This is a genomic window from Corynebacterium sp. HMSC058E07, from assembly GCF_001809885.1.
Taxonomy (GTDB): Bacteria; Actinomycetota; Actinomycetes; order Mycobacteriales; family Mycobacteriaceae; genus Corynebacterium; species Corynebacterium macclintockiae.
The window spans coordinates 1852-117194 of record NZ_KV799271.1; the positions used below are offsets into that span (position 1 = coordinate 1852).

General features: G+C 62.7%; 101 protein-coding genes, 1 tRNA gene and 2 pseudogenes (1 of these 104 running past the window's edge). 38 read left to right on the forward strand and 66 right to left on the reverse strand.

Going from position 1 to position 115343, the window contains the following annotated elements; translation table 11 throughout:
- The 4 genes from HMPREF2678_RS03720 to HMPREF2678_RS03735 form a co-directional block, all read left to right on the forward strand.
- On the forward strand, positions 1-1268 hold a 1268-nt coding region (locus HMPREF2678_RS03720; protein WP_141747020.1), incomplete at its 5' end, for a non-ribosomal peptide synthetase.
- A gap of 91 nt (positions 1269-1359) precedes the next feature.
- Positions 1360-1986, forward strand: coding sequence for an MptD family putative ECF transporter S component (locus HMPREF2678_RS03725; RefSeq protein WP_014307391.1), 627 nt, complete (start codon positions 1360-1362; stop codon positions 1984-1986).
- Complete coding sequence (locus HMPREF2678_RS03730) at positions 1986-2732, forward strand: energy-coupling factor transporter transmembrane component T (RefSeq protein WP_014303365.1); 747 nt, start codon at positions 1986-1988, stop codon at positions 2730-2732. The genes HMPREF2678_RS03725 and HMPREF2678_RS03730 overlap by 1 nt, the downstream gene beginning before the upstream one ends.
- A complete protein-coding gene (locus tag HMPREF2678_RS03735; RefSeq protein WP_014303364.1) occupies positions 2729-4207 on the forward strand; it encodes an ABC transporter ATP-binding protein in 1479 nt (492 codons plus the stop codon). Before HMPREF2678_RS03730 ends, HMPREF2678_RS03735 begins: the two co-directional genes overlap by 4 nt.
- A gap of 3 nt (positions 4208-4210) precedes the next feature.
- On the opposite strand, the gene HMPREF2678_RS03740 is transcribed toward HMPREF2678_RS03735, so the two are convergent.
- The 5 genes from HMPREF2678_RS03740 to HMPREF2678_RS03760 form a co-directional block, all read right to left on the reverse strand.
- Positions 4211-5935: an ABC transporter ATP-binding protein gene (locus tag HMPREF2678_RS03740; protein WP_014303363.1), complete on the reverse strand. Its 1725-nt coding sequence runs from the start codon at positions 5933-5935 to the stop codon at positions 4211-4213.
- The gene (locus tag HMPREF2678_RS03745; RefSeq protein ID WP_237744258.1) at positions 5935-7635 is read right to left on the reverse strand and encodes an ABC transporter ATP-binding protein; all 1701 of its coding nucleotides are present in this window, start codon (positions 7633-7635) and stop codon (positions 5935-5937) included. Before HMPREF2678_RS03745 ends, HMPREF2678_RS03740 begins: the two co-directional genes overlap by 1 nt.
- Before the next feature lie 93 nt (positions 7636-7728).
- Positions 7729-8514, reverse strand: coding sequence for a thioesterase II family protein (locus HMPREF2678_RS03750; protein ID WP_023018093.1), 786 nt, complete (start codon positions 8512-8514; stop codon positions 7729-7731).
- The gene (locus HMPREF2678_RS03755) at positions 8511-9728 is read right to left on the reverse strand and encodes a glycosyltransferase (RefSeq protein WP_035001386.1); all 1218 of its coding nucleotides are present in this window, start codon (positions 9726-9728) and stop codon (positions 8511-8513) included. The genes HMPREF2678_RS03750 and HMPREF2678_RS03755 overlap by 4 nt, the downstream gene beginning before the upstream one ends.
- A 7-nt stretch (positions 9729-9735) precedes the next feature.
- On the reverse strand, positions 9736-10365 hold the full coding sequence (locus HMPREF2678_RS03760) for a sugar O-acetyltransferase (protein WP_014303359.1): 630 nt from the start codon (positions 10363-10365) through the stop codon (positions 9736-9738).
- A gap of 411 nt (positions 10366-10776) precedes the next feature.
- Here HMPREF2678_RS03760 and HMPREF2678_RS03765 point away from each other — a divergent pair, with 411 nt between their 5' ends.
- Genes HMPREF2678_RS03765 through HMPREF2678_RS03775 form a run of 3 tightly spaced genes read left to right on the forward strand, consistent with a single transcriptional unit; the run spans position 10777 to position 13413 of the window.
- Positions 10777-11841: an ATP-binding cassette domain-containing protein gene (locus tag HMPREF2678_RS03765; RefSeq protein WP_014303358.1), complete on the forward strand. Its 1065-nt coding sequence runs from the start codon at positions 10777-10779 to the stop codon at positions 11839-11841.
- Entirely contained in the window at positions 11838-12599 is a 762-nt protein-coding gene (locus HMPREF2678_RS03770) for an ABC transporter permease (protein WP_070550974.1), read from the forward strand. Before HMPREF2678_RS03765 ends, HMPREF2678_RS03770 begins: the two co-directional genes overlap by 4 nt.
- The gene (locus HMPREF2678_RS03775) at positions 12592-13413 is read left to right on the forward strand and encodes an ABC transporter permease (protein WP_070550976.1); all 822 of its coding nucleotides are present in this window, start codon (positions 12592-12594) and stop codon (positions 13411-13413) included. The genes HMPREF2678_RS03770 and HMPREF2678_RS03775 overlap by 8 nt, the downstream gene beginning before the upstream one ends.
- Before the next feature lie 542 nt (positions 13414-13955).
- On the opposite strand, the pseudogene HMPREF2678_RS09985 reads toward HMPREF2678_RS03775, so the two are convergent.
- Positions 13956-14540: pseudogene (locus HMPREF2678_RS09985) on the reverse strand (transposase); the annotation flags it as partial.
- A 66-nt stretch (positions 14541-14606) separates the two neighbouring features.
- Between HMPREF2678_RS09985 and HMPREF2678_RS03790 the strand changes: the two are divergent.
- A protein-coding gene (locus HMPREF2678_RS03790) for an IS3 family transposase (protein WP_141747011.1) occupies positions 14607-15799 on the forward strand; the annotation gives its coding sequence in 2 pieces (ribosomal slippage) (positions 14607-14886 and positions 14886-15799; 1194 coding nt in all).
- 101 nt (positions 15800-15900) lie between these two features.
- Here HMPREF2678_RS03790 and HMPREF2678_RS03795 read toward each other — a convergent pair.
- A complete protein-coding gene (locus tag HMPREF2678_RS03795; RefSeq protein ID WP_141747012.1) occupies positions 15901-16557 on the reverse strand; it encodes a hypothetical protein in 657 nt (218 codons plus the stop codon).
- An 818-nt stretch (positions 16558-17375) separates the two neighbouring features.
- Between HMPREF2678_RS03795 and HMPREF2678_RS10515 the strand changes: the two genes are divergently transcribed.
- From HMPREF2678_RS10515 to HMPREF2678_RS09995, 3 genes are all read left to right on the forward strand, one after another.
- Positions 17376-18236: a MinD/ParA family ATP-binding protein gene (locus HMPREF2678_RS10515; protein ID WP_034972151.1), complete on the forward strand. Its 861-nt coding sequence runs from the start codon at positions 17376-17378 to the stop codon at positions 18234-18236.
- A gap of 110 nt (positions 18237-18346) precedes the next feature.
- The gene (locus HMPREF2678_RS03810) at positions 18347-18883 is read left to right on the forward strand and encodes a lysozyme family protein (RefSeq protein ID WP_230580338.1); all 537 of its coding nucleotides are present in this window, start codon (positions 18347-18349) and stop codon (positions 18881-18883) included.
- A gap of 393 nt (positions 18884-19276) precedes the next feature.
- Positions 19277-19552, forward strand: coding sequence for a hypothetical protein (locus HMPREF2678_RS09995; protein ID WP_083303407.1), 276 nt, complete (start codon positions 19277-19279; stop codon positions 19550-19552).
- 120 nt (positions 19553-19672) lie between these two features.
- Here the strand turns inward: HMPREF2678_RS09995 and rpsA are convergent, their stop codons facing one another.
- Positions 19673-21139 carry a 30S ribosomal protein S1 gene (rpsA, locus tag HMPREF2678_RS03815; RefSeq protein WP_005295768.1) on the reverse strand — a complete coding sequence of 489 codons (1467 nt, stop codon included), beginning with the start codon at positions 21137-21139 and terminating at the stop codon, positions 19673-19675.
- A 289-nt stretch (positions 21140-21428) separates the two neighbouring features.
- On the opposite strand from rpsA, the gene HMPREF2678_RS03820 reads away from it, so the two are divergent.
- A complete protein-coding gene (locus HMPREF2678_RS03820; protein ID WP_246817876.1) occupies positions 21429-22298 on the forward strand; it encodes a DUF368 domain-containing protein in 870 nt (289 codons plus the stop codon).
- A gap of 16 nt (positions 22299-22314) precedes the next feature.
- Here the strand turns inward: HMPREF2678_RS03820 and polA are convergent, their stop codons facing one another.
- Positions 22315-24894: a DNA polymerase I gene (polA, locus tag HMPREF2678_RS03825; protein ID WP_070550982.1), complete on the reverse strand. Its 2580-nt coding sequence runs from the start codon at positions 24892-24894 to the stop codon at positions 22315-22317.
- Positions 24895-24969: 75 nt separating this feature from the next.
- Here polA and HMPREF2678_RS03830 point away from each other — a divergent pair.
- The 8 genes and pseudogenes from HMPREF2678_RS03830 to HMPREF2678_RS03870 all read left to right on the forward strand — a co-directional run bounded on the left by HMPREF2678_RS03830 (position 24970) and on the right by HMPREF2678_RS03870 (position 33343).
- Positions 24970-25043 (forward strand) — tRNA-Leu (locus HMPREF2678_RS03830).
- A 541-nt stretch (positions 25044-25584) separates the two neighbouring features.
- On the forward strand, positions 25585-26328 hold the full coding sequence (locus HMPREF2678_RS10000; RefSeq protein ID WP_237744464.1) for an excalibur calcium-binding domain-containing protein: 744 nt from the start codon (positions 25585-25587) through the stop codon (positions 26326-26328).
- Positions 26329-26897: 569 nt separating this feature from the next.
- The gene (locus tag HMPREF2678_RS03845; RefSeq protein ID WP_070550987.1) at positions 26898-27845 is read left to right on the forward strand and encodes a hypothetical protein; all 948 of its coding nucleotides are present in this window, start codon (positions 26898-26900) and stop codon (positions 27843-27845) included.
- Between the two features lie 135 nt (positions 27846-27980).
- Positions 27981-29396, forward strand: coding sequence for a PepSY-associated TM helix domain-containing protein (locus HMPREF2678_RS03850; protein ID WP_035001452.1), 1416 nt, complete (start codon positions 27981-27983; stop codon positions 29394-29396).
- A 40-nt stretch (positions 29397-29436) separates the two neighbouring features.
- Positions 29437-30243, forward strand: a pseudogene (locus HMPREF2678_RS03855) (ABC transporter substrate-binding protein); the annotation flags it as partial.
- Positions 30244-30390: 147 nt separating this feature from the next.
- The gene (locus HMPREF2678_RS03860) at positions 30391-31347 is read left to right on the forward strand and encodes an amino acid ABC transporter permease (protein ID WP_034972141.1); all 957 of its coding nucleotides are present in this window, start codon (positions 30391-30393) and stop codon (positions 31345-31347) included.
- Positions 31348-31355: 8 nt separating this feature from the next.
- Positions 31356-32129 (forward strand): amino acid ABC transporter ATP-binding protein, encoded by a 774-nt coding sequence (locus tag HMPREF2678_RS03865; RefSeq protein ID WP_034969946.1) that lies wholly within the window; start codon positions 31356-31358, stop codon positions 32127-32129.
- Positions 32130-32245: 116 nt separating this feature from the next.
- A complete protein-coding gene (locus HMPREF2678_RS03870) occupies positions 32246-33343 on the forward strand; it encodes an HNH endonuclease signature motif containing protein (protein ID WP_246817877.1) in 1098 nt (365 codons plus the stop codon).
- Here the strand turns inward: HMPREF2678_RS03870 and HMPREF2678_RS03875 are convergent.
- A complete protein-coding gene (locus HMPREF2678_RS03875; RefSeq protein WP_035001448.1) occupies positions 33324-33713 on the reverse strand; it encodes a hypothetical protein in 390 nt (129 codons plus the stop codon). The genes HMPREF2678_RS03870 and HMPREF2678_RS03875 overlap by 20 nt on opposite strands.
- 114 nt (positions 33714-33827) lie before the next feature.
- On the opposite strand from HMPREF2678_RS03875, the gene HMPREF2678_RS03880 reads away from it, so the two are divergent.
- Together HMPREF2678_RS03880 and HMPREF2678_RS03885 are read left to right on the forward strand one after the other, a co-directional pair.
- Entirely contained in the window at positions 33828-35186 is a 1359-nt protein-coding gene (locus tag HMPREF2678_RS03880; protein ID WP_035001446.1) for a DUF4921 family protein, read from the forward strand.
- 42 nt (positions 35187-35228) lie between these two features.
- A complete protein-coding gene (locus tag HMPREF2678_RS03885) occupies positions 35229-36473 on the forward strand; it encodes an amidohydrolase (protein ID WP_070550991.1) in 1245 nt (414 codons plus the stop codon).
- Here the strand turns inward: HMPREF2678_RS03885 and pyk are convergent.
- The 16 genes from pyk to hisD all read right to left on the reverse strand — a co-directional run bounded on the left by pyk (position 36455) and on the right by hisD (position 52135).
- Entirely contained in the window at positions 36455-37873 is a 1419-nt protein-coding gene (gene pyk / locus HMPREF2678_RS03890) for a pyruvate kinase (protein ID WP_051891442.1), read from the reverse strand. The genes HMPREF2678_RS03885 and pyk overlap by 19 nt on opposite strands.
- A gap of 40 nt (positions 37874-37913) precedes the next feature.
- On the reverse strand, positions 37914-38765 hold the full coding sequence (gene lgt, locus HMPREF2678_RS03895; protein ID WP_070550993.1) for a prolipoprotein diacylglyceryl transferase: 852 nt from the start codon (positions 38763-38765) through the stop codon (positions 37914-37916).
- A complete protein-coding gene (gene trpA / locus HMPREF2678_RS03900; protein ID WP_070550995.1) occupies positions 38762-39532 on the reverse strand; it encodes a tryptophan synthase subunit alpha in 771 nt (256 codons plus the stop codon). Before trpA ends, lgt begins: the two co-directional genes overlap by 4 nt.
- 3 nt (positions 39533-39535) lie before the next feature.
- On the reverse strand, positions 39536-40825 hold the full coding sequence (gene trpB / locus HMPREF2678_RS03905) for a tryptophan synthase subunit beta (protein WP_070550997.1): 1290 nt from the start codon (positions 40823-40825) through the stop codon (positions 39536-39538).
- An 18-nt stretch (positions 40826-40843) separates the two neighbouring features.
- Complete coding sequence (trpC, locus tag HMPREF2678_RS03910) at positions 40844-41653, reverse strand: indole-3-glycerol phosphate synthase TrpC (protein WP_043012199.1); 810 nt, start codon at positions 41651-41653, stop codon at positions 40844-40846.
- A gap of 19 nt (positions 41654-41672) precedes the next feature.
- Positions 41673-42362, reverse strand: a complete 690-nt coding sequence (locus HMPREF2678_RS03915) for a TIGR02234 family membrane protein (RefSeq protein WP_051892074.1) — start codon at positions 42360-42362, stop codon at positions 41673-41675.
- Positions 42359-43930: an anthranilate synthase component I gene (locus HMPREF2678_RS03920; RefSeq protein WP_070550999.1), complete on the reverse strand. Its 1572-nt coding sequence runs from the start codon at positions 43928-43930 to the stop codon at positions 42359-42361. Before HMPREF2678_RS03920 ends, HMPREF2678_RS03915 begins: the two co-directional genes overlap by 4 nt.
- Position 43931: 1 nt before the next feature.
- Positions 43932-44303 carry a phosphoribosyl-AMP cyclohydrolase gene (gene hisI, locus HMPREF2678_RS03925; protein ID WP_034991775.1) on the reverse strand — a complete coding sequence of 124 codons (372 nt, stop codon included), beginning with the start codon at positions 44301-44303 and terminating at the stop codon, positions 43932-43934.
- The gene (gene hisF, locus HMPREF2678_RS03930) at positions 44300-45082 is read right to left on the reverse strand and encodes an imidazole glycerol phosphate synthase subunit HisF (protein ID WP_034991778.1); all 783 of its coding nucleotides are present in this window, start codon (positions 45080-45082) and stop codon (positions 44300-44302) included. The genes hisI and hisF overlap by 4 nt, the downstream gene beginning before the upstream one ends.
- The gene (locus HMPREF2678_RS03935) at positions 45079-46056 is read right to left on the reverse strand and encodes an inositol monophosphatase family protein (RefSeq protein WP_034972128.1); all 978 of its coding nucleotides are present in this window, start codon (positions 46054-46056) and stop codon (positions 45079-45081) included. The genes hisF and HMPREF2678_RS03935 overlap by 4 nt, the downstream gene beginning before the upstream one ends.
- Complete coding sequence (priA, locus tag HMPREF2678_RS03940; RefSeq protein ID WP_034972127.1) at positions 46056-46820, reverse strand: bifunctional 1-(5-phosphoribosyl)-5-((5-phosphoribosylamino)methylideneamino)imidazole-4-carboxamide isomerase/phosphoribosylanthranilate isomerase PriA; 765 nt, start codon at positions 46818-46820, stop codon at positions 46056-46058. The genes HMPREF2678_RS03935 and priA overlap by 1 nt, the downstream gene beginning before the upstream one ends.
- Before the next feature lie 68 nt (positions 46821-46888).
- A complete protein-coding gene (locus tag HMPREF2678_RS03945; RefSeq protein ID WP_043012203.1) occupies positions 46889-47644 on the reverse strand; it encodes an imidazole glycerol phosphate synthase subunit HisH in 756 nt (251 codons plus the stop codon).
- Positions 47645-47655: 11 nt separating this feature from the next.
- Positions 47656-49005, reverse strand: coding sequence for an MFS transporter (locus HMPREF2678_RS03950; protein WP_034970007.1), 1350 nt, complete (start codon positions 49003-49005; stop codon positions 47656-47658).
- Complete coding sequence (gene hisB / locus HMPREF2678_RS03955) at positions 49005-49619, reverse strand: imidazoleglycerol-phosphate dehydratase HisB (RefSeq protein ID WP_034970008.1); 615 nt, start codon at positions 49617-49619, stop codon at positions 49005-49007. The genes HMPREF2678_RS03950 and hisB overlap by 1 nt, the downstream gene beginning before the upstream one ends.
- 57 nt (positions 49620-49676) lie before the next feature.
- The gene (locus HMPREF2678_RS03960) at positions 49677-50792 is read right to left on the reverse strand and encodes a histidinol-phosphate transaminase (protein WP_070551001.1); all 1116 of its coding nucleotides are present in this window, start codon (positions 50790-50792) and stop codon (positions 49677-49679) included.
- Positions 50793-50797: 5 nt separating this feature from the next.
- Complete coding sequence (hisD, locus tag HMPREF2678_RS03965) at positions 50798-52135, reverse strand: histidinol dehydrogenase (RefSeq protein WP_035001425.1); 1338 nt, start codon at positions 52133-52135, stop codon at positions 50798-50800.
- Between the two features lie 56 nt (positions 52136-52191).
- Between hisD and HMPREF2678_RS03970 the strand changes: the two genes are divergently transcribed.
- Positions 52192-53445, forward strand: coding sequence for a hypothetical protein (locus HMPREF2678_RS03970; RefSeq protein WP_034970019.1), 1254 nt, complete (start codon positions 52192-52194; stop codon positions 53443-53445).
- Positions 53446-53458: 13 nt separating this feature from the next.
- Here HMPREF2678_RS03970 and nadC read toward each other — a convergent pair whose 3' ends face one another.
- Genes nadC through HMPREF2678_RS03985 form a run of 3 tightly spaced genes read right to left on the reverse strand, consistent with a single transcriptional unit; the run spans position 53459 to position 56052 of the window.
- Positions 53459-54424 carry a carboxylating nicotinate-nucleotide diphosphorylase gene (nadC, locus tag HMPREF2678_RS03975; protein WP_246817878.1) on the reverse strand — a complete coding sequence of 322 codons (966 nt, stop codon included), beginning with the start codon at positions 54422-54424 and terminating at the stop codon, positions 53459-53461.
- Positions 54424-55440, reverse strand: a complete 1017-nt coding sequence (nadA, locus tag HMPREF2678_RS03980) for a quinolinate synthase NadA (protein ID WP_305764386.1) — start codon at positions 55438-55440, stop codon at positions 54424-54426. The genes nadC and nadA overlap by 1 nt, the downstream gene beginning before the upstream one ends.
- 48 nt (positions 55441-55488) lie before the next feature.
- On the reverse strand, positions 55489-56052 hold the full coding sequence (locus tag HMPREF2678_RS03985) for a hypothetical protein (protein WP_034972120.1): 564 nt from the start codon (positions 56050-56052) through the stop codon (positions 55489-55491).
- Between the two features lie 67 nt (positions 56053-56119).
- Here HMPREF2678_RS03985 and HMPREF2678_RS03990 point away from each other — a divergent pair, with 67 nt between their 5' ends.
- Genes HMPREF2678_RS03990 through HMPREF2678_RS04010 form a run of 5 tightly spaced genes read left to right on the forward strand, consistent with a single transcriptional unit; the run spans position 56120 to position 63006 of the window.
- Positions 56120-56680, forward strand: a complete 561-nt coding sequence (locus HMPREF2678_RS03990) for a TetR family transcriptional regulator (RefSeq protein ID WP_168163083.1) — start codon at positions 56120-56122, stop codon at positions 56678-56680.
- Positions 56681-56690: 10 nt separating this feature from the next.
- A complete protein-coding gene (gene glgX, locus HMPREF2678_RS03995; RefSeq protein WP_070551110.1) occupies positions 56691-58895 on the forward strand; it encodes a glycogen debranching protein GlgX in 2205 nt (734 codons plus the stop codon).
- A 2-nt stretch (positions 58896-58897) separates the two neighbouring features.
- Complete coding sequence (locus HMPREF2678_RS04000) at positions 58898-59653, forward strand: BRCT domain-containing protein (RefSeq protein ID WP_034970035.1); 756 nt, start codon at positions 58898-58900, stop codon at positions 59651-59653.
- An 18-nt stretch (positions 59654-59671) separates the two neighbouring features.
- Positions 59672-62038 (forward strand): malto-oligosyltrehalose synthase, encoded by a 2367-nt coding sequence (gene treY, locus HMPREF2678_RS04005; protein WP_070551006.1) that lies wholly within the window; start codon positions 59672-59674, stop codon positions 62036-62038.
- Complete coding sequence (locus HMPREF2678_RS04010; RefSeq protein WP_070551008.1) at positions 62038-63006, forward strand: GTP pyrophosphokinase; 969 nt, start codon at positions 62038-62040, stop codon at positions 63004-63006. Before treY ends, HMPREF2678_RS04010 begins: the two co-directional genes overlap by 1 nt.
- A 15-nt stretch (positions 63007-63021) precedes the next feature.
- Here HMPREF2678_RS04010 and HMPREF2678_RS04015 read toward each other — a convergent pair whose 3' ends face one another.
- Genes HMPREF2678_RS04015 through HMPREF2678_RS04025 form a run of 3 tightly spaced genes read right to left on the reverse strand, consistent with a single transcriptional unit; the run spans position 63022 to position 64391 of the window.
- Entirely contained in the window at positions 63022-63408 is a 387-nt protein-coding gene (locus HMPREF2678_RS04015) for an RNA-binding S4 domain-containing protein (RefSeq protein WP_051898232.1), read from the reverse strand.
- Between the two features lie 9 nt (positions 63409-63417).
- The gene (locus tag HMPREF2678_RS04020) at positions 63418-63669 is read right to left on the reverse strand and encodes a hypothetical protein (protein ID WP_051873952.1); all 252 of its coding nucleotides are present in this window, start codon (positions 63667-63669) and stop codon (positions 63418-63420) included.
- Positions 63670-63707: 38 nt separating this feature from the next.
- On the reverse strand, positions 63708-64391 hold the full coding sequence (locus HMPREF2678_RS04025; RefSeq protein ID WP_070551010.1) for an IMPACT family protein: 684 nt from the start codon (positions 64389-64391) through the stop codon (positions 63708-63710).
- A 30-nt stretch (positions 64392-64421) separates the two neighbouring features.
- On the opposite strand from HMPREF2678_RS04025, the gene treZ reads away from it, so the two are divergent.
- Complete coding sequence (treZ, locus tag HMPREF2678_RS04030) at positions 64422-66119, forward strand: malto-oligosyltrehalose trehalohydrolase (protein ID WP_070551012.1); 1698 nt, start codon at positions 64422-64424, stop codon at positions 66117-66119.
- A 32-nt stretch (positions 66120-66151) separates the two neighbouring features.
- Here the strand turns inward: treZ and dnaE are convergent, their stop codons facing one another.
- Entirely contained in the window at positions 66152-69721 is a 3570-nt protein-coding gene (gene dnaE, locus HMPREF2678_RS04035; RefSeq protein ID WP_070551014.1) for a DNA polymerase III subunit alpha, read from the reverse strand.
- Positions 69722-69798: 77 nt separating this feature from the next.
- Between dnaE and HMPREF2678_RS04040 the strand changes: the two genes are divergently transcribed.
- Together HMPREF2678_RS04040 and HMPREF2678_RS04045 are read left to right on the forward strand one after the other, a co-directional pair.
- Positions 69799-70977, forward strand: a complete 1179-nt coding sequence (locus HMPREF2678_RS04040) for an amino acid deaminase/aldolase (RefSeq protein WP_070551016.1) — start codon at positions 69799-69801, stop codon at positions 70975-70977.
- Positions 70977-72326 carry a D-arabinono-1,4-lactone oxidase gene (locus HMPREF2678_RS04045; RefSeq protein WP_034970060.1) on the forward strand — a complete coding sequence of 450 codons (1350 nt, stop codon included), beginning with the start codon at positions 70977-70979 and terminating at the stop codon, positions 72324-72326. Before HMPREF2678_RS04040 ends, HMPREF2678_RS04045 begins: the two co-directional genes overlap by 1 nt.
- On the opposite strand, the gene rarD is transcribed toward HMPREF2678_RS04045, so the two are convergent.
- Genes rarD through lspA form a run of 4 tightly spaced genes read right to left on the reverse strand, consistent with a single transcriptional unit; the run spans position 72323 to position 75398 of the window.
- Complete coding sequence (gene rarD / locus HMPREF2678_RS04050) at positions 72323-73198, reverse strand: EamA family transporter RarD (protein WP_034970064.1); 876 nt, start codon at positions 73196-73198, stop codon at positions 72323-72325. The two genes, HMPREF2678_RS04045 and rarD, sit on opposite strands and share 4 nt — an antisense overlap.
- Positions 73199-73858 carry a hypothetical protein gene (locus tag HMPREF2678_RS04055; protein WP_070551018.1) on the reverse strand — a complete coding sequence of 220 codons (660 nt, stop codon included), beginning with the start codon at positions 73856-73858 and terminating at the stop codon, positions 73199-73201.
- A complete protein-coding gene (locus HMPREF2678_RS04060) occupies positions 73855-74832 on the reverse strand; it encodes an RluA family pseudouridine synthase (protein ID WP_034970068.1) in 978 nt (325 codons plus the stop codon). The genes HMPREF2678_RS04055 and HMPREF2678_RS04060 overlap by 4 nt, the downstream gene beginning before the upstream one ends.
- Positions 74829-75398 (reverse strand): signal peptidase II, encoded by a 570-nt coding sequence (gene lspA, locus HMPREF2678_RS04065; protein WP_230580563.1) that lies wholly within the window; start codon positions 75396-75398, stop codon positions 74829-74831. Before lspA ends, HMPREF2678_RS04060 begins: the two co-directional genes overlap by 4 nt.
- Positions 75399-75438: 40 nt before the next feature.
- On the opposite strand from lspA, the gene HMPREF2678_RS04070 reads away from it, so the two are divergent.
- On the forward strand, positions 75439-76350 hold the full coding sequence (locus HMPREF2678_RS04070) for a DUF6263 family protein (protein ID WP_230580564.1): 912 nt from the start codon (positions 75439-75441) through the stop codon (positions 76348-76350).
- A gap of 41 nt (positions 76351-76391) precedes the next feature.
- On the opposite strand, the gene HMPREF2678_RS04075 is transcribed toward HMPREF2678_RS04070, so the two are convergent.
- The 3 genes from HMPREF2678_RS04075 to HMPREF2678_RS04085 form a co-directional block, all read right to left on the reverse strand.
- Positions 76392-76946: a WKL family lipoprotein gene (locus HMPREF2678_RS04075; RefSeq protein WP_034991806.1), complete on the reverse strand. Its 555-nt coding sequence runs from the start codon at positions 76944-76946 to the stop codon at positions 76392-76394.
- Between the two features lie 264 nt (positions 76947-77210).
- Positions 77211-78443: an MFS transporter gene (locus HMPREF2678_RS04080; RefSeq protein WP_371325830.1), complete on the reverse strand. Its 1233-nt coding sequence runs from the start codon at positions 78441-78443 to the stop codon at positions 77211-77213.
- Positions 78344-78670, reverse strand: coding sequence for an ArsR/SmtB family transcription factor (locus tag HMPREF2678_RS04085; protein ID WP_034970082.1), 327 nt, complete (start codon positions 78668-78670; stop codon positions 78344-78346). Before HMPREF2678_RS04085 ends, HMPREF2678_RS04080 begins: the two co-directional genes overlap by 100 nt.
- 132 nt (positions 78671-78802) lie before the next feature.
- Here HMPREF2678_RS04085 and HMPREF2678_RS04090 point away from each other — a divergent pair, with 132 nt between their 5' ends.
- Positions 78803-79843 (forward strand): asparaginase, encoded by a 1041-nt coding sequence (locus tag HMPREF2678_RS04090; protein WP_034970085.1) that lies wholly within the window; start codon positions 78803-78805, stop codon positions 79841-79843.
- Between the two features lie 26 nt (positions 79844-79869).
- Here the strand turns inward: HMPREF2678_RS04090 and HMPREF2678_RS04095 are convergent, their stop codons facing one another.
- The 24 genes from HMPREF2678_RS04095 to HMPREF2678_RS04200 form a co-directional block, all read right to left on the reverse strand.
- Positions 79870-81216 carry a DNA polymerase IV gene (locus HMPREF2678_RS04095; RefSeq protein ID WP_070551023.1) on the reverse strand — a complete coding sequence of 449 codons (1347 nt, stop codon included), beginning with the start codon at positions 81214-81216 and terminating at the stop codon, positions 79870-79872.
- 32 nt (positions 81217-81248) lie between these two features.
- Complete coding sequence (gene ileS / locus HMPREF2678_RS04100) at positions 81249-84509, reverse strand: isoleucine--tRNA ligase (protein ID WP_070551025.1); 3261 nt, start codon at positions 84507-84509, stop codon at positions 81249-81251.
- Between the two features lie 383 nt (positions 84510-84892).
- Entirely contained in the window at positions 84893-85051 is a 159-nt protein-coding gene (locus HMPREF2678_RS10340; protein ID WP_034970097.1) for a hypothetical protein, read from the reverse strand.
- Positions 85052-85111: 60 nt separating this feature from the next.
- The gene (locus tag HMPREF2678_RS04105) at positions 85112-86260 is read right to left on the reverse strand and encodes a DivIVA domain-containing protein (RefSeq protein WP_034970098.1); all 1149 of its coding nucleotides are present in this window, start codon (positions 86258-86260) and stop codon (positions 85112-85114) included.
- Positions 86261-86803: 543 nt separating this feature from the next.
- Complete coding sequence (locus HMPREF2678_RS04110; protein WP_034970099.1) at positions 86804-87094, reverse strand: YggT family protein; 291 nt, start codon at positions 87092-87094, stop codon at positions 86804-86806.
- A 69-nt stretch (positions 87095-87163) separates the two neighbouring features.
- On the reverse strand, positions 87164-87730 hold the full coding sequence (sepF, locus tag HMPREF2678_RS04115) for a cell division protein SepF (RefSeq protein ID WP_034977338.1): 567 nt from the start codon (positions 87728-87730) through the stop codon (positions 87164-87166).
- Between the two features lie 59 nt (positions 87731-87789).
- Positions 87790-88536 carry a YggS family pyridoxal phosphate-dependent enzyme gene (locus tag HMPREF2678_RS04120; protein ID WP_034977493.1) on the reverse strand — a complete coding sequence of 249 codons (747 nt, stop codon included), beginning with the start codon at positions 88534-88536 and terminating at the stop codon, positions 87790-87792.
- Positions 88533-89276, reverse strand: a complete 744-nt coding sequence (gene pgeF, locus HMPREF2678_RS04125) for a peptidoglycan editing factor PgeF (protein ID WP_034977335.1) — start codon at positions 89274-89276, stop codon at positions 88533-88535. The genes HMPREF2678_RS04120 and pgeF overlap by 4 nt, the downstream gene beginning before the upstream one ends.
- 27 nt (positions 89277-89303) lie before the next feature.
- Positions 89304-90623 carry a cell division protein FtsZ gene (gene ftsZ / locus HMPREF2678_RS04130; protein WP_070551027.1) on the reverse strand — a complete coding sequence of 440 codons (1320 nt, stop codon included), beginning with the start codon at positions 90621-90623 and terminating at the stop codon, positions 89304-89306.
- Positions 90624-90781: 158 nt separating this feature from the next.
- Positions 90782-91510 carry a cell division protein FtsQ/DivIB gene (locus HMPREF2678_RS04135; RefSeq protein WP_035001028.1) on the reverse strand — a complete coding sequence of 243 codons (729 nt, stop codon included), beginning with the start codon at positions 91508-91510 and terminating at the stop codon, positions 90782-90784.
- Positions 91507-93003, reverse strand: a complete 1497-nt coding sequence (gene murC, locus HMPREF2678_RS04140; RefSeq protein ID WP_070551029.1) for a UDP-N-acetylmuramate--L-alanine ligase — start codon at positions 93001-93003, stop codon at positions 91507-91509. The genes HMPREF2678_RS04135 and murC overlap by 4 nt, the downstream gene beginning before the upstream one ends.
- A 110-nt stretch (positions 93004-93113) precedes the next feature.
- The gene (murG, locus tag HMPREF2678_RS04145) at positions 93114-94229 is read right to left on the reverse strand and encodes an undecaprenyldiphospho-muramoylpentapeptide beta-N-acetylglucosaminyltransferase (protein WP_034970117.1); all 1116 of its coding nucleotides are present in this window, start codon (positions 94227-94229) and stop codon (positions 93114-93116) included.
- A gap of 3 nt (positions 94230-94232) precedes the next feature.
- A complete protein-coding gene (gene ftsW / locus HMPREF2678_RS04150; protein ID WP_083303409.1) occupies positions 94233-95864 on the reverse strand; it encodes a putative lipid II flippase FtsW in 1632 nt (543 codons plus the stop codon).
- A 26-nt stretch (positions 95865-95890) separates the two neighbouring features.
- Positions 95891-97402, reverse strand: coding sequence for a UDP-N-acetylmuramoyl-L-alanine--D-glutamate ligase (gene murD, locus HMPREF2678_RS04155; protein WP_043012228.1), 1512 nt, complete (start codon positions 97400-97402; stop codon positions 95891-95893).
- An 88-nt stretch (positions 97403-97490) separates the two neighbouring features.
- A complete protein-coding gene (mraY, locus tag HMPREF2678_RS04160; RefSeq protein ID WP_034972088.1) occupies positions 97491-98591 on the reverse strand; it encodes a phospho-N-acetylmuramoyl-pentapeptide-transferase in 1101 nt (366 codons plus the stop codon).
- Between the two features lie 7 nt (positions 98592-98598).
- Positions 98599-100113: a UDP-N-acetylmuramoyl-tripeptide--D-alanyl-D-alanine ligase gene (gene murF / locus HMPREF2678_RS04165; RefSeq protein WP_034972087.1), complete on the reverse strand. Its 1515-nt coding sequence runs from the start codon at positions 100111-100113 to the stop codon at positions 98599-98601.
- Complete coding sequence (locus HMPREF2678_RS04170; protein ID WP_070551031.1) at positions 100110-101705, reverse strand: UDP-N-acetylmuramoyl-L-alanyl-D-glutamate--2,6-diaminopimelate ligase; 1596 nt, start codon at positions 101703-101705, stop codon at positions 100110-100112. Before HMPREF2678_RS04170 ends, murF begins: the two co-directional genes overlap by 4 nt.
- Positions 101702-103594: a peptidoglycan D,D-transpeptidase FtsI family protein gene (locus HMPREF2678_RS04175; protein WP_034980652.1), complete on the reverse strand. Its 1893-nt coding sequence runs from the start codon at positions 103592-103594 to the stop codon at positions 101702-101704. Before HMPREF2678_RS04175 ends, HMPREF2678_RS04170 begins: the two co-directional genes overlap by 4 nt.
- A 124-nt stretch (positions 103595-103718) precedes the next feature.
- Positions 103719-104657 carry a cell division protein FtsL gene (locus HMPREF2678_RS10345; RefSeq protein ID WP_070551033.1) on the reverse strand — a complete coding sequence of 313 codons (939 nt, stop codon included), beginning with the start codon at positions 104655-104657 and terminating at the stop codon, positions 103719-103721.
- 67 nt (positions 104658-104724) lie between these two features.
- A complete protein-coding gene (gene rsmH / locus HMPREF2678_RS04185; protein WP_256374890.1) occupies positions 104725-105774 on the reverse strand; it encodes a 16S rRNA (cytosine(1402)-N(4))-methyltransferase RsmH in 1050 nt (349 codons plus the stop codon).
- A gap of 256 nt (positions 105775-106030) precedes the next feature.
- Positions 106031-106462 (reverse strand): division/cell wall cluster transcriptional repressor MraZ, encoded by a 432-nt coding sequence (mraZ, locus tag HMPREF2678_RS04190; RefSeq protein ID WP_034970161.1) that lies wholly within the window; start codon positions 106460-106462, stop codon positions 106031-106033.
- 142 nt (positions 106463-106604) lie between these two features.
- A complete protein-coding gene (locus tag HMPREF2678_RS10190) occupies positions 106605-106808 on the reverse strand; it encodes a hypothetical protein (RefSeq protein WP_141747014.1) in 204 nt (67 codons plus the stop codon).
- Between the two features lie 152 nt (positions 106809-106960).
- A complete protein-coding gene (locus HMPREF2678_RS04195; protein WP_034977315.1) occupies positions 106961-107371 on the reverse strand; it encodes a DUF3040 domain-containing protein in 411 nt (136 codons plus the stop codon).
- 154 nt (positions 107372-107525) lie between these two features.
- Positions 107526-107969, reverse strand: coding sequence for an SAV_6107 family HEPN domain-containing protein (locus HMPREF2678_RS04200; protein ID WP_070551114.1), 444 nt, complete (start codon positions 107967-107969; stop codon positions 107526-107528).
- Between the two features lie 171 nt (positions 107970-108140).
- Here HMPREF2678_RS04200 and HMPREF2678_RS04205 point away from each other — a divergent pair, with 171 nt between their 5' ends.
- A complete protein-coding gene (locus HMPREF2678_RS04205) occupies positions 108141-108734 on the forward strand; it encodes a GNAT family N-acetyltransferase (protein ID WP_034970168.1) in 594 nt (197 codons plus the stop codon).
- Here HMPREF2678_RS04205 and metF read toward each other — a convergent pair.
- Positions 108731-109699, reverse strand: a complete 969-nt coding sequence (gene metF, locus HMPREF2678_RS04210; RefSeq protein ID WP_070551034.1) for a methylenetetrahydrofolate reductase [NAD(P)H] — start codon at positions 109697-109699, stop codon at positions 108731-108733. The genes HMPREF2678_RS04205 and metF overlap by 4 nt on opposite strands.
- A gap of 138 nt (positions 109700-109837) precedes the next feature.
- On the opposite strand from metF, the gene HMPREF2678_RS04215 reads away from it, so the two are divergent.
- The 3 genes from HMPREF2678_RS04215 to HMPREF2678_RS04225 all read left to right on the forward strand — a co-directional run bounded on the left by HMPREF2678_RS04215 (position 109838) and on the right by HMPREF2678_RS04225 (position 114396).
- On the forward strand, positions 109838-111013 hold the full coding sequence (locus tag HMPREF2678_RS04215) for a polyprenyl synthetase family protein (RefSeq protein WP_070551036.1): 1176 nt from the start codon (positions 109838-109840) through the stop codon (positions 111011-111013).
- A complete protein-coding gene (crtI, locus tag HMPREF2678_RS04220) occupies positions 111014-112768 on the forward strand; it encodes a phytoene desaturase family protein (protein ID WP_070551038.1) in 1755 nt (584 codons plus the stop codon).
- Between the two features lie 65 nt (positions 112769-112833).
- Complete coding sequence (locus HMPREF2678_RS04225) at positions 112834-114396, forward strand: alpha-(1->6)-mannopyranosyltransferase A (RefSeq protein WP_246817884.1); 1563 nt, start codon at positions 112834-112836, stop codon at positions 114394-114396.
- Here the strand turns inward: HMPREF2678_RS04225 and HMPREF2678_RS10010 are convergent.
- Positions 114296-114691 carry an Rv2175c family DNA-binding protein gene (locus HMPREF2678_RS10010; protein WP_051893526.1) on the reverse strand — a complete coding sequence of 132 codons (396 nt, stop codon included), beginning with the start codon at positions 114689-114691 and terminating at the stop codon, positions 114296-114298. The two genes, HMPREF2678_RS04225 and HMPREF2678_RS10010, sit on opposite strands and share 101 nt — an antisense overlap.
- 269 nt (positions 114692-114960) lie before the next feature.
- Here HMPREF2678_RS10010 and HMPREF2678_RS04230 point away from each other — a divergent pair, with 269 nt between their 5' ends.
- Positions 114961-115343 carry the 5' end (the start) of a Stk1 family PASTA domain-containing Ser/Thr kinase gene (locus HMPREF2678_RS04230; protein ID WP_070551041.1) on the forward strand. 1684 nt of this gene lie beyond the right edge of the window, so 383 of the gene's 2067 nt are visible here — the first part of the coding sequence; it begins with the start codon at positions 114961-114963; its stop codon lies off the right edge, out of view.

Consider the following 115343-nt stretch of genomic DNA (forward strand, 5'->3'; position numbering starts at 1 on the left):
TAGCCAAAGACACCATCAACACCACCACCGGGCCCGTCAACGAACGCCTCGGGGTGACTCCGACCGACCGGATATTGGGGATTTCAGAGCTAAACTTCGATCTATCGGTATACGACATCTTCGGGATGTTCGCGCGGGGTGCTACCTTGGTGTTGCCATCTCCAGCAGACAAACGTGATCCGCAGTGCTGGGCAGATGCCGTAACTACGCACTCGGTGACGCTGTGGAACTCTGTGCCAGCACTTTTTTCGATGTACGTGGAACACCTCCGCGAACGGAGCCTCATTGGTTCCTCCGTACGGTCGGCACTACTCAGCGGAGATTGGATACCTGTAAATATCGCTTACCAGGTCAGCACCCTCTTCCGGGACTGCACAGTTTTCGCTGCTGGGGGTGCTACCGAGGCATCGATATGGTCAAACTGGTACGAGGTAGGCGTCGATGATGCCTCGCGTACCAGCATTCCCTATGGAACGCCGCTGGCAAATCAGCGAATGTACATCCTCGATGAGGCCCTGAACCCCCGACCCACGCATGTGCCGGGAGACCTTTACATTGCCGGACGTGGCCTGGCCATGGGGTACTGGAAGGACCCAGAGAAGACCGCAGCATCATTCATCACCCACCCCCGCACCGGCGAACGAATGTACCGCACGGGCGACAAGGCCCTCTACAATCACCTTGGTCACATCATCTTCCTGGGGCGCGAGGACGGTCAGGTTAAGGTCAACGGCTACCGCATCGAACTCGGTGAGATCGAGTCAACAGCACGAAAATTCAACGAACTCCGCGATTGCGTCGCTGTCAACGACCATGGCATTGTTCTCTACGTTGTTACGCATGAGGGCTTTAACATGGCAGCACTCAATAACCACCTCGCCGAGTCTCTCCCTGCCTATATGCGTCCACGCGTGATATCACGCATTGATGGGCTACCACGGTCTTGGAACGGCAAGATTGATCGCAAGAGTTTAGAAGGAAAAACCTTTGAACAACCACAAACAAGGGAACGCTCTCGTAATCACCGAGATTCGGGTATCATTACCATCTTGCAAGAACTCCTCGGGCCCAAGGAGATCAGCATCGACGATGACTTCTTCACCATCGGTGCCGACTCGCTCACGGCCGTGCGGCTTACTAACTCGATTCGTCGAGAAATGTCAGTAGAGATCTCCATACGTGACGTATTCAACCATCCAACGGTCCGAGAATTGTCCGACCTGATCGCCGACATCGTCGGCAGCGACGTAGAAGAAGGCGAAATTTAGAGTTCATGCCACACCTGTTTCACTCACCTGACAAGCCACTTGCCCCCAACCCAGTGCTACGCACAAGCAGCCTAATCTAAAAGGAAACATCATGCCCAGTACTCCCCACACCACCCCGAAAGATGCAAAAGCAGGACGGCTGAACATCACCGACCTGATGAACATCGGCATCTTCTTCGTCATCAACTTGGTAGCCGGCGTGGTCATCGCCTTCATCGGCATCACCCCCATCACCTACGTGATGATCACCAGCGTTCAGGCCCTCATCCTGGGCATCCCGATGATGCTGTTCTTGGCCAAGGTGCACAAGCCCGGCATGGTCTTCATATTCCTTCTTCTCAGCGGCCTCGCCAGCCTGCTGCTTGGTTTAGGCATATGGCCACTGCTGCTCAGCTTGGTCATGGCCGTGTTTGCCGAGTTAATTTTGCGCGCCGGCAAGTATACGAGCGCAATACACAGTGTGATCGCCTATGCCTTTATAGCAGTGTCACCCACCGCATCATATATTCCGCTTTTCTTCACCACTCGGCGCTACATAGAGAGCAGCGGCATGCAGACCAAATATGGTGCTAGTTTCGCGGATGGCCTCACCTCTATTGGCCAGATGACTTGGCTATTCCTCATCATTGTGATAGTAACCTTCGTCTGCGGGATCCTCGGCGGGATCCTCGGCCGGCGCATCTTCACCAAGCACTTCCAGCGAGCAGGAATCGCCTGATGTCGCCCACTTTGCCCGGATCAGGCACGCACACAGCGGGACTCCATCTGGACCCACGCACCACGGTGCTGGTCATCCTCGTGGTGTCCTCGGTGCTCATCTCACCGGCCGGGTCCAGTGGGGCGCTGGGCAGCACCGCCCGGTGGATGCTCATTGCCGTTCCCGGGGCACTTTTCCTCGCCTCCGGCATGGTGGCCGCTGCACTGCGATACGCACTCACCTTCGCGGTGCTCGCCGGCTTTCCTGCGGTGGTGGTACAGGCCCTGCCCGAGCGCCACATCATCGTGGACGTGTGCGCTACGTGGTTCGCAGGGCTTTCGCTCATCCTCCCTGGCATCACGTGCTGCTGGTACCTACTACGCACCGTCTCGGCCAGCGAATTCATGGCCGCGATGCAGCGCATGCGGAGCCCCGACGCCCTGACCATCCCCACGTCCATCATGTTCCGGTTCTTCCCGACGATTCTCGAGGAATACCGCGATATCCGCACCGCCATGCAGATGCGTGGCATCTCGGGCCTGCGCAACCCGATCGCTATGCTCGAATACCGCTTTGTGCCACTGTTGGCGTCCGTTGTGAGCATCGGCAACGAGCTGGCTATGTCTGCAGTGACCCGCGGATTGGGCTCGCCTCGCCGACGAACCACGCTGTGCGAGATAGGCTTCCGCGTAGGCGACGCAATAGTCATAAGCGTGCTCGTCGTGTCCCTGATCCTACTACTGGTAAATATAGTGATGCTGCCGTGATAAAGCTGCACGATGTGTCACTATCCTATGGTCAAAACACAGCGGAGCCGGTGCTGCACCACGTAAATCTCACCGTGGCGAAGGGCGAACTAGTTCTAGTGTGTGGCGAATCAGGCTGCGGTAAGTCCAGCCTGCTACGCCTGATAAACGGCGTGGCGCACACGTTCTGCGACGCCCAGATTTCGGGGGAGGTGCTGCTGGACGACGAAGACATCACTCATGCCCACCCACACGACATCGCCGAACGCGTAGGCTCAGTGTTCCAAAACCCCAAGTCGCAATTTTTCACGCTGGAAGTAGCCAGCGAACTCGCCTTTGGCTGCGAAAACCTCGGCGTGGCGCCCAACGAGATTCGACAGCGTATTGGGGAACTTTCCGCAGATTTCGGCATGGTTCATCTCCTCGACCGGCACCTGTTCACACTTTCCGGCGGCCAGAAACAAAAAATAGCATGCGCTTCAGTGGCCGCGATGCACCCACAGGTACTACTACTAGACGAACCATCATCAAATCTCGACCTCGCCGCCGTCGATGAGCTGCGCCGCATCGTCGCGCAGTGGAAGACACAGGGCCGCACCGTCCTGATCGCTGAGCATCGGCTTTCCTACCTAGTTGACATCGTGGACCGAGTGCTGGTTATGCAGGACGGGCAGATCGCTCATGATCTCAGCGGCTCGGAGTTTCGCACCCTAGACAAGGCCGAACTGTACCGCATGGGCTTGCGCTCAGCGCAGCAGGTCCCCGAGGTGACCCGCGAGCCACGCCCTTCAAGTGGCACGATGGTGCTCAAAAAGCTACAGTTCACCTACCCCAAGGCTACAGAGCCATCCCTGAGCATCAGCCACACGGAGTTGCCGCAAGGACAAGTCATCGGCGTGGTAGGACGCAACGGGGCCGGAAAATCTACCTTTGTGCGCGTTCTGACTGGCCTGGAATCTAAGGCCACCGGCGTGGTGGACATCAATAACCGCTCGCTCTCGGGTCCCCGGCAGCGCCTGCGCCAGTCCTATTTAGTAATGCAGGACGTAAACCACCAGCTTTTCGGGGAGAGCGTGGAGTCCGACGTAATCATCGGCACCAGTGGACCGGATGGGAAAAACGAAGCGCGCCTTACCGAGGTGCTTGGTGCACTTGATCTCGCGGACAAGCGGGCCCGGCACCCGATGTCGCTTTCGGGCGGCGAACGCCAGCGCGTGGCCATCGCCTCAGCAGTCCTAAGTGAGCGCGAGGTAATCGTCTTCGATGAACCCACCAGCGGGCTGGACCTGTGCCGCATGCACCGGGTGGCCCACCTGCTAGACGCCCTAGCCCGGCAGGGCAAGACCGTTTTGGTAGTAACCCATGACATGGAGCTGGTGGCGCGGTGCTGCGATCTTCTCCTGCGCGTGGAAAAAGGCCGCCTTACCGCCTGCGAACCGTGCGATGATCTCGCACTGGCGCGCACGGTGCGGTATCTACGCGGCCGCGACAGCTAGTCCCTACAGCTTCCAGCTGGTGGCGTCGCTCTTTTCACCCCAGAAGCTGCGGTAGCGTGGGGAACTCTCCATGAGTTCCTCGTGGTTGCCGATAGACTCCACGGTGCCGGAGGGACTCATCATCACAATCTGGTCCGCGTCGCGGATGGTGTGCAGCCGGTGCGCAATGACGACGATGGTGCGCTCGGCAGAAAGCGTTTTCATACCGCGCATCACAAGGTGCTCATTCTGCACGTCTAGAGAGCTAGTCGCCTCATCAAGCAGCACGATCCGCGCGTCCTTCAGTAGCGCACGAGCGATGGAGACACGCTGACGCTCACCACCGGAGAGATTCTGCCCGCCCTCGCTAATCAGGGTGTCAAACCCCTGCGGCAGCTGCCGGGCAATCTCGGTGACACCGGCCAACTCCGCTGCGCGGAGCACCTCCTCCCGCGTTGCATTGTGGCAGCCCAGGCGGATGTTTTCATACAGTGTGTCCTCGAAGAGGTACACGTATTGGAACACCATAGCCAGCGAATCCAACACCGCCCGGGAGCCAAGATCGCGAATATCCACACCACCGATACGGATGGTCCCCTGGTCAACGTCATAGAAGCGTGCCGCAAGTTTTAGCAAGGTGCTCTTGCCGCAGCCGCTGGGACCCACCAACGCAGTAGTAGTTCCGGGCGCCACGCGGAAACTCACGTCGCGGACCACTGGGGTGTTGGGTTCGTAGCCAAAGCCCACCCCATCGAACTCGATGCCATAGTCGCGTGGCGCCGCCGGAACCGCAGGCTCCGGCAACACCCGCGCATCGAGGATCTTTTGGATCTCATCTAAGGTATTGCGCGCGGATTCCAAGCCCTCGCCGTAGGGTATGCCCGACATAGCAACGCGAGCCAGGATGAACACCAACACAATGACGCCAATGTAGGTGCCTGCTTCTAGCCAGTGGTTGAGAAGTAGCACGGTGGCCAGGGCATCAATGACCACGGTACCGACCATGATGATTAAAGCCAGACGACCCATGATCATCTCACCTGTCTTCTGGGTGTGCTGCTGGGCGCTAAGCTGCTCTCGAATCGAGGCGCGCACGGCGCGCTCCCCCAGCGAATCCGGCCCAGCCATGCGCAGCACCGGCTGCACCTGGGCGAACTCCAGCACCTCCGCGGCGCCGTGCTCGTTGCGCTCGCCCTTCTGGCGCTCTGCCACGCGGTACTGCCGCATTAGGCGGTTATAGGCGAACCACACCACGGCAGCCACTGCAACGGTAACCAGCCCCAGCCGCCAGTCCACGGCGATGAGAAACACGCAAGCCAAACCGGCCGAGGCAGCACCGTGCAGCATGGGCCGCAGCATCATTGCCGGCGCGTTAGCGGCAAACAGCGCACCGCTGGTGGCTACAACACCGATCTGGCCGGCGCGATCTTCTTCAAAATAGCCCAGGGGTAGCTGTGCCGTGCGATCGGCGATAAGCCGGTGGATGCGCAGCACGTAATCATGCCCCAGGTCCTGGGCAATAACCTCAGTGGGCCAGTCTGCGGCGGCGTAGACGAGGACGGAGATAATGATCCAGGGCAACCATGCTGCGGCCTGCGCGGGATCTTCGCTAAACAGCGTGTCCAAAAACAGTGCAATGAGGATAAGGCCAATGGCCAACGCCACCGCGGAAATCCCAATTAGCGTAAGGACCAGCACCAGACGGCGACGATCAGCCGGACTGCCCAGTGAATAGAGCGTGCGGATCATTATTTTTCCTCCCCTTGGATGCCCGCCTGCGCGGTTTGGTAGCGTGCCCACATCGTGGCGTAGCCCTTGCCTGCCGCCACTAACTCTTCGTGAGTGCCTGCTTCGGTGACCTCACCGTTTTCCAGCATGAGGATCCGGTCAGCGCCGGTGATCGTGTGGAGCCGGTGTGCGATAACTACTAGCGTGCGCCCGGCCACCAGCTCGGTAATGGCCCGCTGGATCGCGGCCTCGGAGTCCGGATCCGCAAAAGCGGTGGCCTCATCCAACACGAGGATCGGCGCGTCGAGCAAGATGGACCGGGCAATAGCCAGCCGCTGCTGCTCGCCACCGGAAAGCTGCGCGTCCTCTCCCACCACCGAGTCGTAGCCGCGCGGCAGATGGGTAATGCGCTCATGAATCTGGGCGGCGCGGGCGGCGCGAACCACGTCTGCGTCGGTGGCCTCCGGGTGAGCGAGGCGAATGTTATCCCGCACGCTCATCCGCATAAGGTAAGGGTCCTGGAAGACGAACCCTACCCTACGGTAGAGCTGGTCAGATCGGAGATCAGTACTAGGGACGCCACCAATGCGCACCGACCCCTCCGTGGGGTCTAATAGCCGGGGGATGAGCGCGGCTAACGTGGACTTCCCCGAGCCGGAAGGTCCCACCACCGCAGTGATGCTGCCGGCGGTAAGTTCTTGGTTAATGCCGGAAAGCACCGGGGTGTCCGGCACGTAGGAGAAGCTTAAATCTTTCAACTCAATTCCGGCGTTTGCAGGCTCCCTGCCGCCAGCAGCGGGCGGCAATACCGGGATGTTGAAGAACTCGGTGAGATCCGCCGCGGCAGCCTTCGCCTCCGAAAACATGATGTTAGTGCGCGAAAGCATAAGCAGAGGCGCGGCGATGTTGTTGATGAACAAAAACGCTGCCAGCACATCGGCCACTGGTACGCCCGCAGACGTGATGAGCCACGGGCTGGCCGCGGCTACCACCAGCAGGCCAAACCCGGTGGAGGTGAAGATCTTCATCAAAGCGGTGGGGTGTACGGTGGCGTGCAACCACTCGCGATAGAACCCACCAAAACTCCGGGAACGACTAAGGAAAATGCTCTCGTCGTAGCCTTCCGGAACAAACACCTTGATAACCGGGATGCCGCGCACCAACTCTACGACGGCGGCGTCTAGCTGCTTCTGGCTGGACTTAAATTTCTCCGCCTTTTCTTGAAACTCGCGCATCATAAACGGCATGGTGGCCACTGCCAACAGCAGTGGTACCAGGCCCAGCAGGCCTATCCGCCAGTCCACCACGAACATGTATCCCAGGCTCAATAGCGGTACGAGTACACCGGCCGAATAATCGTGCGGCGCGTGGGCGATGAGCTGGTGGATCTTGGTGACGTCGTCTTCGATGTAGGTTTTCACAGTCCCCGAAGGTGTCCGCGTAAACCAAGACAGCGGGAGCCTACCCAGCTTGGTAATCTGCTGCTGGCGTAAGTGCTCGCCCAAAAGGCCGTCGGCCTGGTGGCTTACCTGGAGACTCTTCACGGTTGCCTGTCCATGTAGGACGGTGGCCACCATGAGCGCCGCGACTAGCAGCCACAGCTTTGACGCATCTATCGGCTCTCCCTGGAAGGACAGCATTACGGTGCGCACCAGCTCAACCAGCACGATTACCGGCACCAGCGACAAAACCGCCGCCAGCACCGCCAATAGCAGCGACACCGTGATCTGCCGGTGGGCAGGTTGAGATATTTGCCTAAATGTAATGGGTGGTTTTTGTTCGGTCATCGGGGCCTCTTTACTTAACAGTCACAATCACGCATTGTTCCGCGCTAACCAGGCAGTGTTCCCAGTAATTCCCGCTAGAAAACCGGCAAGCAGGTCGAGGAACTCGGTTCCAGTATCGAGCGGGAAGAAATGCCCACCCGGCAGGACCTTCAGTTCAAAACTACCGCTGGTAAAATTTTCCCACCGGGAAAGCATCTCTGGGCTGACAGCTGGGTCGCTATCCCCCGCCAATGCCAGCACAGGAGAGCGAAGCACCGTGGTTGCATGGTGAAAGCCCTCGTGTAACACATAATCGCGACGAATGTCAGCGAGCAGCAGCTTCATCACATCATCATTGGCAAGGATCTCAGGTGGTGTGCCACCTACCTTCTCAAACTCCCTGCGCAGCGCACCGAACCCCATTGACGAGTGGTATTCCCCAGGCACGGTTTCTCCGGGCGCCTGCCGTGCGGCCACCACCACGGCTTCCGGTATAGTGGGCCGATGCATCTGCTGCAGGCAGGCAGCAACCTGGTAGGCCAGCGCTGCCCCCATGGAGTGGCCGTACAACGCAATCGGCGCGCCCGCCGCCAGATCTACTATCTCGGTTGCGCACATATCGGCGAGCTTGTCAAAGTCGCTTACCCATTTCTCTCGGCGACGGGTTGCCTTTCCGGGAAGCTCCACCGGCACCACGTCAATGCTTGGGTTGACCCCCACCCATCCACGATAGACGGAAGCGCTGCCTCCTGCGTGATGGAAGCAAAACAAGAGGGTTCCAGTGCGATGTCCGGCCACAAACGGAAAGACTCCCTCGCAGCTGATTTCTGTCATTTTTCGCCTTTCGCTAGGTCGGACTGATTAAGCACGATTTCTACTGCTGCGACGGTACCCGGGTCTGTGGCAAGCAACTCGGGCATCCTGCGGGCTGCGGAGTCGTATGCTCCACTTACCAAATCGGCAATTCCGGCGGCCAGGGACTGGGCACTCAGTTCGCCTCGCTGGGCGTCAATATAGTTCGGCCCGGCACCGTTTCGACAAACTGCGTTGGCATGGAAGTGTTGGTCACCACCGAATGCAACCGCAAGGCACGGCTTGCCGGCGCGCAGGATCGCCCCGGTGGTGCCCAGTGAGCCGTGGCAGATGCCTGCACGGCACCACGGAAGCACAGTCGCGAACGGGACCCGGGCGACGGTGAGGATTCCTTCTCTCACACCAGGCTCATGATCGGGATCGACGATTATCGCCCGCAGACCATGCTCGATGCACGCGTCTCGAGTCCATCGTTGAAGGTCATAAACGCGATCTGAGACCATACTCCCAAAGCTTGCCAGAACCGGGGCCGAGCCGGCAGCCACAAACTCCTCGACTGCTGGGTCTAGGGCGAGTTCACTGTGGTGCGGGTCAAGCCACTCGCCAGTGACGTGAATGTGGTTTTTCCATTCCGGCGCCGGCGGACTCAACGCGGGACTGAATTGGTAGATCGTGGTTGGTGGAGAGGAGAGCGCTCGCTGACGCAGCCCCAACCTACGGCGCCATGCCGCTATCACTGGGCGCATCGCCCAAGCCATCAGAGTATTGGACATCCAGTGGGTGACCAGAGCTCCGACAGAGCCGTCCAGTTTTCGCGGATCCACGAGGCTGTAACGGAGGCAGGGTTCGGTAGGGAAAACCTGCACCCGAACGCTGGGGACTCCGCGTGCAGCCCCTAACAACCGAGCAACTTCACTGAATTGGGTGTACATGACCACGTCAACGCCATCCATGGCATGCTCTAACACATCGAAAACGTGGGCGTCAGATATCATCTCACGGATACCTAAGACAGTGTCCATCATGCCTTTACTATCGCCCAAAAGGCGCTTCATTAACGCCCGGTAATCACCGGGTAACTCGATGTAGTCCACCCCGTTTGCACGAAAACTCCCGCCGAATTCGCTAAACCCAGCCAAAACAAACTGGTGGCCACGATCTCGAAGTGCGACACCAAGGTGCGCAAATGGCAGCACATCACCCTCAGAACCCAGGACGACCGCGAGAACTTTCACAGCCGTCTCAATCCGTAATCCAACTAGGCCACTCAGGAACCCAAGACTCCCCCATGAGCTTATCTTCCGGGCCAATATCACGAATGACTCGGCACGGATTACCGGCTGCGAGTACCATGGGCGGAATATCTCTTGTCACAACACTGCCAGCACCAATTACTGCACCATGCCCAATCGTGACACCCGCAGTTACCGTGCAATTGCCACCAAGCCACACATGGTCTTGTATGGTGATCGCACCCCCGGTACACACCATGTATTGCCGCTCTACGGGGTCTAAGGCGTGATTGCCAGCAAAGAAGGAACACCATGGACCAACCATGACCTCATTGCCAAATGTCACCGGGGCCATATCAAGTACCGTCGTTCCTCGATTGAAGGTCACGCCATCTCCGACCTTGATTTTCGAGCCATATTGGACATGAAATGGCAGGAAAACCATTAAGCGCTCCCCCAGTTCACCAAGCAGGTCTGCCATCACTGCCTGCTTCTCCGCTGTTTGAAGTGGACGAAGCTGGTTGAGATCGTGACACTTCTCCGCCGCCTCCATCATCTCGTAATAGAGATCCGGGTCCTCAATAGGGCGGAAGGGCTGACCGCAGAGAATCTTATCTTCGATTTGCTCTCGAGAATCCATGGATACTCCTTTGTGCTTGAGAGGCGCGAGCCACAATACGAATTACGGTCAGCCACGCGGTTTGACCCTGACTAGTCGGAATACCCAGATTCTTAGCTCACACTTGGTGGCTTACAGGCCTTCGACTTAATTGTCAAGCATGCCATGCCTAATTATGGTATGCTCAACTTTGCAGCAACCTGCAGCGTCGCCGCCGATCAGCCAACCTGTGCAGCCCTCTCCTGCGGGGCGCTGTGCACGACCCGGTGCCGCTAGACATACATCATTTTCTAAGGATTAGTTGGCACTACCCCAGGCGCTTGCTCCGTGGACCACAATCCATCGTTCGCGGGCAATAATCGGTTTTCCTTCTGCGGTAGGAGAATCGGTGCGCCGTCTAATAGACCGTTGACGTATATCCAGGGATGAATCATGAAAGAAAACCCCACCACGGCAACCGCTAGCGGTGACCCCAGCGCCACCGCAGTCCCCTCAACCAGCGCCCACGCAAAAGGCCGCGACCTGGTGCTTGATGTCCAAGATCTGCGATGTAGCCTGGGAAAAGTCAAGAAGCGAACGGAAATCCTGCGCGGTGTGACCCTCGCCATTCCGCGCGGGGGCATCCTCGCCGTCCTAGGCGCCAATGGTGCCGGCAAGACAACCTTGGTCAATGTCCTTTCCACGCTGCTGCCCGCCACGGGCGGAACCGCCATCATCGATGGCCACAACTTAGCCACGGATCCTTCCAAGGTGCGCGCTTCCATCGCGCTGACCGGGCAATACGCCGCAGTGGATGAGGAGCTTACCGGCAAGGAAAACCTCATCTTCTTTGGCCGCCTGGCAGGGCTTAAAGCTAGCGATGCGAAGGCCCGCGCCGCGGAACTTCTTGAGCGCTTCGATCTGGTTGGCGCCGCCGACCGCCTGGTTTCGGCATACTCGGGCGGCATGCGCCGGCGGTTAGATATCGCCGCCTCCCTCACTGTCCCGCCCGCGCTGCTGTTCCTCGACGAGCCGACCACGGGCCTCGACCCCGCCGCGCGCAGCTCCGTGTGGGATACCGTCCGCGGGCTGGCGGCCGACGGCACCTCGATCCTGCTTACTACCCAATACCTGGAAGAAGCTGACCAGCTCGCAGACCGCGTCGCCGTGCTCGCCGGAGGCAAGGTGCTCGACGAAGGCACCCCCGCCGAGCTCAAGGACCGCTATGGCACCACGGTGTGCCTCATCACGATGTCTAGCCCGGACGATGCCGCACGCCTCACCCACACCTTGCAAGAACACCGCATCGACTGCCGCCAAGAGGACACCGTATTGCGCGTCGATGCGCCCGATGGCCACCGCACCCTAGTCCGGGCGCTGGCCTTGTGGGATGGCGACGACACCTCGGTCGCGGACGTCTCCTTGGTTCCGCCCTCCTTGGACGATGTCTACTTCGCTATCGCCGGGTCCGGCGACATCGCGCAGCAGGCTCCCCACACCGGTGGAGGCTCCCAGTGAACGCGCTCGGAGCAGTCGCTGCCTCGTGGCACCGCAATGTCCTGCGCACCGTCCGCAACAAGGCCGTAATGGTTTCCGCCGTGGCAATACCCAGCCTGTTCATGGTCATCTTTTACGCCACCTTCGCCAAGGCTTCGACGGAACTCGGCATCGATTACGCCGCCTTCCTCCTGCCCGCCGGCGTTATTCAGGCGATTGTGTTCGCCGCCGGGGGCTCCTCCTTGGCGATTACGCGTGACGCCGAAAACGGCATCCACGACCGCATCCGCGCCACCGGGACGCCCGCCTGGGCCACGGTCGTCGGCCGGCTGCTGGCAGATCTCACCCGCGCCGCGTGGTCGTGCAGCATCGTCGTCCTCACCACGATCCTGCTCGGTGCCCGCTACGCTGCCGGACCGGGTCGTATTATCCTTACCATCGCCCTTTTCGCCGCCCTCACCATCATCCTCTCCGCGTTTATCGATGGCTCCTGCCTGTTGGCCCCCAAGCCCACCTCGGCGTCCTTGCTCTTCCAAAACCTCGTGCTGGTCATGGTGATGTTCTCCACCGCATTCGTGCCTGCGGATGCGCTGCCCGGCGGCATTGGCCCCATCATCCGGCACGTACCGCTATCTCCCATCTTGGACACCGCCCGCAACCTACTAGGTGGCGCTGCCCTGGGGGCGCGCGGAGTCGAAGCACTGTGCTGGCTCATCGCCATGACCGTCGTTGGCGTATGGGGCTTTATCACCGCTTTCCAGGGGAGGAAACATGGCTAACCACACCACCGCCACCGTGTCGCACGACACCACCTGGCTGTCCACTGTCGCCACGCATTTTGGAAGGCACCTGCGCGCCGCCCGCCGCGATAGCGCGGTAATTACCAATACCGTGGCTGGTCCCGTTTTGATGTTCCTGGTCATGCGGTGGCTGTTTGGCGACCTCATGGCGGCCTCGCAAGGCTCTGCCACGCTCGACGCGTTACCGCTTACCATCGCGCTCATCCTTTCCAGCGAACTGATGAATGGCACCTCCGCCGCCGCGCAGATAATTAAGGAACGCCAACGCGGTATCACCACCCGCATCGCGACCACGCGCTACGGCACCAGCCCGGAGATCTTCGGCCGCTGGTGTTTCGATTCCTTACGCAGCCTTATCTCCGGCTGCGCGGTGCTGCTGGCTTCCGTGGCTTCTGGCCTGCGTATTCACACGCTGGCCGGGTTTGGCTGGGTGCTGTTAGTCATCATCTTCGGCGCGGTGGTGGCCGCCTCGCTATCGGCCATGGTGGGCGCGATGTGCGCCACCCCGGAGGCCGCCATTGGCCCGGCCCCCATCATCATGGCGGCCATGGCACTTAACGGCGGCCTCGTGCCCGTGGAGCAATTCGCTGGTGTGGTTCAACCCATCGCCCGGTGGAATCCGCTTACCTTCGCCGCCCGCGCCGGCGCCGCCATCGACGGCACGCCAAGCGCCGAAATCCTTGCCACCGGCCAGCCCGGCACCGCAGTCTGGGCTTTCGTGGCCTGGATGGTAGCACTCACCGTAGTGCTGCTAGCCGCCGCAGCTGCGTTCCGCCGCCCCACCATGTCGTAAATAGCGCCGGTTAGCGCGACAGTGCTACTTGTCGCGCGGCGGCGTCCCCAGCGGCGCGGTAGCGCTACTTGCCGCGCAGGGCGCGCCGCCGCGATAAAGAGCTGCGAATCTTTACCCGCGGCCGCGCTAAGGCGGGTAGTGTCGCCGCCGGTTACCGGCAACCAGGCGGCCTCGCCCGGGGCTAGCTCCAGGTCGTTTACCGTGACCACACCAGAAGTAGCCAGGGCGATGGCCGGTCCGGGAAGCTGCGTGGAAACCGTGGTGCCGGCGGGCAAATCGTAGCGGGTCACCGCAAACTCCTGCACCGGCAGCGGGTACTCTACTACCGTCGCGGTGTTGGGCGCGGCATCGGCAACAGCGGCGCTCTCCGCGCCTGCACCATCGCCCAGGGAGGTGTTCCTATATAGTTTGTCAATTCCGTGGGTGAGTTTGTTGGGGGGTGTGAAGGGTTTCTGCTTTTCCTTGTGGATGTTGTTTTCGGGCACGGTGAGGAGCCGATTGGGCTTGCTGTGCAATCGGCTTGAGGTGAGGGTCTGTTGGTTCTAGGCTGCTGCGGCCTCCTGGACTGTGGAGATGTCTCGGTAGAGCTCGCCGTTTCGCATCATGGCGAAGAGAACGTTGAGGCGCCGGCGTGCGAGTGCGACGACTGCGGCGTTGTGTCTTTTGCCTTCTTTGCGTTTTCGTTCATAGAATTGCCGGGAACGCTCGTGGAATCTGATCGATGCAAAAGACGATTGCCATAGGGCGTTCTTTAATTTTTTGTTGCCAGCCCGGCTAGGCGAATTCGACATGATAGACGTTCCTGACTGATTCGTCCGCGGTGATAGCCCTGCATAGGATGCTAGGTGCGCTGCATCGGGGAAGTCGGACATATCGCCAACAGTCATGAGGATCTGCGCTGCGCTACGCGGGCCGATACCAGGCATGGATAAAAGAATCTCGGTCTGCGGAATGTCCTGAATCAGCTTGAGTACCTGCGCTTCGATTTCTTTACGATGCTCGAGTTTGGTTAGTGCATCTGTGGCGGACATTGCTACGCCAAGTTCGGCGTATTCTGCGCCGGCAATGGATACGGTCTGTTCGTGGATGGCAGCAAGCATGGCATCGATGACAGGCTCAGGGGACCTGACCCCCATGTGGTGGACACCTGATATCCAGCCCAGTCGAGCTGGGAAGAAAGGTAATCTACCACCATGTCCAGGTACTCCGAACAGTTCAAACGCGATGCCGTAGCCCTCTATGAGAACAACGAGGATCTCTCGCTGAACTCAGCATCAGCTGAGCTCGGTATCAACCGTGCCTCGCTACATTCTTGGGTCAAAAAGTACGGCACTGGCAAACGTGCCCGCACGAAGGCCGTGCACGATCAAGCCCAAGCGGCGAATGATTCTGCGCGAATCCGTCAGCTGGAAAAAGAAGTCTCTAAGCTGCGCGAAGAACGCGACATCCTGCGTAAGGCCGCGAAGTATTTTGCCGAAGAGACTCACTGGTGATCCGCTTCCAGTTTGTCGATGACCACCTAACCGAGTACTCGGTTAAGCGGATGTGCGATGTGTTAAAGCTGAATCGTTCCTCGTTTTACAAGTGGGTGAGCACCCGTAAAAAACGCAGGTTAAAGATGTATTCTGATGCCGTTATTGGTGCAAGAATCAAGACCATCTTCGATGATGAGCACGGGCTTTATGGTGCTAAACGCATCGCCGCAAGCCTCAAGGAGGACACGACGTATATCCCGATCAATCACAAGAAAGTTGCACGCATCATGAAATCCATGGGGTTAAAAGGCTTTAGCAAACGGCGTCGATGCATTACTACCAGGCGTAAGCCTGGTCACCGTGTCATGCCAGATCTAGTAGGCCGCAAGTTCACAGCTGGCGAGCCAAATCGTGTGTATGTCGGTGACATTACTTACCTGCCGTGTAGGGGAGGCAAAAACATGTACCTTGCCACAGTCATTGACACGTATTCACGTAAACTTGCAGGTTATGCACTCGCAGACCACATGCGGGTCTCACTAGTTATCGATGCTCTAGCCCACGCACACGGCGTGCGCGGCAGTCTTGACGGGACTATTTTCCATTCCGATCACGGCAGCGTGTACACCTCACAAGCCTTTAGGAACTACTGCTCGTCGTTAGGTGTGCGCCAGTCCATGGGCGCAGTTGGAACGAGTGCCGATAATGCCCTGGCAGAATCCTTTAACGCCACCTTAAAGCGGGAAGTGCTGCGTGATCGGAAAGTCTTTGACAACCCAATTAGCTGTCGTCAAGAGGTCTTCCGGTGGTGCATGCGCTACAACACGCGCAGGCGGCACTCCTGGTGCAATCTCGTAGCTCCTGATGTCTTTGAAGCCGAGACTTCGGCTATACTGACCACAGCAGCATAGCTAGCCCCCGATGTGTCCACTTTCCGGGGGTCGGGCCCTTCAATCCTTCCCTAGCAGAGATAGGAAATAAACCCAGGACTCTTCACAGTGTGTAGGAGTCCTCAACTACCGAAAACCCTCGACAGCAAACGGTGATACATCGACACGTCCTCCGGGTTCGTCGATGGAACAATCCGCGACCTGCTCGTCGACTGAGCATCTACGCTTGGCAGAACCACCGTATCTTGCGGCAAATCGACCGCAGCTGCCCCCACCTTGACAACAGTCACCTTCCTGGACTGTGCCAGCTCCGTCAGGTGGTGACCCGGCTGGTACAGCCACCCATGCTGTTCATGGTGTCTATCAGCCACCAACAGCACATGATCCGCCATAGCTGTGCCCGCGGCAATGGTCTCCCCGGCACATGTATAAGGCAAGTTCACCACAACAATTGGCCACCTGTGCTGAGCACGACTAACCACAGTGTCTAGTACATCAGCAGCCATCTGCCCCTGAGTACCTTGCGAAGCCGTCAACAGCGGAACTGCCCCGGAACTATCCGCAAAGTTCTCCATCTTCTTGCGGGTCAGATCCAGCGGTTCCGTCGCCGCCAGCCCAAGAACGTCCCCCGCTGCCCACGCCCCCAACGGTCCTCGCATTGGCTGAGCTTGCACATCTGCGTCCAGAACTACCATCGGTAGTTCAGAAACCTCTTCGGCAATCATGGAAACCAAAGCGGTCACAGGCGAAGTCAGCATACGGTTGTCAATGGAAGCCACCGCAATAACCATCGGCCTAGATGTGTCAACTAAAGAAGACCTCCGCGCCTGTGCAACCCGCGAAGCCCACACTGCCCTGCCGAAAACGCTACGCCCCGAGACCAGCGAGCCCGAACCTCCACTTCGTGCAGCGTTAGCTACCTTTGGGGAATTCATCTAGCGATTCTCTTCCATTCTGCCTAGAGCAAATCAAACACATCTGTGGGGGACACACAGCACAAATTGCACAACACACATTAGTATAGGACGGGTTATACGTAGAGAAGTTGTCGGTAACAAAGAGTGAAGTACACGAGGAGTGCGTAGTGTCAACCAACCAGCCATCCCACGAAGGACTGCCCTCTTGGCTCCAGTTCACTGGTGATGGTGCGCCAGCACAACCAGCCACCCCACCACAACAACCTTCTCAGCCCCAAGAGCCGCCCGCTGCAGAGTCTCCTGCGTCCTCCCCTTCTTTTAATGAAGGTCAGCATCGAGTCCCTGCGGCGCCTCAGCAAGCTCACGAATCCAAGCCTCAGCAAGGTCACCAGGCCAACCAAGAGGAAAGTGATTCCGCAGAGAATCCTCAGCCTCCCCATGGAACAGCGCCGCAGGGCACTGCCCCGCAAGGCTCTCCCGCTTCATCTGAAGCTCCTCAGCAGGCCCAGCCGCAGCAGGCCCAGCCACAGCAAACTCAGGCCCAGCCCCAACCGCAGCAGGCCCCGTATCACGGTAAGCACCATGTACCGTCCGAATATGACCTAAAGCCACCGCCGGCACTGGATCAGACAAACCTGGTCAATGCCGTCAAGAAGGCACCGCGCAGTGGATGGCGCAAAATGCTTTACAATGTCACCGGTGGACACTGGAACGTTGGTGACTCCCAGCAAGATCTTGAACACGATCAGCTTCTGGAAAAAATCCGCCGACCGCTGCGTGGCGACTACCGCATTGCCGTGATGTCGCTCAAGGGTGGCGTGGGCAAAACCACCACCACCGTGGCATTGGGTGGCGTTTTTTCTTCCATCCGACACGACCGCGTCATCGCCATCGATGCCAACCCGGACCTCGGAACCCTGGCACAGCGTGTGGCTGCCCCCGGTCCGGCAACGATCCGCGACCTCCTCAACGCAGAAGACACATCAAAGTACGCCTCCATACGCCAGTTCACTACCCAGGCCAAGTCTCGCTTGGAAGTTATCGGCTCGGAGCGCGATCCCGCCGTGTCCGAATCCTTCAGTGATGAGGACTACCGCCACGCGGTCGACATTCTGCAGCACCACTACAACGTGATGCTCACTGACTGCGGAACAGGGCTGATGCACTCGGCAATGTCCGGTGTGTTGGAGCTGGCCAATTCCTTGGTGCTCGTCACCTCTCCTGCCCTTGACGGCGCTCAATCAGCTTCCGCCACTTTGGACTGGCTCAATCTGCACGGCTACGAACAACTCGCAGCAAACTCTGTAGTGGTTGTCTCTGCGGCCCACCCTGAAAATGCGACGATTGATATGGACCAGTTGATTGCACACTTCCGTAGCCGCACCCGCGCAGTGCACGTCATTCCATTCGACCGCCACCTCTCCGAAGGCGCGACGGTTGATCTTGACCGCATCAGCAAGGAAACCAAGCAGGCCTACATGGAACTAGCAGCAATTGTTGCGGAGGACTTTGATTCGTGGCACCGTCACGCAGCTTCGTAGGCCGAGGGGTGGCCGCGCTGGGCGTCGGGTTCCTTACTTTTACAACCCTTTCCAGCTGCGCCGATCGCCTAGAACCACCTGTGCCGGAACAACACGCCCAAGTGGATACCATGAAGCAGTGGGCTACCGAGCGTGCCGAGCCCTACCACATCCCCGAACGCGCGCTTCAGGCGTACGCATACGCTGCCTACAACGTGGAACAGGAACAAGGCTGCGCCGTCGGCTGGCAAACACTCGCTGCATTGGGTGATGTGCTGACCCAACATGGGCAAGTAAACTCCACCACCATCGACGAAGATGGCGTGACCTCCAAGCCTATACGCGCCGTTGCACCTGCCGCCGGCGGCAAGAAGTCCGTGCCCGATACCGACGGAGGAGACATCGACGGCGATTCCACGAAGGACATCCCGGTGGGACCAATGCAACTCATGCCGTCGCGCTGGGAGCAATATGGCACCGCCGCCGAGCCTGGCAACGCGCCAAATCCAGACAACATTGACGACGCCGCCCTAACCACCGCGAAAATCACTTGTAGCGCGGGCGACCTCACCAGCCCAGAAGGGTGGACCACAGCAGTCTCGGAATTCAACCCCAGCCCAGTGTTCTTGAAGGCTGTGCACAAAAAGGCCAAGGAGTATTCACGCTAATGAGGAAAACTCACACTGCAAGCGCACTGCTCTTGATTTCGCTTGCAGGCACGCTAGCCGCATGCGAATCGCCAGGTCATGCCAAAGAACAGACCGTGAATGACGAAGTTCCACCCCTGGGCAAAGTGCCAGAGCTGCCTGAAGAGGTGACGGCACCGAGCACAAAGTCTGAAACTCCCAAGCCCGCACCCCCTCCGGCCCCAGCCCCGGAACCAGAGACGGTAACAGAAACTGCCCCGCCTCCTTCTAAGCCCCCTGCGAAACCGGCACCCAGGCCTCCCAGGGCTCCAGCACCCAGGCCGCCTGCGAATGATTCACCAGAGATCCGTATCCAACTCCCACCCGAGCTGAAGCCATACCTTTAAGCCAGGCGCCCAGCTGAAAGGAGCCCCCATGTCTATCCAACAGCACGACGCAGCTCAGAGCACGCCTGCGGCTTCTTCTACGTCGTCTCCCCCGTCGGCCGCCTCTCCAGCAAAGAAGGACCATCGCGCTGCCGTGCAGGCGCACAAGCTGCGCATGGATATCGCGGGCAAAGCGATCCGGCATGGCGATATTCAACCGAGTGTGACACCGCGAACCGTCAAAATCCTCATGGGCTCGGCAATTATCGCAGCCATCATGCTTGTGGTTACGATCGGCGCCGCCACTGTCATTCAGATGCTTTAGCCAAAGCCGCACCTACGAATAACAAAAAGGCACCCACCGAAGTGGGTGCCTTTAAATATTCCTAGCGCGCGGACCTAGCTGGTTAAGCAGCGATCCCCCGCTAGCGCGGTTTCGAGTGTTTTACTCGCCGCCGGCCAGCTTCTCGCGCAGAGCAGCCAGCTGCTCGTCGGAAGCCAGGGTGCCGGCGTCCTGAGCCGGCGCCTCGGAGGAAGCCGGTGCGGACTCGGTCTGAGTCTCGGAGGAGTAGCCACCCTCGCCGTTTGCAGCGGCCTCGGCAGCTGCGGCGCGGTTGCGCTCGATCTGAGCGGTGTGCAGGCGGTGGCGACGCTCGGACTCTGCGTAGCGCTCCTCCCATGCCTGACGCTGCTCGTCGTAGCCCTCGAGCCACTCGTTGGTCTCCGGGTCGAAGCCCTCTGGGAAGATGTAGTTGCCCTGCTCGTCGTAGGAGTCGGCCATGCCGTACTTGGACGGGTCGAACTCCTCGGTGTAGTCCTCATCAGCCTGCTTCAGGGACAGGGAGATGCGGCGACGCTCCAGGTCGATGTCGATGACCTTGACCATTGCGTCCTGGCCAACGCCAACAACCTGATCCGGAACCTCGACGTGGCGCTCGGCCAGCTCGGAGATGTGAACCAGGCCCTCGATGCCCTCCTCGACGCGGACGAATGCGCCGAACGGAACCAGCTTGGTGACCTTGCCCGGCACGATCTGGCCGATGGCGTGGGTGCGTGCGAATACGCGCCACGGGTCCTCCTGGGTTGCCTTCAGGGACAGGGACACGCGCTCGCGGTCCAGATCCACATCCAGAACCTCGACGGTGACCTCGTCGCCGACTGCGACAACCTCAGACGGGTGATCGATGTGCTTCCAGGACAGCTGGGAAACGTGAACCAGGCCGTCGACACCGCCGAGATCGACGAATGCGCCGAAGTTGACGATGGAGGAGACAACGCCCTTGCGGACCTGGCCCTTCTGCAGCTGGTGCAGGAACTCGGAGCGAACCTCGGACTGGGTCTGCTCGAGCCATGCGCGGCGGGACAGCACAACGTTGTTGCGGTGCTTGTCCAGCTCGATGATCTTGGCCTCGATCTCCTGGCCGATGTAGGGCTGCAGGTCGCGGACGCGACGCATCTCCACCAGGGAGGCGGGCAGGAAGCCGCGCAGGCCGATGTCCAGGATCAGGCCGCCCTTGACGACCTCGATGACGGTACCGGTGACCGGCTCCTCGTTCTTCTTGAGCTCCTCGATCGTGCCCCAAGCGCGCTCGTACTGTGCACGCTTCTTGGACAGGATCAGGCGGCCTTCCTTGTCTTCCTTGGTGAGAACCAGAGCGTCGATCTCGTCGCCGACCTCAACAACCTCACCCGGGTCAACGTCGTGCTTGATCGACAGCTCGCGGGAAGGGATGACACCCTCCGTCTTGTATCCGATGTCCAGCAGGACCTCGTCGTGATCGACCTTGACGACGGTGCCCTCGACAATGTCACCATCGTTGAAGTACTTGATGGTGGAGTCGACGGCAGCGAGGAAATCCTCAGCGGAGCCAATGTCGTTAATGGCTACCTGAGGGACGTTGTTGGTGGGCATATGTTGAATGTCTTTCGGAACGAATAGAAATAGAAGATGGACAGTTACTCTAGTTCTGCAAACCCTTCTTTTTGACGCCACCACCAGCGTCAATTACCTGGCGGGGAACCTCTTGGTGCTCCACGTGGGGGCGTCCCAAAGAATAAAAGAGAGGGCGCACAACGGGCATAACGCTACACGACCACAGTGAACAGCGCAAACATGCACTTTCGGCCGCGAGTTGAGGCGGGGTTGTCCGGGGCGTGCAGTACGATGGTGCGCGATGAAGATACTGCAAATACTAATAAATATGGTTCGTGGTGGCTTGATCGGTTTGGCCGAGCTCGTGCCGGGCGTTTCCGGCGGCACGATTGCGCTGGTCACCGGCGTGTACGAGCGCGTACTGCACCAGGCGAACCTCTTCCTGGATGCGACGAAGAAGCTGCCGAAGGATCGTAAAGCCGCGTTTGCCCAGTACAAGGCGCTGGACTGGATGCTGCTACTGCCGATGGTGGTAGGCATGGGCGCCGTGGTGCTCTCGCTTGCAGGCGTGATGGAGAGCTTCGTGACGGACAAGCCGGTCCACTCGCGCGCACTGTTCTTCGGTATGGTGCTGCTCTCCCTGAGCGTGCCGATTGGCATGACAGATAAGGAAGATGCCCGGCGCAGGTTGCCGATGGCGATCCTCGGCCTGGTTGTGGCTGCAGTAGCGACGTTCTTCCTGACGGGCGTTACCAGTGCCCCACAGTCCGACCCGAACCTGCTGTGGGTCTTCGTGGCTGCTGCGATTGCGGTGTGTGCGCTGGTGCTGCCGGGCGTATCGGGCAGTTTCTTCCTGCTAGCCGTGGGACTGTACTCCGCAACGATGGCGGCAGTCGACGATAGGAACCTGGTCTACCTGGGCGTGTTCTTCCTGGGTGCACTGACCGGCATTGTGTGCTTCGTGCGCCTACTGGAATATCTGTTGCACAATCACCGCACCATCACGCTGTTTGTGATGACGGGCCTGATGCTGGGCTCCCTGCGTGCGCTGTGGCCGTGGCAGGACGGAGACGCGAACCTGCAGGCGCCGGGCGAACACCTGGGCGCCGCCATCGGCCTGTTCCTGCTGGGCGCGGTGATCGTCGTGGCAATGCTGGCGGCCGAGAAGGCCTCGAGCGCAAAGGCCAACGCTAGCTAACCCGGCTGGCGCGCGACTAGTGCGCTGCCAGATCCCAGTTATCGCCCGTGCCGGCGGAGACATCCAGCGGTACGCGCAGCTGGGCGGCGGCGTCCATTTCCCGCTCGACTAGCTCGGTAATCTGCTCCAGCTCGCCGGGCGCGACCTCCACCACGAGTTCATCGTGGACCTGCAACAGCACGCGGGAAGCCAGCTGCTGGCGGGTGATCTCCCGATCCACGCGCAGCATGGCCAGCTTGATGATGTCCGCAGCCGTGCCCTGGATCGGCGCATTGAGGGCGGCGCGCTCGGCATTCTCCCTGGCCACACGGTTAGAAGAGTTCAGCTCCGGCAAGTAACGCCGGCGGCCGTAGAGAGTCTCCGTGTAGCCGGTCTCCTTAGCGACCTCCACCACGTGGTCCAGGTAGCGCTTCACACCGCCGAAGCGCTCGAAGTAGTTGTCCATGATCTTCTTCGCCTCCCCCGCGCTGATCTTCAGCTGCTGGGATAGGCCAAAGGCGGACAGGCCATAGACCAGGCCATAGCTCAGTGCCTTCACGCGGCGGCGTAGCTCCGGGGTGACCTCATCGCCCGGGACGTCGAACACGCGCGAGCCGACGTAGTTGTGCAGATCCTCGCCGCTGGCGTAGGCCTCGATCAGGCCCGCATCCTCCGACAGGTGCGCCATCACGCGCATCTCGATCTGGGAGTAGTCGGCGGTCAGCAGCGTTTCGTAGCCCTCCCCGACCGTGAACGCGGCGCGGATCTTGCGGCCGGCGTCGGTGCGCACGGGGATGTTCTGCAGGTTCGGGTCGGAGGAAGACAGGCGACCCGTCGCCGCACCCTTCTGGTTGAAGGTGGTGTGGATGCGCCCGTCGTCGCCCACGGCCTCGATCAGTCCGTCGATGGTGGACTTCATCTTTTGGTACTCGCGGTGCGCCATGAGGTGCCCGAGGAACGGGTGGTTGGACTGGGCGGCCAGTTTTTCCAGTTCCGCGGCGGCCGTGGAATACCCGGTCTTGGTCTTCTTCGTCTTCGGCAGGTCGAAAGTCTCGAAGAGGACCTTCTGCAGCTGCTTCGGGGAGGAAAGGTTCAGATTCGGCTCCCCCGCCAGTTCGCGGGCGGCGGCGACCTCCTCGTTAAGGCGGGCGCCGTAGTCGTCGGAGAGCTCTTGCAGCTCCGCGTCGTCAACAGCAATGCCCGCGTGTTCCATGGCCGCGAGGATCAGGGCCAGCGGGACTTCTAGGTCGAAGTACAGCTCGGACTGGCCGGCGGCCTCAACCTCTGGGGTGAGGGCATTCACCAGTTCCGCGACAGCCTGGGCGCGCTCGGGGCCGGTGGCTTTGTCCGACAGTTCATGGCCCACGTGGCGCTGCACCACGTCCGCCAGGCCGAGAGTGCGCACGTCGGGGCGCAGCAGGTACGCCGCCAGGGACGTGTCATGCTCCACTCCGTCAAGCTTTAGGCCTTGATTCTGTAGCGCGTGATATGCCTGCTTGGAGTCGTGCAGCCACTTCGTGACCTGCGGGTTGGCCAGCCACTCCGCCAACACCTTCTCATCCTTCGGGTCTACGTCAGCGAGGTCTTGAACGATGGCGACATTATCGCGGTCCAGCAGGGTCAGCTGCTCGCCGTCCACATCCACCACCGTGCCACGGGTACGTTTCTTCAGCCACGCGCCCAACTTGCCCGGCTTCGGCTCCTCCACAGTGACGGGCACCGAGGCGCTGTCGGCGAACTCCACGCCCATGATCTTGAATGCCCTATTGCGCAGCCCCGTGCCAAACTGCAGCTCCTCGAACATGCCGAGCGCTTCGTTGGGGTCGATGTCTCGGGGACTGAGGGCGTCCATACCATCGACGAGCTTAAGATCCCGCACCATTTCCGTAATGTCGCGCGCGAGCACCACATTGTCGATGTTTTCGCGCAGGTTGGCGCCGACCTTCCCGCCGATGTCATCCATGTTGTCGATCACGCCCTGCAGGCTGCCGTACTTGGCGATCCACTTCTGCGCGGTCTTCGGGCCCACGCCGGGCACGCCGGGCATGTTGTCGGAGGTATCGCCGCGCAGCGCCGCGAGGTCCGGGTACTGGGTGGGGGTCACGCCGTACTTCTCTTCGACGGCCTGCGGGGTGAAACGGTGCAGCTCAGAGACACCCTTGAGCGTGTACAGCACCGTCACGTCCTCAGTGACCAGCTGTAGCGAATCGCGATCACCGGTGCAGATCAGCACCTCCATGCCATCCTTCGCGCCCTCCGTGGCTAGGGTCGCGATGATGTCGTCGGCCTCGTAGGACTCTTTGTCCAGGGTCGTGACGCCCAACGCTTCGAGCGTGCGACGAATCAGCTCGATCTGGCCCTTGAACTCCTCAGGCGTGCTCGGGCGCTGCGCCTTGTACTCCGGGAAGGATTCCTCGCGGAATGTGGGGCCGGACAGGTCAAACGCGGCGGCCACATGGGTGGGCTGCTCCTTTTCCATGAGGGTGAGGAACATGCCTAGGAAGCCATACACCGCGTTGGTGTGCTGGCCACCGACGGTGGAGAAGTTGGCTGCGGGCAGGGCATAGAAGGCGCGGAACGCCAGCGAGTGCCCATCGAGGAGAAGGAGTTTAGCCATGCGCTCAACTCTAACGGAGTGCGGTTTTGGTTGGCTGAAAGGCCGTGGCGTATTATGCTCCGGTAAGCACTTATCGCCCCAGTAGCCCAATTGGCAGAGGCAACGGATTCAAAACCCGTCCAGTGTGAGTTCGAGTCTCACCTGGGGCACAATTTCAAGCGGCGAGGCGCCGCTTCTGAAGATGTCTCGGATTCAAGAGCAGAGAATGCGTCTGGCTCGGTGACCAGCTCAATAATCTGCGCCCGTGCATCAGGTTGCCTGTAACCATAACTCCCCTCAGTCACCTCCTGGCGCAACCATAGTCGCTCTCGTATGGGCATGATCGCACCCATAGGTATACGCAAGTCCCCACTAGGCTGTTTGGTGTGGACACAAAGAAGTGACTGACTACCGTGACTCCGACGGGGCGCTGATTGATACAGCAGAATATGGCGACCTAGCTCTAAAGCTCGCGCGCCGACTCAACCCCGCAACTTGTGCCCCCCATGATTGACGAACTGGCAAACCGACGCGCCAAATCGAACAGCCCTACTGCCTCTGTCCAGCCTCCTGCATACGATGTAGGCATCCGCGACGACATGGTGACCAAAAGTTCACCAGAAGCAGGCTGCTCATAGCAGACCGAAAGCGATTAACCCCGCGCGCAAAGAACTGAACAAGACTTCACGCCCCCCTGAAAGAACTAGCAGCATGAACGCCAACCCATATTCCAACTACTCAGTACCAAACTCATCTCCACAACAGCCACTGTGGAAGAAGGCTCTCGCCTTCATCTCACTCGGCTTCGGCGCCCTCATGATCCTCATGGGGCCAGCCAGTCAGTCAGTACTGTTTGGCATTTTCGCTGGACTAGCTATCGCACTCCCCGGTGCATGGTGGCTTATTCACGACCGCCGCGAGAAGAAGGGGGCGCACCCATTGAAAAGACACTGGGGCATCATCGCCATTGTTTCAATCATGATGTTCTTCATTGGCGTCGTTTTCCTCCCCGAGACGGAATCTTCCGACGAAGAGTCAGACCCAGCGTCATCCAGCTCATCGTCTGCCCCCTCGTCGTCGGTAGAAGAAACGACAAGTGAGGAAACAACGACGAGCGAGGAACCGACCACGACTACATCGGAATCGCCGACTACTGAATCGACCGAGCCTTCAACCGAGCCAGAGCAGCCAACGAGTGAGCACCAGGAAGTTCCCACTCCCGACAACGACGACGATGATGTAGACCATCATCACGCCCCACCTGCCCGACAAATCGCACCGGCACGCCCACAACCAGCCCCAGCACCCGCACCGAAACCAGCGCCGGCACCAACGCAGTACTTCAGCAACTGTGCTGAGGCCAAAAGCGCCGGAGCAGCTCCCCTGTATGCCGACTCCCCCGGTTACCGTAGCGGCCTCGACAGAGACGGCGATGGAGTCGCCTGCGAAAAGTAGCATCCGAAGAACAAAAGCGCCTTAGCCCCCGAACGAATCAGCACCGCCGGGAAGCCAGACCAAGGTGTCAACAACACAAATTTACTGACAAAGATTTCCTGGCACTGCCGACAGGAAGGGCTGGTTTGAGAGTTCAGTGGAGAGAACTATCGCGCATGACTCGCCGTTCCCGCGGATTGCTGTGCTCGAGCTGCGGCATGTGGCGGCGGGATTGAGGATCAGCCAGGGAGTGAATGTTTCGGCGGTGTCTCGTCAGTTGGGGCATGCGGATCCGTCGGAAGCGTTGAATCGTTATGCCACTTTGTTTGATGCTGCCGTGAGGGCTACATCGATCCTCAACAGTGCGCGGAGGCCGGATACTAAGAACCATCTCGCCCTGATTGGATAGGTCACCGTTCGCGTCGTTGAGGTGAGGGCGTCAATAAGAAACAACATTTCACCCCCGACATGCCATAGGTCACAGCTTACCCGCCGGAAGAACGTGATCTCCGTTAGTATGAGTCGCGGAGAATACCCGCAGTCCTTTCTTAAGGGCTGTTAAGTTACATACTCGCGACACTAGGAGAACCATGACGGAAGAGAACTTCGGTTCCAACGATCCCGTGAACCCCGCCAACAATGGCGCACCGCAGCAGCCCGAACAGCCACAGGCTCAGGGACAAGGCAACTGGGGACAGAACCCCTACGCACAGCCGAACCAGCAGCCCCAGCAGGACTGGAACCAGCAGGCCGCGCCGCAGCAGCAGGGACAGAACGCCTACGGTGCTCCACAGAACGCGCAGAACGGCTACCAGAACCAGCAGGGCTTCAACGGACAGAACGGCCAGGCCGGACAGTTCGACATTAAGCAGTACCTCGACTTCTCGAACAAGTCCGTGCTGTGGCTGGTACTTGCGGCGGCTTCCGCGCTGATCAGCTTTATCGGCAGCTTCATGACCTGGGGCAAGGTTACGGTTCCTTTCTATGGAACCATCACGGTGTCCGGCACTGACGGCGGTGACGGTATCCTCACCATGTTCCTTTCCCTCATCGTCATCGGCGGAATTGCAGCCTTCCTGTTCGTCGAGCAATTGATCAAGCAGTGGTGGCGCGGCATTCCGGTGATCGTTATCGGCGCTGTCCTCCTTCTAATCGCCATCATCGACTGGGCTAACATCGGCTCGAAGGCTGGCAAAGTGAACGACGACTCCGTTGAGGTCAGCGTTGGTGCTGGCCTGATCTTTATCCTCATTGCATCCATCGCAATCATTGTCTTTGGCGTGCTTGCCCTCCTGAACGACAAGAAGCTGGCTCCGTCCGCTCCGCAGGCAGCATTCGGCCAGCAGGGTTACGGTCAGCAGCCGCAGCAGGGTTACGGTCAGCAGCAGGGTTACGGCCAGCAGCCACAGCAGAACGGCTTTAACCAGAACAACTACGGTCAGCAGCCACAGCAGGGTTACGGTCAGCAGCCACAGCAGAACAGCTTTGACCAGAACAACTACGGTCAGAACGACTACGGTCAGCCGAACCAGCAGTAAGGTTTAGCTTTAGCCGGAAAGCTCCCGCTCCTCCCTTCAGAGGATGCAGCGGGAGCTTTTTCGTTCTTTACCCCCGCTCTACCCGCAACTAAAGCAAACGGGAACCGATTCCGCCAAGCATGCGACTAATGAAGCATGTCTCGCAGAATTATTCGCAGAGTCCATACTCTTGCAGGACTCTTCATCGCACCCCTCATCCTCGTAGCCACCCTGTCTGGCTTCTTCTACGCCCTCGCGCCCACCATCGAAAGTTGGGTGTACGACGGAGAACTCACGGCAACATCCTCCAGCCCCGCGCAACCCGTAGCCAAGCAAATCGAAGCTGCCAAGCGCATCCACCCCGACCTAGAGGTCGCTAAGGTGCAGATCCCTGACGAAGAGGGCAAGACCACTCGCGTACTCTTTGCCGACCCGTCACTACCCTCGGAAAGCTACACTCGAGCAGTTTTCGTCGATCCGGGTGACCTGCACATCACCGGCGAACTGACTCAGTACGGCAGCGCCGCCTCCCTACCGTTCCGTGCATGGCTATCCGAAGGCCACCGCAACCTGTGGCTCGACACGCCGGGCCGAATCTATTCCGAAACCGCCGCCACCTGGCTTGGCCCAATGGCCGTCACCGGCGTGGCCATGTGGTGGTTAATGCGCAAGCAGAAGAACCAACGCGCACCCAAGAAGAAGTCTCGACGCCAGGCGATGAAGCGCCACACCCTCATCGGACTGATAGCCGCACCGGGGCTGATCTTCCTGTGCATCTCCGGTCTGACGTGGTCCCACTTCGCCGGTGACAACATTGCACTAGTCCGCGAAGAGCTGAACTGGATCGCACCCAAGCCGAACACGAACATCAACGGCGAACAATCGGCGCAAGACAGCGGTTCTGGTCACGGCGAGCACGCAGGTCACGCAGGGCATGCGGAGCACGCGGGTCACGGCGGCGCAGCAGCGTCCGAAGTGGACTTCGGTCAGGCCGATACCGTCCTGCAGGTGGGCCGTGACGAAGGGCTGACCGGCACACTGCAGCTGGTTCCCCCGAGCAAACCTGGCCAGGCATGGACAGTCAGTGAGCCCCGACAGGCTTACAAAATGTACAACGACGCAATCACGGTAAATGGCGAAAACGGCGACGTTGTCGACCGCCTCCCCTTCAAGTCGTGGCCGATCGCAGCCCAACTGACCAGTTGGATTATCCAGCTACACATGGGCACCCTGTTCGGCCTGACCAGCCAGATCGCGCTGGCGCTGCTGGCGCTGGGCATCGGTGCGCTGATTGTTTACGGCTACATCATGTGGTGGCGCCGACGTGGCGGAAAGAACACCGGCGCCCGCGTGGATTTGAGCGCACTGACCTGGAAGCACTGGCTGGCACTGGCCGTCCTGCTCGGCGGATACAGCGTGTTGGCTCCGCTCTTTGCCGTAAGCGGTGCGATCCTGTTCGTCATCGCTTGGGCCCTGGACTTCCGCTCTAAGAACACGCAGAAGAGCCCCAAGGTCATTCTTAAGGAGCCCAACGACGAGGAGAAAGAGCCGGTGACTGTCGACAGTCACTAACCATTCAGGAATATTCACATATTCCGATATAATCCACTCTATGAGAATAAGCCGCCCTCGCTCGCTGGTCCGTTCCGTGGCCGGCGGCACCCTCGCGATCCTTCTTTCAGCATCGCTGGCGGGATGTGTGACCAACGAAGAACTCGGCAATCCGGAAGGCTGGGAGGAAATCCTCCCAGCGAAGAACCCCCAGCTAGCCGCCCTAGTGCCCCCGGACGTCCAGGCCAAGGGAAAAATCACCGTCGGCACCAACCCGCCCTACGCGCCCAACGAGTTTAAAGACTCCGACGGAAACATCATCGGCTTCGAAATGGACCTCATCCGCGCCGCCGGTGCCATGATGGGCCTTGGCGTCGAAGTGAATCAAATGGACTTCAACCTGATTCTGCCCGCCCTCAGCGCAGGATCAGTCGACGTCGGAGCTACCGCCTTCACCGACACCGAAGAACGACAAAAGAACTACGACTTCGTCGACTTCTACAGCGCCGGTATCTCCTGGGCCACCCAACCGGGCAACGAAAACACCATCGACCCCGACAACGCCTGTGGTCTGAAGGTCGCCGTGCAAAAGGGCACTTACTCCGACACGGACGAAGTACAGGGGCGCTCCGAAGAATGCGAGGCCCAGGGCAAACCTCCGATTGAAAAGCTCGTCTACGAAAAGGCCGACGCCGCCGCCACCGCAACCATCCTGAAAAAAGCGCAGGCGTACAGCTCTGACTCGCCGGTAATCGACTTCGCCATCGCCCGTTCTGAAGGCAAATTGGTGCGGGTTGGCGAACCTTTCGATACCGCCCCGTTCGGTATGGGCGTCAAAAAGAACAACCCGCTAGGAAAAGCGCTGGCCGCAACGTTGCAGACCATGATGAACGACGGCACCTACGAAGCGATCCTGAAGCAGTGGGGGCTAGAAGACGGTGGGCTTGACGCCGTGACGTTCAACCTCAAGCCGTACCAGCTGCCCCGCACGCTCCCAAACGAAAGAAGGCACCAAGTGAGCACCCCAAACGCCTCAATCGCCTCTGACGCCACACAGCGCAGGCGCCCCACCGAGAACAAAGCGATCCCACTGCGCCACCCCGGTCGCTGGATCGCGGCGGTGATCCTCGCGGGGCTCGTGGTGTGGTTCATCATCTCCGCAGCCCAGAACGAGGCCTACCACTGGGATACCTACTTCCAATACCTGCTGGATACGCGCATCGCGAAGGCGGCAATGCACACCATCGCGCTGACAATCCTGGCGATGATCATCGGCGTAGTACTTGGCGCCATCGTCGCGGTGCTGCGCATGTCGCCGAACCCGGTGCTGCAGGGCGTGGCCTGGCTATTCCTGTGGATCTTCCGCGGCACACCCGTGTATGTGCAGCTGGTGTTCTGGGGTCTGCTGAGCTCCCTGTACCAATCCATCAACGTCGGTTTCGCCGAAATCAATCTTGAACAGGTACTACAGAACGCCTTCATGCTGGCAGTGCTGGGCCTGGGTCTGAACGAGGCCGCCTACATGGCCGAAATCGTCCGCGCCGGCATCCAAGCCGTGCCGGAGGGACAATCCGAGGCGTCAAAGGCCCTGGGCATGACCTGGGGCCAGAACATGCGCCGCACCGTGATGCCGCAGGCCATGCGCATCATTATCCCGCCGACGGGCAACGAATTTATCTCGCTGCTGAAGACCACCTCTCTGGTCATCGCCGTGCCCTACGCCGCCGAGCTCTACGGCCGTGCGACCGACATCTCGAACTCACTGTTCCAGCCCGTTCCCCTGCTGCTGGTCGCCGCCACGTGGTACCTGGTGATCACCAGCATTCTGATGGTTGCCCAGTTCTACGTCGAGCGCTACTTCTCTCGCGGATCATCGCGCCAACTCACGCAACGCCAGCTCGCCGCCCTTGCCGACGCCGAAGGCGTGCCCCCGCGCAACATCACCGTCGGGCCGAACGAAAAGAAGGACTAGTAACCACCATGTCTGACAACAACGCACCGATGATTGCCATCAAGAACGTGTGGAAGCGCTACGGCCGACTAGACGTTCTAAAAGGCATCGACCTGGAAGTCCCCCGCGGTGGCGTGACCTGCCTGATCGGCCCATCCGGTTCCGGCAAATCCACCCTACTACGCTGCGTGAACCACCTGGAGAAAGTAACCTCCGGGCGGATCGAAGTCGACGGCGAACTGATTGGCTACCGCGAAAAGAACGGCAACCTCTACGAGCTGACGCCGAAGCAAGCAGCGGCCCAGCGCGTGGACATCGGAATGGTGTTCCAACACTTCAACCTGTTCACCCACCGCACCGTGCTGGAGAACATCATCGAAGCACCCGTGCAGGTGCGTGGCGAAAACAAAGACGACGCGATCGCACACGCCCGCAAGCTGCTGGACCAGGTGGGGCTCGCCCACAAGGCAGACGCCTACCCCGTGCAACTATCCGGCGGACAGCAGCAGCGCGTGGCCATCGCCCGCGCACTGGCAATGCGGCCGAAGCTGATGCTCTTCGACGAGCCGACCTCCGCGCTGGACCCCGAGCTGGTCGGCGAAGTGCTCAACGTCATGCGCCGCCTGGCCGACGACGGCATGACGATGCTGGTGGTGACCCACGAGATGGGATTCGCCCGCGAAGTCGCCGACGAAGTTGCCTTCATGGATGGCGGTGTGATCGTGGAGCATGGCCCGTCCCAGGAAGTCATTGGAAATCCGCAGCACGAACGCACCCAAGAATTCCTATCGAGCCTGCTCTAGGGGTGAAAATGAGGGGGCGTCGATAAGAAGGGGAAGGGGTTGTCCGGGGCCGTGTGTAAGGTAAGCGGCGCTCGGACAAGAAGGGGGCAAAAAAGGATGCCGACGAGATGCGGCGGATGTGTAATAGGGTCGACGCGGCGTATGCATACAGCGTGATCGACGACCCGACCGTGGCGCGGATACAAGCGCTGCGGAAGGCGGGGACGGCGGATGCGATAGTGTTCTCGCACGCGGCACAGATACTCGCAGTAATGAACATGCTCGGGCTAGCAGCGCTAAAAGCCGGAGTGATCGGCGTGCGGCACCTAGAACAAGTGTGGCGCGTGCGGAATACCTACTCAGCACAGCTGACAGAGCCCGACGATGCTGGGCACGCGATCATGGACATGGAACAGTTCAACCGCTACCTAGAAAAACACGCGGTGGACTGCATCAGCGCACGCGAAGACGGACCGACGGCGAAGGAGCTAGGCGAATACCTGTGCGAAGTGATCGCGCGGGACTTCCCTACCCCATTTGCGGAAGGCGAGAAGGCAGCGGCGGAGGAGCGGTCCGCGACGCGGGGATCCGTGACGACGCTGGGCGGAACCGCCGAGCTTTCCCGGTGGACGCTGAACATGCCTAAAGACCAATCGCAGCGCATGTGGGAAGCGGTAACGAAGAAGGCGAAGGCACTGGCCGACGAGACGGACTGCGATCTGGCGCAAGCGCGGCTAGACGTAATCGCAGGGCTGATCAGCGGCGAAGAACCCAACACGGTGGTGCACGTGCACGTATTCCGGTGGGAAAACGGGCCAGGGTTCATCCCGGGAGTCGGCGCAATCAGCACTAAACAGGCCGATTACTACGAAGGGTTCGCCACGAAAGTCGATAGCGTGACAGTGCCGCCGGCCGTGGAACAGTACACACCAAGCAGGGAAATGAAGGAATTCCTAGTCGGACGGGACGGGACATGCCGATTCCCCGGTTGCGAACACCCCGCACCAATGTGCGACAAAGACCACATCGTTCCGTACAACCACAAAGCGCCCGCGGACGGCGGACCGACGGATGTGCGGAACATGCAGTGCTTATGCCGCACCCACCACAACCTGAAAACCAACGGTCAGTGGCGGGCAAGCACCGACGACGGGGGCTGGACGATCAAGTGGGTGAACCACCACGGGGAGGAATTCACCACACACGCAAGGGGGGTTATACCGAAGCCACAGTGACGTGCCACGGCACGCGGGGCGTGCCAGGATCGTCCTGGACCTGGCGCAGGATCGGCTCGGCGGGCTCTTTCTCGCGAGTCGTGAGGAGCTCGGCGAAGTGCATGGCTAGGCCCGAAACGGAGCCGATGTCATAGCGGATAACGTCGACAGTTAGCTCGGCGCCGGTGGCGGGGTCGGATCCCTCATCGGGACTCTCGCCGAAAAGCTCCACCCAGGTAGTGACCAGTTCGGGGTCTGCAGCTTGCCCGGACTGGAGATTCAGCGTGCCCTCAAACGCCTCGCCGAGGGCGGAGATCATGGAGCGGAAGTCCTGCTCGATAGCAGCCAGCTGCTCCTTGTTGGCCAGCAACCGGAAAGTAATCTTTGGCATTCCCCTAGTGTGGCAGCACGCGGTGGCGAACGGCAAGCACGGTTAAGCGCGACAAGCACGACCAAGCCCCGACAGTGTGATCGGCGGAATAGGAAAACGACTAAACTGTGTGCCGTGATTGGTTCCCATGCTTCGCACCCAGCGCCCGTGCCACCCCTAACCACCCTGCCGGACGGGACGATCAAACAGGTCAATCCGTTTTCCGGCACCGAAGTGTGGACAGTCCCCGGCCGCGGCAACCGCCCCATCGCCGAGCACCGGCCGGAGGTCCGCACCGTAGGCGACCGCGACTCCGCCACCGCATTCGGGCTGAATCGCAAGCTGGATACCCCACCGGAAAAAGCCCGCCTGGTGCTGGACGAAGACGGCAAGGCCCACATCCTGCGAGGTCTGCCCGTCAGCAAGCTGGAAGACACCGAGCCGCTATTCCGCCGCGTGGCCAACCTCTTCGAGATCCTGACCTACGACTACTGGCTCATGAACTACGGCTACCGCATGAACCCCGCGGCGGCGAAGCACATGACCGACTACCTTGCCGAAGAAGCCGGCCAAGACCACGTAGAGCAGATACTGCGTGCCAAGTGGTCTGCCAGCGGCATGACTCGGGAAGAACTCGACGAGCTCTTCTCCCCCGACAACCGCCTACAGACCCTCTACGAAAAGAGCACCGGCCTCTTCGCTGGCGGCCACGATGTGATCATCGCCCGCGACCACTACGTCCCCGGCGCAGACACCACCGACCAGCTGGCCTCCAGTGGCACGCTCGGCTGGGAAAACCACCGTCACTTCATCGCCTTCACCGTCGACGGCATGGATCACCTCTACCGCGCCAACCGCTACGTGCGCTACGTTGCCGCCTTCCAGAACTGGCTAGCCCCCGCGGGCGCCAGCTTCGAACACCTCCACAAGCAACTCGTCGCCATCGACGAGCACGGCCTGCAGAACGAACTCGAAATCGCCCAGGTCCGCGCTAACCCGAACATGTACAACGAATGGGCGGTGGACTACGCTGCCCGCCACAACCTCGTCTTCGCCGAGAACGACCACGCCATCGCCTTCGCAGGCTTCGGGCACCGTTGGCCGACCCTCGAGGTTTTCTCCAAGTCCGCCACGACCGAACCTTGGCTGATGTCGGACGCCGAACGCGACGCCGTCTCGGATTTGGTTCACGCCTGCCACGTCGCCGCCGGGCCACACGTCTCCTGCAACGAAGAGTGGCTGCACCGTCCCCTCGACGTTGACGTGCCCATGCCCTGGCGCATCGTGATTAAGTGGCGCGTGTCTACCATGGCTGGATTCGAAGGCGGCACGAAGATCTACATCAACACCATCTCCCCCGCCGACCTGCGCGACCGGGTTCTCAATGCCCTGTACGCCGCCCAAGAGGAAGGCCTGCTCGCCCCAGGGATCCGTCTTGGCGACGACTGCGCCACTCGCCCCAACATGCTGAAGTACAACCCAGCGATCCGTTAAGCGGAGACGTAGGCGTCAATAAGAAAGAAAGAGAGCACCGCAATGAGCAACGAAGCGGCAACAGCGAACATCGCCGAGTTCATTTCGAACCACGGTGTCGACCTCAGCTGGCAGGACAGCTTCTACCAGTGGATGCACGAGAACCCCGAGTTGTCGCTGCAGGAAGAGCAGACGGCGAAGCACATCACCGCGCGGCTGGCGCAGATGGACTGCGAGGTCACGACGGGCATCGGCGGCCATGGGATCACGGCGGTGTTCCGCAATCCGGGGAGCGCCGAAATCAAGGCTGACGAGCCGACCGTGCTGATGCGCGCCGACTTTGATGCCCTGCCCGTGCAGGAAATCACGGGCCTGCCCTATGCGTCCAAGAACGACGGCGTAATGCACGCGTGTGGCCACGATATGCATGCCACGGCGCTGATGGGGCTGTGCGCCGTCCTGGACGAACGTCGCGACGCGTGGCACGGCACCTTCATTGCGCTGTTCCAGCCCGCGGAGGAAGTAACCGCCGGCGCCAGCAACATGATCAACGATGGCCTGGCTGACAAGATCCCCACCCCCGATGTGTGTTTGGGCCAGCACATTCTGCCTGGTCGGCTCGGCACTGTGATGTCGGCGCCCGGCCCGGTTTTGGCGGCGTGCGACACGATCACCATCACTCTGCACGGCAAGTCTTCCCACGGTTCGAGCCCGCAGGATTCCATCGATCCGACGTTCCTCGCCGCGATGATTGTGGTGCGCCTGCAGGGCATCGTTGGCCGCGAGGTTGCGCCGTCCGATTTCGCCGTCATCACCGTCGGCACGCTATCGGCCGGGCACACGAACAACACGATCCCCGACACGGCAACTTTGGTTCTGAACTGCCGTTTCTACGACACTGACGTGCGCGACAAGACCTACGCCGCGATCGAGCGGGTCGTCCGCGCCGAGTGCGATGCCTCTGGCTGTGAGGTCCCGCCCGAGTTTGTTTACTCCGCCCACGGCGAGTTGACCGACAACTCGCCCAGCACATTCGAGCATGTTCGCCCCGTGTTCGATGCAGTTTTCGGGGAAGATTCTATTGACGCCGAACCGTGGACCGCTTCCGAGGATTTCTCAGAGATCCCGCGTCATTTCAAGGTGCCGTACTTGTTCTGGACGATTGGCACCACGGATCCTGAACTGTGGAATTCCGGCGAGCCGGTGCCCGGCAACCACCATGGTGCCTTCGCGCCGAGCATTGAGGCGCTGGGCACTTCCACGGACGCGGCGTTGGCCGCGACCTTGAGTTACCTCTTCCGTTCCTGACCCAGCAGGTGCACCTGGATCATGTTGGTGTTGCCGGAGATCCCGGGCGGGGAGCCGGCGACGACGACCATCATGTCGTCGTACTTGTACTCCGGCATGGCCAGCAGGTGGTGGTCGACTGTGTCCATCATTTCGTCGGTGGACTTTACGTCTTCGATGAGGAATGTCTCCACGCCCCACGTCAGCGCCAGCTGCGAGCGCACCGCCTGGGAGGGCGTGAACACCAGCAGCGGCAAGTGCGAACGTAGGCGCGCCACGCGTTTGGCAGTATCGCCGGAGGACGTGAAGGCCACGAGTGCCTTCGCGTTGAGGCGCTCGCCGATATCCTTGGCTGCGTAGGAGATCACGCCGCGGCGGGTGCGCGGGCGGTGCGTCAGCGGCGGTACTTCACCGTCCACTTCGGCGGCGCGCACGATACGGGCCATGGTCTCTACTGTGGTGATCGGGTGCTTGCCCACGGAGGTTTCGCCGGAGAGCATCACCGCATCCGCACCGTCGAGCACGGCGTTGGCCACGTCGGAGGCCTCGGCGCGCGTCGGGCGGGAGTTCTCGATCATGGAGTCCAGCATCTGCGTCGCCACGATCACCGGCTTGGCGTTCTCGCGGGCGATCTGGATGGCGCGCTTCTGTACCAGTGGCACGTCCTCCAGCGGTACTTCCACGCCCAGGTCTCCACGGGCGACCATGATGGCATCGAAGGCCAGGATGACGGGCTCCAGCGCGTCGACGGCTTCCGGCTTCTCTAGCTTGGCGATCACCGGCACGCGGCGGCCAACTTCGTCCATGATGTCGCGCACCAGCTCCACGTCGGAGGGGCTGCGCACGAAGGACAGGGCGATGAAGTCCACGCCCAGCTGCAGGGCGAAGCGCAGGTCCTCGGTGTCCTTCTCGCTCAGCGCCGGCACGGAGATATTCATGCCCGGCAGGGACACACCCTTGTTGTTGGAAACCGGGCCACCCTCGGTGACCTCGCACACGACGTCGTTGCCGTCGACTTCCTTACACACCAGCGCGATCTTGCCATCGTCGACCAGCAGCCGGTCGCCGGGGCGTGCGTCGCGAGCCAGACCCTTGTAGGTCGTGGACACGCGATCGTGCGTGCCCTGCACGTCGTCGACGGTAATGCGCACGGTTTCGCCGGTTGCCCATACGGTTGCGCCCTCGGCGAAGCGTCCCAGGCGGATCTTCGGTCCTTGCAGGTCGGCCAGCACACCGACGGCCTTGCCCGACTCGTCGGTCGCCTCTCGAACCCAGTTGTAGTTCTGCTCGTGATCAGCGTGCTCGCCGTGGGAGAAGTTCAGGCGCGCAACGTTCATTCCTGCGTCTACGAGCCCGCGGATCTGCTCTTTCGAGGCGACCGCGGGACCCAGGGTGCATACAATCTTGGTTCTTCTATTCACGAGTTCGAGGATAGCCCTGCGCCGTTGTCCTCGCTACTTCTTAGGTAGTGACGCCCTCTTGCTTGCGTTCCTTGATTGTCCACCAGACGAACAGCGCTGTCGCAGCGAGGAACACCACTGCCGAAACCACGACGTTGATGCGTATATCCCCGAAGACAGTGGTGGCTGCATCGGTGCGGATGTTTTCGATGAAGAAGCGCCCGAAGGTGTACCCCATGACGTAGAGGGTGAACAGCCTGCCCCCGCTGACCCGCCAGTGGCGCTCGGCGATGAGCACCAGCGCAACGACGAGCAGGTTCCACAGCAGTTCGTAAAGGAACGTCGGCTGTACCGTGGCCAGCACTTCGCCGGTGGAGTGTCCGGTGACTGGTGCGGAATAGCCGTTTTCATCCACGCGACGGTAGATTTCCAGGGCCCAGGGGGAATCGCTTGGCCCTCCGTAGAGCTCTTGGTTGAACCAGTTGCCCAGGCGCCCGATGGCCTGCGCCAGCGGGATCGTGGGAGCCGCGGCGGCGGCGAAGGTGCCTAGTGGCAGCTTCTTCGCCTTGAAGAGCAACCACACGGCCAGGGAGCCGAGCACGATTCCGCCCCAGATTCCCAATCCTCCGTTGGTGATGTTGAAGACCTGCGTTGGGTCTTTCCCCTCGCCGAAGTACTTATCGTGGTCGGTGATCACGTGGTAGAGCCGGGCGCCGATAATGCCCGCGGGCACGGCAACCAGCAGCGCGTCGACGGCCACTTCCGGGTCGCCGCCGAGCTTGGCGTAGCGCCGGCGCGTCCAGAAGTAGGCCACGATCACGCCGGTGAGGATGCACAGCGCGTAAGCGCGGAGGGGGATGGGGCCTAGCTCCCATACCCCTTGGGGCGGCGATGGAATGGCCGCCGCGATCATGCGCGAACACCTCGTGCCAGCTCGGCGGCCAGCTCGCCCAGCTTGCCTTCGGCAGCGGCCTGGATGAGGGCGGAGCCGACGATCACGCCGTCAGCGTAGGAGGCGATGTTCGCCGCATGTTCCCCTGACTTCACGCCCAGCCCCACTGCCACCGGCAGATCCGTGGCTTCGCGGACGCGGGCAACGAGTTCCTCGGCGGAGTGCGAGACTTCATCCTGTGCACCTGTTACTCCCATGTGGGACGCAGCGTAGATGAAGCCGTCGGCGGCGTCCACAGTTAGGGCCATACGCTCGGGCGTGGTAGACGGCGCGACAAGATAGACCGGCGATAGGTCGTTGGCCTTGCAGGCCTCCGCCCAGCGCTCGGCTTCCTCCGGCAGCAGATCCGGGATGATGGATCCCAGTCCCCCGGCGGCGGCCAGGTCGGCGGCGAACTTTTCCGGGCCGTACTGCAGCACGGGGTTCCAATAGGACATGATGACGGCCTGGCCGCCGGCCTCAGTGACGGCGCGGACCACGTCGAGAGTGTCTCTCACACGGAAGCCATTAGCCAGCGCCTCGTCGGCGGCAGCCTGGATGGTGGGGCCGTCCATCATCGGATCGGTGAACGGAATGCCCACCTCGATCAGGTCGGCGTGCTGCGCCAACTCCTTGACCAGTTCCTTGGACTTAGCCACCGTAGGGTAGCCGGCCGGGAAGTAGGCCACGAGTGCGGCCCGCCCTTCGGCGCGCGCGTCGGTGAAAATCTGTGAAAGTCGGGAGGTCATGGGTTAGCTGTCCTTCTCGCTCGTTTGGCCCAGCATGTCGAACCACTTCGCAGCCGTCGTTACGTCCTTGTCGCCGCGGCCGGAGACGTTGACGATCAGCGTTGCTCCTGGCTTCTCGGCGGCAACCTTGACTGCGGCGGCCACGGCGTGGGAGGACTCGATGGCGGGGATGATGCCCTCCAGGCGGGTCAGCTGTTGGAAACCTTCCATGGCCTCCGCGTCGGTGATGGGCAGGTAGCGGGCGCGCCCCTCGGCGTGCAGCTTGGAGTGCTCCGGCCCCACGCCCGGGTAGTCCAGGCCAGCAGAAATGGAGTGCGATTCGATGATCTGCCCGTCCTCGTCCTGCATCAGGTCGGCGTATGCGCCTTGGAACACACCCTGCATTCCCAGGGTGATCGGCGCAGCGTGGCGACCGGTCTCCATACCGTCGCCCGCGGCCTCCGCGCCGACGATATCCACACCCTCGTCCTCGATGAACGGGTGGAAAAGGCCAATTGCATTGGAGCCACCGCCCACGCAGGCGATGACTGCGTCGGGCAACTTGCCGGTCTCTGCCAGCAGCTGCTGGCGCGCCTCCACGCCGATTACGCGCTGCAGATCGCGCACCATCTGTGGGAATGGGTGCGGGCCGGCGGCGGTACCGAAGCAGTAGTAGGTGTCATCAGCGTTGGATACCCAGTAGCGCATGGCCTCGTTGATGGCGTCCTTGAGGGTGCGGGAGCCGATCTGCACCACTTCCACGTGGGCACCCAGCAGGCGCATGCGGGCGATGTTCAGGGCCTGGCGTTCGGCGTCCACAGCCCCCATGTAGATCCGGCACTCAATACCGAGCAGAGCACAAGCCGTCGCCGTGGCCACGCCGTGCTGTCCCGCGCCGGTCTCCGCGATCACGCGGGTCTTGCCCATGCGCTTTGCCAGCAACACCTGGCCGAGCACGTTGTTGATCTTGTGGGAGCCGGTGTGGTTCAGGTCCTCGCGCTTCAGCCACACGTGCGCACCCACAGCCTCGGAGAAGCGCGCGGCGTAGTACAGCGGCGACGGGCGCCCCGTGTAGGTGCGATGCAGCTCGTCGAGTTGATCCAGGTAAGCCTGGTCAGAGCGCGCCTTCGCCCAAGCATCGGTGATCTCCTCGATAACGGCCATGAGGGCTTCCGGGACGTAGCGGCCACCGAACTCCCCCCAATGTCCGCGCTCGTCGGGTTCGTGGTGGGTGGCGGTGCCCAGAATCTCGCCTACCGTCGGCAGGCGCTTGCCCTGCGCGTCGGCGTTCTTGGAGGTCTTTTCGGTAGTCACAGTGTCACATGCTATCGGTTAGGAACTCTTCTGTGGGCAAGCGGGGTGTTTCCCGGCTGCTGCGAGGTCCCGGCACGCCTGTGCGGGGTTACCTGCGGTGACCAGCCCCTCGCCAACAAGCACTGCGTCCGCGCCCGCTGCGGCATACGCGTTGAGGTCGTTTTTATTCTTGACGCCTGATTCTGCGATCTTCACGACGCCGTCGGGAAGCAGCGGGGCGATCTTGCCGAACACTTCCGGGTCGACGTCCAGGGTCTTGAGGTTTCGGGCGTTGACACCGATCACCTTCGAACCGGCCGCGACGGCGCGTTCTGCTTCCTCTGCGGTGTGTACTTCCACAAGAGCAGTCATGCCCAGGGACTCGATGCGATCCAGCAGGGATTCCAACCGCTGCTGTTCGAGGGCGGCGACGATAAGCAGCACAATGTCAGCGCCGTGGGCGCGGGCTTCGTGGATTTGGTAGGGGTTGACGATGAAATCTTTGCGCAGCAGCGGAATATTCACGGCGCTGCGCACTGCGTCGAAGTCGGCGAGTGAGCCCTTGAACCGGCGCTCTTCGGTGAGGCAGCTGATGGCCGTCGCGCCGTTATCCTCGTAGGCCTTGGCGAGAACTTCGGGCTCGGCGATGTCGGCGAGGTGGCCCTTGGAGGGGCTGGCGCGTTTCACTTCAGCAATGAGGCTGACCCCTGGGGCGGCCAGCGCAGCGTGGGCATCCATTGCCGGAGGGGCGTCCAGCGACATGGCCTTGATTTCCTTATAGGGAATCTTGGCTTCGCGCTCGGCCTGGTCTTCGAGTACTCCGGCGATGATCTGGTCGAGAACAGTCATGTGTGTCACATTTCAAAGCTTATCGCCCGCGCTTGGTGCGGGAGAAATCGGATTCTTCGGTCGGATCCACCCCCGCATCCAGGGCATCCCACAGCACGCGGGTGGAGTCCGGATTCTCTGCGAGGTCTTCCTCTGCGTCCGCGCGGCGCACCTCCGGGGTTTCGTAGCGGCTGTGCCCCTTGGACTGCTCGCCCGGGCGCAGAATAAGGATCGCGCCGCCGACCACGCCGAGGGCGGCGGCGAGGAGCACTAGCACGATTCCCATCGTGTGCACTTCGCCGCTGACCACCTGTGCCCACTCGGAGATCTGCACCGGGTCGGATTCCTTCTGCGTGGCCGCCCCGCTGGATAGCAGGCTCTTGGCTCGCGCGAGGTCTACGTCGTTGCCCAGCAGCTGCACGGCACGGAAGCTGGCGGTGGCCGCCAGCGCTGCGATCACTACGCCCAGGATGCGTCGAACCATCGGCTGCACCGCGATCGACAGGATCAGCGAGGCCACCATCGCCAGCGCCAACGGCACCAACGCGGGATCCCACACGGAGCCCACGAGCTCCTTGGTCGAGGCTCCGGCCTTGTCGTCGTCGACGGCCACGGTCACGAACTTCAGGCGACTTGCGCCCCACAGCCCCGCGGCGCTCAGCACCACGCACAGCAGAGCGATCTGTCGGATGCGCTTGGCCTTCTGTGTTACGTCCTCTGCCTTGCTCACTGCTTCTCCCCTGCGTTCTTCATGGTCTCCGCCGCCGCTACTGCCCGTAGCACCGCCGCGGCCTTGTTACGGGTTTCCAAGTCTTCAGCCTCGGGGTCCGAATCGGCAACGATTCCCCCGCCAGCCTGGACGTACACCGTGCCGTCCTTGTACAGCCCGGTGCGGATGGCGATGGACTGATCGGTGTTGCCGGAAAAATCGAAGTAACCGACCGTGCCGCCGTAGACCCCGCGGCGCGTGTCCTCCAGCTCGTCGATGATCTTGAGCGCCGAGGGCTTTGGCGCCCCCGACAGCGTGCCAGCCGGGAAGGTCGCGGTGAACGCATCCACCGCTGTCTTGCCCGCGGCCAGCTTGCCCGTCACACCGGAGACCAGGTGCATCACTGCGGAATAGCGCTCCACGTGCCTAAAGTCGTGCACCTCCACCGTGCCGGGTTTGCTCACGCGCCCCAGGTCGTTGCGCCCCAGATCCACCAGCATCAGGTGCTCCGAGTTCTCCTTCTCGTCATTGACCAGCTCGCGCTCGAAGGCGAAGTCCTGCTCCACCGTCTCGCCGCGCGGTCTGGATCCGGCAATCGGGAATGTCGTGACATCGCCATCCCGGACCTGCACCAGCGATTCCGGGGAGGAGCCGATGATGTGGAACGCTGTGGCGTCAAAACCCTCGGTAGGAACATTGACCAAGTACATGTAGGGCGAAGGGTTCGATACTCGCAGCATGCGATAGATATCGATCGGGTCAACGTCGGTATCCATCTCGAAGCGCTGCGACAGCACCACCTGGAAGGCATCGCCGGCCTTGATGTGCTCCTTGACCTTGCCGATGCGCTCGCGGTGGTCGTCGTAGGTGCGCTGCCTGCGGTAGTCGGGCGCAGGGTTGTCGTAGGTAGTGACGCCCCCCGCGTCGCCCGTGGCCAGCCGTTCCACCATGGTGCCTAGCCGTTCCACTGCCTCGTCGTAGGCCTCGTCCACGCGCTCGTCGGAGTTATCCCAGTTGATCACGCTGGCGATCAGCCAGATCGTTCCCTCGTGGTGATCGACGACGGCCATGTCCTCGACCAGCAGCTGCACCATGTCGGGAATATCCAGGTCATCGGTGCAGGTGTCCGGCACGGATTCGATGTAGCGGATCATGTCGTAGCCCATGTATCCCACCAGGCCGCTGGTCAGCGGCGGTAGGCCCGGCATCGGAGCGGTTTGCAGGTGGGTCAGGGTGTTGCGGATCGCGTCCAGCGGATCGGTGCCAGCGGGGATGTCGACGGGCGGCTGGCCAATCCAGCGCGCTGCGCCGCCGTCCACGCCGCCCTTAGCGGTCAGCGCGCAGCGGGCGCCAGTGCCGATGAAGGAGTAGCGATCCCACGACTGGCCGTGCGCTGCCGATTCCAACAGGAACGTGCCGGGGCGGCCGTCGGCGAGTTTGCGGTAGGCCGACAGTGCGGTCTCTCCATCGGCGAGGACTTTGCGCACGACGGGCACCACGCGGTGCTTCGCCGCAAGCTCGCGGAAAGTGTCGCGGCTTGTCAGGTCGCCGACGGAATGGCTGGAAGTGTTGTCACCCATGGCTAACATGCTAGGCCAAGCGGTCGGCGTCGAAACAAGTGCGGTCGCCGGTGTGGCACGCAGCACCGGTCTGCTCGATCTTCAGCAGCACCGTGTCGCCGTCACAGTCCAGGCGCACCTCTTCGACGCGCTGGGTGTGGCCACTAGTTTCGCCTTTTATCCAATAGGACTGGCGGGATCGGGACCAGTAAGTGCCCTTCTTGGTGGCCAGGGTGTGGGCCAGAGCGTGGTCGTTCATCCACGCCATCATCAGCACATCGCCATTGTCGACGTCCTGGACGATAGCGGGTACGAGGCCGTCTGCGTTGAAGCGGACGCGCTCGGCGATGACTGGGTCTAGGTCGTAGGTTGCCGGATCTGTGTTGGGGTCTGTGCTGCTCACAGGCGCACCTCGTAGCCCGCGTCGGCCAGGGCCTGCTTGACCTCGCTGATCTCCACTTCTTGGAAGTGGAAGATAGAGGCAGCTAGTACCGCATCTGCGCCGGCTTCCACGGCGGGCGGGAAGTGCTCCGGGGCGCCTGCGCCACCGGAGGCGATGACCGGGATGGAGACGGCCTTGCGTACGGACTGCAGCATCTCGATATCGAAGCCGGCCTTGGTTCCGTCGCCATCCATGGAGTTCAGCAGGATCTCCCCCACGCCCAGTTCCTCGCCCTTGCGGGCCCAGTCGATGGCGTCCAGCCCAGCGGACTTGGTACCGCCGTGGGTGGTGACCTCGAAACCGGAGGGGTACTTGTCCGCCTCGGAGGGATCCTTCACGCGGCGGGCGTCCACCGATAGCACGATGCACTGCGCGCCGAAGCGCTGCGAAAGCTCCCGCAGCAGCTCGGGGCGGGCGACGGCGGAAGAGTTGACGGAGACCTTGTCGGCTCCGGCGCGCAGCAAGGCGTCCACGTCTTCCTCGCTGCGTACTCCCCCGCCGACGGTCAGCGGGATGAATACCTGGTCTGCGGTGCGGCGGACGACGTCCAGCATGGTGCCACGGCCGTCCTTGGAGGCGGAAACGTCCAGGAAGGTCAACTCGTCAGCGCCGAGCGCGTCGTAGCGCTTCGCCAGCTCCACGGGATCACCCGCATCGCGCAGCCCCTCGAAGTTCACGCCCTTGACTACGCGGCCGTTGTCCACGTCCAAACAAGGGATGACGCGCACGGTAACGCTCATCGGATGCCTCCTCGATCGCGGATCTCCTGGGCGTTGCGGGCGGCTGTGCCGATCGGCACAGCCTGGATGTGCTGCAGGATGGTGGCGTGTACCTCTGGCTCGCCGGCGACCAGGCCGGACACGCCCGGGCGCCAGGGATTGCCCGCGAAGTCGGTGGCAATGCCGCCGTTTTCTTCCACCGCGAGGATGCCCGCAGCGTTGTCCCACAGGTTCGGGCTGAACGTCACCGTCCCGCCGAACACGCCGGCGGCGGTGAAGGCCAGGTCGATGCCCACCGAGCCGGTGACGCGCATGCGTGGGTAGGACTTGCCGATCTCGTTCAGCATGTCCTGGCGATAGGAAATTGGCAGGTTACCGCGGCGCTGCGACAGGATAGAGCCGAAGCTGATCTGGGTCACGCCCGGGTCCGATGGCGGCATGGCACGGGCCGGGTGCCCATCCACCAGCAGTCCCTCGCCACGTCGAGCGGTGATGCGCTTGCCCAGCAGCGGCATCTCGGTCACAGAAACCATGGTCTGCCCCTGGTGCACCAAGGAAACCAGGATGCAGGCAAAGGGGTTGCCCACCGCGTAGTTGGCTGTGCCGTCGATGGGGTCGACAACCCAGAAGGTCTCCGGCAGCTCTTGATCGCCAGCTTCCAGGGACTTCCGCCGCGGGCCGTCCAGGCCGTCGGCCATAGCGTCGCTGGGATTCGGCTCGGTGATGTTCTCCCCCGGAACCTCACCGGGGCGGACCGTGCCGAACTCCTCGCCGTGCACGGGCAGGCCAGTGTATTGGGTCAACAGAGTGCGTAGCTGGCGTTCGACGGTCAGATCCGCCTCAGTGGCGAAATCACCGGGGGACTTGATGACCTCGGGCTCCGCGCCGACGGCTGCGGTGAAAGTCGTTTCCGCTTCGTCCACTGCGGCCTCGGCAATGGCCAGCAGCGAGCGGGTATCCAGCTCTTCTGGGGGGACTCCGTGGAAGGCTGTCATTAGTTATCGACCCCGCTCGCGACTTCCAAGGCCTGCTCCAGGGTGAACTTGCCGGCGTACAGGGCCTTGCCCACAATCGCAGAATCCACGCCCTCGTTCACCACGGCGGTCAGCGCACGGATGTCATCCAGGCTGGAGATACCACCAGAGGCCACGACCGGCGCATCGGTGGCAGCCGCCACGTCGCGCAGCAGATCGATGTTCGGGCCGTTCAGCATGCCGTCACGGCTGACGTCGGTGACCACGAGTCGGGACACTCCCTGGGAGTCCAGGCGCTCCAGCACCTCCCACAGCTCACCGCCGTCGGAAGTCCAGCCGCGACCGCGCAGGCGCCACTCGCCGTCAATCTCGCGGGTATCCAGGCCGATGGCGACCTTGTCGCCGTAGCGGGCGATGACAGACTCGCACCAGTCGGGGTCTTCCAGTGCGGCGGTGCCGATGTTCACCCGGCGGCAGCCGGTGGATAGGGCGCGCTCCAGCGACTCGTCGTCGCGGATGCCGCCGCTCAGCTCCACGTTGACGTCCAGCTGGCCGGTGACCTCCTTGAGAAGCTCAAAGTTGCTGCCCCTACCGAAGGCGGCGTCCAGATCCACCAGATGGATCCACTCCGCCCCCGCGTTCTGCCAGGCCAGGGCTGCCTCGATCGGCGCTCCGTAGCTGGTTTCCGTGCCCGCTGCGCCCTGAACTAGGCGGACGGCTTGGCCGTCGGCAACGTCGACGGCAGGAAGCAAAGTCAGGGCACGGGAGTTATCTGTAGAAGCCATAGGGAGAATCCTAACGCGTATAAACTTCGGCGACGTTTGAAACAGGGAAACTAGTGCTAGTTCTAGAGCTAAAGTGTCTCCACCCAGTTGCGCAGAAGGCGAATGCCCGCCTCCCCCGACTTCTCCGGGTGAAACTGCGTGGCCCACAGCGGGCCGTTTTCCACGGCCGCCACGAAGCGGCTGCGTCCGTGAGCTGCCCAGTGCACCAGCGGGGGCTCCGTGCGTCCGTCGGTCATTAGCTCCCACTCCCGCACGCCGTAGGAGTGCACAAAGTAGAACCGCTCAGAATCCTCGATCCCGGCGAACATCTTCGACGGCTCGCTCGCCGCCGCGCCCAGAGCGCTGGCGGAGGATCCGTCGCCACGCTCTACCGTGTTCCACCCCATGTGCGGCAGCACGTCGGCATCCAGCTTTTCCACGGTGCCCGGCCATTCGCCCATTCCTTCAGTAAAAGCACTTTCCCCATCCCCAGTACCAGTGCCGTCCCCAGCGCCGTCCCCAGCGCCTTCCGCGAACTCCACTCCCCGATCGAAAAGGATCTGCATGCCCACGCAGATGCCCAACACCGGGCGTCCTCCCGCCAAGCGCTGGCCGATCAGGCGATCACCGTACACACTGTGCAGCTGCTTCATGCACGCGCTGTATGCCCCCACACCCGGCACCAGCAAGCCGTCGGCCCGCTGTACCACCTCCGGATCCTTCGTCACTTCTACCTCGGCGCCGGCTTTTTCCACGGCTCGCTGGGCAGAACGTACATTTCCGCTGCCGTAGTCCAGCAGGGCGACGTGTGGGCGTCGAGAAGAAAGAGAAGTCGAAGGAGTCATAACCAGTTAGTCTAGCCGGACTTACCCGGGCGCAATTCACGTCGGCGTACTCTACGCAGGGTCTCGCGGACATTGCCGTAGTCGGTTACGCGGTGACGCCCCACGATTCGGTCGAGGACAGCCACCACACAACCGAACGCGGCAACCGCCCCGGCCGCCACGAACGCACCCTGGTACGTCAGCGCTCCAGCAACGAAGCCCAGCAGGATCGCACCCGCTCCCGTGCCACCGTCGAAGGTCATGTTCCACAATGCGGAAGCCTTGGCGGATTCCTCCCTGGGAAGGCGATCGAACAGCATCAACAGCGCCTCGGTCTGGTTAATGCCGAAGCCCGCACCGAACAGCGCAGCCGACAGCAACGACCATCCCAGTAGCAGCCCGCCACTGGGATGCACACCCAGCATCACCGCGGCGGATCCGAGGCCCACCACGCACAGAACCAAGCCCAGCGCGTTGAGGCGCCCCGGCTCGCCCACCCGGTCGGCGTACCAACCGCTGAACAATCGCGAACCGATCTGCATCAGCCCCACCACGCTCAGCGCCAGGCCAGAGATCGTGGCGGCCACGCCAGCGTCGATCTCGCCCGCGGCAGGCGCCAGGAACGTGCTGAAAGAGGCAAAACCCACGGCCGCCGCACCGATGGACAGACCCGGCACGGTGGCCAGCTTCCACGTCGCCACGCGCGGGGCCGCCGGGGTGAAGTCCGCCTGTGCGGTCGCGTTAGCGGGAATGTCGGCCGCCACGCCGGGCGAATTCTCGCGCTCCACCTTCGGCAGGCGCAGCGCCGCCAGCGCGCCGACGATCGAGTACACCGCAGCCGCGGCACACGCCCAGGCCAGGCCGTAGCTGTCGTATAGCCACATGCCCAGCGGGAAGCTGATCAGCTGTGTCACACCCACCGTCGCGCCGAACACGCCAGACGACCGGCCCACCAGCCTGGGCGGCACCAGCTCTGCGATCAGCGCAGCCTCCGTCACCGTCACCGCGCCGAAGCCCACGCCACGCACCGCGGCGATCGCCAGCACCGTCACCGCCGACATGTCCGCAACATAAACCAGAGCCGGTAGTCCCAGCAGCAGACCCGCGCCGAACATCACCGGGGTGTACCCCACTCCGCGCAGCAAGCGCGGAGTAAAGGCCTGCGTAAGAACAGTCGCGGCCATAAACACGCCCGTGGACAGGCCGGCCACGCTATCGGTTCCGCCCCCAGCGATCACGGCCATGGGGATGACCGGCAGAAGTAGCGCCCAACCACCGAAAGCACAGAAGACCGAGACCAGCGTGGCCTTCAGCCCGGGGGCCTGCCACACGGAATCGATCTTTTCTAGTTCTTCAATGCTCAGCGCCTTCGGGCGCGCCATTACAGCGTTCCCTTGGTCGATGGCACCCCACCTACGCGCGGGTCGTCCTCCACTGCGGCGCGTAGCGCGCGAGCCACGGCCTTAAACTCCGCTTCGGTGATGTGGTGCGGGTCGCGGCCGTACAGGCAGCGCACGTGCAGCGCGATGCGTGCGTTCAGCGCCAGCGTCTCGAAGAAGTGCTGGTTAATCACCGTGGCGTAGTGTCCACCGATCACGGCGCTCAGCATCTGCTCCGGCTCCCCCACGCCCACGTAGTACGGACGACCGGATACGTCCACTGCCGCGTGCGCCAGAGTTTCGTCCATGGGGATGAAGGCATCACCGAAGCGGCGGATGCCCGCCTTGTCTCCCAGGGCCTGCGCCAGCGCCTGGCCCATGACGATGCCGGTGTCTTCCACGGTGTGGTGGGCGTCGATCTCCACGTCGCCGCGGGCGTGCACGGTCAGGTCAAAGGAGCCGTGCGCACCGAGGGCAGTCAGCATATGGTCAAAGAACGGCAGACCCGTATCGATGTCGGTCTTGCCGGTGCCGTCCAGGTTCCACTCAACCTGAATGTCCGATTCTTTGGTGGCGCGCTGGGCCTTCCCGATGCGCGGGGTGGGGTTCGTTGCCACGGTGTCTCTGTACCTACCTCTCCGTCTTTTGCTGTCTTTTCCTCTTGAAACGTCAGCCTAATCGTCCATCATCTGCGCCGCGGCGGCAAGAAAAGCGTCGTTTTCCTCCGGCAGTCCGACGGTCGCGCGCAGCCAGCCCGGCACGCCGACGTCGCGGATCAGCACTTCGCGGTCGAGGAAGCGCTGCCACACCGTGGGCGCGTCGCCTAGCTTGTCGAAGTTGCCGAAGAACACAAAGTTGGAATGCGAATCAATGACGTCGAAGCCCAGCTCGCGCAGCTCGGCGACAACCCGGTCGCGTTCCTCGCGCAGCTTCGCCACCGTCTGCAGCGTTGCCGCGGAGTGTTCCAATGCCACCTCCGCCGCCGCCTGCGACAGGGTGGCCAGGTGGTATGGCAGGCGCACCAGCATCACGGCTTCGATGAAAGCCGCGTCGGCCACGAAGTACCCCAACCGTCCGCCGGCGAAGTCGAAGGCCTTGGACATGGTGCGGGAAACCACCAGCTTCGTCGGGTAGTCCTCTAGCAGTCCCACCGCTGAAGGCTCGTCGGAAAACTCCGCGTAGGCCTCGTCCACGATCACGATTCCGGGGGCTGCCTGCAGGATCCGTTCGATGTCGGCCAGGGGCGTGATGTTGCCGGTGGGATTGTTGGGGGTGGTGATAAACACCACGTCAGGGGCGTGTTCCGCGATGGCCGCGAGCGCCTCATCAACGTTGATCGCAAAGCGGTCCTCGCCCTTGCGCTCGACCGAAATGAACTCGGTCTGCGTACCTGCCGCCAGGATCGGGTGCATGGAGTAGCTCGGTACGAAACCCATCGCACTACGCCCGGGTCCACCAAATGCCTGCAGGAGTTGCTGCAGTACCTCGTTGGAACCGTTGGCCGCCCATACCTGTTCTTTTGTGACGCCCACACCCGTCTGCTCGCTCACATAAGCCGCTAGGGCCGCGCGTAGCCCCACTGCGTCGCGGTCGGGGTAGCGGTTCAGCTGCTGGCCCAGCTCCGCCACGCGCCGGGCGATACCCTCGACGATCTCCTGCGACGGCGGATATGGGTTCTCGTTGGTGTTGAGCTGATTGGCAACGTGCAGCTGCGGGGCGCCGTAGGCGGACTTGCCGCGCAGCTCCTCGCGCAGCGGCAGGTCGGATAGCGAAATCTTCTGCTCGGTCATGGTTCTTAACCCTCCTCCGCGTTGATGCGTGCGCTGATGGCCTCGCCGTGCGCGGGCAGCCCCTCGGACTTCGACAGGGTAATCACCGTGTCGGCCACGCCCCGCAGGCCTTCTTCGTTGTAGTCGATGACGTGCACGGACTTCAGGAATGTCAGGGTGGACAGACCGGAGGAATGCCGAGCCGTGCCGGAGGTCGGCAGCACGTGGTTGGAGCCCGCTGCGTAGTCGCCCAGCGGCACCGGGCTGAAGCGGCCGATGAAGATCGCACCAGCGTTAGTGATCTGTGCGGCTACCTCGTGGGAGTCCTTGGTGTGAATCTCCAGGTGCTCCGCCCCATAAGCGTTGGCCGCACGGATGCCCGCGGCGATGTCGTCGACCAGCACCACACCGGACTGCTGCCCATTCAGTGCTTCTGCCACGCGCTCCGAGTTCTGGGTGATGTGGTAGCGCTCGTTCATCTCGGCCGCCACTGCGTCGGCCAGCTTCTCGCTATCGGTGATTAACACGGAGGCCGCCATCGTGTCGTGCTCTGCCTGGCTAATCAGGTCGTAGGCGATCTCCACCGCATCGGCACTGTCGTCTGCGAGCACGGCGATCTCGGTCGGCCCTGCCTCGGAGTCGATGCCCACCACGGAACGGCACAGTCGCTTGGCCGCGGTGACGAAGATGTTGCCCGGGCCGGTCACCATATCCACCGGCTCCAGCTCCTCCCCACCGTCGGCAGTGGAACCGTGAGCGAGTAGCGCAACCGCCTGCGCACCGCCGACAGCCCAGACCTCTTCCACCCCCAGCAGTTTGCAGGCCGCCAGCACGGTCGGGTGTGGCCAGCCGCCCTCCTGGGGCGGGGAGGCCACCACGAGCGATTCCACTCCGGCCTCCTGGGCCGGCACGACGTTCATAATCACGCTCGACGGGTACACCGCGTTGCCGCCCGGCGCGTATAGGCCCACGCGCTGAACGGGGATGAAGCGCTCGGTCACAGTGCCACCCGGCGCGACCTCCACCTGCTTGTCGGCGGGGCGAATGGCGGAGTGGAATGCACGCACGCGCTCAATGGCATCCTCGAGTGCGGCGATGACGTCGTCGGCCAACGTGCCCACGGCGGCGTCAATAACCTCGGCAGGAACCCGCACCGAATCCGGGGTCACGCCATCGAAGCGCTGCCCGATCTCCAGCGCCGCGCGCGCACCACCCGTACGCACCTGGTCGACGATGGGAGCGACGGTGGGAATCACCGCGTCTACGTCTGTCCCTCCACGGGGAAGTCGGCGGCGCAGCTCGGCGGTCGTTGGGGCCTGCCCACGCAGGTCGATCCGGCTAAAGTCCAGCTGGGCGAGGGTCATGGTGTACGCAGCTTCCTTCCGAGTGCTTCATTTAATGCTGGGCTAGAGTTTACGCCATGGCCCAGACACTCCTTTCACTGCTCCGTGACAGTCGCGCGGCCGCTGTTTCGGGGGCGCACGCTGCGACGAGTTGGCGCCTAGCCAGCGACTTCGCCCGGCAGTACTGGCTGGCCACCCCGGACGAGGTTCCGGACGAGCTGCGCGGCGAGTTCTACAGCATGCGGGCCAGCGCCGCGGACCACTTGGGCTTCGCCGACGAGGCGGTCGGCGCGCTACGCGACCTGCGGCATTGGGCGCGCAGCCACGACGATCACGCGCTGGCGCTGGAGGCCTTGGCTCTGCTGGCCCACCAGGCTCTCGCCCAGGAGGAAGACCCCACCGCCTTCGCCGAGCTGCACTCGCCGAGCGAAATGCTGGCACAGCTGGCGCAGGGGTTCGACGGCTTTCGCCCGCACCCGGATTCCCCCACCCTCGGCGAGGCGCCGCACATCACGCACCGCGACCTCGACCCAACTGTTGCCGATCGCCTGACTTCGGCGGCCACAACGGGCTTTGCGGTGGCTACGAACCTTTCTGGTTCTTTGGAGGATGACGCCACCGCGTGCGACTTCGCCGATACCTTCGCCAAACTTGTGCGCCGGTTCGGCCGGAAACCCCCGAGCGCGGCCGACCGGCAGCTGTGGTTCGCCCAAGAGGCCTGGTTCCGCGGGCGCCGCGAAGAGGCTTTCGAGCTGGTCACGGCACTGGTCGAGAGGCTGGAGGAAGGCGAGGAAGACCCTGTGCCGAGCGGTGGCGGCTCCGGCGCGCAAACAGTTTCGCTGTACGAGGCGCACGACATGCTGGCGCATTTCGAAATGTTCCGGGCGGCAGAGAGCGAAGCGAGTTCCCTTTTGTCCGTCGCCGATCACTGGAGAACCTGCATGGCGCTGGCAGGTGAACTCGACGCGGGAGTGATTGCGTTGCGCTGCGCGGGGTTGGCGGCGATGGCTCTGCTGGGCGAGGGATACCCCGGCGAGGCCTGGGAACTGGCCAACGCCGAACTGGACGCCATCGCGGGCTGCCCCCTATCCCCCGCGGTGCTAAACCTGCGCTACACACTGGCGGAGGCCGCACTGAACTGCGGGCTGTTTGAGGAAGCCCTGGCGAATGCGCGCCTGGTGGCGGAGTGGTCCGAGTTCAGCGCCGACGACGAGCGCACCATCGGCAGCTACACGATGGCGCTGGTGGCGGCCACAGAACTGGGCCACGAAGCGATCGCCGAGGAGATCGACGAACGCCGACTGGCCGCGCTGGAGCGCTGGGAATCCTGATAGGGTACGTGGCTTAATCCAGCCCGATGTCCAGCGCCTGCACGCTGTGGGTCAGGCCCCCAACGGCCACGGACTCCACGCCGGTAGCGGCGTAGTCCCCGGCGACGTCGAGCGTCAGCCCGCCGGAAGATTCCAACAGCACCTGCGAGGCCAGCTGGTTGCGCAGCTCCACTGCCTTGCGGGTATCTTCCACGCTGAAGTTATCCAGCAGCACCTGGGGCGGGTGGGGCCGATCAGTGGCCAGCAGCTCCGCGAGCTGGTTAAGGTTATCCACTTCGACCTCTACCCACGTGGTGGCGTCCTCCCCCAAGAAATCCCGCACCCGCGCATAGGCTTCGGCGGCACTCGACAGTTCGACGTGATTGTCCTTGACCATCACCTGGTCGCCCAGGTTGTAGCGGTGCGGGTAGCCACCGCCGTGCACGATCGCGCGCTTTTCCAGCATGCGCATGCCCGGCAAGGTCTTGCGGGAATCGCGCACCCGGCATCCGCGCGGGCTAGTGGCCGCCGCTTCCACCACGTCGACCCAGGCGCGGGTCTGCGTGGCGATGCCGGAGGCGTGGCTCAGAATGTTCAGCAGCGTGCGCTCCAGCATTAAGATGTGCTGGATCTTGCCTTCGGCGCGGGCGACCTCGTCCCCCGCTTCCACCCGGTCTCCATCGGCCACCACCGCGGTGACGTCCACGTGCCGATCTGCGGCGACCTCCGCGACAATGTCCACTGCATCCAGGCCACTAATAACACCCGACTGTCGAGCGCGCATGACCTTCACACCGGTCGCCTCGGCGGGCACGGTGGCCAAGGTGCTGACATCCGCACCATCACCGAAGTCCTCTTCCAGCGCTACCTTCGCCATGCGCAGGTACGCAGCCCTTATACGGGAGGGATCGGTGAGTTGGTTCGGGTAAGGCAGTTCCGTTTCGCTGTGTTCGATGTCTCCGTGTTCGACTTCTCCGTGTTCGACTTCTCCGTGGTCCACTATTCCCCACTTCCCGGGTTGCCGATAGCGATCATGCGTTCCACGGACCGGCGCGCCGCTGCCGCGGTTTTCTCATCCACCGTCACCTCGTCCTCGCCGAGTGCTAGGCAGCGCAGCAGCGCCGCCGGGGTGATCATCTTCATGTACGTGCAGGCTGCCCGGTCGTTGACGGCACGGAAGTCCACGCCCGGGGCTGCTTGCCGTAGCTGGTGCAGCATGCCGACCTCGGTAGCCACCAGAACGGTGGACTGGCTGGTTGTCTTCGCTTGTGTGATCATGTCGCCGGTAGACAGCATCTTCACCCTCTCGGGTTCCACAATGCCCTCCCCGGCCAGGTAGATCGCGGAGTTCGCGCAGCCACACTCCGGGTGGATAAACAGGTCGGCCGTCGGGTTGTCGTGCGCCTGTTGGCTTAACTCTTGCCCAGAGATCCCCGCATGCACGTGGCACTCGCCCGCCCAGACGTGGATGTTGTCCCTCCCGGTTTCGCGGCGCACGTGCGCGCCGAGGAACTGATCGGGCCCGAACAGCACCTCCTGATCCTCCGGCAGGCTGGCCACCACATCGACAGCATTGGAGCTGGTGCAGCAGATATCCGTCAGTGCCTTCACGTCGGCGGTAGTGTTCACGTAGCTGACCACCACGGCCTCCGGGTGCTCGGCCTTCCACTCGCGCAGCTCGTCGGCCGTAAGGGAATCAGCCAGCGAACACCCCGCGGCGGTGTCCGGAATAAGAACGGTTTTCTCCGGCGACAGAATCTTCGCGGTCTCCGCCATAAAGTGCACACCGCAGAAGACGATCACGTCGGCGTCCGTCTCCGCGGCAATGCGCGACAGCGCCAGGGAATCGCCGGTGTGGTCGGCAATGTCCTGGATCTCCGACAGCTGATAATTGTGCGCCAGAATCAGCGCATTCTTCTCTTCCTTGAGGCGACGAACCTCCGTGGCCCACTCGTCGAGGGAGACTGTGTCCGGCATGTCCCACCGGCCATCCACGCGAGTGATGCTCTCTAACATGTTGCTCAGCATTCCATCCACGCTAGTACGAATGCTGAGCTAAAGGGGCTACTTCCCCTTTTCCCCTTTCCCTTCACCTTCAAAGTCCTCCGGGTCGGCGAACGTTGCGCCCAGCCAGTACACAATCAGCGCCAACGCCGGGGCCACCACCAGCCCCACCGAGGGGTTAGCTACCTCCAGAAGCTGAATCACGTCCCCCGGCTGCGGGTCGGCAGGCACCGGGTCGGAGTGCAGCTTATCGGCCACCCACGCCCCCAGCGACCAGGTCGCTGTCGTACCCCAGAGCACCGCCAGTGTGGTCCACAGCATCATCAGCAGACCACGGATGCGAGTGCGATAAGCCCAGATGGCAATCGCAACGCCGCCCACAGTGGTCAGGCCAAGGTAGTAGACATAAGCCCGGAACGAGGCATCCTCCGTCCCCGGCACTGTGTCAGCGCTCCCGTGGGCCGTGACTTTCAGCTCTGATGTGGGGTGAATCGCGCCCCACACCACGCCCAGCAACAAAAACGTGACCAGCGTGACGAATAAGACCAGCGCTGCTTCCCCGATCGGTCGGGGGATTAACTGGCGCTGGTTCTTCTGGTCCAGCGCACCGTCACGAAACTTCATGTGGCTCACCCTACGGCAATCTAGTCCACTACTCTGGGACACTGTGCAGTTAAACCGCAAGAAAATCGTGAGCACCGCAGTCGACATCCTGCAGCAGTACGGCCTAGCCGACCTCACGATGCGGCGGCTCGCCCGCGCCCTCGACGTCGCGCCCGGCGCCTTGTACTGGCACTTCCCCAACAAGCAGGCCCTCCTCGGAGGCATTGCCGAGTCGATCCTCACCGCCGTGCCCGCCCGCCCCGGCAGTGCGGCCGATTATTGTTCTTTTCTTTTTGACGCCCTCACCTCCCTCCGCGATGGCGCCGAAATCACACTGGCAGCGGTGGCCAGCGACACGCTTGACAGAGAACTGGCGGCCGAGCTGGGCGCAGAACTGGCCACCGAGTTGAATGCCGGTGCAGTGCACGATGCAGTGGACGGCGCAGTGGACGGTGTCGTGGATGGCGCAGAGGCCGCTTCCAAGCTGCTCCTGCGTTTCGTATTCGGCTCCGCGTTAGAGCTGCAGGCGCGCCAGGGCGTGGCCTTGGGCCTGGGCACGGCAGAGGAAGATGCAGGAAGTTCCCAAGCCCACGCACGGGAGGATCTAGTGCTGGGAGTAGAAACAATATTGCGCGGTTTTAGCCGTTAGAATGGTGCACATGACTTTCGGACTGTCAGATAAAAGTGGATTGCGAGCGCCCGGCGAACCCCTGGTCGGGTGGCCTGGAAAGCCCTACCCTCTCGGCGCCACCTTTGACGGCAACGGCACCAACTTTGCCCTGTTCACCGAAGTAGCAGAAGCCGTGGAACTCTGCCTCTTCGATAGCCAGGGGGCGGAGACTCGGGTGAAGATGGAGGAAGTCGACGCAGACATTTGGCACTGCTACCTGCCCGGCATCGTCCCCGGCCAGCGCTACGGTTACCGCGTACACGGCCCGTGGGATCCGACCCGTGGCTTGCGCTGCGACCCCTCGAAGCTGCTGATGGACCCCTATGGCAAGTCTTTCGACGGCGCCTACGACGGGCACCCTTCGCTGTTCAACTACGACATCAACGATCCTGATAATCCGGAGGCGCGCAACCAGGAGGATTCCGCGCCGCACTCGATGCGCTCGGTGGTTATCAACCCCTACTTCGACTGGCACAACGACCGTCGCCCGAACATCGAGATGCACAAGACCGTCATCTACGAAACCCATGTCAAGGGCCTGACGATGACGCACCCGGATGTCCCAGAGCACCTGCGTGGCACCTACGCCGGCCTGGGCCACCACTCGATCGTGGAGTACTTCAAGGATCTGGGCGTCACGGCCGTGGAGCTGATGCCGGTTCACCAGTTCATCCACGACGACCGCCTGCGGGAGCTGGGACTGCGCAACTACTGGGGCTACAACACCCTGGGCTTCTTCGCCCCGCACCGCGACTACGCGGCATCCCCCAGCGCGGAGGGCGCAATTGCGGAATTCAAGCAGATGGTGCGCAGCTACCACGACGCGGGCATCGAGGTGATCCTGGATGTGGTCTACAACCACACCAGCGAGGGCAACCACATGGGCCCCACCCAGAACTTCCGTGGTATCGACAACGCGGCTTACTACCGCCTGGTCGATGGCGACGAGGCTCACTACATGGACTACACGGGCACGGGTAACTCCCTGAACGTCCGCCACCCGCACACCCTGCAGCTGATCATGGATTCCCTGCGCTACTGGGTCACGGAAATGCACATCGACGGTTTCCGCTTCGACCTGGCCTCCACCCTGGCCCGCGAGTTCCATGACGTCGATCGCCTGTCCGCCTTCTTCGACCTGGTGCAGCAGGATCCCATCGTTAGCCAGGTCAAGCTCATCGCCGAGCCCTGGGACGTCGGGGAGGGTGGCTACCAGGTGGGTAACTTCCCGGCTCTGTGGAACGAGTGGAACGGTAAGTATCGCGATACGGTCCGCGATTTCTGGCGTGGCGAGCCCTCAACGTTGGGCGAGTTCGCCTCCCGCCTGACGGGCTCCTCCGACCTCTACACCGGTCGCCGCCCGACCGCGTCGATCAACTTCATCACCGCCCACGACGGATTCACACTCAACGACCTGGTCAGCTACAACGAGAAGCACAACTCCGACAATGGCGAGGACAACCGTGACGGTGAAAGCCACAACCGTTCCTGGAACTGTGGCGTGGAAGGCCCGACGGATGACGAGGAGATCCTGCAGCTGCGCGATACGCAGCGCCGCAACTTCCTGACCACCCTCTTGCTCTCCCAGGGCACCCCGATGATTTCCCACGGCGATGAGATCGGCCGCACCCAGGGCGGCAACAACAACGTCTACTGTCAGGACAACGAAATCTCCTGGATGGACTGGGAAAACATGGACGAGGGTCTGCACGCCTTCACGCGCTACCTCATCCACCTGCGCCAGGCGCACCCGGTGTTCCGCCGCCGTCGCTTCCTGGCCGGCGGCCCGCTGGGCCAGGACGTGGCGAAGCGCGACATCGCATGGCTCACCCCGGACGGCTCCCTGATGTCCGATTCCGATTGGAACGCGGACTTCGGAAAGTCGCTGATGGTTCACCTCAACGGCATGGCCATCGAGGAGCCGGATCCACAGGGTCGCCCGGTGGAGGACGATTCCTTCATCTTCTGCTTCAACGCCCACCACGAGCCGATCACCTTCACCCTGCCGCGCCGCCACAACGTGATGCACGTCGAGCCGAGCGAGGAGGAAAGCTGGACCGTCGTCGTCGATACGGCAGAGCCGACCGGTGTGCCGGAGGAAACCCGCCGTTTCTCCGGCGGCGATACTCTAGAGATCGCCGCGCGGAGCACGGTGGTTCTGCAGCGCCCGATCACCACGGAGGTCAAGCTCTAAGCATGGCTTCCGGATCGTCCCCCTCCCCTGCGTCTTTCCCCGCCCGGGGCGCGACCGTCACGCTCTCCGAGCAGGAAATCCGGGTGACTCGCTCGCCGCTGAATTCCTCGCTGTACCCCGATGTTTCTCGCCGACCCGACGAGCTTATCGGCTGGTACAAGCAGGCGCCCGATGGCTGTTCGCCGGGGTATATCCAATTACTTTTTGACGCCGAACGCCCCCGCGTGAACTTCTCTCCCTCGCACGCGGACGAGTTCGCCGCCCTTGATCTGCAGCTCACGAATCTGCAGGCTGGGTACCCTCTGGAGGCCGGCCAGGAAAGCGCTGGCTCGAACACGGAGAACAGCGGAAGCGTCTCCGCCGCGGAGTGGGTCAGTTCCGCTGAATCCGCCGGTGGCGGGGACGAGGGGGCGTCACCAAGAAAGAAACAGAAGCGCTCCCCCGCGCCGTGGGCGAAGGTCGCTACCCCGGACGAAGTGCCGGAGGCGAACGATGAAGCAGATATCGACGGCCCCATCTATGGGCAGACGGTGTGCGTGACCGGCGACGTGGAACCCTACGACAAGGGCGAAGTGTGGGACATGATTGCCTCCCGCGGTGGCGTGGTGGCGAAGAACGTCACCAAGAAGACGACGATGTTGATCGTTGGCGAATGGCCAAGCGTGACCTCGAAGGAAAAGCGTGCCCGCGAGCTGCAAAGCAAGGGCCAGGAGCTGCAGATCATAGGGTTTGAGGAGTTCCTGCAGCTAATCAAGTAGGCAAGTAGCCTAGGAGGCATGTCAGCGACCTATCGCCTTCAGCTCCGTGGCCCCGGATCCGACCCCGCCCAAGCCTTCACTTTCGCCGATGCGGAAAAGCACCTGCCGTACTTTTCGCGCCTGGGTGTCTCGCACCTCTACCTGTCCCCGGTGATGCAGTCGCCAAAAGCCTCCACGCACGGCTACGACGTGACAGACCCGTCGACCATCAACCCGGAACTCGGTGGCATCGAAGGCTTGCGGTCCCTGGCCGACAGAGCGCACGAGCTGGGCATCAAGCTGCTGCTGGACATCGTGCCGAACCACGTAGGTGTGGACGACCCGCAGCTAAACCCCTGGTGGTGGGATCTGCTGAAGAAGGGCAAGGAATCCGAGTACGCGGACTACTTCGACGTGGACTGGTCGCAGGACAACGGCGCTGGCGGACGGCTGGGGCTGCCGGTGCTGGGCAGCGAAGAAGACGTGGCGGAGCTGCGGATCGAAGAAGGCGCCGAGGCTGGGGCCGACGGCGAGGGCGCCGAACCGGTGCTGTGCTACTACGACAACCGCTTCCCCATCGCCGAGGGCACCCTCGGCGGCACCCCGCAGGAGGTGCACGACCGCCAGCACTACCGCCTGATGTACTGGCGCGACGGGGTGATTAACTACCGTCGCTTCTTCAGCATCAACGGTCTGGCGGGCTTGCGACAGGAAGACCCGGTGGTGTTCGAGCACTCCCACCGCATTCTGAACCAGCTGATCGCGGCGAACATCATCGACGGCGTGCGCGTGGACCACCCGGATGGCCTGGCCGATCCTTTTAACTACCTGAAGCAGCTGCGCAAGCTGATCGGCGAGGATCGCTGGCTGCTGGTGGAGAAGATCCTGGGGGTCACCGAGCCACTGGATCCCCGCCTGACGGTCGACGGCACCACCGGCTACGATGCGCTGCGTGAGCTCGACGGCGTGTTCGTGCACCGCCCGGCCGTGGGCACCATGGGTGAGCTGGCGCTGGACATGACGGGCTCAAAGTGGGACGCCGAAGCTTTCGACAACGCCGAGTACGAGCTGAAGTCCGAGGTGGCGGGCCAAGAACTCGCGGCGGAGGTGCGCCGCCTGGCCCGCGCGATCCGTAGCGATAACTGGTCGACATCCGGCGAGGCAGTGTCGGACGAAGAACTGCGCGACACCCTCATCGAACTCATCGCGGCAATGCCGGTCTACCGCGCGGACTACGAATCCCTGTCCCGCGTGACCAGCACCGTGATCGCCCAGATGATCATCCGCTACCCGGAACGCGCCGACGCGCTGGACCTGATCGCCACCGCCCTGATTTCCCGCGGCGAGGCAAACGTGCGCTTCGCCCAGGTCTGCGGCGCGGTGATGGCCAAGGGCGTGGAGGATACCGCCTTCTACCGAGGTTCGCGCCTGGTGAGCCTGCAGGAAGTCGGCGGAGCTCCCGACCGCTTCGGAGTTTCCCCCGCCGAGTTCCACCTGCTGCAGGCCGAGCGCGCTCGCCTGTGGCCGAAGGCGATGACGACCCTGACCACGCACGACACGAAGCGAGGCGAAGACGTGCGTAGCCGCATCGGCTGCATCACCGAATCCGCCGAGCGTTTCGCCGAACTCTGCGATGGCATCGAGTACACCGACGGCGGCACCTGCCACTTCCTACTGCAGAACATGATCGGCGTGTGGCCGGTGGACGGCAACGTCTCCGACGAACTGCGGGAGCGCCTGCACGCCTACGCCGAGAAGGCCATGCGCGAAGCTGGAGTACACACCACCTGGTTCGACGTAAACGAGAATTTCGAGAGCTCCATCCACCAGTGGATCGATGCCACCATCGATAACCACGGGGAGGACATCACCGCCTTTGTTGCGCAGATCGCACCTGCGGCGGAGATGGTCTCGCTATCCAAGAAGCTGCTGCACATCATGGGGCCAGGTATCCCGGATATCTACCAGGGCACGGAGTTCTTCACGGATTCGCTAGTCGACCCGGACAATCGCCGACCGGTGGACTTCGCCGAGCGCCTGGAAGCCCTGGATCGCGTCTCCCGCGGCGATGTGCGCGACAAGGACGATGAGCGCCTCTACCTCATCGCCACCGCCCTGCAGATCCGCAACCAGTTCGAGCTGGACAATGCCAGCTACCTTCCCGTCATGGCCACCGGCACCATGGAGCGCCACGTGCTGGGCACCCTGCGCGGCGACGACGTGATCACCCTGGTCACCCGTCGCCCGCTGGATATTCTGCGCGACGGTTGGGCCGACACGACGGTGGCTCTACCAGAGGGCGTGTGGGAGGATCGCCTCTCCGGCAGTATGTGGGAGGGCGAGGTCCCGCTGGCCAGCCTGTTCAGCGAGCGCGGCCAGGCGATCCTTACCCGCATGGGGGCCTGATGTCTGCGCTGCAGGATTACGACGCCTGGATCCACGCCCACCCCACCGTCGCCGCCGACCTGGAGGCGCACGTCATTGATGTTCTTGATGACGCCGGCCTGACGTTTGACCGCGTCAGCGTTCGCATCAAGGATCGAACGAGCTTCGCCCGCAAACTCTCCAACGAGGCGTACCCGGATTACGACTCGTTTACCGACGCGCACGACGTCATCGGCGTGCGGGTCATCACCTTCCACTCCTCGGAGATCCCCCAGCTCAAGGATGCACTATCCGACCTTTTCACCGTGGTGCGAGTCATCGACAAGGCCGCCGAGACCGCCCGCGAGGGGCGCTTCGGGTACGCCAGCCAGCACCTGATTGTGTCCGCAAAGGACGAGCCGTGGGCGGCTGACGAGGGGGCGTCACCAAAGTACATAGAGATACAACTGCGTACGGTGCTGCAGCACGCATGGGCCGAGTTCGAACACGACGTGCGCTACAAGAACCAGGAGCACCCAGACACTAGCGCCCCCGAGGTTCAACGCGCGTTTACGTTGGCCGCGGGGCTCATCGAGCTGGCAGATGAGCAGTTCGACAAGATCGCGAGCATCATCGGAACCCCCGGCGAGGACGTCGAGGGGGCGCTGGACGAAGCATCGCTGCCACGCGTGCTTACGCGGATTGTGGGCGAGAAATACCCGACCTCGCGCGTGGATTACTACCGCTATGCCATCGACATGCTGGCGGCTCACGAGATCACGACGGTCGCGCAACTGCGGGAACTGCTGGCTCCGACGCGCCTAAAGGCGCTGCGTAAGGCCATGAATTACCCCTACTACCCCGGCCAAGTGCGTCTGGTGGACGACATGTTGCTGTTCGCCTATGGGCGCGAACACATCCGCAAGACGGTGCACATTGGCGACAATGCGCAGTCGCGCCCCGGCAGGCTGGGCACGAGGTGGCAGCAGTTGGGGCAAAAGACGGGCTAGAGCTCGCCGGGGAGTTTAGATCTCGCCGCGTTTGAAACGCTCCAGCTGGCGGCGCTCCCGCTTCGTCGGGCGGCCCGCTCCCCGATCCCGGCGCGGCATCGCGGGGATCACGGGCGGGGGTGGCGAATGGTCGATGTAGGCCTTGCGGGCCAGCTCCGCGCCGACGCGCTTGGACAGTAGCTGAGTGACCTCCACGATGTGCTCGCGGTGGTTGATCCACACGCGCACGGTATCGCCCACCACAACCGGCTGGGCGGGCTTCACCGACACGTCGTTGATTTTTACGTGCCCGGCGCGGCAGGCTTCCGCGGCCTGGGAGCGAGTCTTGCACAGGCGGACGGCCCACACCCATGCGTCGACGCGGACCTTGCTAGAAGGGCTAGAAGTTGCAGGGCTGGCCAACGGGGTGCGTCACCACTGATCTTTGTGCTCGACGATCCCCTTGATCTGAAAGCCACTGTAGGCAATGAACGCCACTGCCAGGAGGGGCACGATGATGGCGAAGAAGGTGGTGGGCAGGATCGTTAGGCCACCGACCAAGCTGACTGCACCCACGGCACCGGCGATCTGAATGTTCCGAGAGTGCTTGCGAACCTCGGCCTTGCGCTGGGCGATGGGGTCGTTACCCGCGCGACGGGCGGGCAGGTTGCCGTAATTGCTCATGGTTCTCCAGTGTAGTTAATCAGCGTGTAGTTAATCAGCTACAGCGTGTCCTCGATCCAGCGCTGCCCCTCCAGGTGTGGCTCCGCTGCCCCGCTGGTGATGCTGGCCAGGAAGTCCGGCAGCGGCGCGCCGGGCTCACAGGCGATTGATAGCTCCGCCACGGCCTTGTATTCCACGCCTACCACGGTGTAACCGGCGGCGCGCACTTCGGCTTCCACGCGCCCGGCATCTGCGTGCGGCACGTCGCAGGTGTATAGATCTAGCTGTCGGCGCAGCACCAACGGCACCTGTTGCAGAACCTCGCGGGTGGCCTCCTGGTAAGCGCGCACCAGTCCGCCGGTGCCCAGCTTCACCCCGCCGAAGTAGCGCACCACAACGACCGCAACGTCCTGCAGCGGTTCCGGGGTATGCCAACCCTTCAGCACTTCCAGCATGGGCTGGCCCGCAGTACCGGCGGGTTCGCCGTCATCGCTGGAACGTTCGATCGGCTGCGCGGAGTCCACGTGCACCACGAAGGCGCTGCAGTGGTGACGCGCATCCGGGTACTCGCGCCGGATGCTGTTAATAAACTCGCGCGCCTCGTCCTCGCTGGTGCAGCGCTCGGCCAGCGCGATGAAGCGGGAGCGTTTAATCTCCACCTCCGCGGTGAACCGCCCCTGCTGCGGGCGGACGTAGGAAGGTTCGGGCCGGTTGGCGTTGAGAGGCACTGTATCGTCGGGCATTCTCCCATTATCGCAGCTAGGGTGGAACCCATGTATTCCGTGTGGGCTCCTTTGGCCGAAAACGTAGAACTAGTCTTGCGACCTGCAACAACCGGTACCGAACAGCGCATCCCCATGACCCGCGAGGCCGATAGCTGGTTCCTCGCCGATGTGCCCGCCAATCCCGGCGACCGCTATGGATTCTCCGTCGACGGTTCGCCCGTTTTCCCCGACCCGCGTTCCAAGCGCCAGCCCGACGGTATCCACGGGTTGTCGGAGGTCTGGCAGATCGACAAGCCCCGCACGCAACTGGGCCGCCCGCTGCAGGGCGAGGTTATCTACGAACTTCACGTCGGTACATTCACCGAGGCAGGCACCTTCGACGCCGCAATTGAGAAGCTCGACGAGCTCAAAGCGGTGGGCGTCACCGCCATAGAGCTCATGCCCGTGCAACCCTTCGGCGGCAAGCGCAATTGGGGCTACGACGGCGTGATGTGGCACGCAGTCACGGACGTTTACGGCGGTCCGGACGGGCTGTTGAGGTTTATCGACGCCGCCCACGACCGCGACCTGGCCGTGGTGTTGGACGTGGTGTACAACCACTTCGGCCCCGACGGTAACTACACCGGTGTGTTCGGCCCCTACACCGCCGGCGGCTCGACCGGTTGGGGTGATGTGGTGAATCTGCAGGGCCGGGATTCCGACGAGGTGCGCGCCTACATCCTGGAAGCGGTGCGCCAGTGGACCCAGGAGTTCGGCATCGACGGCCTGCGCCTGGACGCGGTGCATGCGCTGGATGATACGGGCGCGGTGAGCCTCATCGAGCAGATCCGCGACGCTGCGGAGCCGGCCTGGATTATCGCCGAGACGGACCAGAACGATCCCGTGTACACCGAGGGTTACAAGGTCGCGCAGTGGAACGATGACATCCACCACGCGATCCACACCGTCGTTTCCGGCGAAGATCACGCCTACTACTCCGACTTCGGGACGGTCGAGGTACTCGCCACGACGTTCCAGCGGGTGTTCTGGCACGACGGGCGCTTCAGCTCCTTCCGCGGGCGCACGCACGGCCGGCCGGTGACGGATCCGGAGCTGTGGCGTTTCGTGGCGTACACGACCACCCACGACCAGACGGGCAACCGCGCGGCGGGCGACCGGCCGAGCATGAACCTGTCGGTGGACCAGCAGCTGGCGAAGGCCACCTTGGTACTGACCAGCCCGTTCACCCCGATGCTGTTTATGGGCGAGGAATGGGGTGCGTCCACGCCGTTCGCGTTCTTCGTCGACCACGAGAACGAGGAGCTCAACCAAGCCACCCGCGAGGGTCGCATGCGCGAGTTCGCGCGCGCCGGGTGGGATCCAAAGGACGTACCGAACCCGGCGGCCGAGGAGACCTTCCGGGACAGCGTGCTGAAGTGGGCGGAGCGCACGGAATCCCCGCACGCGGAAGTCCTGCGCGGCTATACGGACCTGCTGGAGTTCCGCCGCACCCACCGCCTGGCCGAGGCCGAGCTGCTGGACGTGAGCTGGTGGGCCGACGGCGAGGAACCAGTCAGCGAAGCCCTGGCGGGCGTGAACCCGACGGTGCCGCCGATCGACGCGGACGACGAGCTGGCGCACGGCCGCTGGATCGAGCTGACCTACCAAGCTCCGGAATCCCTGGTGAAGGTCACCGTGAACTTGGCCGACACGCCCCACGATGGGCTGGGGCTCGGCCCGTGGGAGGCGCGCTACGGCACCGAATAGTTAGTTGGCCAGTAGCTGGCCGCGCAGCAGATCTAGGAGAAAATGCCCTCCCAGGTCGAGGCCTTCAAAGCGCCCATCAACGACGGAGACTTGTTCACGCGCATCTCGGGGCCGAGCAGGAACTGAACTTCCTCCTCCCCGTCGATGAGGGTCAGGTAGACATCCGAGTCACCCTTGTTTTGGCTGAGCACGCGGCGCAGGTTGGCCATGTTGCCCGGCGTGGCCTGATCCACGCGGATGTTCAGCCGCAGTGGCACACCGGATCCAGCGCCAACCGTGAGCTCTGCGGACTTGAGATCCTGGCAGAACAGACGCATGTCGTCTTCTCGGTAGTTGATCTTCGCCTTCGCCAGCACGATGTTGTCCTCGACGATCTGCGGGGCCACCATCTGGTAGGTCTTCGGGAACACCAGCAGCTCTACCTGTGCACCATGCTGATCCTCCAGCGTAGCGATCGCCCAGGGGTTGCCGTTGCGGTCGATGCGGCGCTCGACGGCCGAGATGATGCCGCCGATCTTCAGATCCTTGTTGTTCGGCAGTTCGCCGGACAGCACTGTCGTCAGGGGCGTGTCGATCTGCGCGTCAAGGGCATCCTCGAAGCCGTCTAGCGGGTGGCCGGAGACGTAGAGGCCCAGCATGTCGCGTTCCAGCGCCAGCTGGTGCTTGCGCTCCCACTCCTGGTCGGGAACCTCCACGCGGAAGACATCGCCCGCGTCGTCGTCCCCGCCCAGGCCTGCGAACAGGTCGAACTGTCCCTTGGCTGCGGCCTTCTTGGTGGCGGTGACGGCGTCCACCGCGTCCTCGTGCACCAGCACCATGCCCTTGCGCGGGTGGCCCAGCGAGTCGAAGGCGCCGGCCTTAATCAGCGACTCGGTCACGCGCTTGTTTGCCGCGGTCAGATCGATCTTGTCCAGATAGTCAGAGAAGTCCTTGAACGCGCCCTTTTCCTCGCGGGAAGCGATGATGGAGTTCACCACGTCCTCGCCCACGTTGCGCACCGCGCCCAGGCCGAAGCGGATGTCCTTGCCAACGGATTGAAAGGTGTAGCGCGAATCGTTCACGTCCGGGGACAGCACGTGAATGCCCAGGTGACGGCAGTCTGCCAGGTAGATCGCGGACTTGTCCTTCTTATCCGCCACGGAGGTCAGCAGCGCGGCCATGTACTCCGGCGCGTAGTTCGCCTTCAGGTAGGCGGTCCAGAAGGAGACCAGTCCATAGCCCGCGGCGTGGGATTTGTTAAAGGCGTAGCCGGCGAACGGCAGGATCGTATCCCACAGCGTCTTGATGGCATCGGCGGAGTAGCCGTTGGACTTCATGCCCGATTCGAAGGTGACGAACTCCTTTTCCAGCACCTCCGGCTTCTTCTTACCCATTGCCTTACGGAAGCCATCTGCTTGGCCCGCGGTGTAGTTCGCAACCTTCTGGGAGATCTTCATGATCTGCTCCTGGTACACGATCAGACCGTAGGTCTCCTCCAGGATTTCGTGCAGCGCCTCTTCCAGCTCCGGGTGGATCGGCACAATCGGCTTGCGGCCGTTCTTGCGGTCGGCGTACTCCCAGTGCGCGTCCACACCCATGGGACCCGGGCGATACAACGCCAACGCGGCCACGATGTCGTTGAAGCCCGTCGGCTTCATGCGCTTTAGCAGCTTCTGCATGCCCGCGGAGTCCAGCTGGAACACGCCCAGCGTCTCACCGCGCGCCAACAACTCGTAGGTGGGATCATCCACCGTATCGAGGTTCTCCAAGTCCAACTCGAAGTCGCGGTTAGTCTTGATGTTATCGAGGGCGTCACCAATAACCGTAAGGTTTCTAAGGCCCAGGAAGTCCATCTTCAGCAACCCGATGGCCTCGCAGGCGGGGTACGGCCAGCCGGTGATCAGCGCGCCGTCCTGCTTGCGCTTCCACATGGGGATGCAATCCAGCAGCGGAACGCTGGACATAATCACAGCACAGGCGTGCACACCGGCCTGGCGGATCACGCCCTCCAGACCGAGTGCATCCTTGTAGATCTTCGCCACGTCCGGGTCGGTTTCGATCAGCTGGCGCACCTCGGCGGCCTCGGGGTAGCGCTCGTGCTCCGGGTCGGTGATGCCGTGCAGCGGAATGTCTTTAGCCATGATCGCCGGGGGCAGGGCCTTGGTGATCCGGTCGGCCATCTGGAATCCGGCCTGGCCGTAGTGGGCGCGGGCGGAGTCTTTAATGGCCTGCTTCGTCTTCACCGTGCCGAAGGTGATCACCTGTGCGATCTTGTCCTCGCCCCAGCGGTCGGAGGCGTAGCGGATCATCTCACCGCGACGGCGATCGTCGAAGTCGATATCGATATCGGGTGCGGACGGGCGCTCGGGGTTCAGGAAGCGCTCGAACAGCAGGCCGTGTTCCATCGGGTCGATATTCGTGATGGTCAGCGCGTACGCGACCAACGCACCGGCGGCCGAACCACGGCCGGGACCGACGCGGATGCCCACGGAGCGGGCGTACTTGATCAGCTCGGCGACGATCAGGAAGTAGGACGGGTAGCCCTTCATGTCGATCACGCTGATCTCGTACTTGGCGCGGTCGATGTACTCGGCGGGGACTTCCTTGCCCGGGAAGCGCTCCTCCAGCCCCTTCATCACTTCGTGGGTCAGCCAGGTCGTCGGCGTGTGGCCTTCCGGCACGTCGGCGATGGGCATGCGGTCGTGCGGGTGCTCCTCCCAGATCTCGGAGTAGTCCTGCACACGCTCGGCTACCCAGAGGGTGTTGTCGCAGCCCTTCGGTACTTCCTTATCCCACTGCGCGCGGATGTCCTCGGCGGTGCGCAGGTAGTAGCCGGTGCCGGAGAACGCAAAGCGCTTACCGCCCTGATCCAGGGTGGGTTCGTCCAGTGTGGAGCCGGTCTGCACGCACAGCATCACCTCGTGCGCCGGGGCCTGCTGCTCCAGTACGTAGTGGCAGTCGTTGGTCACCAGCGGCGGCAGTTCCAGCTTGCGGCCGATCTCCAGCAGGTCGTCGCGCACCCGCTTTTCGATCTCCAGGCCGTGGTCCATCAGCTCCAGGAAGAAATTTTCTTTGCCGTAGATGTCCTGCCACATGGCGGCGGCTTCCAGGGCCTTGTCGAACTGTCCCAAGCGCAGGCGAGTCTGCACGTCGCCGGACGGGCAGCCGGTGGTGGCGATGATGCCCTCGGAGTGCTGGGCGATCAGCTCGGCATCCATGCGTGGCCACTTGCCCAGCTGGCCTTCGTAGCTGGCCATCGAGGACAGGTAGAAGAGGTTGCGCAGTCCCGTCGCGTTCTCTGCGATCATCGTCTGGTGCAGGTACGCACCGGAGGCCGAGACGTCGTCAGATTTCTGCTCCGGCTTACCCCACCGCACGCGCTGCTGGTTGAAGCGGGATTCGGGGGCGATGTAGGCCTCAATGCCGATGATGGGCTTGATGTCGGCGGCGGTCATCGCCCGGTAGAAAGCATCCGCACCGAACATGTTGCCGTGGTCCGTCATGCCTACTGCGGGCATCCCCTGCCGCTTGGCTTCCGCGGCCAGCATATCGACTTTGGCCATGCCGTCGAGCATGGAGTATTCGGTGTGGTTATGCAGGTGGACGAAGGAGGAACCGCTCATGGTTGGCCATCTTAGCGTGTTGTAAAAATCCCTTTTTTCGGCACATGGGATTCCTTATCGCTATACAGTTACTTTCCATGAAGAAAGATACCCGCCTCGCAGTGGCGCACCTGGACGCACCCTTCGCGGTGCTCGATCTGGATGCCGCCAGAGCCAACGCGCAAGACATGGCGCACCGTTCTCGCGGTACCCCGATTCGGGTGGCCAGCAAGTCGCTGCGTATCCGTTCGCTGATCTCGGAGGTCCTTACCCTCCCCGGTTATCGCGGAATCTTGGCCTACAACCTGAACGAAGCGCTATGGCTCTGCGAGGAGCAGGTCAGCGATGACATCCTCGTTGCCTACCCTTCTGCCCACCGCGAGGCGCTGCATCATTTGATCCACGATGCGCGCGCCCGCGAGGCCATCACCCTCATGGTTGATTCGGTCGCTCACCTGGACTTTATCGACTCTGTGGTGCCGCCCCACGAGCGTGGAGACATTCGGGTTTGTATTGATATTGACGCCGCGTTGCGCGCCGGCCCCGTTCACATCGGAGCCTTACGTTCCCCTCTGTACACGGTGGCGGAGGTTCGCGACTTCGCCCGACAGGTCCGCCAGCGCGAGGGATTCCGTTTGGTTGGCCTCATGGCCTACGAGGGTCAGGTCGCCGGCACCACGGACACCTCCCCTGCCATCGCGGCGATGAAGGCGCTGTCGGTGCGTGAGCTGGCTAGCCGTCGCGCAAAGATCGTCGCCGCCGTCGCCGAGGAACTGCGCGTGGCGGGTCTGCCTCCTCTGGAGTTCGTCAACGGTGGCGGCACCGGCTCGATCGAAACCACCAGCGCGGAGGCCGCCATCACCGAGATCGGCGCGGGCTCCGGCATCATCGGCCCCGGACTGTTCGACCACTACCGCCAGTTCCAGCCAACTCCGGCGCAATGGTTCGTCGTGCCAGTGGTGCGCCGCCCTGGGCCGGAGACAGTGACGGTCGCCGGCGGAGGACGTATCGCCTCTGGTCCCCCGGGCAAGGATCGCCTGCCGGTCGTCGACTGGCCAAGGGATCTAAAGATGGCCCCGCTGGAAGGCCCCGGCGAAGTGCAGACTCCGCTGAGCGGCTCCGCAGCCCGGAACTTGCGCCTCGGCGACCACGTGTGGATGCGCCACGCGAAGGCCGGCGAGGCAACTGAATACATCGATAGCGTGCTGGTCGTCTCGGCCGGTGAAATTGTCGCGGAATGGCCCACCTACCGCGGCGAAGGAAAGAGTTTTGTCTAATGAGCACCACTATTACCCGCAAGCCCGCCCATAACTCCCGCTGGTCCAACTGGTCCGGCGTGACCACCGGCCAGCCGCGCAAACAAGTGGCTCCGCGCGATGAGGCGGAACTGATCCAGCTGATCCAGCGCGCCGCCGCATCCGGGGAAAGGATCAAGCCCATCGGCGCCGGGCACTCCTTTACCTCCGTCGCCGCGACCGATGGCATCCAGGTCAGCCTGGACAACCTAGCGGGCTTGATCCACTTTGACCCGCAGAAGATGACCGCCCGCCTGCGCGCCGGAACCCGCCTGCGGGATGTGCCGGGCATCCTGGCTCCCCTGGGAGTGGCACTGGCCAACCAGGGGGATGTCGATCCGCAGTCGTTGGCTGGCGCGATCGGCACCAGCACCCACGGCACGGGTCTGGGATTCACCGGTTTCGCTGGCATGTTGCGAGCTTTCCGCATCATCACCCCGGACGGCCACGCCCACGAATGCTACGCCGGCGCGGAGGGCATCGCCGGAGAGCTCTACGACATCGCCCGAGTCTCGCTGGGCGCCTACGGCATCATTACCGAGGTAGAGCTCGACGTGGTGGATACCTTCGTTCTGCATGCGGTCGAGCGGGCGGAACCAAACGCACAGGTGGTGGATAACTTCGCCGAGCGCGTGCGGGGCGAGGACCACCTGGAGTTCTACTGGTTCCCCGGCACCGACGTGGCCCACGTGAAGACGAACACCCGACTGCCAGGCAATACTCCAACCAACCCAGTACCACGCTGGAAGGAGGTCTTCGACGACGAACTGCTCAACAATGGCGCCTACCGCGCGATGTGCGACCTGGCGCACTTCTTCCCCCGGCTGAGCAAGCCCTTTGCGAAGCTGAGCGCGAAGACCCTGGCGCAGCGCGAATACTCCAACGTCGCCCACGATGTATTCGTCAGCTCGCGCCGCGTACGTTTCAACGAGATGGAGTACTCCGTTCCTCTGGCGGACGCCCGCGAGGTCCTGCGAGAGGTCCAGCACACTATGAACACGTGCGGCGAGCAGGTGCTGTTCCCCATCGAGGTCCGCGCAACCGCCGCCGATGACGTGCCGCTGTCCACGGCGAAGGGACGCGAGTCCTGTTACATCGCCATCCACCGCTACAACAAAGACAGCCACCAGGCTCTGTTCCGGCACATCGAGCCGATCTTCAAGTCCGTTGCTACGGGGCGCCCGCACTGGGGGAAGCTGCACACCCTCACCCACGAGGACCTCTTGGCGCGGCACGAGGATCTGGCGCGTGCCTGCGAGGTACGCGCAAAGGTGGATCCGCAGGGCATGATGCGCAATGCGATGGTGGATCGGGTTTTCGGCCTGGCCTAGCTCAGCTTCTTCACCCGCCGTACCCGCGGCGGGCGGTTGCTTACCAAGTCAACGATGAAGACAACCACCGCAAGCCAGATCAGCACGAAGCCGACCCAGCGGGCGGGTTCGATGTGCTCGCTGTTCACAAAGACCGCCCACAGCATCTGGATCACCGGCGTGATGTATTGAACCATTCCCAAGCTCGTTAAAGACATCTCCTGGGCGGCGCGGGCGAAGCACAGAAGCGGCAGCGCTGTCACCACGCCCGCCAGCATCAGCAGTGCGGCGTGGCCAGCGCCCAGCTGCACGTAAGTGTTGGCGCCCCGGGACTGCAAAAATCCCAGGTAAATCAGCCCTACCGGCGCCAGGACAAGGGTCTCGGCGGTGAGGGACTGAATGGGCGTCAAACTAACCTGCTTTTTGACGAGCCCGTAGAACCCGAAGCTAAAAGCCAACGCCAGGGAGATCACCGGCGGCGACCCCAGCGCGACGGTCAACACCACGACGGCGATGGTGGCAATGCCGACAGAGACAAACTGCAGGCGGCGCAGCTTCTCCCCCAACACGATCACGCCCAGCAGCACGCTGACCAGGGGGTTAATAAAGTATCCAAGGGCGGCATCGGCAACGTGATTGTTGTTGACCGCATAGATGTACAGCCCCCAGTTCACACTGATCAGCAGCGCGGCGATGGCGACGGTCCGCCACTGCCGGGCTGTGATGGAGCGCAGCTGCTTAAACCCGCGTATGGCGGCGAGCACCAGCAGCATAAACACCAGCGTCCACACAAAGCGGTGCGCCAGGATCTCCATCGGCGTGGCCGGTTGCAGCAGGGGGAAGAAGGCGGGAAACAGCCCCCACATCAGGTAACACAGCAGGCCCCAGATCAACTATCTCGCTCCCATCGGTCGAATCCCAATGCGTCCGTACACCGCCCCCGGATCTGCAGGTTCCACGGCATAGGCGCGTTTCGCCAGCTCACGGAGCTGCTCCGGGGTTGCGTGGACTAGCACTCCGTCGATACGCAGCTTATCCGGTTGTGTGTGCGCACTCCGCGCCATGCGCCCCACGGCGCGGTTGATAACGTCAGCGCGGGTATGCCCCACCGCTGGTTCCGGCAGCGTCGCATAGGCCGTCGCGCCGAAGTAGAGGGTGCTCACTCGCGCATCGATGCCTTTGAGCAGCTCGATCACCTCGCCGGAATTCCATGCGTGCTCCGGTGCCGGGGAAACTAGCGCCCAGCGCGGTTCTTCGCCGGTCATGTGGTCGAGTTGTTCGCGCGCGTGCTCGCGGTACTGCGCCGGGGTGCCTTCGAAGGGGCCGAGCTGGTCGCCGTTGATGTTCGGCGCTTTGGAGGTCAGGTCTGATGCGCCCATGGCAATGACGCCACATCCCATCGCAATGAGGCAAATGCCGGACAGCCAAGCGACCCAGCCCGGTCGGCGGGTGTCCTCCCAGTCCAGCTGGCGCTGGCGCTTTTTGTTAGCTTTTAGCTGCTGCGGGCTACGCCCCCGATACTGCTGATCGGGGTGTTGCTGGAACTGGCTCACGGCTGGTGGCCTCCAGCGTTCTTCGTGCCCTTCGCGCCGATGCCGTTGGCATCCCGCAGCCTATCCAGCGCCTGCTGCAGATCCTGGGGGTATGGCGATTGCACGGTCCTCCACGACCCATCCGGGTGCGGGAACCCCAGCTCCACGGCATGCAGCCATTGGCGGTTGAGGCCTAGCCGTTCGGAGAGCTTCGGATCGCTACCGTACATCGGATCCCCGCACAGCGGGTGATGCAGGGCGGAGAAATGCACGCGGATCTGGTGTGTACGACCGGTCTGCAGTTTGACCTCCAGCAAGCTGGCTTGGCGGTGGGCCTCCAGCGTGTCGTAGTGGGTAATCGCGTGCTTGCCATCCTCGCGCACGCTGAAGCGCCAACCTGCGGAGGGGTGGCGTCCGATGGGGGCATCGATGGTGCCGGAGGTCGGGTCGGGGTGCCCTTGCACCAGTGCGTGATAGGTCTTGGAGACCTCGCGATCCCGGAAGGCGTTCTTCAGCACGCTGTAGGCACGCTCGCTGGCTGCCACAATCATCACGCCGGAGGTGCCGACGTCTAGCCGCTGCACGATTCCCTTGCGCTCTGGCGGACCGGAAGTAGAAATGCGGAAGCCCGCAGCCGCCAGACCGGAGGTCACCGTCGGGCCATCCCAGCCGACGGTGGGGTGGGCAGCCACGCCGACGGGCTTGTCCACCGCGATGACGTCCTCGTCGGAGTACAGGATCTCCATCCCCTCCACATGCCGGGCCGGTTCGGCGGCCAGATCCCGAGGCGGGGCGGGAAGGGTCACGTCCAGCCATGCGCCCGCAATGAGCCGATCGGACTTCCCCACCGGCGACTGGTCCTGCAGAATGTCGCCATCGGCGGCCAGCTCCGCAACTGCGGTACGGCTGAGTCCCAGCAACTTGGACAGTCCTGCGTCCACCCGCATTCCCGCCAGGCCATCCGGCACCGGCATCACTCGGTTTTCCCGGGTCATCGGTTCTCCTCCCCCTCGCTCACCTCGCTGGTATCGCTGGTATCGCTAGTATCGCTGGCCTCACTGGACTCGCTAGCCCGCTCGGCGCGCACATGATTCGCCGGCTCGATGAAGAATGCGTAGATCACGTAACACGCCACTCCGACGGTGATGGCGGCGTCAGCAACATTAAAAATGGCGAAGCTACCGAAAGACAGAAAGTCCACAACGTGGCCGTGCATACCTCCCGGCTCGCGAAAAACACGGTCGATCAGGTTGCCCGCTGCGCCGCCCCCGATCAGGCCAATCGGCAGCGCACCTGCCAAGTAGCGTGTGCGCAGAGCCAGAACGATACAGGCCAGGAAGGCGATCAGCTGGAAGCAGGAAAAGAAGATGGTGGCGCTGGTTCCCATCGAAAACGCCGCACCCGGATTGCGCACCAGGTACAGGCGGAAGAATTCGCCGATAACGGGGTAGGCCCGCTGTGGCTCGAGGTTCTCGACGACCGCCCATTTCGTGATCTGGTCGACGGCGATGATCCCAAACATCAGGGTCAAGGCTGCGATAGATGCGCGTTTCGAAGTCACGGTTAAGTAGTCTAATGTCCGCCTGTTACGCTGTGAACTTGTGGGTAATTCTAGGAAGTCCGCGCTAGCCGTGTGCAGCGCCATTGGCCTGGCCTTTGCGGCCGTTGGTTGCTCCGATACCGAGGAGCCGCAATCTAAGCCAGCCGACGTGGCTGTGCCAGGTGTAAAGATCGAAGTGCTGAGCCGTGGCGCCACCCCGCAGGAACCCCTCGTGTGGTTCTCCCAAGGGGGCAGCCAAGAGGTTTCCTTCGACGCCACCCAGGGCTTTGAACAGCACACGAAGGGGAATGACAAAAATAGTCCCGATGTTGCGGAGCTGGATTACGACGAGGTGACGATGCACCTGCCGCTGTCCGCCGAGGCTTCCACCGATGGCAAGGGCCGCCAGAGCACCGTGACCGTGGGCAAGCCATCCGGCACGAATGAGGACAAGAACGACGACATCGCCACGGCCGAGGGCTTTAAGGTGTCCTCCGAGCAAGACGTCGACGGCCGGGTGACCTCGCGCAGCTACAGCGCCCCCGATAGCGCCAGCCAGACCGCCCGCGCCAGCGTGGAATCCGCGCTGAACCAGATGAATGACTTCCCCATCGTCTTCCCCACTCCGGCAGTCGGTGTGGGCGCGAAGTGGACAGTGTCCAACCGCGTCGATGGTGATATATCGATGAAGCAGGACATCACCTACACCCTGCTGGAGCGCCAGGGTCAGTCTGTCTCCTTGAAGGTAGAGGTTCAGCGCCTGCCTGCTGTGTCCACTCTGGCGCAGACCGATTTGAAGGTGCTGTCTGTGAACACGGAGTCCACCGGGCAGATCGCACTGGACCTCAACAAGGTACTGCCTACCCGCGGGCACATTAACGTGAAAACAAAGATCATCTACGGGCAGGACAAGTCCCCGGTACATGTGGTGCAAACCACGACCTCGAAGTCCAAGTGGAGCCCAAAACAATAAAAGCGGCCCCCGGTGTGGGAGCCGCTAGTTAAGGGTAGAGCTTAAAGCTCATTACACATCGGCGGAACCTGGTCCGGCAAAACATTTTCTACCAGGGTGCAGGCCCATCCCTGATCCAGCTTCCACTTACCGCCCTCGTTAACGAACTCCACGTCGCTGACCACGTGCGGTTCCTGGTTCGGCACGGTCAGCTTCACGGTGGCGTTGACGTTGCCCGGATTCAGGCTCGGCAGTACGGGCTCGACGACCTCGAGGGTCGCGCCGGACTCGGTGCGGGACTTCGTCAGGGCGTCAAAAAGCTCCGGTGCCTGCTCGCCGTTGACAACCGTATCGGTCTTCTGGTCCGTCGGCACCTTGGGGTCCACAGCGCGGTTCAGCACGGCAGCCAGCTGCTCTACGGTCGGGGTTTTGCTATCCCCCGCACCTTCGGACTGGGCGGCGTTGGGCTTAGCGGAGCTGGAGGTCGAGGAGTTATCGGAGGAATCCTCATCGCCACCACAGGCAGACAGGGTTAGGCCAGCGGCCAGCATGGCGGAGATAGCCGTTGCGCGGGTAAAGATCTTGGTGCTGCGAGAGTGGCGCTGGGTAGAACGCACGAGAATGCTCCTTCGATGGTTGGACAATGTAATGCTACTGATCGTGTGCAATTAGCCGAGTAAGAAAATAGTGCTCTGTGGCACACTGCCGTAGACAGCTGTGCACATGGAGTACACATCCCAAGAAATTTGGGGAACCAGGTTCCGACTATACAAGCCATACTGTTGCAGATGTTATTCGTGTGATTTGCGCCAAAACGCACGAACCGTCGACCAGGGATGGACATGACAGAAGCAGTCTCCCCCATGCGTTGGCATACACGACTATTCCGTGGCGCTCATGTGCTGCCGAGCAAACTGACTGAGCAGCGCCAGTACTGCTACGCTCGCCGCGGAAATGCAGAGAACGGTTGGTGTCGCATCTGCGGAAACCAGTAAAGCCCCGAAGATTGCCCCCAGTGCGGACCCCAAGTAATTGGCGGAAGCATTCGCAGCCACAGCTGTAGCCCCGTCGGCCGGATTCGCCTGAAGCAAGATGTGTTGCTGAGGTGCGAGCGAGGCCCACCCGCACATTCCCCAGAGAAACAGGCTAGCGACCAAAATCCACGCGGTTTGGTCTTGCGTCATGCCGAGCAGCGCGAAAGTGAGGCCTCCGAGTATAACCATGCTTAGTTGCAACGGGGCACGCCGGTCTAACAGTCTGCCTACGCCTAGCGCTCCCACCGCACCCCCAATGCCCCAGACCCAGATCGCAAGCGTCTGGTGAGACGCCAAGCTCCCTGAGGACAAAATCACAGTCATGTAGGTGTAAAGCCCCAGAGAAGCGACACCTGTCAGAAGAGTTACGGTCACCGTAACTATATTTTTGGGTCGCGCGATCGAGAGCAACCGTTCACGAGCGCCCGAAGCAGGAATAGCAGGCAGGTCGCGGCCCCGCAGAAAAGTTCCCGCCAGCGCCGCGCCTCCGATAGCTGCGATCAGCAGGATGGCGGCTCGCCATCCCCAGTACTGCGCTAGTGCCAGACCTGCTGGGACTCCAAATACGGTGCCAACTGCCAAACCCGCAAGGACTAGCGCCAGTGCACGTCCACGACGTACTTCCCCTGCAATCTCTGCCGCGACCGCGGACGACAGCGGTGAGTACACACCCGCTGCTGCGCCAGCCACCACTCGGGAGCCTAAGAAGAACTCAACAGTCGGCGAGAACGCCGTGGCTAGGTTTGCCACAGTGAAGATAAGCAGGGACACGATCAGGCTCTGTCGTGACCGCCTTCCCGCGCGTCCAGCTAACAAGGGGCCTGCTATCGCATATGAGCCGGTGAAGGCCGCTACTCCCAGGCCGACAGTAGCTTCGCGTGCGTCTAGAGATGAGGCGATAGTAGGAAGGAGACCGGCGACAACATATGCGTCCAGCCCGAGCGCGACACTGCCCACCACGAAGGGCCAGAGCCGCCCCATCATTCCTGTACCTCTGTAGGGACAGCATTGGCCACCACTGCTGAAAGCACTCCAGGGAACAAGCGATCGAGATCCTCCCTCCTCAACCGGATCAGACATGCACGCCCCTCCCCCCGGGTCCATGTCACCCCTGCCTCCCGCAACATGCGGGTGTGGTACGTCAGCGTCGACCGGGGCAAGTCGTCCGCGAGCTCGAGACTGTCGTGCTCGAGCCCGTCAGCCAGACGACGAATCATCTCGAGACGCGTGGGATCGCTCAAGGCTGCCAGCACCCTGGCCAGGGTAATTTCATCAGGCTCCGGGTGGTGGTACTTGCGAGGGGACATGGAACCTCCTTCAATCGTGCAGCAATACCTGCATAATAATCATGCAAGTATTCCTGCACAACTCCGTCCTATTCGCCGAAACTCCATCAACATCTTCGATCAACGCGACTAAGCGTCACGTACATTGGTCACATGACTTCCACCCCCTCGCGGAACTGCCTGCAGATCCCCGTCCTCGGCACCGGCGGCACCATCAGCTGCACCCACTCCCCCGAAGGCGACCTTGTTCCAACCCTGACCTGTGCAGACATTGTCAGGCAGGCTCACGTTCCGCAGGGGTTCGAGGCCCTGCCACACGACATCATGAGCATCGACTCCAGCTCCATCACCCTCCCCCAGATCGACCAGCTCGTCGCCCACATCGCACGCTTCTACTCCCCCACTCCGGCGGGCATCGTGGTGTTGCACGGCACGGACACGATGGAGGAATCCGCCCTGGCCGCCGCCTGTGCCCTTGAGCTGCCCTGCCCTGTGGTGTTTACGGGCGCCCAGCGCCCGGGTGATGACGCCGCACCGGACGGCCCGGCCAACCTTTCCCGCGCGTTCGCCGCGCTTGCCTCCGGTGAGCTCTCCCCGGATGTCCACATCGTTTTCGGGGATGCCATCCTGCCCGCCCGCGGGGCGTACAAGGCGCACACAACGGCAGAGACCGCCTTCCGCAACGCGCTGGCCGACTCCGGTCAAGAGGCACCTTCACCCGGCTCAGAAGGAACGGGATCCGGCTCGGCAGAAACAGAGCCCGACCCCACCAGCGCCCCCGCCCCGCCGCAAATCGCGGGCCTGAACGTGCCGATAGTCACCACCTTTGCCGGCGATGACGGGCTGCTCATCCGCGCGCTGCGGGAGCGGGACGGCGCCGGTTCAGATCGCGACGGCGCGGTGCCGGATCGCGACGGCGCGGTCCACGGCCTGGTGCTGGCTGCCATGGGCTCCGGCAACATCCCCACCGCGGTCGCGGCAGAGCTGTCCGCCTGGCGCGCCGATCGCAGTGCCCAGGCAGGCGAGCTTCCCGTGGTCGTGTGCAGCCGCGTGCCCACCGGAGGGGTTTCCTTCGTCTACGGCGGCAGTGGCGGCGGGGCACAGCTCGCCCGCGACGGCCTCCGCAGCGGCGGGGCGCTGCGCCCCAGCCAGGCGCGGATCGAACTGCTCTACGAAATCGCCCGCGGCCGCTAGCGCCCCGTGCCCCGCTCTCGCTAGGCTCACTCCTCCACCAGCCCGTCCAGATCCCAGCCCAAGCTGTCCAATGGATCCGCGGGGCTTAGGTCCTCGTCGTCAATCCGGAAGGTGCGGGTCTTCCCCGGGCCGGTCGCGGCGGTCTCGAAACGCACGCTGACCACCCCGTTGCCGGCCCCTTGGACCCACCCGTGCCCATATTCCACGTGCGAAACATCCTGGGTGGCGCGCCAACGGGGCTGGGCCGTGGTGGCGTCATGAGTAAAGACAGAAAGACCCGAATCGGCCTCGTTACCAGCGACGATGGGCACCGGCGGGCCGTCGAGTTCGGGGAACAACAGCTCCTGGCGATCGGCCACCAGGCCGGAGACGCTCACGCCGACCAGGCGAAAAGCGCCGGCCTCCTCCGGGCGCGGCAACAGGCGCTGGGCTAGGGCGAAGATCTTGTCGAAGTCCTCCGTCGGCGCGGGCAGCCCGGCGGACTTGGTGTGCAGCTGGAAGTCGGTGGTGCGGGTCTTGACGGTAACGGTGCGGGCTGCGCGGCCGTCCTTTAGCAGACGTCGGTGCATCGCCAGCGCGGTCTCGTGCAGCACACGCATGGCCTCCGTGGTGGTGCGCGCGTCCACCTGCAGAGTCTTTTCGGCGCTGACCTGTTTGGCGGGCGCACGGGGAGCAACGGGGCGCGGATCATCCCCGGCGGCCATGCGCTGCACCTCCGCGCCGACGGACCCCAAAGCCCCGCGAATATCGGCGGCATCTGCCGCTACGAACTGGCCGATCGTATCGATACCCATGGTGTGCAGCTTCCCCTGTGCCACTTTGCCGATCCCCCACACGTCGCCAACGGGCCGATCGGCAAAGACTTCCATTCGGGACTCCGGCGGCACAACGAACACCCCATGGGGCTTGGCCAGATCGCTGGCCATCTTCGCATCCAGCTTGGTGGCGGCCATGCCGACAGATGCTGGCAGGCCGGTCTCTTCTTCCACCGTGGCCTGCAGCTTTTCGGCCCACTCGCGGGCCTCTTCGGCGCTGGTCAACCCCTGTGGCTCGGCGAAGCCCTCGTCCACGGAGAGCTGCTCCACCACGCCCGCGTGCGCCCGGATGACCTGGAAGATGCGCCGCGAAGCAGCGGTATAGACCTCCTTGCGCGGCAGCACCACCACCGCGCGGTGGTTGCACAGGCGCACGGCCTGGCTCATCGGCATTGCAGAACGCGCACCGTAGGCACGGGCTTCGTAAGAGGCACCGGCCACCACCCCGCGGCCGCCCAGCCCGCCGACCAGCACGGGCCGGTCGCGCAGGGTCGGTCGGGTGAGCTGCTCGACGGAGGCGAAAAACGCATCCATGTCGATGTGAGCCACCCAGCGCATGTTCCTACCCTGCGGGTCTAACCGCCTTTTCTTTAGGACGCCACCGCGATGTCCGCCGAGCAGCCGTCGGCAACGTCGTGGCTGAGCTGCTCGCCGACGACAATCTTCACGTCCGTGGCCAGCACTTCCTTGGCGATCGCATCCGCGTGGGTGCGAGCCCACTCTTCCTTGTCCGCAGGAACGGAAAGGGTCAGGTGGATTCGGTCGGTGACCTGCAGGTCGGCAGCCTTACGGGCCTCCTGCAGGCCGCGGACGCGGTCGGCTGCCCAGCCTTCGGCCTCCAGCTCCGGGGTGGTCTGGGTATCCAGCACCACCAGGCCGTCCTGACCGGAGACCTCGGCGGTGTGGTCCGGGTCGGCGGCAACGAGCTTGCGGGTGAATTCGCCATCCTGCAGCTCGATGCCATCAGCGGTGACCGCACCGGCGCCGTCGACGGTGTAGTTGCCGGACTTCACAGCCTTGATCACGCGCTGGACATCCTTGCCCAGGCGCGGGCCGGCCGCGCGGGCGTTGACGACAACTTCGAAGCGGCCGACCTTGTCCACGTCCGCAGTCAGCTCGACCTCCTTGACGTTCACTTCGTCGGCGATGATCTGGGTGAAGTCCTCCAGGGCGTCGGCATTCGGCAGCGCGACGGTCAGCTTCGGCAGCGGCAGGCGGTTGCGCAGCTTGTGCGCCTTGCGCAGGGAGCTCGTCGCGGAGCTCACGGCGCGCACGGCGTCCATAGCCGCCACCAGTTCGGCATCCGCAGGCAGATCGGCGGCGTTCGGGAAATCCGCCAGGTGTACGGAGCGCTCGCCGGTCAGGCCGCGCCAGATCACCTCTGTGGTCATCGGCAGCAGTGGCGCGGCGGCACGGCTCAGAGTCTCCAGCACGGTGTACAGGGTGTTGAAGGCCTCTGGGTGAACCGTGTCGCCCGCCCAGAAGCGGTCGCGGGAACGGCGCACGTACCAGTTGGTCAGTGCGTCGCAGAACCAGCGGATCTCATCGCACGCGGTGGCGATATCGGTGTTATCCAGTGCATCGGATACCGCCTGCACCGTGCCATGCAACTTCGCCAGGATGTAGCGGTCCAGCACGTTGGTGGACGACGTATCGTACCGCGCGGGCTGGGAGGCATACAGTCGCAGGAAGGAGTACGCATTCCACATCGGCAGCATCGCCTGGCGTACGCCTTCGCGGATGCCCTGCTCGGTGACGATCAGGTTGCCGCCGCGCAAGATCGGCGAGCTCATAAGGAACCACCGCATAGCGTCGGAGCCGTCGCGGTCGAAAACCTCGTTGACGTTCGGGTAGTTGCCCTTGGACTTACTCATCTTCAGCCCGTCGTCGCCCAGCACGATGCCGTGGGCTACGACCTTCTTGAACGCCGGGCGATCGAACAGCGCGGTGGACAAAACGTGCATGGTGTAGAACCAACCGCGAGTCTGGCCGGAGTACTCCACGATGAAGTCCGCCGGAGAGTGGCTATCGAACCACTCCTTGTTCTCGAACGGGTAGTGCTTCTGCGCGAACGGCATAGAGCCGGACTCGAACCAGCAGTCCAGCACCTCCGGCACGCGGCGCATGGTGGACTTGCCCGTCGGGTCATCCGGGTTCGGGCGGGTCAGCTCATCAATGTCCGGGCGGTGCAGCGAGGCCGGCTTGCGGCCGAAGTCGCGCTCCAGTTCCTCCAGGGAGCCGTAGACATCCATGCGCGGGAACTCCTCGGAGTCGGAGACCCACACCGGGATCGGCGCGCCCCAGTAGCGGTTGCGGGAGATATTCCAATCGCGCGCGCCCTCCAGCCACTTGCCGAACTGACCGTCGCGGATATGGGAAGGCGCCCACTCGATCTGCTCGTGGTTCAGCTCCACCATGCGGTCGCGGAACTTCGTCACGGCGACGAACCAAGACGGCAGCGCCATGTAGATCAGCGGCTCGCCGGAGCGCCAGGAGTGCGGGTAGGAGTGCTCGATCGTCTGGTGGCGCAGCACGCGGCCCGCAGCCTTCAAATCCTTGATGATGGCCTTGTTCGCGTCGAAGACCAGCTGACCCTGATACTCGGGCGCCAGGGAGGTGAACTTGCCGTCCATGTCCACCGGAATCTCCAGGTCGATACCCGCAGCCTCGCAGGTAAACATATCGTCCTCACCGAAGGCCGGCGCCTGGTGAACCACGCCCGTACCGTCGGCGGTAGTGACGTAGTCGGCGCACAGCACACGGAAGGCACCCGCCTTAAACTCGCTGCCCGGGTTCCCCTCGCCGCCGTCGACCTTCTCACCCGCGCGCTCGGCGAAGTATCCGAACAGCGGCTCGTAGGTCATGCCCTCCAGCTGCGCACCGGTGAACGTACCCAGCACCTCGGCCTTCTCGCCGAGCTCCTTGGCATACGCACCGCGCAGGTCGTCGGCCAGCACCACGGTCGCACCGTGCATGCCCTCTGCTCCGTCGGCTCCTGCGGCGTCATCCCCAATCCGCACCGCGGCGTAGACAACCTCCGGGTTAACGGCCAGAGCAAGGTTCGCCGGCGTGGTCCACGGGGTGGTCGTCCAGCCAATAAACGCAGCATCGGCCAGCTCCGGGTGCTGCACAAGAGTCTCGACGGAGGCCGTGCCCTCGGTCGCACCGGTGATCGGGAAAGTCACCGTGATGGTTGGATCCTGGCGCATCTTGTATGAATCGTCCAGGCGGGTTTCCTGGTTCGACAGCGGCGTGTGCTCTGCCCAGGAGTACGGCAGCACGCGGAAACCCTGGTAGATCAGGCCCTTGTCGTAGAGGGTCTTGAAGGCCCACATGACGGACTCCATAAATCCCGGATCCATCGTCTTGTAGCCATTGTCGAAGTCCACCCAGCGTGCCTGGCGGGTGACGTATTCTTTCCATTCATCCGTGTAGCGCAGCACGGAGGTCGCGCAGTAGTCGTTGAACGAGCGCATGCCCATCTCTTCGATACCGGCGCGATCCTTGATGCCCAGCTGCTTTTCCGCCTCTAGCTCGGCGGGCAGTCCGTGGCAGTCCCAGCCGAAAACTCGGGCGACCTTCTTGCCCTGCATGGTCTGGTAGCGCGGAACGATGTCCTTGACATAGCCCGTCAGCAGGTGGCCGTAGTGCGGGAGGCCGTTGGCGAACGGCGGGCCGTCGTAAAAGACGTATTCTTCGGCGTTGTCGCGGGCAGCGACCGATTCGTTAAAGGTGCCGTCTTTCGCCCAGTACTTCAGTACGTTTTCTTCGAGAGCGGGGAATGCAGTCGAGCCGCCGTTGGACATATCGACGCGCGGGTAAGCGCCGCCTGCGGGAGTTGCTTCAGCCATGGTGGTTCCTAATTCTGTCGTTCGCTGTTGTCTTTGGTCTTTTTCTTTATGACGCCCACCGGCGTGAACCGGCGAACGTGCCATTAAAACAACAGGGACGCATGGGCATTAAAGCCCAGCGCGGTACCACCCTGATTGACGAGCCCGCTTTAGCCAAAGCTTTGCGCAGGGGGCTCGCCCACTTCTTCACTTACGGCTGTGACGTGCCGCGATTCCGCCCGGGTCTAGTGAGATGCGCTGCGCGCATCCGTTCTTCCGGGAACGCTCCCCGGTGATGGCCGGATCGTTGCGTGGTTGGGGCTATTAAATTGTCAATCGCCTTTAACCCTACACGCTGCGCATATGGGGTGGCGGCGTGGGGTGCTCGTGGGGTACTCAAAGCATTAGCGCTTGCGGTGGCGAACCAGGTCGAAGATGAACAGCGCCACGCCTACTGCTGCCACAGCCACGCAGACCCACGCCCAGGAGGTGGATCCGACGGCCAGGCTGACAACGAGCGCCACAAAACCGACGACCGCCAGGAGGATCGCTGCGAAAAGCATCGTCTGTGTATCCTCCTAGCGGTCGTCGGTGCGGTTAGAGCCGGTGGGCTCTGGAACTGCTTACTTGTTGTCGCCCTCGACCTCGATGGAACCTGCGGGGGCTGCGGTGCCGCGGCTGTTCAGCTCTTCCAGCTGAGACTCCAGGAAGGTCTTCAGGCGGGTGCGGTACTCGCGCTCGTAGGTGCGCAGCTCTTCGATGCGTGCCTCGAGGGTAGCCTGCTGCTTCTTTACCGTGTTCATGATCTCGGTGTGCTTGCGCTCTGCGTCCTCCTGCAGGGCGTTTGCCTTCTCCTGTGCGGAGCGGATCTGCGCCTGGGACTGCGCAGTAGCGTCGGAGATCATGACCTCGGACTTCTGCTTTGCATCTGCCAGCTGTGCGTTGGACTTCTCCTCGGCGTCCGCCAGCATCTTCTCGGAGCGGGTCTTCGCGTCGGACAGCTGAGCCTCGGAACGCTGCTTGGCGTCTGCCAGAGTGTTCTTGGAGCTGTTGTCCGCGTCGTCGATGGTCTTCTTAGCGGTAGCGCGAGCCTCCTCCAGCATGCTGGAGGACTCTGCCTTGGCATCGCCGGTCAGGCGATCTGCCATCTCCTGTGCCAGAGACAGGACGCGAGCGGCCTGCATGTGGGTCTCGGCGGTAGCAACGCCGGACTTGCCGTCGCCGGAAGCGACAGCACCCTGGGATGCGAAACCGGAAGCCTGGGCCGGAGCCTGCATCTTTGCATCCTCGGCAGCCTTCTCTGCCTTCGCAGCGCGCTCCTCGGCAGCCTTCAGCTTGGCCTCGTAGTCCGCCTTGATCTTCTTCTCAATCTCATCAGCGTTGACCTGGGAAGCAGCTGCACCCTGTGGCTGTGCGGTTCCCTGCTGAGCCTGTGCCTCTGCACGGGCATCCTTGCGAGCCTGCTCCAGCTTGGTGGAGTACTCGGACTCGAACTTGCGGCGCAGATCAGCCTCGATCTCGCGACGCAGGGCAGCTTCATCCACCTTGGTGGCGCCTGCGGCACCCGCTACGCCGGCAGCGCCGGCGCCAGCGGAGCCGGACTCCAGCTGGTCTACCTTCAGCTTGAGGTCGGAGTTCTCGTCCTGCAGTTCCGCAAGAGTGTCCTCCACGAGGTCCAGGAACTGGTCGACCTCGTCCTCGTTGTAACCACGCTTGCCGATCGGCGGCTTGCTAAAAGCTACGTTGTGCACATCAGCCGGAGTGAGTGGCATAGGTTGTCCCTTTCCCTTTCGGATTGCCTCAAAGTGCTAGAAGGCGTTCGCAACAGTGATGAACTATTGATGGTTTATGAAACAGATACAAAGCATACCAGCATCTGTTGTATCAGTCTCAACTTTAGCTCTAGATTAACACCTTAACCGCTGCTCAACTTCACTCAACTTGAGTCGACCGTAATCACATCAGCCTCACAGTTATCACCCCACGCACCTCACCCCCTGCTATTACCCCCATATGACACTTTCTAACTCTCTTTAGCAGAGCACGTAACGCTCCACACTCCCCCGCGTTGTAACAAGTGACCGAAAGGGGAAAGCCGCCGCCAGCCAAGACCCACATTCTCGACCAGCAGCGGCTTTCGTCACTACACACGACATCTCCGCAGCCTCACTCACTTACCGCGAAGATGTCTTTAATGATAAAGATATGAACGGACATTCACAAGCTTTTGAGCTATGTCCGTTCTTTGCCTCCCCCATTCACTACCCCCCTACCCTTTTGTTCCCCAAAAGTACCACCCCATAAAAGGTGGCTCACTAGTGAATAAGTGCTGCCAGTACTCTACTGAGAATTTGCAGTCCGAAGAACAGCACCAGCACCGAAACATCCAGTCCCACTCCCCCGAGCTGAATAGGTGGAATCAGCTTCCTTAGCGCCTTGACCGGCGGATCCGTTACGACAAACAGCGGTTCGGCGAGGATGCTGAACCATCGCTGCGGCCGCCAATTGCGGGAAAAGGACTGAATCATTTCGATGATGATGCGCAGAATCAAAATCAGCACATAAAAGCGAATCAGCCACAGCAGAACAATGAGAATTTCGTTCACTTAAGAGGTCTCTCCCCAACAGAGTTCGGATGTCGGTCTAGGGGCGCTTGAAGGGTCTCTCGCAAGGGGCTAGAGCGACTCAGCAATCGCATCCAGCTGATCCTGCGCCAGGGTTACGCCCTTTGGCAGCAGAATGAAGTTACGCACGCCCTTCAGCTTCTTCAGCTGTGCGTCCAGTCCACGGCTCAGACCAGCAGCGAAGTCCAGCACGCGCTTGGCCTCACCCTTTTCCATGCCGCTCAGGGAGAATACGACAACCTCGCGAGCCTTCAGGTTATCTACCAGCTCACTGGCCTGCGTGTAGGAGCTCAGGGTGAAAGACACGAAAGCCGAGGGCGTCTTTTCCTCCGCCGGCGCTTCAGCGTAGGAGTCAGCGGAAGAAGAGTAGCGAGAACCGCGCGACGAGTAACGATCCTCGCGATCAGAGTATTCGGAGCGACGGTAGCGATCCTCACGGTCAGCACCCAGACGATCCCGGTCGGCGCGGGAGCGGTAGGAAGGCTCGTGTGCGTCACGGTCAGCCTCGCGACCGCGTTCCCGGGAGCTGTAGCCGTCGCTGTAGTAATCCGTTTCGTAGGATTCCACGGAATCAAAACCGAAGAAGCGCTTGGTCTTGTCCATAAAGTTGTCTGCCATTGCTCTAAAGGAACCTTCCGTTGCTTAATTAATTAGTGTAGTTCTGTTGGCTATGTGCTTTAAAGTACTGGTCGCGCGCCCATAATATCCGTACCGACACGCACCAGCGTGGAGCCTTCCGCGATGGCAATCTCCAGGTCACCGCTCATTCCAGCGGAGTAAACCGGCGCACCGAGAACCCGGTCAGAGATGCGCTCAACGAGCTGTCGCCCGCGAGCGAACACGGCTGCCGGATCGACCCCTAGTGGCGGCACCGTCATGAGCCCTCGCAGCTCCAAGTTAGCGGCTTCCGCGGCGGCATCGGCCAGCTGGTCGATATCGGCTTCCACCGCCCCGCCACGCTGCGGGTCACCGTCGGCGCTGAACTGCAGCAGCACCGGCAAGGCACTATCCCGGTCGCCGCGTTCAAGCGCCAACCCAGCACCTCTGTCCAGCGCGTTGAGGAGCTTCAGCGAATCCACGGTGTGCACGGCGGCTGCCCACCGCGCCACGGAATTCGCCTTCTTCGTTTGCACTTGCCCCACCATGTGGAACTGCAGTCCTGTCTCCGCCAGTTGCGCGTGTTTGTCGCGCGCTTCTTGTTCGCGGTTCTCGCCGACGGCGGTGACGCCCAGCCGTGTCAAAACCCTAAGGTCCTCGGCAACGTGGAACTTGGTGATCGGCAGCAGGTCTGCTCCCCCAGCTACCGCGATACGCTGACGCACGCGGGCTAGGTTCCGGGCGATCTCCTGGCCACGCAGCCCGAGGTCTGTCGACCCGCCAGGCAGCTCGTCCGGCGCACGGTGCTCGCTCGTCTGCTCAGTCATGGCATCCACACTACGCCAGCCTGGCGACCCGTCGTCCCCTCCCGGCGATAGGAGAAGAAGCGATCGGAGTTCTCCGGCGCAATGGTACAGCGGGGATCCGCGTCGATGCTGCGCACCCCAAGGGAAAGTAGTTGGCGGGTCAGACCAGCACGGATGTCCAACCCTGTGGTGCCCTGAGCGGTGGTGGTAGCCGAGCCGGGGAGTTTAGCCTCCACGTCAGTCGCCATAGCCTGCGGCACCTCGTAGTTCTCGCCGCTGGCGGCGGCGCCGAGCAGTGCGTGAATATTGCTGGGCACTGCCCCCAGCTCCTCCATGCGGGCAACCGTGCGGCGCACAATTCCATTGCGTGCGCCCATGCGGCCAGCGTGTACCGCGGCCACCACGCCCGCATCCTCATCGGACAGCAAAACCGGAACGCAGTCGGCGGTGAGGACGATCAGGGCTGTGCCCCGCATGGTGGTGACGAGGGCGTCAGTAGCCTCAATCACCGCAGATTCGCCAGACGTGAGGTGGTCGGCGGTGACCTCCGTGACGTTCGGCGAGTGGATCTGCTCCATGAACACCAGGCGCTCCACGCCCAACCCCAAAACATCGGCCAGACGCTGGCGGTTATGAGCCACAGCAGCCGGGTCGTCGCCCACATGGTCGCCCAAGTTGAACGACGCATAGGGGCCGGTGGAAGCCCCACCGTTGCGGTCGGTGAATACCTTGCGCACCCGCGGGTGCTGGTCCTGGGTCACGGATAGCTCCTAACTGGCGGAGGGACTTTAATTGAAGTCCGGCAGATCCAGGTCGTCCTCATCCTCCGACAGATCCACACCGGCGTGGGTGGGGTTCTGCGGCTCCTGCGCCGCGGAGGTAAACAGGCCACCGGACTGGGTGGACTGGGTGGACGGAGCCTGCTGCGGGACGGTACCGCGACGCTGCGCGAAGCTGGTCTGCGCACCTGCCTGCGGGGTGGCCGGGTCAATGGTTGCCTGCGGCTCCGGCTGTGCCGGGGAAGCCTGACCAGCCTGCGGAGCCTCCTGGCCGCCGAATAGGTTCGTCGGCTGGGCAGCGCCGGCTGCAGCTCCAGCGGTTGCGTTGGCACCTTCCGGCGCGCGGTGTGCACCGGCGCGCTCGTTGACGGACGAGGCGGACGGGGAATCATCGAAGCCGGTGGCAATGACGGTCACGCGGACTTCGTCGCCCAGCTGATCATCGATGATGGTGCCGAAGATCAGGTTGACGTCTTCGTCGGCCTTCTCCTCCACCAGATCAGCAGCCTGGGAGACCTCCAACAGGCCCAGGTCGGAGCCGCCGGCGAAGGACAGCAGCACGCCCTTCGCGCCTTCCATGGTGCTTTCCAGCAGCGGGGAGTTGATGGCTGCCTGGGTGGCCTTGACGGCGCGCTGGTCGCCGCGGGCGGTGCCGATACCCATCAGGGCGGAGCCCGCGTCGGTCATTACGGAGCGCACGTCGGCGAAGTCCACGTTGATCACACCGGGGGTAGTGATCAGCTTGGTGATGCCCTCCACACCGCTGAGCAGCACGTCGTCGGCCTTGCGGAAAGCCTCCATCATGGACAGCTGCTCTTCGGACATCTTCAGCAGCGAATCGTTGGGGATAACAATCAGCGTGTCGCAAACCTCGCGCAGGGCCTCGATGCCCTCCATGGCCTGCTTGCTACGGCGGCGACCCTCAAAGCCGAAAGGACGGGTAACCACGCCGACGGTCAGAGCATTCTGCTTCTTGGCGATGTTCGCAACGACCGGAGCAGCGCCGGTACCGGTGCCGCCACCCTCGCCAGCGGTGACGAATACCATGTCAGCGCCGGCCAGGATCTCCTCGATCTGATCCTTGTGATCCTCGGCGGACTTGCGCCCCACCTCGGGGTTAGCACCTGCACCCAGGCCACGGGTTTCTTCGCGGCCGATGTCCAGCTTGATGTCCGCATCAGTGAGCATCAGTGCCTGCGCGTCGGTGTTGATCGCGATGAACTCCACGCCCTGCAGCTTCTCGTCGATCATGCGGTTGACGGCGTTCACTCCGCCGCCGCCGACGCCGACCACCTTGATCTCGGCGAGGTGGTTTCCAGGATTCGTCATGTGCGTTTTTCCGCCTTCCTAAAGTTTTCGTGCTTTGAGATTTACCGGTTTGCTGTTGCCGTCCATCTTCCTAGCCGTCAAGCATTTAGCGGCGCACATTTTTGGTGGCGTGTCGTATCCTTAAAGTTCAACTTAAAGCTTAAGCTGGGGTTTCGCCCCTATTTCACGGTGGGCATTGCGGGGTTGGAGACGTTCCAATTCCCCTCGCGCCCCAGCACAATACGGGTCGCTTCCGCCTTCTCGTCGGCCCTCTCGGAAGATCCCCAATACACGGCCTGATTAGGGAAAAACAGCTTGATGCTATCCGCCGATTCGGCCTCGATTCCCTCCAGCTTGCCCCGCAGATCATCGGACAGAGCAGTGATCACCTGCGTCGCCGATTGGATAGCTCGCGCATCATCAGCCTTAGTTTTCTTGAACTCCAAAGCCCCCTCGGGCTTCACACCCGTCAGGAAAATCTGACCATTCTCATCCACCACGTGGGGCGTGTCCCCGTCCATGACATAGCCGATCGCTTTGTGCTCCGTGACGTCGATGGTCACCGTCGTAGGCCAGGAACGCTTCACCGTCACCTTCTCGACCCACGGCACCTTGGATACGCTCTGCGCCGCACCAGCAATGTCCAGTCGCAACATGTTATCGCCCGCGTTGATGGTGCTCGCTGTACGGATGGCCTCCGCATCTGCGTTGGTGGTGCCCTGCACGTCGATCTGCGAAACCCTCAGAATCGGCGCCGCATACACCACCACGCCCAGCAACACGACCAGGGCTACCAGCCCGGCGACCAGCCACTGCAGCCGCTTCCTCCGGGGGTTGCGCCCCTTGTCAGCGCTGCGCTTGTTGGTGGCGCTGCGTTTGTTGGTCTTTATTCTTGACGCCCCGCTCATCCGCGGTCACCACTATCCAGCTGCAACAAGATCTCGTCGGCCAGCATCGTCACGGTACCCGCGCCGATGGTCAGCACCATGTCGCCGGGCTGCGCCAGGTTGGCGACAACCCCGGCCACAGCGGAGAAATCGGGCTCGAATACCCATTCGGTAGCACTGTCGATCTTGTTGCCGATAATGCGGGAATCCACGCCCTCCACGGGCTCTTCGCGGGCCCCGAAGATATCCAGCAGAACCACCTGATCGGCCAACGACAACGCCTCGGCAAACTCGGCCGCAAAGTTGATTGTGCGGGAGTACAGGTGCGGCTGAAATACGGCGACGATGCGCCCGCCTCGGGCCTGCACACGCTGGCGTGCGGCGGACAGCACAGCCGCGACCTCGGTCGGGTGGTGGGCGTAGTCGTCGTAGACCTCGACCTCCCGGCGGGTGCCGTGGTACTCGAAGCGTCGACGTACCCCGTCGAAACCGCCAATTCCCTCGATGACCTTTTCCACGTCCGCGCCCAGCAGCACGCTACCTAGCGCCGCGGCCGTGGCGTTAAGCACCATATGCGTACCCGGGATGGCTACACGCAGGAAGTACGTACCCGCACCCTGTCCCACGGCCTGGTTCACGGCCTCAGTCAGGTGCAGGGTGGAAACGGTGCCCTCGGCGGTGACCTCCGTGCTATCGATGATGGCTGCTGGGGGCACGGAAGAGTGGGCGTCACATCCCTCGGCAGTGCCATAACCAACAACGGTGAACGGCTGGGCCTCGCCGCGCGCCGCGGCGGCCACAAGCCCCTCCGCAAGAGCAGCGGAACCCGGATCGTCCAGGCAGGCCACCAGATAGCCACCGGGAACGATGCAGTGGGCGAAATTCTCGAAGACCTCGCGGTAGGCCGCCTCCGTCTTGAAGTAATCCAGGTGGTCGGGCTCGATGTTCGTGACCACAGCGACCTCGGGCGAGTAGGACAGGAAGGAGCCGTCAGACTCGTCGGCCTCGGCGACGAAGATCTCGCCGGTGCCGTGGTGGGCATTCGTGCCCGCTCGGTTCAGCTGGCCGCCGATCGCGAACGACGGATCCTGGTGCGCAGCCTGCAGCGCCGCGACGGCCATCGAAGTGGTCGAGGTCTTGCCGTGGGTACCGGCCAGCAGGAATGCGCGCCGGTCCTGCATCAACAGCGCCAGAACGTCGGAGCGGCGAATCACTGGAATGCCTGCCTCGCGAGCCGCGACAAGCTCCGGGTTGTCCTGCGGAATCGCAGCGAAGGAGGTCACGACCACCGACGGCAGCTCCCCCGACAGGCGCAGGTTATCCGCGGAGTGCCCCACCTGGATCGCCGCTCCGGCAGTGCGCAACGCCATGATGCTGCGCGATTCCTTCATGTCGGAACCGCTGACCTGGTAGCCGCGGTCCAGCAGAATGCGGGCAATGCCGGACATGCCGGCGCCGCCGATACCCACCATGTGCACGCGGGTGAGGTCCGTGGTCTGGGGCTGCTCGCTCATCGGGGAAGTAGGTGCCTTTCTAGAGGACGGAGGGGGTAGGTGCTAGCACGAGTGCTCGGGCTCGGTATTGGGCTCGGTATTGGGCTCGGTATTGGGCTCGGACAGCTCAGCTATTTGGATTCTGCTGCGGCGATGATCTTGTCGGCGATCTTTTGCGCTGCATCGCGGTGGCCAGCTGCCAGGGTGGCTAGGCTGGCGGCCTGCCAGCGGGTCTCATCGCGCAACAGTGGGATGACTTCCTGCGCCACGCGGTGCTCGGTCAGCTCCGCGTCCTTGATGATCACACCGCCACCAGCGTGAGTAATGGGACGCACGTTGAGTTCCTGCTCACCATTGCCGTGCGGCAGCGGCACGTAGATGCCGGGAAGGCCCACCGCGGAAACCTCGGCGACGGTCATCGCGCCGGATCGGCAGAGGATCGCATCCGCGGCCGCCAGCGCCAGATCCATTCGCTCGATGTACGGAACCGCTACGTACGGGGGTGTGCCTTCCTGCACTTCCTGCGGAAGCTCCACCTGGTTCTTCTTGCCATAGGCGTGCAGTACTCCGATGTTGGCATCCTGCAGTGTCTTGGCTGCATTCACCACGGCCTCGTTGATGCTGCGCGCGCCCTGGGAACCACCGGTGACCAACAGCAGTGGCGCGTCGGGGTCCACACCGAAGAATTCGCGGGCCTCGCTGCGCAGGGCGGCGCGATCCAGGTTCAGTACCGCGTCGCGCACCGGAATTCCGACAACCTCGGCCTCCAGGCCCGAATCTTCAACAGCCGCCAGCCCTGTTCCGCCCAGCTTCACGCCCAGCTTGTTGGCAACGCCCGCCCGGGCGTTGGCCTCGTGGACAAAGAACGGGATCTTCAGGGCGCGTGCGGCCAGGTAGGCCGGGGCGGAAACGTAGCCGCCGAAGCCGATGACCACATCCGCCTCTACCTCACGCAGTACCCGCTTGGTGGCCTTCAGGGCCTTCCCCAGTCGCATCGGCAACGTGATCAGGTCTTTGTTTACCTTGCGCGGAACCGGCACCGGTGGGATCAGCTCCAGATCAAAACCACGTGCTGGGACGAGTGTGCTCTCCAACCCGCGGGTCGTGCCCAGGGCGGTGATGCGCGCGTCTGGGCGCTGCGCACGAACCGCCTCTGCCACGGCCATAGCTGGTTCAATGTGGCCGGCGGTGCCGCCGCCTGCCACGACAACTGATAGCTTCCGGTCGGCTTGTGGCTGCGAGGTCAAGGGCTAGCGCCTCCTGTGTCGATCGTCGATAGTTCTGCGGGTTTTGCGGGCTCGTCTCTGCCCCGCATCGTCCGCCCGCTGACGGCTCCGCGGGATGGGCTTGGGCGTTGCCGTCGGGGGAAGATTCTGCCTTCGTACCCCATCGTAGCCACGCAGGCGCGACTCGCCGCCGACGCGGCGGATAGACTCCTCCACCCGGTCGCGTTCGCGGCGCACGTCTTGGCTGCCCCGGCTACCTCCCGGCTGCGGTCTGGTCACCGGCGTGCCATAGCTATAGGCGGTCTCGCGCCGCTGCGTACGGCGCTGTTCACCAGCCTTGTAGCCCTGTGGTTCCGGCAGCAACAGAATGCGGTCGATCAATGGGCGACCTTCGTGTTGCATCGAGGACACTGTCTCCGGCTCATTGCGCGCACAGTTGCACAACAGCCCCATGGAAAGCAGGGTGATGATTGCCGAGGAACCACCGGCGGAGATGAGGGGCAGCTGAATACCCGTCACCGGCAGCAGGCCCACGACGTAGCCCATGTTGAAGAACGCCTGAACGGAGATACCGATCGTCAGGGTGGCCGCTAGCAGGCGCAGGAATGGATCCGCCTGCGCCATCGCAGTGCGAATGCCGAACCAACCAAGCATGCCGAAAAGGAACACAACAAATACAGCGCCGAACATGCCGAGCTCTTCGCCGACGATGGCGAAGATAAAGTCGTTCTTCGCCTCGGGAAGGTAGAACCACTTCGCGCGGGACTGCCCCAGCCCTGCGCCGAACAGCCCACCATCGGACAGGGAAAGGATGCCCTGGTGCGACTGGTAAGCCGCGCCCTGGGTAGTGGTTTCCCCGAAGTTCAGAGTCAGGGCGTCTTTCCACGTCGTAATTCGGGCACCACGGAAGCTTGCCTGCGTGATCGCAAAAGCACCAAACAGGCCGACCACAGCCAGCAGGGCGAAGAAAACCTTGCGATCCACGCCGGCGAAGAACATCAGCGCGGCGACAACGATGCCGACGGAGAACATCATGCCCAGGTCCTTCTGGGCCATCACGAGGATCAGAATCACGGCGCTGACGGCGATGAATGCGCCGAGCCCGGTGTTGAGCCTCTGCGTGGCTCGCGCGCGGTAGGACACTGTCGCAGCGCCCCACACGGCCAGGGCCATCTTTGCCACCTCGGAAGGCTGCACACCGATCGGGCCGATGCGGATCCACGAGTTCGAGCCAACCTCATCCGCACCGACACCCACGCCGGGGATCAGTACCGCGAGCAGCATTCCCACGGCGATCACCAGCAGCCACGGGGAGTACTTCCTGATCGTCTGTGGTCGCATCCGCAGTGCGAACCACATGACAATCAAGCCGATGAACACCACAACGGCTTGCTTGATGAACTCGCTGAACACGCTCGCGCCGTTGGCGTAGGAGGTCACCATGGACGACGACAGAACCATCACCAGGCCAAGTCCGGTGAGGCACACCGTAACGCCCAGCAGAACCTTGTAGTTCAGCTGTGGGGTGGCCAATTGTGCAGTGAACTTGCGTTGCAGCGAGCCCAATCCCCGCTCGTCCCGCTCCTCGGTCGTCTGGGGCTCCTTTGCCCCGGGAATGCTCTGTCGTCGGTTCGAACTGGATTCCGGTAAAGCCATGATGTTTCCGTTACCCCCTTTCCTCTTTAGGCATCGGATTCGGCTTCAGCATATGCCACCGCATACTGGGCGAATAGGTCGCCACGCTGGCTCATGCCGGTGTACATGTCTAGTGATGCCGCCGCGGGCGCTAGAACCACACTATCGCCCGGTTCTGCCAGCTCATGGGCGGCGCGCGCGACGGCACGCATCGCTTCTTCTGGATCGGTGGCGTCAATAACAGTGACCGGAAGATCGGGCAGCTGGCGCGACACCTCCGCGACGAGCTCCGCCCGATCCACGCCGAGGGCCACCACTGCCTTCAGACCACCGCCGATCGCGCGGATCAGCCCATCGACCGCCGCGCCCTTCAATTGCCCGCCGGCCACCCAGATCACGTTGCGTTGGCCGCGCAGGGCGGCCTCTGCGGCGTGCGGATTCGTTGCCTTGGAGTTGTCGATCCAGGTCACGCCACCGTGGTCCAGCACCACCTGCCCTCGGTGCGCTTGCACTTGGAATCCGGCCAGCGCACTGGCAATCGCTTCGGGAGCCACGCCCAGCGCCCGGGCCATCGCCGCACTCGCTGCGGCATCGGCCAAGCCCGCCGGTCCGGGTGGGCTAATCCCCTGCGCCGGGGCCAGGTCCACAATCTGGTTCGGTTCGCCGTCGCTGCCGTAGATGACCTCGACCAGTCGCCCATCGCGCACGCCGGTGGCGCGCTCAAGGGTCGATGTTGTTTTTTCTAGTGACGCCACCTCCTCCGGATCGTGAATCGTGTAGGCACTGCGCGCTGCCACGTGGCGGGCGCGTGCGGTGGCCAGCACGTCGGCGTCATCCACAGCCAGGACTGGCCACTCGGCGGTCAAGGCCTGCGCCTTGTCGACACAGTAGTTTTCGTAGCTTCCGTGCCAATCCAAGTGATCCTCGGCGAGGTTCAGAATGCAGCCGACAGAGGGTGCAAACATGGGCGCCCAGTGCAGCTGGAAGCTGGAGACCTCCGCGACGAAAATGTCCGCGCGGGGTTCGCCACGGTGCTGTGCCGCCAGGGCTGCCGAGGGGGCGATACCGATGTTCCCGACCGCCAAGGCTGAGCGTCCGTCGGCCACCAGCATGGAGGTCAGCATGGCGGTGGTCGTGGTCTTTCCGTTCGTGCCGGTGATGGCCAACCAGGTACGGGGCTCGCCGAAGGCTCCGGCTTGGTCGGCCAGCCAGGCCGCGGCGATGTCGCCGATCACGGGGATGCCCAGCTCGGCGGCGCGGACCAGCAGCGGTGACTCTGGCTTCCAGCCGGGAGAGGTAATGACCAACTGGGGTGCCAAGTGGCCGAGGCTATCGACGGCCTCAGCGACCCCCAGCAGGCGCAGCTCGGTCTCGCCGCCGTCGGCGATGTGGCTCAGAGCCTGGGTATTGTCGTCGGCCACCACGACCGTGCGGGCGCCCAGGGCGCAGAGCATGGAGATCACGCCCCGGCCGGCCACGCCTGCGCCCGCGACCAGAACTGTCTGGGTACGCATGGTGTGTAGGGCGTCTGTGGGCTGGAGTGCGTGTGTGGCTTCCACGGCTTTAGGTCCTTAGGTAGAGCAATTCGGGTGGTTCAATTGTGTGAGTTCGGGTCTCGTTCATTCGAGGGAAGACCGCCAGCCATCGCTACCAGCTAGCGCTGCTGAGCCATTCGGTATAGAACAGTCCCAGACCGGACATTGCGGCAACGCCGGCGAGCAGCCAGAAGCGAATAACGACAGTCGTTTCCGCCCAGCCCTTGTTCTCGAAGTGGTGGTGGATCGGCGCCATGCGGAACACGCGCTTGCCGGTGGTCTTAAAGGAGACCACCTGGATGACGACGGAAGCTGCCTCGATGACGAAGATGATGCCGATCAGGATCATCAGCAGCTCGGTCTGAGTCGTGATGGACAAGCCCGCCACCAGGCCGCCGAGGGCCAAGGAACCGGTATCGCCCATGAAGATCTTCGCCGGGGCCGCGTTCCACCACAGGAAACCGAGGCAGGCGCCTAGGCCAGCAGACGCCAGCATGGACAGGTCCAGCGGATCGCGGACGGCGTAGCACGCGGCCTCGGCACTGACGGAGCAAGAATTACGGAACTGCCAGAAAGTGATCAGCACGTAGGTACCCATGACCAGGGCGGTCACTCCACCGGCCAGGCCATCCAGGCCGTCGGTCAAGTTCACCGCGTTCGACCATGCGGAAATCACCAGGTAAATAAACACCAGGAAGATGATCGTGCCGATGACAGCCGGCCCGATGGCGATGTCGAAGGTGGCCATGTCGCGGATTGCCGACAGGTGGGTGGAACCCGGAGTAAGGCCACGGGAATTCGGGAACTGCAGGATCAGCAGGCCGAAAATGATTGCGGTGGCCAGCTGGCCGACCAGCTTCGCCTTCGCATTGAGGCCCAAGTTCCGGCCTTTAACCAGCTTGATGTAGTCGTCGGCAAAGCCCAGGCCGCCCAGGGCCAGTGTCAGCCCCAGCACCAGCCAGCCGCTCACGCCCGGCCCTGCGCCGGTGGTCATCAGCCCCACCAACACGGCCACCAGGTAGCCGAAGACAATTCCAGCGAGCACGGCGATGCCACCCATTGTCGGGGTGCCGCGCTTCTTAAAGTGCGACTTCGGTCCTTCCTCCCGAATCTCCTGGCCCAAGCCCTCGGCGGAGAACCAGCGGATCAGTACCGGTGTCAGCCCAATGGACACGACAAAGGCAACCGCACCCGCGATAAAGATTTGCAACATGGGTCTTTTAAACTCCTTGGTCCTCGCCGATCAGCAGCCCCTCTGCCACGGCCCATAGCCCGTCCGAATACGATGCCTTGATCAGCACCACATCCTGCGGGTTCAAACTCATATCCAGATAGTTCACGGCACCGTCAATGTTCTCGACGATGTGCGTATCCACGCCGCTTTCCCGGGCCTCGGTGGCCAACGCGTGCTGGTTCACCCCATTGCCCACGATCACCGCGTGGTCAATCCGCCGCTGTGCCAGCACCCGACCGAGTTCCTCGTGTTCCTCGCTCGCGTCCTCGCCCAGCTCACCCATCTGTCCCAGCACTGCCCAGCTTTCGGCGCCACGGCGCCCCTTGGCGGTATACGCCAGGGCGTCGATTCCCGCGCGCATCGATTCCGGGTTGGCGTTGTAGGAATCGTTGATGATGGTCACCCCGTCGGAAGCGCGGGTGCGCACGTCCATGCGGTTCACGCTGGCGGCGACGTGAGAGCTCAGCGAGGCCGCCACCGTGGCGGCGTCAATACCCAACTCGATCCCGACCGCCGCGGCGGCGAGGGCATTGGATACCTGGTGGGCACCAAACACCGACAGCTCCACCCGCACCGGTTCGCCCTTCGGGTGGTGCAGCATAAAGCTGGCGCGGGCGACGGCATCCAGCTGAATATCGCTGGCGTAGTAGTCCGCCGGCACGCCAGCGGCACCCGTCGCGCCTTCGGTGGAGAAGCGCACGACGCGGGCGGAGGTGCGCTTGTCCATCGCCGCGACCTTATCGTCGTCAGCATTCAGCACGGCCAGGCCACCGTCGGCAGCCTGCGGCAGCGCCTCAACCAGCTCGCCCTTCGCCTGAGCGATGGCCTGGCGGGAGCCGAACTCCCCCAGGTGCGCACTACCGACATTCAGCACCACGCCCACCCGCGGCGGGGTGACGGTCGTCAGGTGCTGGATGTGGCCGACCCCGCGGGCAGACATTTCGCTGACCAGGAAGCGGGTATCGCGGCCGGCGCGCAGCGCGGTGTACGGCAGGCCGATCTCGTTGTTGAAGCTACCCGGGGGCGCCACGGTCTCCCCTGCCTCCCGCAGCACGGCGCCGATCAGGTCCTTCGTGGAGGTCTTTCCGGCCGAACCGGTCACACCGATGACCGCCATGCCCTCTTCGGCGGCTAGTACGTCGGTGTTGTAGCGCGCCAGCTTGTCGACGGCGGCCAGCACTGCGGCACCGTGGCCTTCCGCATCGAACTCGAAGGCCGTCGCGTTGGAGGTCTGCTCGTTGGTCAGCACTGGCTCCGCTAGCAGGGCGGGCTGGTCGACCTTTCGGCCCACTACCAGCAGGGCGGCACCGTTCTGCAGTGCGGAGTCGGCGAAGTCGTGGCCGTCAGCGCGGGCTCCGGGCAGGGCCATGAAGATCGAGCCCGGGGTGATCTTGCGCGAGTCGAACTCTACCGGGCCGGTCACCACGGTCTGCGGGTTCGCCCCGTTAATCAGCGCCCCGCCCGTCACCTCGGCGATCTGTGCGTTCGTTAGTTCAATCATCGCTGCTCACTGCCTTCATGGTTTCTTCCTGCCGCGACCTGCTTCTGCAACGCTGCCGCCATTACCTCTACATCGTCGAATGGGTGCATGGTGCCGGCCACGAGCTGGCCTTTCTCATGCCCCTTGCCCGCCACCACGATCGCGTCGCCAGGCTGGGCCCAGTTCACCGCCGCGGCGATGGCCTGCGCTCGGTCTGGCACGATCTCGCACACGGTGTCTGGGTCTTGTTGTTCTTTCTTTGTGACGCCCTCACGCGCCCCCGCGTAAATGGCCTCCCTGATCGTTGCAGGGTCCTCGTCACGGGGGTTGTCATCCGTCACGAACACGGCATCGGCCAGTTCACCGGCGATCCGTCCCATGATCGGGCGTTTGTCGTGGTCTCGGTTGCCACCGGCGCCCAGTACGATGCCGATGCGGGAGTTCGGATCCGGGAGGTAATCGTGCAGGCTGCTCAGTACCGCCTGGACGGCTCCCGGCTTGTGCGCGTAGTCGACCATGGCCAGGAAGTCCTGGCCTTCCTCGACCAGCTGCATACGGCCGGGAACCTGCACGTCGGCAAGCGCCTTGACCGCCGGGCTGTCGGCACCCAGGACTTCGCCGGTAACGGCTTCGATGCATGCCAGGGCGACCAGGCTGTTCGCCTGGTTGAACGCTCCGGCCATGCCGATGCTGTAGTCGAGTTCCCGCGGGGCAGCACCCCCGGCGATCGTCAGCCGAATGTGCTGGCGGCCGCTGGGCGTGACCTCGGTGGAAGCAATGGACCACGTCGGCGCGTCTCCTGGTTCCTCGCTTCCCTGCGGGTACAGCGCCACGGTCGGCGAGTATTCCCGCGCGATATCGCGCATCCGAACACCCCATTCGTCCTCGCAGCAGATCACTGCCGTGCCCGGCTGCTGGCCGTCTTCAGCACGTTCGAACAGCAGCGCCTTGGCCTGGAAGTAGTCCTCCATCGTCGGGTGGAAGTCCAGGTGGTCTTGGCTCAAGTTCGTAAAAGCCGCCACGTCGAAGTGGATCCCGCGCACGCGCCCGAGCTCCAGCGCGTGGCTGGAGACCTCCATCACCAGATGCGTCGCACCCTCGGCCACCATACGTGCGAGCAAAGCCTGCAGCGTGGGGGCCTCCGGGGTGGTCAGGGACGTCGGAATCGGGTTGCCGTTAATACGGGTACCGGTGGTGCCGATGAGCCCCACCTTCTTCCCGGAATCCAGCAGCGCCTTTTCCACCAGGTAGCTGGTGGTGGTCTTGCCCGATGTGCCGGTGATGCCGATGGTCTTTAGCTGGCGTGCCGGGTGGCCGTAGATCTCTGCAGCCACCGGCCCCATCCATTCGCGAACGTCGTCGACGACGATGCACGGTAGCAGCGTAGGGGCGTCATCAATAATGCGCTGTCCTGCGGCATCAGTAAGTACCGCAGCAGCCTGGCTATCCGCAGCGAAGGTCGCACCGTGTGCCTTCGCGCCGGGAACAGCACAGAACAAGCCGCCGGGCTCTACGTCCTGGGACCCGATCGCGGCCATGGAAACCTCCACGCCCTGCCACGGGCCGGTGAGGGTTCCCCCGCAGATCTCGGCTAGACGTTCCAAAGATGTCATCTGTTTGCCTCCAGCATCAGCTTCGGCCCTGCCTTCTCAGACAGCGGCACATTGTAATGGTCCAGCATCCACGACATGATGTCGTGGAACAGAGGCGCCGCCGTGCCGCCCGCACCACCATCCGTGCCGCGCTGCGGGTTATCCAGCATGATCCCCACCACGAAGCGTGGCTTATCGGAAGGGGCGATACCTGCAAAGGTAATCCAATACGAGGAGTTTGAATAGGCGCCTGTGTTCGGGTCGATCTGCTGCGCGGTACCCGTCTTGCCGGAGACTTGGTAGCCCTTGATCGCCGCCGGGGCGCCAGTTCCCTGCTGCACGCCTGTCTCGTCCGACTGGGTCACAGCCCGGAACATGTCCACCGTGGTGCGGGCGGTTTCGGGAGATACGACCTGGGTTTCCTTCGCCGGCTCTGCCCCTAGCTCTGTGCCGTCGGCGCTGGTGATCTTTTTGATCAGCCGTGGCTCTACGCGCACGCCGTCGTTCGCCAGGGCCTGGTAGATGCTGCTCATCTGCAGCAGACTCATGGACATACCCTGGCCAATCGGCAGGTTGGCGAACGTGCCACCAGACCATTGATTGCGCTCCGGCATGTAACCCGCCACCTCGTAGGGCAGGCCGACGCCCGCAGCCTGGCCAATGCCAAACTTGCGGAAGTAGTCGTACATCTTGTCCTCACCTACGCGCTGAGCGAGCATCAGGGTGCCAACGTTAGAGGACTTACCGAACACACCAGTGGTGGTGTACGGAACCTCGCCGTGGTCCCACGCATCCTTCACGGTCACGCCAGCCATGTCGATGGTGCCGGGTACCTTAAGGACTTCGTCGGGGGTGGTCTTGCCCTCCTGGATGGCCGCGGCAGCGGTCATGATCTTGGCCACGGAACCGGGCTCGAAGGAATCCGCCGTTGCGCGGTCGCCGAAGACCTTCTTGCGCTTCAGCTGCTTTTCGATGTCCCCGTTCGGGTCGATGGTGTCGCTGGAACCCATGGCGATGATTTCACCAGTCTTGGAATCCAAGACGACGGCAGAGGCGGACTTGGCGCCGGATTTCTCGCGGGCCTGCTGAAGCGCTTGCTGCACATAGGTCTGCGCATCCAGGTCAATGGTCAGCTGGTAGGAATCGCCGTTGACGGCCGGGTGCACATCGCGGGTGGATCCCGGGATCAGGTAGCCGTCGCCTGCAATATCCACAGTGCGGGAGCCGTTGATGCCCTGCAGACGAGCATCCTGCGACAGTTCCAGGCCGAACTGTCCCTGGTTATCTGTACTGATCTTGCCAATCATGTTCTGGCCGACGGCGCCATTGGGATATTGGCGCAGGTCTTGGCGCTCGGCAGTGATCTCCGGGAACTCCTCGGCCACTTTCTCGGCAATGTCCGGGTCGACGTTGCGGACCAGCACCTCGTAGTCGTTGTTGCTGGTCAGCTTGTCACGGATATCGTCTTCTTTGATGTCGTCGCCCTCTTTATTGATCATCTCGGGAAGGCGCTTGACGATATCTTCGATGCGCTGCTTGGGCTCCGGCACACCTTCGGGGTCTAGTTCATGACGCTCCTGCATGAACTTCTCGAGCTTCTTCGGGTGCACCGACAGGCTGCGCGCGTCCATGGTGTACGCAAGAGTCTGGCCGTTGCGATCCGTGATTCCTCCGCGCAGAGCGGGCTCGGTAATGACGGAGGTTCGCTGCAGCTGGGCCTGGGTAGCCAGCGTCGGGCTGGCTACCAGTTGCACCCATGCCAGACGCAGAATGAGGGACAGAGACGTCAGGAAAACGACGAGGAGGACAAGGCGAACTCGCTTGCTAAATCGAGCACCGGAGGTATCGAGGATCAACCACGAGTTACCGTCCACCGTCCGCGCGGAACGGCGATCGTTGGCTTTCGACACGTGGTTGTCCTCCTTTCAATTCACTCTTGGCTATTGTCCCCACAAATACGAAAACAAGCCGGGGTTCGCCCCGGCGTGTCTGAAGTTTTCGTTGTGCTCGGGATCCTGACTGGGGCTTGCCGTATTACCTAGCCGGCGCCGGTGCCGGAGGTGCTGCGGGAACCGGAGCGGCCGGAGCCTGTCCAGCCGGTGCCGGAGCTGGGGCTGGTGCCGCCGGCGCTGGAGCTGGTGCAGTACCTGGGCGACCAGCCGGAGCACCGGCCTGACCGCCGGAGTACGGCAGGCCACCAGAGTTCTGTGCATTCCCCGGAGCGCTTGCGTTGACGTCCGGCGCACGATCACCGGCTACGACCGGGTTATTCGGGTGCAGCCCCTCGACGCGGTTGGTCTTTTCCGGATCACTAGTAGCGCCCCGTCGCTTGGCGTTGCCGTTGACATCCACGACTTCCTTGCCACCCTCAGCCTCGGCCGGGCGACGCTCCTTAATCTTTCCGCCCTGGTCCTCCAGGATGCCTGCCTGCTTGGGCGACACCATGCCCATCTCGCTAGCTTCCTTCGCAATATTTGCGGAGGACTTCGCGTTAGCTACATCGCGGTTGAGGCTTTCGATCTGGTTTTCCAGGGTGGTGCTACGCTTCTGCGCTTCGGCGATCTGGAAGGACTGCTTCGTCGTCACACCGGACAGGGCCATCACGGAGATCACACCCACGACGAAAACTGCAACCGCGAATACGATACGACGGGTGAGCTGCGGGTTGCCGCGTTCCAGGGCGATAATGCGACGTCCGCGAACCGACACCTGCTGGCGCGAGCCCGTACGGCTACCACCGAAGCGACGGCTGTGGTCGCCGCGACCGATACGTCCGATGCGCTCAGTGCTGTCGGTACGGTTCGGACGATCGGCACGCGTGCCGCTCCAGTCGCTGTGGTTGCGGCGAGTGGGCTCGGTCAGCCCCTCGGCAAAACGAGAAGCAGAGCGGGAGGTAGAGCGTTCCGGGCGGGTACCGGTGGCGGCGCGGTCGGTGTGTGGGCGGCGAGTGCGGATGGTGCCTGGTGCGGTCATGTTTTCCTTCCGAAGTTTCGGAGGTCCGGGTTTGTTTCTATCAGTGCGGTGTAGGTGTTTTGCTTAGCTAACTGGGCGTGTCCAGGGGAAATGTTGTTTTCCCTCTGTCGCTGACCCTGCTGAAGGCTCTGACTCTGACGGGGGCTGCGCGGGAGTTTCTTTCGATCTCCGCGTCGCTGGCCTTCTCTGCTCCGCGAGTGCGGAGTTCGAATTCGGCCTCCATGTCAGGGAGCTCCATCGGCAGCCCCGCCGGAGTCTTTGATGTGCTGAGCTGCACCAATGCCTTCTTGACGATCTTGTCTTCCAGCGATTGGTAGCTCATGAACACACCCATCGCGCCGACGTGCATCCAGCGCGAAATCTCCGGAATTAGGTTCTCCAGCGATTCCAGCTCGGCGTTTACTTCGATTCGTAACGCCTGGAAGGTTCGCTTTGCCGGGTGACCACCAGTGCGGCGAGAAGCCGCTGGGATGGTGGCGTAGAGCAATTCGACCAAACGGCCAGAGTTCTCGAACGGCTGCTTGTCACGTTCGCGCACAACAGCACTAGCGATCTTCCCGGCAAACCTCTCGTCCCCGTAGGTCTTGAGAATGCGTGCGATCTCGCCGTGGCTGTAGGTATTCAGGATCTCCGCTGCGGTCAGCGGGCTGCTGGGATCCATGCGCATATCCAGCGGGGCGTCCACCGCGTAGGCGAAGCCACGTTCCGGCTGGTCCAGCTGCATGGAGGACACCCCGAGGTCGAACAGGAATCCGGAGATCCCGTGTTCCCGCATACTCTCGGGAAGCACGCCCTGCCCCATCAGATCTTCGAGCGCTTCAGTAACTCCGTCGAAGCGGGTCTGGTAGGACACGAAGCGGTCGCCATAGCCAGCCAGCCGCTCGTTCGCCTCCGCCAGCGCATTGGGGTCGCGATCCAATCCGACGACGATTGCGTGGGGAAAGGCGTCCAGAAAAGCTTCGCTGTGACCACCGGCGCCGAGGGTTCCATCGACGATGACGGGACGCTCGGGCGCGTTATCGCTGTTCACGCCCTGCCCTACCAGTTCGACCATTCGGTCGCGCATGACAGGTACGTGGCCGTGCTGCGCGTCGCTATTCGCTGCGTCCTGCGTCAATGTTTCCCTCCTTTCCAATGGCGTTGCTTCTGGGAATATCCAGGTTTATCTGGGGTGCTATGTAGTTCATGTGTCACATAGATACGTATGTGACTCAAAAGTTAAAAGAGTGCGAACAGGGCCTCACCTGCGTGGGTGCGGGCTTGACATCGGGGAAGTACGTCAAGATTCCGCGTCGTCCACGCAGGTAAGGGCCTGCGCACACTCTGTTGTTCACTATGAAGTTGTCAGGTTCATTACCGCTGGTCGCTACTTCCTAGAGGAAGGAAGCCAGCACCTCGTCGTCGCCGTCCGAGAAGTCCTCTTCATGCTCCGCGCTGTAGCTCTCCCAGCTCTCGGCGTCCCAGATCTCTATGAAGTCGACGTTGCCGATAACAACGCACTCCTTTTGCAGCCCCGCATAGTTCCTATGCAGTGCCGAGACCGAGATCCTGCCCTGCGAATCCAGCGCTTGCTCGTCAGCACTGGCAGCCAGGTTGCGGACAAACGCACGCGCCTTCGGGTTCGTGCGCGAAGCTTCGGCGGCCTTCTTGGCGCGAACCAGAAACTCCGCTTTGGGATATACAGCCAGGCTGCGATCCTGCCCCTTGACAACCATGAGGCCGTCCGTGAGCTCTTCCCGAAACTTCGCCGGAAGGGTCAAGCGCCCCTTGTCGTCGAGCTTCGGCGTAAAGGTGCCGAAAAACATGTCATCGGCCCCTTTCTTCTGAAGTTCCTCGCGTTCCTTGCTGCCGTACCGTTTTGCGCGCGAGCCGGTTTGTAGCTCCGACCAGCGGTTTCCCTATGAAGTTAGCGATCGTTGGCAGTTTTGCGCTCCAACGATCCCCACTTTACCCCACTTCCCCCCACAAACTCCACAACACGAAGTCTTTTGCATGTCTTTTCTTTATTTTCTTCACAACAGCAACGCTCAGTCCGGCGGCGCCTCGCCTGTTTATCTTAATGACGCCACCGCCTCCCCACCCAACACCCCAGCCATCGCTTAGCCATTCCCCCAGGCAGTAAGCAATTATTCTCCTCTCATTAACACTCATCCACCCTCTACACCCACCCGTCAACCAACAGAGTGGGGTGAAGTGGGGGAAGATTGCGTACAGGTGGTGAATGCGTCCACCATTCGACACAAAGAAAACCACCGTCCCTTGATGCAAGGAACGGTGGTTTGTCCGGTTTTAGTTGTCGTTGGTTATCGCTCGAAGCGGCGACGGAAGCTATCTTCCATCTTATCGCCTAGACCCCCAGAACCCCTACCTCCGGAAGCTCGCCGAGCTGCGCTCTTCGCCGACTTTCCAGACTTGGAGCGCTTGATGGCAGCTGCCTCGTGATCCTCATTCGGCTGAAACGCCAGCAGTCCCCCGCCAAACATAATGAGGAATCCAAGTACGCTCAGCGCCACGAACCACAGCGACAGCTGAGCGGCGGCAATTCCACCAACCATCACCGTCAGCCCCAGAACGATGAGCGCGACGGAACGAATGTTGAAGTTCAACGTCCGGTTATCGCTGGTGGAAGCCTGCTTCGCCAGGCGCGGATCTTCAGCGATCAGCGCCTGCTCGATCTCCGCGAGCATCCTCTGCTCCTGCTCCGATAGAGCCATCGCGACCTCCCATTTCTTTGCGGCTACTTTTGACAACGCTCGGCACTGAGAAATAGTTCCATCCCGCGCGCTTCACCCGCAGTTTCACTTCACCCACCCTACATCAGCCTGCGGTTTTCAAACAACGATTAGGCTCCTCAACGATTACACAGACCTAAGCAACCTTCGGCAGGTAGTCGACGACACTGCGGGCAACGTCCACCAACTCACAAGCGTCGCGATAGATCGTCCCGCGAGAATCGGGCGCGATCCCCTGGCTAAGCCCCAACCCCGCCCGGCTAGCTACCCGCGCATGCTTTTCAAAGACCTCTGACCACTCGTCCAAATCTGGACGCAGCACCCGGAGCTTCGCCCAGGCACTCCCGCTAGGGCGACGCTTGCGCGATGCCATCTCCCATTCAATCAGCGCCCCGGCGGCTCGCAACCCTGCCCGGTAGGCGTAAACAATTGCCTCCGATTCCCTGAGCTCCGCACGCGAAAGCTCCAACTGGCGCTCCGCATCATCCAAGAAGCCGCGCGGGCTCACGGTGCGCCGCGCGCGCCCCGTCCGCCCTACCTGCCGTGCTTGATCTACTTGCCGTGTTCGACCTACTTGCATTGGCCTTTCCTTCCTCATTGAGCAGCCCCCTTCTTCGGCCTCGTTGTTTTCAGTCATCACCATAGGAGGCACCCCGGACAAGCTCTCGATACTTCCCAGCATTTAATCGAACACATGTTTTAATTCGCTATATAGACCTAAGCCCTCCCCGCAGATGGCACTATGGAGGCCATGCGCGTATCCGTCCTCCCCGCCAACAACCGTCAATTCATCGCGCGCCTCGACGAGCTCATCGATATTCACCTCGCAGCAATGAGCTATCCCCAGGAAACCCACCCCCAGCGCAAGTCGTTGTGGTTTTACAATGCCTCCCAGCCCGACTTCACCTGCAGCATGGCACTACTGCACCAGGCGGACTCCACCCCGAACCCAGATGACAGCCGCCAGCGCTGCGTGGGAATCGGCTTTACCTTCCGCGGCTCCCCCAGTACCTGGTGGTACCGCCAAGTCGCACGGGGACTAGCTCTCGCCGGACACCCGCGCGCGGATGTCTCCCGCATTCTCCACGCCTACGCAGAGCTTTCCGAGATACATGTTCTGCCACCGGCGCAGGGTGAGGGCGTCGGTACCAAAATCCTGAACAACCTGCTGCAGCGAACACCACAGAACACAGTGATGCTCTCCACGCCAGAGGTGGAGGGCGAGGCGAACGCAGCCTGGCAGCTTTATCGCAAGGCTGGTTTCACCGATGTACTGCGGAACTTCAAGTTCCCCGCAGACCCCCGCCCGTTCGGCATTCTGCAGTGGACGCGGGCCGGACTCTAGCGCACCATGTCGTGACCAAGCCCCGGCCCCCACGCCGGCGCCATTCCCAGGTTGTGCAAGACCTCCTGGGTGGCTCGCACGTTATTCATCGTCATAAAGTGCAGGTCGGGCACGCCTTCGGCGATCAGGCGCTCGGCCATCTCGGTCGTCACTTCAATTCCAACCTCGCGGATAGCGTCGCGGTTGGCCACCTCGTCGCCAGCTGCGGCATCCAACAGGCGCCTCTCCAGCTGCGGCGGCAGCGCTGCTCCCGCGAGCTCCATCTGGCGGCGCACGCTACGCAACGACGTGATCGGCATCAGCCCCGGAATGATCGGCTTCAGGCCGTGCTCCGGATCAGCCTTGGCCAGGCGATCCCGCAGCCGCAGGTAGTGGTCCACATCGAAGAACATCTGGGTAATGGAGTACTGCGCCCCGGCGCGCAACTTCGCCAGGGTGTACTCCGTATCCATCTCCAGCGACCCGGTGCGGTAGTGGCCTTCGGGAAAGCTGGCAATGCCGATATCGAAGTCATCGCATTCCGGCATGTCGCGGATCATTTCGATCAACTCGCTGGCGTAGTTCAGGCCGCCGGGCGTGGCCACCCACTCGGCGTTCGGATCACCTGGCGGGTCGCCGCGCAGCGCAAGCAGGTTCGTCAGCCCCAGGGAGGCGTAGGTTCGCAGCATCGCCTGCAGCTCTTCCTTGGTGTGCTGCACCAACGTCATGTGCACCAGGGTGGTCAGCGGCTTAGTCCCTAGTCGCTTTGCCACTCGCAGGGTTCGTTCGCGGGTGCTGCCGCCGGCGCCGTAGGTCACGGAGGCAAAGCTCACCCCGAGGTCGTGGAAGGCTTCGGCGGCGTTCCACAGTCGTTCCTCGGCGGCATCGTCGCGCGGTGGCATGAATTCGACAGAGAAGGGTACGCGCCCCGGCGTGAAGAGGGATAGAGACTGGGATACGGCAACCTGCCTGCGGATACTAGCCATACCCAAACATCATATAGACAGAGCTGTCCATTTCAAGGTTTTCGGATTTTCCACCACGTTTCCCTGCATGTAACCCACCCCCACACGCCATAGCTCTATTCTTCGCCCACGGCCCTCGACCCCTTAGAATAGAGAGCCATGAGTACCGATGAGCAGGCATCCCACCCTTGGAACCTCGAGTCCCCACTGTCCGCTGTTCCCGCCGCCGTCGATACGCATCTGCAAAGGTATCTGCAGCAATCCCAACAGGAGTTCTCTCACATCAACCCCCTCGTTGACGGCGCCATCGCGGTTCTACGCGACTTCATCGTTAACGGCGGCAAGCGCGTGCGCCCGACCTTCGCTTGGGCAGGTATCCGCGCAGCACTCGAAGGCGGCGGCGGGTCGCTGGATGCTCTTTGTGGGATTGGTATGGACGCCCCGTCCTCCGCCCCCGCAGAACCCAGCGCACACTCGACATCAGTGCTTAACGCTCTATCGTCCTTCGAGTTCATCCAGGCCTGCGCCCTGATCCACGATGACATCATCGACCGCTCCGATACCCGGCGCAGCTTCCCCACCGCCCACCGCACTTTCGAGTCCCGCCACCGCGAACGCGGCTGGCTGGGTTCCTCCCAACACTATGGGGTCAGCCAGGCGATTCTCATCGGCGACTTGGCTTTCGCCTGGGCAGATGACCTTTACAACGGTTCGGGGCTCAGCATCAACGCGCTGCACCGTGCCCGCCCAGCCTGGCGCGCCATGCGCACCGAGGTCATCGCGGGGCAGATACTGGACATTGCCGTCGAGGCGAACGGCAGCGAGGACGTCGCAGATTCCTTTGCCGTGATCAAGTACAAGACGGCCTCTTACACTGTCGCGCGCCCCCTGCACATCGGCGCTGCACTGGCGGGCGCGGGCGGGCGCACCGTAACCATGCTGCGGAACGTGGGGCAGGATATCGGCGAGGCCTTCCAGCTGCGCGACGATCAGCTGGGCGTGTTCGGCGACCCGGAGGTCACCGGCAAGCCGTCCGGCGATGACCTGCGCACGGGCAAGCGCACCACGCTCATCAACGAAGCCCTGCGTCGGGGCGACGCCGCCCAGGCGACCGCCCTGCGCAAGGGGCTGGGCAAGGGCGAGGAATCCACAGAGGCTGACATCGAACGCCTGCGCGACATCATCCACGACACGGGCGCACAGGCTGAGGTGGAGAAACTGATCGAGGCGCGCACGCAACGGGCGATCGAGTCTCTGCGCGCGGGCGGTTTGGGCGCAGACATCACCACGGAACTCACTCAGCTGGCGGAAAAACTAACGCACCGGAGGTTTTAAATGAAGCTATCTACCCGCTCTGCCGACGGTCGCCGTCACCTGAGCCTGCCGAGCCCCTTGGTGCCCATGACGCGCCCCACGCTTCGCCGTCGCCTGCCCGGCAATGGCGAGCGCGTGGTCGTGATCGGCGCGGGGCTGGCTGGCCTCTCCGCCGCATTGCGCCTGCGTTCCGCGGGACGCGATGTGACCGTCATCGAGGCCGCCAGCGAGGTCGGCGGCCGCTGCCGTAGCGAGGTGCTGACCAGCGCCCATGGCGACTTCGTTGCCGACACAGGCGCCACGGTGCTGACCATGCCGGGACTGGTCGAGTCGGCAGTTGCTTCCGTCGGCTTCGACCTGCGCACCGATACGGCGGTGCAGCAGCTGGGATTGGATCGCCCGTGGGCTCCCCGGCGCCTGGCGCCGGCCTACCACGCGCAATTCGCCAGTGGCCAGCACGTAGAGGTCTTCGCTGACCGCGACGCTATGGTCGCGGAGATTCGCCGCTTCGCTTCCGCCAAGGGGCTGGATCGCGCGGCGACGGACAAGCTGGTGGCCGGTTACCTCACCCACCGCCAGTGGTCGCAGGACGTGTTCAGCGCTAGCTTCGAGAACTTCCTGGCCGCGGACTTTGACGGGGCGCTGGACTTGCTGTCCACGCCCGCTGCGGCGTCCGACCTCAGCCACCTTGGCTCCCTCGGCGCCTTCGGCAGCCTCGGCAAGACCGCCGCCCGGCACCTGCCCGACCCAGACCTCCAGCGACTGTTTACATTCCAGGCACTTTACGCGGGCGTGGCGCCGAAGGACGCACGTGCGGTGTACACCGTTATTTCCCACATGGATACGACCATGGGCGTGTTCTACCCGGGATTCTCTATGAGCGAGGTGCCGGAGGTCATGGCCGCGGCGCTGCGGGCTGCCGGTGGACGCATCATTACCTCCGACGCAGTTGAGCGCGTGGATTTCTCTGAGGACCTCATCACCGGAGTGCACACCCGCTCGGGCGAACACATCGCCTGCGACGCTGTCGTGGCAACACCCGACCTGCCGGTGGTGGGCAGCTTGTTGACGCGCTCCGGTCGCGCCAGCTCGCTGGTTTCCCGTTCCTTCGCCCGCCGCATGTGGCGCAAGGTTGCGCCGCTGCGCTGGTCGCCCTCGGCCGTAGTCATTCACGGCACCATTCCGACCGACGTATCCGGTGTGTGGGAATCCCAGCGCCACCACACCATCAGCTTTGGAGAGGCCTGGGACGATACCTTCCGCGAGATCACGGCTACCCGCGGGCGCGGCAGCCTCATGAGCGACCCCTCGCTGCTGCTGACCCGCCCGGCGCGGACGGTTCCGGAACGCGCTGCCGGAAGCGATGATGTGCAGCCGGTCGGCACTGCCTATGAGCCGTTGAGCATTCTTGCGCCCGCCCCCAACCTGCGCTCGGCGGATATCGATTGGGACAACGTAACCGCTCCCTACGTCCAGGAGCTCCTGGGTGTGCTGGAACAGCGCGGGTACACCGGCATCGCAGAACACTTCTGTGCTGCCAAGGTGGAAACCCCAGCAACGTGGCACAGTGACCACAGCTTCGGTGCCGGCACCCCCTTCGCCCTGGCGCATTCTTTCACCCAAACCGGGCCGTTCCGTCCCCGCAACGCCCGGGCGTTCGGAGTGGATAACCTGGTGCTCGCCGGATCGTCGACGACCCCCGGCGTCGGCGTGCCGACCGTGATTCTTTCCGGAGCGCTTGCCGCCCGGCGCATCACCGGCGGTGGTGTGTTGTGACGGCCGCGGAGGGCTTTCTAAACAAGGCCCGATCCCGCCTGCAGGCGATCAGCTATAGCCGTGCCGTGTGGTTGGGGCTTATCGGCAGTGTCTTGTTGACGCTGACTTCCCATTGCGTCGGCGCTGTCCGTTCCCGCGGAGGAATCATGCAGGAGCTAGGTCTTAGCTCCTTCACTTTCGGCCATGCTGCTGGAATGCTGACGGTCGTGATGTGGCTGGCGCTTCTGGCGATGATCCTCAGCTGGATCGTCATCGGCAGGCACGTTTTTGTTCACGGCCAGCCCCTTCGCCGGTCTGCGGTTGCGGCGTGGATTGGGCCGCTTGTTTTGGCTGGCCCTTTGATGTCCCGGGACATTTACTCCTACCTAATGCAGGGAACCCTGGCCCGCGATGGATTCAACGCTTACGAGGTTGGCGCTGCCGCCAACCCCGGCCCCCTGCTTTTCGAGGTCAGCGCCGATTGGCGAAACACGACCACACCCTATGGCCCACTGCACATGGGTCTCGGCAAGGCAATCACGTCCATCACCGGCGATAGCATTACTTCCGGCATCCTTGCCTTCAAGCTTCTTTCCATCGCATCGGTGCTGGTCATGGCTTGGGCAGTGGCTAGGTTGGCATCCCACTTGGGGGTCCGCCCGGATGTGGCGGTGTGGCTTGGGGTTTTCAACCCCCTGAGCGTGCTGCACCTTGTCGGCGGAATGCACACCGAAAACCTGATGATGGCTTTGATCCTGCTGGGCTGCCTGTGCGCCGTGCGGGTTCAACCGGTAGCTGGCGGCCTGGCGGCTGCGGCGCTGATCGGCGCAGCGGCTGCGCTGAAAGCCACGGCGTTTATCGCCCTTCCCTTCACTGTGTGGATCATGGTGGCGCGCGTGGCAGGCCCACTTCCGCCTAGTGAAGGTAAGCGCCGGTGGCTGCAGCTCCGCGATACCTGGCGTCGCTTCGGCGCCCTGGTGTGGACGGGTCTGGCAAGTGCTGCGACCTGCGTTGGAGTCCTGGCCCTCATCACCGTTGCCACCAACCAAACCTGGGGCTGGGTCACGGAGGTCACGGGCAACTCGAAGGTCATCAATCCCCTCGCCCTGCCATCGTTCATTGCATCTTCTTTGGAACCACCGCTTTCGCGCTTCAACGACGATCTGACCTTCAACGTGTTGGTGGAGGCAATCCGCCCCGTCAGCAGCGCCCTCATGCTGCTGGGTCTGGTGGTCGCGTGGTGGCTGTTCCGCCACGACGTGCGCACCGCCTTCGCCGGCATGGCTGTGGCCTACGCCGTTACGTGCGTGCTCAATACAGTGACACTTCCCTGGTACTACACCGCGCCCCTGGCGCTAGTTGCACTAGCCAACCAGTCGCCGAGGTTGATCTACCTGACCAGCGTGTTCTGCATGTGGGTGGCTTTCATGTTCGACGGTGGCGGCAACAACCGCCTCTACGCCCTGTGGTGGGTTATCGCCATCGCTGCGGTATTCGCCTGGGTAGCCCACGCCTGCCTGGACTACTCCCCCACACTGCCCTGGCGGACTACAAAATCGCCATCGCCTGAGCCCTGCGCATCACCTCGCGGGCAAGGTGCCCGTGCAGGGCATCCACCGGTCGCCCCGGCAGAGAATCATCTTCAGTAAACAGGTAATCCAGAATCTCCGTATCGGAATACCCGCCATCGCTCAGCAAAGCGATGGCTCCGGGAACAAACCGGTTTAGCTGTCCATCGTCATCCAAGAATCGGCTGGGTACGTACCGCACGCCGTCGACCACTACGGCCAGCAGCTGCTTCTTGCCCAGCATGTCCATCACCCGGGTGACCACCAGGTTCATCCGTTCTGCAATGTCGGGGAGGGGCAAGACCTCTTCGCCTGCGGGAACCCCGCCCACTACCTCGTCGAGGATCTTTCCCTGGCTTGCGTCCGCGGACTGCATGGATGCGTCGTGGTTGTTTGCGTGCTTGTTTTGGTTGCTCACGGTGGCCACTGTAGCGCGTGGGCGTCAAGAAGAGTCAATAGCATTCGGCAACATTCAGCAACATTCGGCAACGGTCGACCGGAAACAAATAGGGGCGCGCGTAACTCTAAACGTATAATGACACGAGTACCACTAGAATAATTGCGCAACATTGCATACCAATTCTCCCAAGATAACCCTGTAGAAGAACCCAAACGACCGCAAAGAAACCGAGGCTGAGAATAGACGTGAGCGAGCTTTACCCGGGAGACCTGCTGGAGGGGCGCTACCGCATCGGCGCCCAAATCGCCCGCGGTGGCATGTCCACCGTCTACGCAGCGATTGATACCCGCCTGGATCGCGAAGTCGCCGTCAAGGTGATGGATCCCGCGCTCGCCCAAGAACCAGCCTTCCGCACCCGCTTCGAACGCGAAGCGCGCGCCGTGGCGAAGCTTAGCGACCCCACCCTGGTTAACGTCTTTGACCAGGGTGTAGACGAAGACTACGTGTTTCTGGTCATGGAGCTGGTCGAGGGTGGATCGCTGCGCGAACTCCTCAAGGAACGCGGCCCCATGCCACCGCACGCGGCCGTTGCGGTGATGAAGCCGGTGCTGGGCGCGCTGGCTCTGGC

What these genes read in the sequence shown, in the direction of transcription:
- HMPREF2678_RS03920 (WP_070550999.1), bottom strand. Translation starts at nt 43,930, where the DNA reads ATGTTAGCCATGGGTGACAACACTTCCAGCCATTCCGTCGGCGACCTG.
- HMPREF2678_RS03870 (WP_246817877.1), top strand. Translation starts at nt 32,246, where the DNA reads ATGTGTAATAGGGTCGACGCGGCGTATGCATACAGCGTGATCGACGAC.
- dnaE (WP_070551014.1), bottom strand. Translation starts at nt 69,721, where the DNA reads ATGAGCGGTTCCTCCTTCGTCCACCTGCATAACCACACCGAATACTCC.
- ileS (WP_070551025.1), bottom strand. Translation starts at nt 84,509, where the DNA reads ATGGCTGAAGCAACTCCCGCAGGCGGCGCTTACCCGCGCGTCGATATG.
- HMPREF2678_RS10190 (WP_141747014.1), bottom strand. Translation starts at nt 106,808, where the DNA reads ATGAGTGTTAATGAGAGGAGAATAATTGCTTACTGCCTGGGGGAATGG.
- HMPREF2678_RS03875 (WP_035001448.1), bottom strand. Translation starts at nt 33,713, where the DNA reads ATGCCAAAGATTACTTTCCGGTTGCTGGCCAACAAGGAGCAGCTGGCT.
- priA (WP_034972127.1), bottom strand. Translation starts at nt 46,820, where the DNA reads ATGGCTTCTACAGATAACTCCCGTGCCCTGACTTTGCTTCCTGCCGTC.
- HMPREF2678_RS03850 (WP_035001452.1), top strand. Translation starts at nt 27,981, where the DNA reads ATGTCTCGCAGAATTATTCGCAGAGTCCATACTCTTGCAGGACTCTTC.
- HMPREF2678_RS03845 (WP_070550987.1), top strand. Translation starts at nt 26,898, where the DNA reads ATGACGGAAGAGAACTTCGGTTCCAACGATCCCGTGAACCCCGCCAAC.
- HMPREF2678_RS04040 (WP_070551016.1), top strand. Translation starts at nt 69,799, where the DNA reads ATGAAGAAAGATACCCGCCTCGCAGTGGCGCACCTGGACGCACCCTTC.
- HMPREF2678_RS03985 (WP_034972120.1), bottom strand. Translation starts at nt 56,052, where the DNA reads ATGAAGTTTCGTGACGGTGCGCTGGACCAGAAGAACCAGCGCCAGTTA.
- trpC (WP_043012199.1), bottom strand. Translation starts at nt 41,653, where the DNA reads ATGACTGTTCTCGACCAGATCATCGCCGGAGTACTCGAAGACCAGGCC.
- HMPREF2678_RS03820 (WP_246817876.1), top strand. Translation starts at nt 21,429, where the DNA reads ATGGTTCGTGGTGGCTTGATCGGTTTGGCCGAGCTCGTGCCGGGCGTT.
- treY (WP_070551006.1), top strand. Translation starts at nt 59,672, where the DNA reads ATGTCAGCGACCTATCGCCTTCAGCTCCGTGGCCCCGGATCCGACCCC.
- HMPREF2678_RS03760 (WP_014303359.1), bottom strand. Translation starts at nt 10,365, where the DNA reads ATGGATTCTCGAGAGCAAATCGAAGATAAGATTCTCTGCGGTCAGCCC.
- HMPREF2678_RS04095 (WP_070551023.1), bottom strand. Translation starts at nt 81,216, where the DNA reads ATGCGCTGGGTGGCTCACATCGACATGGATGCGTTTTTCGCCTCCGTC.
- hisF (WP_034991778.1), bottom strand. Translation starts at nt 45,082, where the DNA reads ATGAGCGTTACCGTGCGCGTCATCCCTTGTTTGGACGTGGACAACGGC.
- rpsA (WP_005295768.1), bottom strand. Translation starts at nt 21,139, where the DNA reads ATGCCCACCAACAACGTCCCTCAGGTAGCCATTAACGACATTGGCTCC.
- HMPREF2678_RS09995 (WP_083303407.1), top strand. Translation starts at nt 19,277, where the DNA reads ATGTCTATCCAACAGCACGACGCAGCTCAGAGCACGCCTGCGGCTTCT.
- HMPREF2678_RS03765 (WP_014303358.1), top strand. Translation starts at nt 10,777, where the DNA reads ATGAAAGAAAACCCCACCACGGCAACCGCTAGCGGTGACCCCAGCGCC.
- metF (WP_070551034.1), bottom strand. Translation starts at nt 109,699, where the DNA reads ATGGCTAGTATCCGCAGGCAGGTTGCCGTATCCCAGTCTCTATCCCTC.
- HMPREF2678_RS10340 (WP_034970097.1), bottom strand. Translation starts at nt 85,051, where the DNA reads ATGCTTTTCGCAGCGATCCTCCTGGCGGTCGTCGGTTTTGTGGCGCTC.
- nadA (WP_305764386.1), bottom strand. Translation starts at nt 55,440, where the DNA reads ATGTTAGAGAGCATCACTCGCGTGGATGGCCGGTGGGACATGCCGGAC.
- treZ (WP_070551012.1), top strand. Translation starts at nt 64,422, where the DNA reads ATGTATTCCGTGTGGGCTCCTTTGGCCGAAAACGTAGAACTAGTCTTG.
- HMPREF2678_RS04200 (WP_070551114.1), bottom strand. Translation starts at nt 107,969, where the DNA reads ATGCAAGTAGGTCGAACACGGCAAGTAGATCAAGCACGGCAGGTAGGG.
- hisD (WP_035001425.1), bottom strand. Translation starts at nt 52,135, where the DNA reads ATGACCCTCGCCCAGCTGGACTTTAGCCGGATCGACCTGCGTGGGCAG.
- ftsW (WP_083303409.1), bottom strand. Translation starts at nt 95,864, where the DNA reads ATGGCTTTACCGGAATCCAGTTCGAACCGACGACAGAGCATTCCCGGG.
- HMPREF2678_RS10515 (WP_034972151.1), top strand. Translation starts at nt 17,376, where the DNA reads ATGCTTTACAATGTCACCGGTGGACACTGGAACGTTGGTGACTCCCAG.
- HMPREF2678_RS10345 (WP_070551033.1), bottom strand. Translation starts at nt 104,657, where the DNA reads ATGACCGCACCAGGCACCATCCGCACTCGCCGCCCACACACCGACCGC.
- HMPREF2678_RS03960 (WP_070551001.1), bottom strand. Translation starts at nt 50,792, where the DNA reads ATGACCGAGCAGAAGATTTCGCTATCCGACCTGCCGCTGCGCGAGGAG.
- HMPREF2678_RS10000 (WP_237744464.1), top strand. Translation starts at nt 25,585, where the DNA reads ATGAACGCCAACCCATATTCCAACTACTCAGTACCAAACTCATCTCCA.
- HMPREF2678_RS04025 (WP_070551010.1), bottom strand. Translation starts at nt 64,391, where the DNA reads ATGCCCGACGATACAGTGCCTCTCAACGCCAACCGGCCCGAACCTTCC.
- HMPREF2678_RS03970 (WP_034970019.1), top strand. Translation starts at nt 52,192, where the DNA reads ATGGCCCAGACACTCCTTTCACTGCTCCGTGACAGTCGCGCGGCCGCT.
- murC (WP_070551029.1), bottom strand. Translation starts at nt 93,003, where the DNA reads ATGAGCGAGCAGCCCCAGACCACGGACCTCACCCGCGTGCACATGGTG.
- HMPREF2678_RS03865 (WP_034969946.1), top strand. Translation starts at nt 31,356, where the DNA reads ATGTCTGACAACAACGCACCGATGATTGCCATCAAGAACGTGTGGAAG.
- glgX (WP_070551110.1), top strand. Translation starts at nt 56,691, where the DNA reads ATGACTTTCGGACTGTCAGATAAAAGTGGATTGCGAGCGCCCGGCGAA.
- HMPREF2678_RS04120 (WP_034977493.1), bottom strand. Translation starts at nt 88,536, where the DNA reads ATGACTGAGCAGACGAGCGAGCACCGTGCGCCGGACGAGCTGCCTGGC.
- lgt (WP_070550993.1), bottom strand. Translation starts at nt 38,765, where the DNA reads ATGATCGCGGCGGCCATTCCATCGCCGCCCCAAGGGGTATGGGAGCTA.
- HMPREF2678_RS04195 (WP_034977315.1), bottom strand. Translation starts at nt 107,371, where the DNA reads ATGGCTCTATCGGAGCAGGAGCAGAGGATGCTCGCGGAGATCGAGCAG.
- crtI (WP_070551038.1), top strand. Translation starts at nt 111,014, where the DNA reads ATGAAGCTATCTACCCGCTCTGCCGACGGTCGCCGTCACCTGAGCCTG.
- HMPREF2678_RS04060 (WP_034970068.1), bottom strand. Translation starts at nt 74,832, where the DNA reads ATGACCCGGGAAAACCGAGTGATGCCGGTGCCGGATGGCCTGGCGGGA.
- HMPREF2678_RS04085 (WP_034970082.1), bottom strand. Translation starts at nt 78,670, where the DNA reads ATGTCCCCTCGCAAGTACCACCACCCGGAGCCTGATGAAATTACCCTG.
- murF (WP_034972087.1), bottom strand. Translation starts at nt 100,113, where the DNA reads ATGATTGAACTAACGAACGCACAGATCGCCGAGGTGACGGGCGGGGCG.
- HMPREF2678_RS04000 (WP_034970035.1), top strand. Translation starts at nt 58,898, where the DNA reads ATGGCTTCCGGATCGTCCCCCTCCCCTGCGTCTTTCCCCGCCCGGGGC.
- HMPREF2678_RS04045 (WP_034970060.1), top strand. Translation starts at nt 70,977, where the DNA reads ATGAGCACCACTATTACCCGCAAGCCCGCCCATAACTCCCGCTGGTCC.
- ftsZ (WP_070551027.1), bottom strand. Translation starts at nt 90,623, where the DNA reads ATGACGAATCCTGGAAACCACCTCGCCGAGATCAAGGTGGTCGGCGTC.
- HMPREF2678_RS03950 (WP_034970007.1), bottom strand. Translation starts at nt 49,005, where the DNA reads ATGGCGCGCCCGAAGGCGCTGAGCATTGAAGAACTAGAAAAGATCGAT.
- HMPREF2678_RS04020 (WP_051873952.1), bottom strand. Translation starts at nt 63,669, where the DNA reads ATGAGCAATTACGGCAACCTGCCCGCCCGTCGCGCGGGTAACGACCCC.
- HMPREF2678_RS04215 (WP_070551036.1), top strand. Translation starts at nt 109,838, where the DNA reads ATGAGTACCGATGAGCAGGCATCCCACCCTTGGAACCTCGAGTCCCCA.
- sepF (WP_034977338.1), bottom strand. Translation starts at nt 87,730, where the DNA reads ATGGCAGACAACTTTATGGACAAGACCAAGCGCTTCTTCGGTTTTGAT.
- HMPREF2678_RS10010 (WP_051893526.1), bottom strand. Translation starts at nt 114,691, where the DNA reads ATGCAGTCCGCGGACGCAAGCCAGGGAAAGATCCTCGACGAGGTAGTG.
- HMPREF2678_RS04170 (WP_070551031.1), bottom strand. Translation starts at nt 101,705, where the DNA reads ATGACATCTTTGGAACGTCTAGCCGAGATCTGCGGGGGAACCCTCACC.
- HMPREF2678_RS04010 (WP_070551008.1), top strand. Translation starts at nt 62,038, where the DNA reads ATGTCTGCGCTGCAGGATTACGACGCCTGGATCCACGCCCACCCCACC.
- HMPREF2678_RS04205 (WP_034970168.1), top strand. Translation starts at nt 108,141, where the DNA reads ATGCGCGTATCCGTCCTCCCCGCCAACAACCGTCAATTCATCGCGCGC.
- HMPREF2678_RS03740 (WP_014303363.1), bottom strand. Translation starts at nt 5,935, where the DNA reads ATGATCCGCACGCTCTATTCACTGGGCAGTCCGGCTGATCGTCGCCGT.
- HMPREF2678_RS04105 (WP_034970098.1), bottom strand. Translation starts at nt 86,260, where the DNA reads ATGCCACTCACTCCGGCTGATGTGCACAACGTAGCTTTTAGCAAGCCG.
- HMPREF2678_RS04135 (WP_035001028.1), bottom strand. Translation starts at nt 91,510, where the DNA reads ATGAGCGGGGCGTCAAGAATAAAGACCAACAAACGCAGCGCCACCAAC.
- mraY (WP_034972088.1), bottom strand. Translation starts at nt 98,591, where the DNA reads ATGTTGCAAATCTTTATCGCGGGTGCGGTTGCCTTTGTCGTGTCCATT.
- HMPREF2678_RS03885 (WP_070550991.1), top strand. Translation starts at nt 35,229, where the DNA reads ATGAGCAACGAAGCGGCAACAGCGAACATCGCCGAGTTCATTTCGAAC.
- trpA (WP_070550995.1), bottom strand. Translation starts at nt 39,532, where the DNA reads ATGACCTCCCGACTTTCACAGATTTTCACCGACGCGCGCGCCGAAGGG.
- HMPREF2678_RS03730 (WP_014303365.1), top strand. Translation starts at nt 1,986, where the DNA reads ATGTCGCCCACTTTGCCCGGATCAGGCACGCACACAGCGGGACTCCAT.
- HMPREF2678_RS04090 (WP_034970085.1), top strand. Translation starts at nt 78,803, where the DNA reads ATGACTTCCACCCCCTCGCGGAACTGCCTGCAGATCCCCGTCCTCGGC.
- HMPREF2678_RS03945 (WP_043012203.1), bottom strand. Translation starts at nt 47,644, where the DNA reads ATGACTCCTTCGACTTCTCTTTCTTCTCGACGCCCACACGTCGCCCTG.
- mraZ (WP_034970161.1), bottom strand. Translation starts at nt 106,462, where the DNA reads ATGTTTTTCGGCACCTTTACGCCGAAGCTCGACGACAAGGGGCGCTTG.
- HMPREF2678_RS04080 (WP_371325830.1), bottom strand. Translation starts at nt 78,443, where the DNA reads ATGTCTGATCCGGTTGAGGAGGGAGGATCTCGATCGCTTGTTCCCTGG.
- HMPREF2678_RS03810 (WP_230580338.1), top strand. Translation starts at nt 18,347, where the DNA reads ATGAAGCAGTGGGCTACCGAGCGTGCCGAGCCCTACCACATCCCCGAA.
- HMPREF2678_RS03725 (WP_014307391.1), top strand. Translation starts at nt 1,360, where the DNA reads ATGCCCAGTACTCCCCACACCACCCCGAAAGATGCAAAAGCAGGACGG.
- HMPREF2678_RS03775 (WP_070550976.1), top strand. Translation starts at nt 12,592, where the DNA reads ATGGCTAACCACACCACCGCCACCGTGTCGCACGACACCACCTGGCTG.
- HMPREF2678_RS03935 (WP_034972128.1), bottom strand. Translation starts at nt 46,056, where the DNA reads ATGACAGCCTTCCACGGAGTCCCCCCAGAAGAGCTGGATACCCGCTCG.
- polA (WP_070550982.1), bottom strand. Translation starts at nt 24,894, where the DNA reads ATGGCTAAACTCCTTCTCCTCGATGGGCACTCGCTGGCGTTCCGCGCC.
- HMPREF2678_RS03750 (WP_023018093.1), bottom strand. Translation starts at nt 8,514, where the DNA reads ATGACAGAAATCAGCTGCGAGGGAGTCTTTCCGTTTGTGGCCGGACAT.